This window comes from Dorea sp. ICN-14282 (assembly GCF_037890115.1).
GTDB lineage: Bacteria > Bacillota > Clostridia > Lachnospirales > Lachnospiraceae > Dorea_B > Dorea_B phocaeensis.
In genome coordinates this window covers 1-115,343 of the sequence record NZ_JBBKBH010000003.1, presented here as the reverse complement: position 1 = coordinate 115,343, position 115,343 = coordinate 1, and the positions used below count along the sequence as shown (strand labels likewise).

The 115,343-nt window shown below is 41.3% G+C and carries 100 protein-coding genes, 1 other RNA gene and 3 pseudogenes (1 of these 104 running past the window's edge); 90 read left to right on the top strand and 14 right to left on the bottom strand.

Translation table 11 applies throughout. The features are described 5' to 3' along the window. The 8 genes from WKT00_RS09125 to WKT00_RS09090 form a co-directional block, all read left to right on the top strand. Window positions 1-4,124 carry the 3' portion of a non-ribosomal peptide synthetase gene (locus tag WKT00_RS09125; protein WP_055059671.1) on the top strand. The gene continues 3,553 nt to the left of window position 1, outside the view, so only the last 4,124 of its 7,677 coding nucleotides appear in the window; its start codon lies beyond the left edge, outside the window; its stop codon occupies window positions 4,122-4,124. Beyond that, window positions 4,121-5,212 (top strand): Gfo/Idh/MocA family oxidoreductase, encoded by a 1,092-nt coding sequence (locus tag WKT00_RS09120; protein WP_054337270.1) that lies wholly within the window; start codon window positions 4,121-4,123, stop codon window positions 5,210-5,212. Before WKT00_RS09125 ends, WKT00_RS09120 begins: the two co-directional genes overlap by 4 nt. After that, the gene (locus WKT00_RS09115) at window positions 5,205-6,650 is read left to right on the top strand and encodes a condensation domain-containing protein (protein WP_055059670.1); all 1,446 of its coding nucleotides are present in this window, start codon (window positions 5,205-5,207) and stop codon (window positions 6,648-6,650) included. Before WKT00_RS09120 ends, WKT00_RS09115 begins: the two co-directional genes overlap by 8 nt. A 17-nt stretch (window positions 6,651-6,667) precedes the next feature. After that, window positions 6,668-9,790, top strand: coding sequence for an amino acid adenylation domain-containing protein (locus WKT00_RS09110; RefSeq protein WP_118698060.1), 3,123 nt, complete (start codon window positions 6,668-6,670; stop codon window positions 9,788-9,790). Next, complete coding sequence (locus WKT00_RS09105; RefSeq protein ID WP_055059668.1) at window positions 9,787-10,869, top strand: hypothetical protein; 1,083 nt, start codon at window positions 9,787-9,789, stop codon at window positions 10,867-10,869. The genes WKT00_RS09110 and WKT00_RS09105 overlap by 4 nt, the downstream gene beginning before the upstream one ends. After that, window positions 10,866-11,921: a Gfo/Idh/MocA family oxidoreductase gene (locus WKT00_RS09100; RefSeq protein WP_055059667.1), complete on the top strand. Its 1,056-nt coding sequence runs from the start codon at window positions 10,866-10,868 to the stop codon at window positions 11,919-11,921. The genes WKT00_RS09105 and WKT00_RS09100 overlap by 4 nt, the downstream gene beginning before the upstream one ends. 40 nt (window positions 11,922-11,961) lie before the next feature. Continuing rightward, the gene (locus tag WKT00_RS09095; RefSeq protein ID WP_340263202.1) at window positions 11,962-18,444 is read left to right on the top strand and encodes an amino acid adenylation domain-containing protein; all 6,483 of its coding nucleotides are present in this window, start codon (window positions 11,962-11,964) and stop codon (window positions 18,442-18,444) included. A 291-nt stretch (window positions 18,445-18,735) separates the two neighbouring features. Next, window positions 18,736-19,068 (top strand): alpha/beta hydrolase, encoded by a 333-nt coding sequence (locus WKT00_RS09090; RefSeq protein ID WP_340263200.1) that lies wholly within the window; start codon window positions 18,736-18,738, stop codon window positions 19,066-19,068. A gap of 130 nt (window positions 19,069-19,198) precedes the next feature. Here WKT00_RS09090 and WKT00_RS09085 read toward each other — a convergent pair whose 3' ends face one another. The 3 genes from WKT00_RS09085 to WKT00_RS09075 form a co-directional block, all read right to left on the bottom strand. Beyond that, entirely contained in the window at window positions 19,199-20,416 is a 1,218-nt protein-coding gene (locus WKT00_RS09085; RefSeq protein WP_340263460.1) for an IS256 family transposase, read from the bottom strand. Window positions 20,417-20,670: 254 nt separating this feature from the next. Then, complete coding sequence (locus WKT00_RS09080; RefSeq protein WP_117823874.1) at window positions 20,671-21,564, bottom strand: IS3 family transposase; 894 nt, start codon at window positions 21,562-21,564, stop codon at window positions 20,671-20,673. Between the two features lie 5 nt (window positions 21,565-21,569). Then, entirely contained in the window at window positions 21,570-22,250 is a 681-nt protein-coding gene (locus tag WKT00_RS09075; protein ID WP_340263196.1) for a helix-turn-helix domain-containing protein, read from the bottom strand. Between the two features lie 130 nt (window positions 22,251-22,380). On the opposite strand from WKT00_RS09075, the gene WKT00_RS09070 reads away from it, so the two are divergent. The 9 genes from WKT00_RS09070 (at window position 22,381) to WKT00_RS09030 (ending at window position 30,826) form a co-directional block, all read left to right on the top strand. After that, complete coding sequence (locus WKT00_RS09070) at window positions 22,381-22,656, top strand: hypothetical protein (protein ID WP_340263194.1); 276 nt, start codon at window positions 22,381-22,383, stop codon at window positions 22,654-22,656. Between the two features lie 532 nt (window positions 22,657-23,188). Next, entirely contained in the window at window positions 23,189-23,806 is a 618-nt protein-coding gene (locus WKT00_RS09065) for a TetR/AcrR family transcriptional regulator (RefSeq protein ID WP_054337257.1), read from the top strand. An 18-nt stretch (window positions 23,807-23,824) separates the two neighbouring features. Continuing rightward, a complete protein-coding gene (locus WKT00_RS09060; protein WP_118092818.1) occupies window positions 23,825-24,037 on the top strand; it encodes a cysteine-rich KTR domain-containing protein in 213 nt (70 codons plus the stop codon). Window positions 24,038-24,122: 85 nt separating this feature from the next. Further along, the gene (locus WKT00_RS09055) at window positions 24,123-25,871 is read left to right on the top strand and encodes an ABC transporter ATP-binding protein (RefSeq protein ID WP_055059664.1); all 1,749 of its coding nucleotides are present in this window, start codon (window positions 24,123-24,125) and stop codon (window positions 25,869-25,871) included. Continuing rightward, window positions 25,868-27,616, top strand: coding sequence for an ABC transporter ATP-binding protein (locus tag WKT00_RS09050; RefSeq protein ID WP_055059663.1), 1,749 nt, complete (start codon window positions 25,868-25,870; stop codon window positions 27,614-27,616). The genes WKT00_RS09055 and WKT00_RS09050 overlap by 4 nt, the downstream gene beginning before the upstream one ends. Before the next feature lie 18 nt (window positions 27,617-27,634). Next, window positions 27,635-28,222 (top strand): MptD family putative ECF transporter S component, encoded by a 588-nt coding sequence (locus WKT00_RS09045; protein WP_055059662.1) that lies wholly within the window; start codon window positions 27,635-27,637, stop codon window positions 28,220-28,222. Next, window positions 28,222-28,965 carry an energy-coupling factor transporter transmembrane component T gene (locus WKT00_RS09040; protein ID WP_055059661.1) on the top strand — a complete coding sequence of 248 codons (744 nt, stop codon included), beginning with the start codon at window positions 28,222-28,224 and terminating at the stop codon, window positions 28,963-28,965. Before WKT00_RS09045 ends, WKT00_RS09040 begins: the two co-directional genes overlap by 1 nt. Beyond that, window positions 28,962-30,461, top strand: a complete 1,500-nt coding sequence (locus WKT00_RS09035) for an ABC transporter ATP-binding protein (protein ID WP_055059660.1) — start codon at window positions 28,962-28,964, stop codon at window positions 30,459-30,461. Before WKT00_RS09040 ends, WKT00_RS09035 begins: the two co-directional genes overlap by 4 nt. A gap of 2 nt (window positions 30,462-30,463) precedes the next feature. Beyond that, window positions 30,464-30,826 (top strand): metal-dependent transcriptional regulator, encoded by a 363-nt coding sequence (locus tag WKT00_RS09030; protein WP_055059688.1) that lies wholly within the window; start codon window positions 30,464-30,466, stop codon window positions 30,824-30,826. 409 nt (window positions 30,827-31,235) lie between these two features. On the opposite strand, the gene WKT00_RS09025 is transcribed toward WKT00_RS09030, so the two are convergent. Further along, window positions 31,236-32,378, bottom strand: coding sequence for an IS91 family transposase (locus WKT00_RS09025; RefSeq protein WP_081018871.1), 1,143 nt, complete (start codon window positions 32,376-32,378; stop codon window positions 31,236-31,238). A 127-nt stretch (window positions 32,379-32,505) separates the two neighbouring features. Between WKT00_RS09025 and WKT00_RS09020 the strand changes: the two genes are divergently transcribed. After that, complete coding sequence (locus tag WKT00_RS09020) at window positions 32,506-32,922, top strand: hypothetical protein (protein ID WP_340263186.1); 417 nt, start codon at window positions 32,506-32,508, stop codon at window positions 32,920-32,922. Here WKT00_RS09020 and WKT00_RS09015 read toward each other — a convergent pair. From WKT00_RS09015 to WKT00_RS09005, 3 genes and pseudogenes are all read right to left on the bottom strand, one after another. After that, window positions 32,825-33,455: pseudogene (locus WKT00_RS09015) on the bottom strand (transposase); the annotation flags it as partial. The gene WKT00_RS09020 and the pseudogene WKT00_RS09015 sit on opposite strands and share 98 nt — an antisense overlap. A gap of 40 nt (window positions 33,456-33,495) precedes the next feature. Beyond that, complete coding sequence (locus tag WKT00_RS09010; RefSeq protein WP_054337251.1) at window positions 33,496-34,875, bottom strand: relaxase/mobilization nuclease domain-containing protein; 1,380 nt, start codon at window positions 34,873-34,875, stop codon at window positions 33,496-33,498. Further along, window positions 34,842-35,165 carry a MobC family plasmid mobilization relaxosome protein gene (locus tag WKT00_RS09005; protein WP_015528451.1) on the bottom strand — a complete coding sequence of 108 codons (324 nt, stop codon included), beginning with the start codon at window positions 35,163-35,165 and terminating at the stop codon, window positions 34,842-34,844. The genes WKT00_RS09010 and WKT00_RS09005 overlap by 34 nt, the downstream gene beginning before the upstream one ends. A 249-nt stretch (window positions 35,166-35,414) precedes the next feature. On the opposite strand from WKT00_RS09005, the gene WKT00_RS09000 reads away from it, so the two are divergent. Together WKT00_RS09000 and WKT00_RS08995 are read left to right on the top strand one after the other, a co-directional pair. Next, the gene (locus tag WKT00_RS09000) at window positions 35,415-35,789 is read left to right on the top strand and encodes an MmcQ/YjbR family DNA-binding protein (RefSeq protein WP_270534166.1); all 375 of its coding nucleotides are present in this window, start codon (window positions 35,415-35,417) and stop codon (window positions 35,787-35,789) included. Further along, a complete protein-coding gene (locus tag WKT00_RS08995; RefSeq protein WP_340263175.1) occupies window positions 35,786-36,220 on the top strand; it encodes a flavodoxin family protein in 435 nt (144 codons plus the stop codon). The genes WKT00_RS09000 and WKT00_RS08995 overlap by 4 nt, the downstream gene beginning before the upstream one ends. 57 nt (window positions 36,221-36,277) lie before the next feature. Here the strand turns inward: WKT00_RS08995 and WKT00_RS08990 are convergent, their stop codons facing one another. Next, on the bottom strand, window positions 36,278-36,478 hold the full coding sequence (locus WKT00_RS08990; protein ID WP_005344265.1) for a helix-turn-helix transcriptional regulator: 201 nt from the start codon (window positions 36,476-36,478) through the stop codon (window positions 36,278-36,280). Between the two features lie 56 nt (window positions 36,479-36,534). Continuing rightward, window positions 36,535-37,266, bottom strand: coding sequence for an XRE family transcriptional regulator (locus tag WKT00_RS08985; protein ID WP_117649057.1), 732 nt, complete (start codon window positions 37,264-37,266; stop codon window positions 36,535-36,537). A 194-nt stretch (window positions 37,267-37,460) separates the two neighbouring features. Between WKT00_RS08985 and dinB the strand changes: the two genes are divergently transcribed. From dinB to WKT00_RS08880, 21 genes and pseudogenes are all read left to right on the top strand, one after another. After that, window positions 37,461-38,708, top strand: coding sequence for a DNA polymerase IV (gene dinB, locus WKT00_RS08980; protein ID WP_117649055.1), 1,248 nt, complete (start codon window positions 37,461-37,463; stop codon window positions 38,706-38,708). 14 nt (window positions 38,709-38,722) lie between these two features. Beyond that, window positions 38,723-38,935, top strand: coding sequence for a LexA family protein (locus WKT00_RS08975; protein WP_024720752.1), 213 nt, complete (start codon window positions 38,723-38,725; stop codon window positions 38,933-38,935). Window positions 38,936-38,947: 12 nt separating this feature from the next. After that, window positions 38,948-39,187, top strand: a complete 240-nt coding sequence (locus WKT00_RS08970) for a hypothetical protein (RefSeq protein WP_054335621.1) — start codon at window positions 38,948-38,950, stop codon at window positions 39,185-39,187. 250 nt (window positions 39,188-39,437) lie between these two features. Then, window positions 39,438-40,010, top strand: coding sequence for a hypothetical protein (locus tag WKT00_RS08965; RefSeq protein ID WP_054335622.1), 573 nt, complete (start codon window positions 39,438-39,440; stop codon window positions 40,008-40,010). A gap of 9 nt (window positions 40,011-40,019) precedes the next feature. After that, window positions 40,020-40,391 carry a hypothetical protein gene (locus WKT00_RS08960; RefSeq protein WP_119221763.1) on the top strand — a complete coding sequence of 124 codons (372 nt, stop codon included), beginning with the start codon at window positions 40,020-40,022 and terminating at the stop codon, window positions 40,389-40,391. 103 nt (window positions 40,392-40,494) lie between these two features. Further along, window positions 40,495-41,334: a PD-(D/E)XK nuclease family transposase gene (locus WKT00_RS08955; protein ID WP_044921519.1), complete on the top strand. Its 840-nt coding sequence runs from the start codon at window positions 40,495-40,497 to the stop codon at window positions 41,332-41,334. 189 nt (window positions 41,335-41,523) lie between these two features. Further along, the gene (locus tag WKT00_RS08950) at window positions 41,524-41,838 is read left to right on the top strand and encodes a helix-turn-helix domain-containing protein (protein ID WP_044921521.1); all 315 of its coding nucleotides are present in this window, start codon (window positions 41,524-41,526) and stop codon (window positions 41,836-41,838) included. A 155-nt stretch (window positions 41,839-41,993) separates the two neighbouring features. Beyond that, window positions 41,994-42,206, top strand: a complete 213-nt coding sequence (locus WKT00_RS08945) for a sporulation initiation factor Spo0A C-terminal domain-containing protein (RefSeq protein WP_117649047.1) — start codon at window positions 41,994-41,996, stop codon at window positions 42,204-42,206. 7 nt (window positions 42,207-42,213) lie between these two features. Further along, on the top strand, window positions 42,214-42,645 hold the full coding sequence (locus tag WKT00_RS08940; protein WP_117649045.1) for a hypothetical protein: 432 nt from the start codon (window positions 42,214-42,216) through the stop codon (window positions 42,643-42,645). Window positions 42,646-42,971: 326 nt separating this feature from the next. Next, on the top strand, window positions 42,972-43,445 hold the full coding sequence (locus WKT00_RS08935; protein ID WP_181984799.1) for a sigma factor-like helix-turn-helix DNA-binding protein: 474 nt from the start codon (window positions 42,972-42,974) through the stop codon (window positions 43,443-43,445). Window positions 43,446-43,688: 243 nt separating this feature from the next. Next, window positions 43,689-43,871 (top strand): hypothetical protein, encoded by a 183-nt coding sequence (locus tag WKT00_RS08930; protein ID WP_055057332.1) that lies wholly within the window; start codon window positions 43,689-43,691, stop codon window positions 43,869-43,871. Between the two features lie 153 nt (window positions 43,872-44,024). Further along, the gene (locus WKT00_RS08925; protein WP_340263142.1) at window positions 44,025-44,390 is read left to right on the top strand and encodes a type II toxin-antitoxin system PemK/MazF family toxin; all 366 of its coding nucleotides are present in this window, start codon (window positions 44,025-44,027) and stop codon (window positions 44,388-44,390) included. A gap of 56 nt (window positions 44,391-44,446) precedes the next feature. After that, on the top strand, window positions 44,447-44,713 hold the full coding sequence (locus tag WKT00_RS08920; RefSeq protein WP_119221745.1) for a DUF6870 family protein: 267 nt from the start codon (window positions 44,447-44,449) through the stop codon (window positions 44,711-44,713). Window positions 44,714-44,851: 138 nt separating this feature from the next. Beyond that, complete coding sequence (locus tag WKT00_RS08915; protein WP_340263138.1) at window positions 44,852-46,489, top strand: recombinase family protein; 1,638 nt, start codon at window positions 44,852-44,854, stop codon at window positions 46,487-46,489. Beyond that, window positions 46,489-48,219 (top strand): recombinase family protein, encoded by a 1,731-nt coding sequence (locus WKT00_RS08910; protein WP_204576055.1) that lies wholly within the window; start codon window positions 46,489-46,491, stop codon window positions 48,217-48,219. Before WKT00_RS08915 ends, WKT00_RS08910 begins: the two co-directional genes overlap by 1 nt. Further along, window positions 48,198-49,805 carry a recombinase family protein gene (locus WKT00_RS08905; RefSeq protein WP_340263136.1) on the top strand — a complete coding sequence of 536 codons (1,608 nt, stop codon included), beginning with the start codon at window positions 48,198-48,200 and terminating at the stop codon, window positions 49,803-49,805. The genes WKT00_RS08910 and WKT00_RS08905 overlap by 22 nt, the downstream gene beginning before the upstream one ends. A 31-nt stretch (window positions 49,806-49,836) precedes the next feature. After that, window positions 49,837-50,661, top strand: a pseudogene (gene eno, locus WKT00_RS08900) (phosphopyruvate hydratase); the annotation flags it as partial. Between the two features lie 122 nt (window positions 50,662-50,783). After that, window positions 50,784-51,026 carry a preprotein translocase subunit SecG gene (gene secG, locus WKT00_RS08895; protein WP_101695797.1) on the top strand — a complete coding sequence of 81 codons (243 nt, stop codon included), beginning with the start codon at window positions 50,784-50,786 and terminating at the stop codon, window positions 51,024-51,026. Window positions 51,027-51,105: 79 nt separating this feature from the next. Next, window positions 51,106-53,259 carry a ribonuclease R gene (gene rnr / locus WKT00_RS08890; protein ID WP_340263133.1) on the top strand — a complete coding sequence of 718 codons (2,154 nt, stop codon included), beginning with the start codon at window positions 51,106-51,108 and terminating at the stop codon, window positions 53,257-53,259. Beyond that, complete coding sequence (gene smpB / locus WKT00_RS08885; RefSeq protein WP_101695799.1) at window positions 53,246-53,716, top strand: SsrA-binding protein SmpB; 471 nt, start codon at window positions 53,246-53,248, stop codon at window positions 53,714-53,716. Before rnr ends, smpB begins: the two co-directional genes overlap by 14 nt. 60 nt (window positions 53,717-53,776) lie before the next feature. Next, window positions 53,777-54,013, top strand: coding sequence for a hypothetical protein (locus WKT00_RS08880; protein WP_101695800.1), 237 nt, complete (start codon window positions 53,777-53,779; stop codon window positions 54,011-54,013). A gap of 134 nt (window positions 54,014-54,147) precedes the next feature. On the opposite strand, the gene WKT00_RS08875 is transcribed toward WKT00_RS08880, so the two are convergent. Further along, entirely contained in the window at window positions 54,148-54,573 is a 426-nt protein-coding gene (locus WKT00_RS08875; RefSeq protein WP_101695801.1) for an Hsp20/alpha crystallin family protein, read from the bottom strand. A gap of 127 nt (window positions 54,574-54,700) precedes the next feature. After that, window positions 54,701-55,630 (bottom strand): DnaJ C-terminal domain-containing protein, encoded by a 930-nt coding sequence (locus WKT00_RS08870; RefSeq protein ID WP_340263128.1) that lies wholly within the window; start codon window positions 55,628-55,630, stop codon window positions 54,701-54,703. A gap of 171 nt (window positions 55,631-55,801) precedes the next feature. Between WKT00_RS08870 and ssrA the strand changes: the two genes are divergently transcribed. Then, window positions 55,802-56,152: a transfer-messenger RNA gene (gene ssrA, locus WKT00_RS08865) on the top strand. Window positions 56,153-56,746: 594 nt separating this feature from the next. Continuing rightward, a pseudogene (locus WKT00_RS08860) lies at window positions 56,747-58,053 on the top strand (ATP-binding cassette domain-containing protein). A 72-nt stretch (window positions 58,054-58,125) separates the two neighbouring features. On the opposite strand, the gene WKT00_RS08855 reads toward WKT00_RS08860, so the two are convergent. Further along, window positions 58,126-59,535 (bottom strand): uracil-xanthine permease family protein, encoded by a 1,410-nt coding sequence (locus WKT00_RS08855; protein WP_101695804.1) that lies wholly within the window; start codon window positions 59,533-59,535, stop codon window positions 58,126-58,128. A gap of 232 nt (window positions 59,536-59,767) precedes the next feature. Between WKT00_RS08855 and WKT00_RS08850 the strand changes: the two genes are divergently transcribed. From WKT00_RS08850 to hflX, 13 genes are all read left to right on the top strand, one after another. Next, a complete protein-coding gene (locus WKT00_RS08850; RefSeq protein WP_101695805.1) occupies window positions 59,768-59,998 on the top strand; it encodes a helix-turn-helix transcriptional regulator in 231 nt (76 codons plus the stop codon). Beyond that, window positions 59,973-60,227 carry a DUF3169 family protein gene (locus tag WKT00_RS08845; protein WP_101695806.1) on the top strand — a complete coding sequence of 85 codons (255 nt, stop codon included), beginning with the start codon at window positions 59,973-59,975 and terminating at the stop codon, window positions 60,225-60,227. The genes WKT00_RS08850 and WKT00_RS08845 overlap by 26 nt, the downstream gene beginning before the upstream one ends. Before the next feature lie 124 nt (window positions 60,228-60,351). After that, window positions 60,352-61,035 (top strand): response regulator transcription factor, encoded by a 684-nt coding sequence (locus WKT00_RS08840; protein ID WP_101695807.1) that lies wholly within the window; start codon window positions 60,352-60,354, stop codon window positions 61,033-61,035. Further along, window positions 61,032-62,495: a sensor histidine kinase gene (locus tag WKT00_RS08835; protein ID WP_101695808.1), complete on the top strand. Its 1,464-nt coding sequence runs from the start codon at window positions 61,032-61,034 to the stop codon at window positions 62,493-62,495. Before WKT00_RS08840 ends, WKT00_RS08835 begins: the two co-directional genes overlap by 4 nt. Before the next feature lie 47 nt (window positions 62,496-62,542). Further along, window positions 62,543-63,148, top strand: coding sequence for an imidazole glycerol phosphate synthase subunit HisH (gene hisH / locus WKT00_RS08830; protein ID WP_101695809.1), 606 nt, complete (start codon window positions 62,543-62,545; stop codon window positions 63,146-63,148). A 31-nt stretch (window positions 63,149-63,179) separates the two neighbouring features. Continuing rightward, window positions 63,180-63,941, top strand: a complete 762-nt coding sequence (gene hisF, locus WKT00_RS08825) for an imidazole glycerol phosphate synthase subunit HisF (protein ID WP_340263123.1) — start codon at window positions 63,180-63,182, stop codon at window positions 63,939-63,941. 20 nt (window positions 63,942-63,961) lie between these two features. Next, window positions 63,962-64,633, top strand: coding sequence for a uracil-DNA glycosylase (locus WKT00_RS08820; protein ID WP_340263121.1), 672 nt, complete (start codon window positions 63,962-63,964; stop codon window positions 64,631-64,633). 27 nt (window positions 64,634-64,660) lie between these two features. Continuing rightward, entirely contained in the window at window positions 64,661-66,100 is a 1,440-nt protein-coding gene (gene lpdA / locus WKT00_RS08815) for a dihydrolipoyl dehydrogenase (RefSeq protein ID WP_340263119.1), read from the top strand. A gap of 207 nt (window positions 66,101-66,307) precedes the next feature. Continuing rightward, entirely contained in the window at window positions 66,308-68,674 is a 2,367-nt protein-coding gene (locus WKT00_RS08810; protein ID WP_340263117.1) for a heavy metal translocating P-type ATPase, read from the top strand. 107 nt (window positions 68,675-68,781) lie between these two features. Next, window positions 68,782-69,141 (top strand): ArsR/SmtB family transcription factor, encoded by a 360-nt coding sequence (locus tag WKT00_RS08805; protein WP_101695813.1) that lies wholly within the window; start codon window positions 68,782-68,784, stop codon window positions 69,139-69,141. A gap of 29 nt (window positions 69,142-69,170) precedes the next feature. Further along, window positions 69,171-71,033: a heavy metal translocating P-type ATPase gene (locus WKT00_RS08800; protein ID WP_340263115.1), complete on the top strand. Its 1,863-nt coding sequence runs from the start codon at window positions 69,171-69,173 to the stop codon at window positions 71,031-71,033. Window positions 71,034-71,046: 13 nt separating this feature from the next. Beyond that, a complete protein-coding gene (locus WKT00_RS08795) occupies window positions 71,047-71,574 on the top strand; it encodes a tetratricopeptide repeat protein (RefSeq protein ID WP_242962686.1) in 528 nt (175 codons plus the stop codon). A 17-nt stretch (window positions 71,575-71,591) separates the two neighbouring features. Further along, window positions 71,592-72,845 carry a GTPase HflX gene (gene hflX, locus WKT00_RS08790; RefSeq protein WP_340263110.1) on the top strand — a complete coding sequence of 418 codons (1,254 nt, stop codon included), beginning with the start codon at window positions 71,592-71,594 and terminating at the stop codon, window positions 72,843-72,845. 4 nt (window positions 72,846-72,849) lie between these two features. On the opposite strand, the gene WKT00_RS08785 is transcribed toward hflX, so the two are convergent. Then, window positions 72,850-73,695, bottom strand: a complete 846-nt coding sequence (locus WKT00_RS08785; RefSeq protein ID WP_173814692.1) for an AraC family transcriptional regulator — start codon at window positions 73,693-73,695, stop codon at window positions 72,850-72,852. Window positions 73,696-73,831: 136 nt separating this feature from the next. Here WKT00_RS08785 and dapF point away from each other — a divergent pair, with 136 nt between their 5' ends. From dapF to purD, 29 genes are all read left to right on the top strand, one after another. Beyond that, the gene (gene dapF / locus WKT00_RS08780) at window positions 73,832-74,689 is read left to right on the top strand and encodes a diaminopimelate epimerase (protein ID WP_340263108.1); all 858 of its coding nucleotides are present in this window, start codon (window positions 73,832-73,834) and stop codon (window positions 74,687-74,689) included. 66 nt (window positions 74,690-74,755) lie between these two features. Continuing rightward, window positions 74,756-78,160 (top strand): helicase-exonuclease AddAB subunit AddB, encoded by a 3,405-nt coding sequence (addB, locus tag WKT00_RS08775; protein WP_340263106.1) that lies wholly within the window; start codon window positions 74,756-74,758, stop codon window positions 78,158-78,160. Between the two features lie 3 nt (window positions 78,161-78,163). Beyond that, window positions 78,164-81,805, top strand: coding sequence for a helicase-exonuclease AddAB subunit AddA (addA, locus tag WKT00_RS08770; RefSeq protein WP_340263104.1), 3,642 nt, complete (start codon window positions 78,164-78,166; stop codon window positions 81,803-81,805). A gap of 189 nt (window positions 81,806-81,994) precedes the next feature. Continuing rightward, window positions 81,995-82,318: a PadR family transcriptional regulator gene (locus WKT00_RS08765; protein ID WP_101695820.1), complete on the top strand. Its 324-nt coding sequence runs from the start codon at window positions 81,995-81,997 to the stop codon at window positions 82,316-82,318. Next, the gene (locus WKT00_RS08760) at window positions 82,315-82,980 is read left to right on the top strand and encodes a DUF1700 domain-containing protein (protein WP_340263101.1); all 666 of its coding nucleotides are present in this window, start codon (window positions 82,315-82,317) and stop codon (window positions 82,978-82,980) included. Before WKT00_RS08765 ends, WKT00_RS08760 begins: the two co-directional genes overlap by 4 nt. A 1-nt stretch (window position 82,981) precedes the next feature. Continuing rightward, window positions 82,982-83,890, top strand: coding sequence for a DUF4097 family beta strand repeat-containing protein (locus WKT00_RS08755; protein ID WP_340263099.1), 909 nt, complete (start codon window positions 82,982-82,984; stop codon window positions 83,888-83,890). Window positions 83,891-83,962: 72 nt separating this feature from the next. Continuing rightward, entirely contained in the window at window positions 83,963-84,163 is a 201-nt protein-coding gene (locus tag WKT00_RS08750) for a small, acid-soluble spore protein, alpha/beta type (RefSeq protein ID WP_101695823.1), read from the top strand. A gap of 111 nt (window positions 84,164-84,274) precedes the next feature. Beyond that, window positions 84,275-84,943: a WecB/TagA/CpsF family glycosyltransferase gene (locus WKT00_RS08745; protein WP_101695824.1), complete on the top strand. Its 669-nt coding sequence runs from the start codon at window positions 84,275-84,277 to the stop codon at window positions 84,941-84,943. A 213-nt stretch (window positions 84,944-85,156) separates the two neighbouring features. Further along, window positions 85,157-86,245, top strand: coding sequence for a PucR family transcriptional regulator (locus WKT00_RS08740; RefSeq protein WP_101695825.1), 1,089 nt, complete (start codon window positions 85,157-85,159; stop codon window positions 86,243-86,245). Window positions 86,246-86,261: 16 nt separating this feature from the next. After that, window positions 86,262-86,948 carry a cell division ATP-binding protein FtsE gene (gene ftsE, locus WKT00_RS08735; RefSeq protein WP_101695826.1) on the top strand — a complete coding sequence of 229 codons (687 nt, stop codon included), beginning with the start codon at window positions 86,262-86,264 and terminating at the stop codon, window positions 86,946-86,948. Further along, complete coding sequence (gene ftsX / locus WKT00_RS08730) at window positions 86,938-87,846, top strand: permease-like cell division protein FtsX (RefSeq protein WP_340263095.1); 909 nt, start codon at window positions 86,938-86,940, stop codon at window positions 87,844-87,846. The genes ftsE and ftsX overlap by 11 nt, the downstream gene beginning before the upstream one ends. Before the next feature lie 52 nt (window positions 87,847-87,898). Continuing rightward, the gene (locus tag WKT00_RS08725; RefSeq protein ID WP_101695828.1) at window positions 87,899-89,008 is read left to right on the top strand and encodes a murein hydrolase activator EnvC family protein; all 1,110 of its coding nucleotides are present in this window, start codon (window positions 87,899-87,901) and stop codon (window positions 89,006-89,008) included. 31 nt (window positions 89,009-89,039) lie between these two features. Beyond that, a complete protein-coding gene (locus WKT00_RS08720) occupies window positions 89,040-90,218 on the top strand; it encodes a S41 family peptidase (RefSeq protein ID WP_101695829.1) in 1,179 nt (392 codons plus the stop codon). Window positions 90,219-90,329: 111 nt separating this feature from the next. Next, the gene (locus WKT00_RS08715) at window positions 90,330-91,607 is read left to right on the top strand and encodes a dihydroorotase (RefSeq protein WP_340263092.1); all 1,278 of its coding nucleotides are present in this window, start codon (window positions 90,330-90,332) and stop codon (window positions 91,605-91,607) included. Between the two features lie 13 nt (window positions 91,608-91,620). Then, window positions 91,621-92,547: an orotidine-5'-phosphate decarboxylase gene (pyrF, locus tag WKT00_RS08710; RefSeq protein ID WP_101695862.1), complete on the top strand. Its 927-nt coding sequence runs from the start codon at window positions 91,621-91,623 to the stop codon at window positions 92,545-92,547. Between the two features lie 21 nt (window positions 92,548-92,568). Beyond that, window positions 92,569-93,354 carry a dihydroorotate dehydrogenase electron transfer subunit gene (locus WKT00_RS08705; RefSeq protein WP_340263089.1) on the top strand — a complete coding sequence of 262 codons (786 nt, stop codon included), beginning with the start codon at window positions 92,569-92,571 and terminating at the stop codon, window positions 93,352-93,354. Next, a complete protein-coding gene (locus WKT00_RS08700) occupies window positions 93,354-94,256 on the top strand; it encodes a dihydroorotate dehydrogenase (protein WP_101695832.1) in 903 nt (300 codons plus the stop codon). The genes WKT00_RS08705 and WKT00_RS08700 overlap by 1 nt, the downstream gene beginning before the upstream one ends. A 309-nt stretch (window positions 94,257-94,565) precedes the next feature. After that, window positions 94,566-96,350 (top strand): adenine deaminase, encoded by a 1,785-nt coding sequence (locus WKT00_RS08695; RefSeq protein WP_101695833.1) that lies wholly within the window; start codon window positions 94,566-94,568, stop codon window positions 96,348-96,350. 13 nt (window positions 96,351-96,363) lie between these two features. Further along, window positions 96,364-98,100: an adenine deaminase gene (gene ade, locus WKT00_RS08690; protein ID WP_340263087.1), complete on the top strand. Its 1,737-nt coding sequence runs from the start codon at window positions 96,364-96,366 to the stop codon at window positions 98,098-98,100. A 60-nt stretch (window positions 98,101-98,160) separates the two neighbouring features. Then, a complete protein-coding gene (locus tag WKT00_RS08685; RefSeq protein WP_022317765.1) occupies window positions 98,161-99,726 on the top strand; it encodes a hypothetical protein in 1,566 nt (521 codons plus the stop codon). A gap of 269 nt (window positions 99,727-99,995) precedes the next feature. Beyond that, window positions 99,996-100,676, top strand: a complete 681-nt coding sequence (gene pyrE, locus WKT00_RS08680; protein WP_101695836.1) for an orotate phosphoribosyltransferase — start codon at window positions 99,996-99,998, stop codon at window positions 100,674-100,676. Window positions 100,677-100,693: 17 nt separating this feature from the next. After that, window positions 100,694-100,846, top strand: coding sequence for a hypothetical protein (locus tag WKT00_RS08675; RefSeq protein WP_173814679.1), 153 nt, complete (start codon window positions 100,694-100,696; stop codon window positions 100,844-100,846). Window positions 100,847-100,878: 32 nt separating this feature from the next. Beyond that, window positions 100,879-101,364, top strand: a complete 486-nt coding sequence (locus WKT00_RS08670) for a VanZ family protein (protein ID WP_101695837.1) — start codon at window positions 100,879-100,881, stop codon at window positions 101,362-101,364. After that, complete coding sequence (locus tag WKT00_RS08665) at window positions 101,327-101,722, top strand: DUF6142 family protein (RefSeq protein ID WP_340263082.1); 396 nt, start codon at window positions 101,327-101,329, stop codon at window positions 101,720-101,722. The genes WKT00_RS08670 and WKT00_RS08665 overlap by 38 nt, the downstream gene beginning before the upstream one ends. Beyond that, window positions 101,723-103,771, top strand: coding sequence for an aminopeptidase (locus WKT00_RS08660; protein ID WP_340263080.1), 2,049 nt, complete (start codon window positions 101,723-101,725; stop codon window positions 103,769-103,771). A 103-nt stretch (window positions 103,772-103,874) separates the two neighbouring features. Continuing rightward, window positions 103,875-104,384, top strand: a complete 510-nt coding sequence (gene purE / locus WKT00_RS08655) for a 5-(carboxyamino)imidazole ribonucleotide mutase (RefSeq protein WP_101695840.1) — start codon at window positions 103,875-103,877, stop codon at window positions 104,382-104,384. Window positions 104,385-104,432: 48 nt separating this feature from the next. Further along, entirely contained in the window at window positions 104,433-105,458 is a 1,026-nt protein-coding gene (gene purM / locus WKT00_RS08650) for a phosphoribosylformylglycinamidine cyclo-ligase (protein ID WP_173814676.1), read from the top strand. Next, window positions 105,452-106,078 carry a phosphoribosylglycinamide formyltransferase gene (gene purN / locus WKT00_RS08645; protein WP_173814675.1) on the top strand — a complete coding sequence of 209 codons (627 nt, stop codon included), beginning with the start codon at window positions 105,452-105,454 and terminating at the stop codon, window positions 106,076-106,078. Before purM ends, purN begins: the two co-directional genes overlap by 7 nt. A 16-nt stretch (window positions 106,079-106,094) precedes the next feature. Beyond that, window positions 106,095-107,366, top strand: a complete 1,272-nt coding sequence (purD, locus tag WKT00_RS08640) for a phosphoribosylamine--glycine ligase (RefSeq protein ID WP_340263078.1) — start codon at window positions 106,095-106,097, stop codon at window positions 107,364-107,366. Between the two features lie 105 nt (window positions 107,367-107,471). On the opposite strand, the gene WKT00_RS08635 is transcribed toward purD, so the two are convergent. After that, a complete protein-coding gene (locus tag WKT00_RS08635) occupies window positions 107,472-108,329 on the bottom strand; it encodes a MurR/RpiR family transcriptional regulator (RefSeq protein ID WP_173814674.1) in 858 nt (285 codons plus the stop codon). 314 nt (window positions 108,330-108,643) lie between these two features. On the opposite strand from WKT00_RS08635, the gene ald reads away from it, so the two are divergent. From ald to radA, 5 genes are all read left to right on the top strand, one after another. Next, window positions 108,644-109,762, top strand: coding sequence for an alanine dehydrogenase (ald, locus tag WKT00_RS08630; protein WP_173814673.1), 1,119 nt, complete (start codon window positions 108,644-108,646; stop codon window positions 109,760-109,762). 142 nt (window positions 109,763-109,904) lie between these two features. Beyond that, entirely contained in the window at window positions 109,905-110,288 is a 384-nt protein-coding gene (locus WKT00_RS08625; protein ID WP_101695847.1) for a GntR family transcriptional regulator, read from the top strand. Further along, entirely contained in the window at window positions 110,285-112,723 is a 2,439-nt protein-coding gene (locus tag WKT00_RS08620; RefSeq protein ID WP_340263073.1) for an ATP-dependent Clp protease ATP-binding subunit, read from the top strand. Before WKT00_RS08625 ends, WKT00_RS08620 begins: the two co-directional genes overlap by 4 nt. 57 nt (window positions 112,724-112,780) lie before the next feature. Continuing rightward, a complete protein-coding gene (locus WKT00_RS08615; protein ID WP_101695849.1) occupies window positions 112,781-113,194 on the top strand; it encodes an endosialidase in 414 nt (137 codons plus the stop codon). 99 nt (window positions 113,195-113,293) lie between these two features. Further along, window positions 113,294-114,652: a DNA repair protein RadA gene (gene radA / locus WKT00_RS08610; protein WP_101695863.1), complete on the top strand. Its 1,359-nt coding sequence runs from the start codon at window positions 113,294-113,296 to the stop codon at window positions 114,650-114,652. Window positions 114,653-115,343: the final 691 nt, after the last annotated feature.

Here is a 115,343-nt window from a genome sequence, read left to right as displayed (position 1 = left end):
CACTCCAGATTATAGAAATTGGTACAAGGGACACTGCAATTACAAGACAGTTTTTGAATGCACTGGAAGATGTAAGCGTGGCTTATACATATGCGGATTCTTCAAAATATTTTCTGCAGGAAGCAGAGAAAGAACTTGCGGGATATGAGAGAGTCGAGTTTGAGATGCTGAATCTGGAAGAAGGCATGGATAAGCAGCAGATGTCCTTGCATAGTTATGACGTTGTGATATCGGTAAATGCTTTACATAGAAATATTGATGCTGCGGATGCGGTAAAGAAAGTAGCGGAATTACTGAAGCCAAACGGAATATTGCTAATGACTGACCTTGTGGTAAGGACATACCTTCAGGAACTTACAGCGGCTTTTTTGGAAAATGGTTTTGCGGATATTCGGGACAAGAGAAGAGAAGCAGGGCTGGTTACCCCGGATTGCCTGCTGTGGAGAGAATGTTTATCAGAGGCAGGAATGGGCGAAGACTGTGCTGTGACAGAGAGATATGGAAGATGTATATGCTGCAGCAGACAGCAGGCGTCTGTCCTGTCCTATCATAATGGAGCACTAAGGGAATACCTGTCAGAAAAACTGCCGGAGTATATGGTTCCACAGAACTATCATTTCATGGAGCAGCTCCCAACATTGTCCAATGGGAAGATTAACAGGAAGCAATTGCGGGAAGATTTTAAAGAAGAAACTGCGGTTATCCGATTTTCAAAGGCAACGACAGAAACAGAAGAAAAGCTTTTAGATATCTGGAAACAATTATTTGGATATGAAAATATCGGAATTGAAGATAATTATTTTAGCCTTGGGGGAGACTCGCTGATTGCCACAAGGTTGACCTCGGAAGTACAGAAAACCTTTGGCTGCAAAATAACGATCAGTACGATTTTTGAAAATCTGACCGTAAAATCTCTGGCAAAAGCTATTGAACAGTCCGAACAGAAAGAAGAAGATACACTGCAGATCAAACCGAATCTGGAGGAAGCATATCATCCGTTCCCATTAACCGATGTGCAGTATGCTTACTGGCTTGGCAGAAGCGGATTGTATGAATTGGGAAATGTTGCAACGCACTGTTATTTTGAACTGGATGCAGACGGCCTTGATACTGAGTGCGCAGAGACGGCATGGAATCTGTTGATACAGAGGCATGGGATGATGCGTGTTATTATCCAGCCGGATGGTATGCAGCGCATACTGGAGAATACTCCCCAGTATCATATTGACGTGACGGATATCCGACAATTGGAAGTGACAGAAAAAGAAAAGGCATTGGATGAAAAACGGGCAGAGATGTCTCATCAGGTAATTCAGACAGATGAATGGCCTCTGTTTGATGTGCGAATCACTAAAATAGAGGACCAGAAGCATAGAATCCATATCAGTTTTGACAATATTATCTTTGATGGCTGGAGTATGTTCCATCTCTTAGATGAGTGGGCAGAAGTATATCGAAATGGAAAAGCGGAAATGCCGATTACTTTGTCTTTCCGGGATTACGTGCTGGGACTGAAGCAGATAAAGTCTACCTCTGCTTATGAGAAAGATAAAAAATATTGGGAAGACCGGGTGGAGACTTTTGCGGACGCACCGGATCTGCCGCTTGCAAAGAACGAAAGCCAGATTACAGAGCAGCGTTTCTGTCGCCGGAGCGCAAAACTGTCACAGAAAGAATGGCAGTCTGTAAAAGACGCGGCGGGAAGACTGGAGGTAACGCCTTCTGTTCTTTTGATGAGCGCTTATGCTGAGACTCTCCGCCGATGGAGCAGCAATAAGGATTTTACGCTTAATCTGACGCAGTTTGACCGGAAACAATTGCATCCGGAAGTGAACGATCTGGTTGGAGACTTTACAACACTGACGCTGTTGGAGATAAAAAATACAGGAAATAGTTTTGCGGAAAGGACAAAGGCAATTCAGAAGCAGCTGACAGAAGATCTGGAGCATACAGCTTATGGCGCAGTTGAACTGGAGCGCGAATTAAAGAAAAAGACTGGAAATATGCGGGGCGCTATTATGCCGGTAGTGTTTACCAGTGGCCTTGGCGTGGAGCAGTGGAATGAAGGAAAGTGGCTTGGAAAACTGAACTATAACATTTCACAGACGCCGCAGGTGTGGCTGGATCATCAGGTGGTTGAAATGGATGGCTGTTTATGCCTGTTTTGGGATTCCGTGGACGAATTATTTTATCTGGGAATGCTGGATGAGATGTTCCGGGCATATACCGGCCTGCTTCATACGCTGGCAGTTCATCCGGAGATCATGCAGGAAAAAACGGCAAGTCTGGTAACAGCGGAAATTTCAGAAAAACGGCGTCAGGCGAATGAAACGGCGGCTGAATTTGAAGAGAAAACGTTGGATGGATTATTCTTGGAGGCGGCAGACAAATTCCCGGATAAGGAGGCGCTGGTAACGTGCAGCAGGCGGATGACATATCGGGAAATAAAAGAAGAAGCGTTTTACATTTCCGGGCAGTTACAGAGCATGGGAATAAAAAAAGAAGAAACGGTAGCTGTATTTATGGAAAAAGGTTGGGAGCAGGTAGTTGCTGTTTATGGAATCCTGTTTGCCGGAGCCGCATATCTTCCGATAGATATCCATAATCCAAAGGAACGGGTAGAAAAGATTCTCCGTGACAGCGGGACAAGAATTATACTTGTACAGAAACAGGCGGATGAGCAGGATACCGAATGGCTGCACGAGTGGGATTGTATTTCTGTGTCTGGATTAAAAACCGATTCTGAATACAAAGCACAGGAGAATAAGGCGGGAGACCTTGCGTATGTGATCTATACGTCGGGAACAACCGGGATGCCGAAAGGAGTAATGATTACCCACCATAATGCAGTTAATACGATACTGGATATCAATGTACGCTATCAGATTACAGAACAGGATACGGCGTTTGGAATCTCCAATCTTCATTTTGACCTGTCTGTTTATGATGTTTTTGGCATTTTAGGCGCAGGTGGGAAACTGGTTCTTTCGGATCCGGAATATGGAAAAGATCCGGCGCATTGGATTCAATGGTTGAATCAGGAGAATATTACCGTATGGAACAGCGTGCCAGCTTTTGTAGAAATGCTGGCAGAATATGAGGAATATCAAAGGCAGGTAACTTCACAATCGCTGCGGTTAGTAATGATGAGCGGTGACTGGGTTCCTGTTTCACTTCCGGGGAGAATCCGTAATCTGTTCCAGAATGTTGAGATTGTTGCACTTGGAGGAGCGACAGAAGGTAGTATCTGGTCAAATCATTTCGAGATTCCAGAGGTTGTGCCGGAGGATTGGAAGAGTATTCCGTATGGGAAACCGCTTGCAAACCAGAAGTATTATGTTCTGGATCAGAATATGGAAGATTGCCCTGACTGGGTACCGGGAACACTTTATATTGCCGGAGATGGCATTGCACAGGGATATTTAAACGATAAAGAAAAAACAGAGGAAAAATTTGTTGTCTTAGATAGAACTGGAGAACGGTTGTATTGTACAGGGGATATGGGAAAGTATTGGTCAGATGGAAATATAGAATTTTTAGGTAGAATGGATAATCAGGTTAAGATTGATGGATATAGGGTGGAATTAGGAGAGATAGAGGCGGCCTTGAGAAATATTCCCACAATAAGGGCAGCTGTTGTTGTAGAAAAAAAAGTTGGCAATAAGAATGTATTGGCTGCTGTTTTTATAGCTGACAGTGACAATGTTAATGAAAATAGTGGCTATGACAATATTAAAAGCAATTTATCTAAAGTTCTACCGCAGTATATGATTCCTTCTATTTTTCAGGAAATAGAAAGATTTCCATTAGGAAGCAATGGCAAGATTGATCGAAAAAAGATTCTTATTAATTTAGCGGAGTGTGAATTAAAAAAGGAAACATCAGTTTGTCGTGCAGAAAATGAATTGCAGGAGAAGCTATTACATATTTGGACGGATATTTTAGAACAAGAAGTTAATTTAGATAGTGATTTCTTTGATATGGGAGGAAATTCTTTACAAGCTGTACGATTGACAAATCTTATATCAGAAAAGTTTGATTTGGAAGTTGGAATTGGTGAGTTGTTTGAAAATTCTACTGTAAGAAGAATGTCTGAATTGATTGGAGAAAAAGGAATAAAATGAAAAAATTAAAAGTAATTGTTTGTGGTAGTACATTTGGTCAACTTTATTTAAAGGCTTTAAGATCTTCGCCAGAGAAATTTCAGTTGATAGGGATATTAGGAACGGGAAGTGACAGGACTCTTCGTTGCGCTGAAGAATATAATATCAAAGTATATAAAAGTATAGACGAGGTGCCTGATGATATTGATTTGGCTTGCGTGGCAGTTAGAACCGCTGCATTTGGAGGGAATGGTACGGAAATAGCTTTACAATTATTAGAAAAAGGAATTAATGTCATACAGGAACATCCTTCACACCCGAAAGATATGGAAATGTGTTATAGGGTCGCTAGAAAAAAAAGACTAGTTTATCATATAGGCAATTTATATCCGCATTTAGGTGATGTGCAAAGATTTATAAAATGTGCAAAATATCTCAATAATGAGGACAGGCTTTTGTATGTGGATACGGTCTTTTCTTCTCAAGTGTCATATCCATTGATTAAAATTTTGCAATTAGCGATGCCTAGTATTCAAGGCTGGGAACCGCAAAAGCATGTGGAAGGTGGTAAAGTCTTCCAAGTTATGAATGGAAGATTGGGAGGTATACCGATTTGTATGCAGATGAACAATGAAGTAGTTCCGAGGGATGCTAATAATTACATGCATCTATTACACAAAATAACTTTTTTCTATACTGGAGGACATCTTACATTAGAGGACACATTTGGTCCTGTGATTTGGCATCCGCGAATGTTCATACCAATTCAAACAGCACTTGCTGGTACGCTAAATATTAGGTTTCCTGATAATGTATATCAAAATACAGGATATATTTTGTCAAACAGAAATCAGAATAAGACTTTTGAGCATATTCTGACTGCAGTATGGCCGGAGGCCATACTGCAGGATTTGTATCATGTGTATGCTCAAATTGAGAAAGGTATTGTTGATATGCAAACAAATCAACGGGAAATATTATGCTCAAAGCAATGGAATCAGATAACAAAAGATTTTGGCTATTCTCAAATAATACCAGAACAATATATGACTAACATATCAGTTGAAGAACTAAAACATAGCTGTGAGGGGAAGGAAAATAATGAATGATGTTTTTGATACAGACATTTTAAAACTATTAGGTACTTTGTATGAAAATGATATTTTCATTTGGCAGGAACAGGGAAAGTTAAAGTATAAATCTAAGGAAGGGAAAATTTCGAAAGATATACTAATGCAATTGAAGGATATGAAGTTGGCTATTATAAGTTTTCTTCAAGATTGTGAGAATAATAAATTTCCGATGTCCCCCTTGCAATCAGCTTACTTGGTAGGAGAAGCAAATAATTGTGAATTAGGAAATACTAATGCACATTATTATATTGAATACGAAATTTCTGATATAGATGTAGAAAAAATGCAAACAGTAATTAATGAGTTAATATTCAAACATGATGTATTACGCATGATTGTTCTAAAAGAAGGGGAAAATTATATATTAAATAATTTACCTTTATATACTCTCTCAACTTATCAATATATAGATTGTACATCAAGAAAGCGTGTAAGAAATATATGGAAAAATCATGTTTATAAAATTGAAAATTGGCCTATGTTCCATTTTGAAGTTGGGAAATCGGATGTTAGGAATGATGTACTACATATTAGTTTTGATTGTTTGATTTTAGATGCTTGGAGCGCCAAAAAACTGATTGATGAGTTGTTTCAACTATATAATGGACAAAAAGTAGATATTCCACAGTTTTCTTTTAAGGAATATATGGAAAAGGCTGCTATTTATGAGAGTAAAACAGAAAAGAAAGCAGAGGATTATTGGAAACAAGAACTTGAAAAAGTTTCAATTCCTTCGATTAAAACAGAAATTCCGATTCACGAAGTGACTAGCCCCCAATTTGGAAGAGTAGAATATATATTTACTTTTGAGGAAACGAAGTGTCTTTATGAAAGGGCTAAGTATTACAAATTGACTCCTGCAGCAACTATATGTACTTTATTTTTGAAAACCCTTTGTGAAGAGTATGGAAATCAGAGTATGACATTGGATATAACTCTTTTTAATCGGCTTCCTTTAAATGCGGAAGTGGATAAAATTCTTGGCGAATTTACAAATGTGGGTTTGGTAACTTTTCAAAAATCAGATAATATCTGTTTTTTAGATGAAGTTATAAAAATACAGCGTCAATTTTGGAAACTGGTTCAGTATAGGGAGTATGATGGAACAAAACTATTAAAAAATCTGGCAAAAGGTAAAGTGGGGAAAGCAGTATTGCCCATTGTATATACTTGTATGTTGGATGGATGCAGTTGCTCGGAACAACCATTATTTAAAGAGGTTTATGCTTTAAGCAAAACTCCTCAGGTTATGTTGGATCATCATGTAAGAGATGATTTGGGGAGCTTAAAATTATCGTTCGATTATGTAACGGATTTGTTTCGGGAAGAAGATGTGGAGAAAATTTTGTTGGCTTATGTAAAGCGTGTTAAAAGTGCAATGACACAGATAGAGTGGGATTGTATTGTGATTTAAGAAAAAGGAGTAGAATTGTGTTTAATAAAATTTCAATATCAACCGAGAACTGGAATAAGATATGTGAACAGGCAAAAAAACACTCTCTCAAAGGGAGTGAACTGTTGAAAGCGGTTTTCATGAAAATAAAATATATATGGGGAACTGATGAATATAAAAGTTTTTTCACCATGGAGTGGCAACAGATTTTTGACTATATATCCAATAAGGATAGTTTAGCAGTAAGTAGTTCGATTTCAATTGAAGTAATGGATGAAGAAAAAGCAGAACCGTATATATTAATAGAAACTAATGGAAAAGCAAATTTGAGTGGTGATATAGGTCATTGTATTTCAAAGATAATTACTCAAATGGCACAGATGGATTTAGAGGATATAAATATTTCTTTTCTAACGGAGGAACAAAAAAATAGGCGTTGCAAGTTAAATGATACATGCAAAGAATATCATTACAAGGGGTTACATGAAGAGTTCTTTGAGACGGCAGAATGTTATCCGGAAAAAACTGCAATTATTTGGTATGATGAAATGCGTGAAAATATTACATATGCACAGTTGGCGGATAAAGTTCTTAGAATGGCTAACATGTTAACCATTCATGGAATTAGCGAAAACGAATATATAGCAGTCTCTATACCGAAAGGACCATGGCAGATCATATCAGTATTAGCGGTGTTGTCGGTGGGGTGTACTTATGTACCTATAGATATAGAATGGCCGGAAGAAAGAAAAAAGAAAATATGCAAAAAGGCAAACATAAAAAATTTTATTACTATCACTACTTATTCTCCTGAAGTAATAGAAGGAATTGACATTATATATGCAGACGAATCGGAGCATTTTGAAAAAATAAAGGATTTTATGCGATATGAGGATGAAAGAAGTGCGTATGTAATCTTTACTTCGGGTACAACTGGTGAACCAAAAGGAGTAGAGATTTCACATAAATCGGCTGATAACACAATTAAAGATATTAATTACAGATTTGGAATTAGCAGTAAAGATAAATGTTTTGCTATATCGGAACTAAGTTTTGATCTATCGGTATATGATATTTTTGGTATGTTAGCGGAAGGTGGAACAATTGTATTGCCGAGACCAAAGGAACGGAAAATGGCCGATAGATGGTTTGATATCGTTATAAATGAACAGATTACAATATGGAACTCAGTTCCGGCAATCTACGATATGTTCTTAATGGTAGCAGAGAATAGCACTAAAACTGTACCTTTGAAAAAGGTTTTGTTATCAGGTGATTGGGTTCAACCTACATTGTATGATAGGAATAAAAAAATAACAAGTAATTGTGAGTTTATTTCTTTAGGAGGCGCAACCGAAGCAGCTATTTGGTCTGTGTATTATGTTGTCAATGAAGTGAGAAGTGATTGGAATTCTGTGCCATATGGTTATCCTTTGGCTAATCAAAAGGTAATAATAATGAATACTCAAAATCAAGAGTGTCCTGATGATGTACCAGGCGAATTATGGATTGGAGGCATGGGAGTTGCAAAAGGATACATAAATGAACCGGATTTAACAGAAGAGAAGTTTGTTTTTTATAACGGAAAACGTTGGTATCGCACTGGTGATTTAGTTTCATTTACAAAGGATGGACATTTAGAATTCTTGGGAAGAATTGATCACCAGATAAAGTTAAATGGTTATAGAATTGAGTTAAAAGAAATAGAGAAGAACATAAATCAGAGTAAATATGTTGATAAGAACATTGCTTTGATAATTAAGAAGAATGGGTATCCCAGATTGGTTGGTGCTATAAAACCATATATACCAGCTATAAAAATGCAGAGTTGTAGTATAGAGGATAATGGGACATTTGATGACGAAACTTCAAGAATAAGGGAAACTACGGTAAATTTATTTCTTCAAGAAGTTTTGAAACAAGTTGAAAATGATAGTATTACAATTTGTAGAAAAATGCAGATATTATATGAACTATGGAAAAAAAGGCTGATACAAAAGCAGGAAGTATCTGTTCAAAAGCAGGTCGTAGATACATGTTTATGGAAAGTGTTAAAGAATATGTTGCCGTTGTATTTAGATATTTTATCTGGCAAAGCGGAACCAAATGAATTGTTGAAATACCCTGAGTTTAATCCGGAATATTTAACATTTAAAAGTCCTGCGGTTAATTTATTTTTAAATAAGATTGTAGATACAATTAAGGCTACCGGCAAAAATAACAGGATTGGAATAATACAGGCGAGAACGGGAAAAGTGGCTACTGTTTTGTCTAGGCAAACTGAAGGACAGGAGTATATTTTATTTGATAGTTCAGCAGGTATGCTTGATATTGCACAAGGTCAGAACGCTCAAATAAATAATTGTTTGTATTCGATGGTACGCCAAGGAGGGATTGAACGAAAATATGTTGGTTATTGTGATTTTGTTGTTGCTGTCAATACGATGCACCAGTTTGAAAATAAAAATGAGGGGCTTAAGCTGGCAAATATGTTGTTAAAACCTAATGGAAAACTTATGATGATCGAATGTGCAGATGAAGATGCAATGGCGTTGATTACATCTTATGTCTTGGAAGCGGAGAAAGTAGAAACAAATAAGTTTTATTTACAACTAAAAGACTGGGGCAAATTATTGGGCGATGCAGGATTTGAAATGGTTAAGGCTGAAATGTCAGAAGTTGATAACATTGAATATATAGAAGCTTTTTCTAGAAATGACTTTCTTCATGACTGTGAAAAAGGTATTTTTAAAATTCTTGAGGAGAATTTGCCTAAATATATGATACCAGAAGAATTTTATTATTTTGTCAACTTGCCGCTTAGTACAAATGGGAAAATCGACAGAAATAAAATACTAAGAAGTATTGAAATGCAGGAAGATTATTTCCAGAATGATGTGGCGTTGACTGATTCAGAAAGCAGGCTTGCAAAGATATGGAAAGATATTTTAGGTGCTAAAAATATATCTAAATCGATCAGTTTTTTTGAGGCTGGTGGTGATAGTTTGCTTTCAACTAAATTAATGATGGAATTACGAAAAGAATATAATGTGGAAGTGGCTCTAACAGATATTTTTGAGAACCCGTATTTGGAACAAATGGCGTCAATGTTAGATAAGAAAATAGATGCTGAAAATGCGTATGTTGAGGGAGAAATATGATTGGAATTATCGGAGGTTTTGGTGATATTGGGTGTGAGGTCGTAAAAAGTTTATGGATGATGGGGTATCGTAACCTATTAGTTGGTGGGCGGCATAATAACGATATGTTTCATACACAGACAGAAATAAAATATCAGTATATAGACTTAAACAAACAAGTGGGTATAGAAAACTTTGTGAAAAAATGCAAGATTATTATAAATTGTTCGGGATTAAGCTGCAATATGACTCGCGTACTGATATTGAAAATTAAAGAACATGGATGTAGTTATATTGAACCACAATTTAATAGGTTGTTAAAGGATATTATACCTGATAGAAATATTGCTTTTATTCAAGGTGTTGGCTCAATGCCCGGATTATCGGGTGCATTACCGATTTATTTGTCGGAGCGTTTTGAAGAAGTTAACAAAATAAAAATATACTATGTAGGGCAAGGAAAATTTACTCATAGAGCAGCTGAAGATTATTTAAACGGAATCGAGGATAGCAATAATTATTCGATGGTATGTTATGAAAACGGGGAATTAATTCCTAATATTGATAAAACATGTGAATTCCTGCCAATATTTTATAAAACATATATGCTGTTGCCTTATTATGATCAGGAAGCAAAAGAAATATGTATTTTTTTAAAGCCTAAACGCGCTGAATTTTATACTGCTATGGAGGATAATTTGACATATCGGTTATTAAAAAATGCTAGAGAAAAGTATAGAAATAATTCTATACAAATCATAGAAGATTTATGTAATGCGTCTGTGATTGATAGCGAAAAAAAATCGTTTTGTGGTTTTGCCATATGTGTTGATGGTAAAAGGGATGGAAAGCGGGAATGGCGTACTTTGATTTTAAAAGCTGATACGGCGGCGATATTGACGGGTACTACAATCGCAGTGATGGCCGATTTGCTTATAAAACGAAAAGTCACATTTTCTCATAATGTTTTATCAATGTGGGAATGCCAAATTCAGAATAGAAATTTAGTAGAGGCGATAATAAATAATTCGCGAATATCAGCCAATATATATGATTGTTCGCTAGAAGATTTATCTAATATTGAGGAGGGAGAGATATGACATCAAAGATAAAAACTATCGTATGTGGATCTACTTTTGGACAGTTTTATATCGATGCACTAATGAAATATAGTGAATTCTTTGAAATTGCTGGACTTTATGCGAGGGGGAGCGAGCGATCTATTGAACTGGCTAAGAGATATGGTATTCCCTTATTTACATCCATTAAAGGAATTCCAAATGAAATTACGCTAGCGTGTGTAGTGATAAGATCAGAAGGTGTGGGAGGAGACGGTTGTAAATTGGCGATACAACTCATGGAGCGTGGGATTCACGTTATACAAGAACAACCGGTATATCCGGAAAATGTCGTAGAGTGTTATAAAGTGGCAAGGAAATATAGGGTTATTTATAATATTGGAAATTTATATATAAAATTACCAGAAGTTCAACATTTTATTAATGTCTCAAAGAAGTTGAATAATTTAAACTCTGTTCAGTATATGAGTTTATGCTTTTGTACTCAAGTGGCTTTTCCAGCAATTGCGATTTTGGCAGAGGCTATTTCAGGATTTCATGAATGGAATGGATTATCTGTTATAAAAAATAATGGACCATTTGATATTATTACAGGAATGGCTGGAAAAGTTCCAATGACCATTCAATTTAATAACCAAATTAATCCAAAGATGCCCGATGATCTTATGTATGTACTCCATAGATTTTCTGTTTTTTTTCAAAGTGGAATATTAACTTTAGAAGATACTTTTGGACCGGTATCATGGAGACCAAGAATATTTGTTGAAAAATATGGGGTGGCAGAAAGGGATGAGGAAAAACTAAATGAACCTGCTTTTGCTTTGGTAAACGAATATAGAGAAAAGCAGCTAAAAGAGATATTTAGAAATGAATGGACTGGGGCTATTGGCTTACAGTTGTTGGAGATGAAAAATCAAATTGAGAACAGCAGATTAGACACTAATAGAGCTCAAAAAGATTTAATGGTATCTAAGTTGTGGACCGAATTATATCGAGCAACAGGTTATGCGAATTTGATTGATGATATAGACTATATTTATATTCCAACTAAAAAAATAAGAACAACTTACTAGTAAAATTTCAATGGCAAAATGCCATAGAATGGAGAGTTATATGAGCGATTATAAAAATGTATTGAAGAAATGTGCAGATATGGGAATTGATTTATGGACTGAAAATGGGAAATTAAAGTATAAAGCAAGTACAAATACTTTATCACAAGATATACTTCGAGAATTAAAAAAATATAAGGAACAGATTATAGAGTATCTGGAAAAAGAGAATCAGGATTTGATTATTGTCCATGATGATGTAAAAAGATATGAGGCTTTTCCATTAACTGAAGTTCAGTCGGCATATCTTTTAGGAAGAGAAGATTATTACGACTACGGAAATACTGCGTGTCACGTTTATCAGGAATTTGTATATGAACGTTTGGACGTTGCTAAAGTGGAGATGGCATGGAACAAATTAATCCAGAAACATGATGCACTAAGGACAGTTATCTATAAAGCTGGTTATCAGAAAGTGTTAGAAACGACGCCATATTTTGAAGTGCATGAATACAAAAATATGGAGGATGGTTCAAAGGAACTTGAGAGAATTAGAGATGATTTTGGGAGAAAAGTGTTTCCATTAGAAAAATGGCCTATGTTTGAAATTGCAGTATCACAATTTGAGGATAAGTCACGATTACATTTTTCAATGGATTTTTTGGTTGCGGATTGGGCAAGTATATGGATGCTTTTGGAAGAATTTGAGGACATATATTTCCATAATATCATGGAATCATCTACTGATATTACATTTAGAGATTATGTATTATTTGAAGAACGTAAAAAGCAATGTCAAAAGTATGAGGAGGACAGAGCATTTTGGCAAAAAAAATTGCCACATTTTTGTTTGGCACCATCATTACCTAATTTGAATACAAGAAAATCTAAGACTGTAGAATTCGAACGTTATTCTCGGCGGATGGGAATTGAAGAATGGAAAAAGTTTAAAAAGAATTGTGCAAGTCATAATATCACACCAACCGCAGCAGTTCTAACCGTCTATGGAACAGTTTTGAAAAAATGGAGTTTTAACAAAGACGTTTGCCTTAATTTGACAGTTTTAAATCGAGAGACTTCAGATAAAAATATTAATAAAGTTGTTGGTGATTTTACAAAAATCCTATTATTAGAAATACGGAATCTGCATGATACTTTTTCAGATATGGCGCAGGATATTAATGCTACATTATTTGAAAGTTTAGACCATTGTGGATATTCTGGTGTAGATGTAATCCGTGATATATCTAAAACAAAAGGTAGAGAATATGCAAGTATGCCATATGTTTTTACAAGCGCTATTGGTTTGATAAAAAATTCTTTACAGGGTAAATATGAGGGTATTGGAATTTCTCAAACACCACAGGTATTTATTGACTGCCAGGCAATGGATGGAGATTTTGGTCTGCAAATAAATTGGGATGTAAGAAAAGGAGTTTTTGAAAATCAACTTATTAGAGATATGTTTCAGATTTTTGAAATGATTTTGAATCAGCTGGCTGCCGATCAAGATATGTGGGAGAATAAATTATCAATTGCTCTGCCAGAAGCGCAAAGGAAACAGCGGGAACAAGTTAATTGTAAAAAAGATATATTTGATGATAAGTTGCTGTATACAGATTTTTTGAAAATTGCAAATATATATCCGAATTATCCGGCAATATATGATGATTTGGGAACTATCACATATGGTGAATTGTTAAAATTATCTGCTAGTATTGCGGCTAGATTACAGGAAGAGGGAGTAAAAGAAAATGATAAAGTTGTAGTTATGATACCTAAAAATAGGTATCAGATAGGTGCTGTGTTGGCTGTATTATATTTAGGTGGAGCGTATGTTCCTATTGATATTACGTCCCCAGTTAAAAGAACAGAAAATATTATTTCACAGTGTAATAGTAGTGTTGTTTTAAAAGTAACAGAAGTAGAATATGATGGCTTGGCAAAAAAAATTAATGTTAATGAAATAGACTATAACAAAGAAAAAAAGGTTGACATAAAAACTTATGATACGAAAAAGCCGGCATATGTCATTTTTACTTCTGGAACAACAGGGGTGCCTAAAGGTGTAATTGTGTCTCATCACGCTGCATTGAATACGATTTGTGATATAAATAAGACTTATGGTGTTACAAAAACTGATTGTGTATTAGCTTTATCTAAGTTAAATTTTGACCTATCTGTATATGATATATTTGGCATGCTATCAGTTGGAGGATCAATTGTTTATGTGAATGATTCAAACTATATGAACCCTAAATATTGGCATGAAAAAATTGTTGAACATGGTGTAACAATATGGAATTCTGTACCGGCACTAAAGCAACTCTATTTAGCATATTTAAAAGAAGACGATCAGACCTATAAAGAAAATATAAGATTGTGCCTTTTATCGGGAGACTGGATACCACTTGGGATGCCAGAAGAAATTAAAAAGCACAACAAATATGAGAAAATCATATGTTTAGGAGGTGCAACAGAAGCTGCGATATGGTCTATTTCACACGAATATGACGGGATAAAAGATGGATGGAAAAGTATTCCATATGGGAAACCGCTTGCCAACCAGCAACTTTTCGTAGTAGATGATAATGGGGAGGATTGTCCAGTGGGGTGTCCGGGAGAATTATATATTGCAGGAGAAGGTTTGGCTGATGGATATTTGGGAGATGAAGAATTGACAGAGAAAAAATTCTTCTATAGTAAGGTTCATCATTGCCGCGTTTATGCAACGGGGGATCTTGGAAGATATATGGATACTGGTGAAATTGAGTTTTTAGGAAGAATGGACACTCAAGTAAAAGTTCGAGGATATCGAATAGAATTAGGGGAAATAGAGAATGCTTTGGTAATGCAACCTGAAATAAGTAATGCAGTAGTACGAATTAATACTGAAAAAAAAGACTTGCCAATTGAAGCAGTAGTGGAGATTGCTAAAATAAACTCTCAAGAGAAGGATGCTATTTTGGCGCAGAGTAGAAAGTTAATAAAAAGTCTTGAATGTGTCAATGTTGAATTTGAACAGATATTAGACAGGACTAATTATAAATATGATTTTGCTAAAAGAGATGAGATAGCATTAATTTCGGTATTACATGGCTTGATTAAAGTAGGTTGTCTTTATAATGGATGTACATTAGAAGAGATTATAAATAGCGAAAAAGTTGCCCCCAAATATCGTTGGTTATTGTCACGTTGGGTAAAAGTATTAGAAGAAAAAGGCTATATTTTAAAAACAGAAGATGAAAAATATTCTATAGTGAAATGTTATTCAGATGAAGAATATTCTTATCTTATGAATGATGTATTTGAGAACTGGGTTGAAGAATATGGTGATATCAACTTGATGAGTTACATTAAAGACAATGCTGTACAATTGCAGGGAATATTGGAAGGAAATATAGATCCAGTTGGTGTTTTATATCCAGAGGGTTCAACAAAATATACGGAAGCACTATATGTGACTAGTTCTGTTGCTAAGATTATTAATAATTACTATTGTCATTTTATTTTGGAATATATTAAAAATAATTCCGATAGAAAAATTAGAATATTAGAGATTGGAGCTGGAACGGCGGCCACAGCAAAACCGATCATACAAGCATTAGGAGATACAGATTATGAGTATTATTTTACGGATATTACAAAATATTTTTTCCCAGCAGCGAAGAATTTTTTTAAAGATAACCATCGAGTTGTTTTGCGGCAATTTAATGTTGATGAAGATTATAAAAAACAAGGATTTCAACCCAATTATTTTGATATAGTTATTGGTGCGTATGTACTTGAAAATGTAAAAGATATTAAAAAAAGTATAAATATTATTAAGGAGTTAGTCGCACCACAAGGATATCTATTGTTTTCTGAACCAGTTAGAAATGAGCCTTGGATATTGGCTTCACAAGCACTGATGATGACGGAGCCGGAAGATGATATTAGGAAAGACACTTTTTTCATCCCACCATCTGGCTGGATTGATGTATTGGATACTTGTGATATAACGTCTTCTACGAATACATTTCCAGAGGAAGAGTCGTCTTTGTATAATTTAGGGGCAGTATTGTTTATTAAACAATTCAAGACCAATACATGCTTAGTGAACAGAGAGAAGATAAAGGATAACATTTTAAGATATATACCTGAATATATGATGCCATCCTCTATGATTTATTTAAATGACTTTCCATTATCACTAAATGGAAAAATCGATTCAAAAAAATTATTTACATATGTACCAGAAATAGTAAATGATAAAATTGGAATTTCCGATAAAAGTGGTATTCAAAGTGAATTGGAAAAAAATATTCAAGAAGTGTGGAAAGAAATTTTGGAAATTGATCAGCTTGGAGCAGAGGACAATTTTTATGATCACGGCGCAGACTCGTTGATTATGGCTCAAGCGGTAACGAAAATTAGGGAAAAATTAAGAATAGAGATTCCATTTGAATCTTTATTGAGGGAGATGATTAATACACCTACAGTTCATGGTTGTGCTGAATATATAAGTAAGCATAGAGTGCATAATATTAAAGATAAAGAGGAAGAATTGCCGTTATTTTTCGTTAAAGAGTTTAATGAGACATCTAATGTAGATAGAGTAAGGATTTTAGTACATGGGGCATTAGGAACTGTTGAAAATTATTCAGATTTAGGAAATGCATTATCCAAACAAAATATAGGACGGGTTGTTGCATTTGGGATTGCCGATTATACGAAATATATGCAAATTGACACAAAGAATCTTCTGTCTACTTTAGCAAGTCAATATGTAAAATATATTTACGAAAAAGGATGGAAGAATATTCAGTTAATTGGATATAGTTTTAGTGGAAGTATTATAATTGAAATGGCAAGAATGCTAATGGAACAAAATGTAAATGTCGATAATGTGGTAATCATTGAAGGTGGGAGCATACCCATTAATATTAAATCTTCTATTATTATAGAATTGTTATTTTTGGATAGTATGGGGATCTCAGAGACTGTCTTGGGGATTAGCCAAGTAGGAATATTAAAAGCGGTATTTGAGGCTGTAAAGGAGCAAGGACTCCCAAGTGTTGATGATAATACATTGCTGTCTATATTGCAAAATGATATAGATAAAGAGAAAATGGTAGAACTAATAAAAAGGGGAGAAAGTGAACGTTGGGAAATGTATCAAAAATTTTCCGATAGTAAAAACTCTTTGAAAGCTCTTTTTGGTATATATAGAAAATCGTTTGAAGCATTACAAACACTTCCGGATATATATTTTGGGGATGTAACATACTGTAGTGTAAAGGAGAGGGAGGGAGCCTATGAAAGTTTTGATGAGATTACCATCAAATGGGAAGATATTTTATTAGGAAATATAAAACAGGAAATGATAAACGGAAATCATTATAATTGTATTACAGAAAAAAATGCTGAAAAAGTAGCAACACTTTTAATGCATGAATTAGGAGTATCACAGATAGAGCAAGTTAATGATCTGGTTACGGATTATAAAGAGGAAGCCATAACAGAGAAATTTTTGATAGAAAATGATTTATTCATCCAATTTGCATTATATAAGAGGAAAGAAAGTATTCTGTATGCAATGATTTGTTTTATGAAAAGCAAAGATATCTTTGCTGACGATAATACTGAGTATACTTTTGATGAAATGAAAGAAAAGTTAAATATTGCTCCTAAAAATGAAAAAATATTGTTGCGTTGGTTAAGAAACTTGAAAGCATATGGAATTATTCAAGCTACAAATAATCGGTATAGGTTATGTTTACATATAACAGAGGAACAATTTGAAGAAACATGGAGTAAAATGTTAGCACTTTGGAATGGAAAATTGTGTAGTGAGTTAGGAAACGAATATTTACTTAACAATATTAAAAAACTTTCAGAGCTATTTTCGGGACATGTGAACCCAACACATTTACTGTTTCCAGAAGGGAAATTTGACTATGCAAATGCATTATATAAAGAAACGTTTGTGTTCAAATTTTTAAATAATTTAGTTCTAAAGTCGTTGAAAATGGTTGAACAATCGAATGGAAAGTTAGAAATTTTAGAATTAGGAGCAGGAACAGGTTCTACGACGGATGCCGTACTTGAGCTAATTAAAGAAAATAATAAGGTAACATATTTTTATACCGATATTTCACAATTCTTTTTAAAAGAGGCTCAGCGAAGATATGCAGATATAGACAATATATTATATTCACAATTAAACATAGATGACTTAAATTTTGATTCCAAGGTGGATATAATAATTGCTAACGGAGTGCTGAATAACGCAAAACACATAGATAGTACGTTTGAAAAAATGATAAATTTGGTAAGACCTGGAGGAAAAATATTTATCATTGAGCAAGTGGCAGAGTCTTTAGAAATACTGGTTTCTCAGGTATTTATGATGGAGGATATTGATAATAGTACAGAGAGTGAGACATTTAGAAGTGTTGAAGAATGGAAACGTATATTTAACAATGATAGGATAGAAAAAGTAGAAGTATATCCTGATATGCATTTTATAGAACAAAGGCTGTTTATAATATCCTGCAATTAAGAAACAATTGATATGGCTGCTCTCAAACCTTTACTGAGAGCAGTCGTTAATATATCTTTTTAATTGTGCTAGCTCATGAGAATTTTTTAGGAGTGACTAGTGTGAAAGAAAGTAGAGGACAGATATAAATGAGTGCACTTAAATAAGCTGTCTAAAAAGAGAAAGAATTTACAACTCCTCCTCCCGTGCTTTGTAGTATAGCTTCTTGAAACTATTATTGCACAGAGTAAGGGGGGAATCTTTCATTACTATTTGTGCCGTTGACTGAAAGGCAGCGGAATGGAGATTAAGATGGAATTTGAATCAGAAAAAATAATTAGTAAATTTAATAAAGGAACAATAGTGTTAGTTCATGGCGCTTATCATGGTCCATGGTGCTGGGAGGATAATTTTAAGCCGTTCTTTGTAAAACGAGGATATAGTGTTATAGTGGTCAATTTTAGTAATCCAAATCCAAAAGTGAAAATAAATGACTATATGGAACATCTCAATGAAGTGGTGGGAGAAATTAGTGGAAAAGTTTATTTTATTTCACATTCGTTAGGAACTGCAATAGTGGAAAAATATATTACTAAGTTTTCGCCTAAATTAGATGCCGTTGAGACCGTTTCAAGTTTTGTGTAAACGTTAAAAACTGATATAAGATTTGTGAATAGTTACAAATGGGCAGAGCCGATTTTCCGGATTCTGCCCATATCTGCATTATACAGTAGTTTTTAGGCATGTCAATAAAACCTGCCTAAAATTGACTGCTTTACAGGTTCCGTCCTGCCAGACGTTCTTCAAAATAAATTTCAAGCTGGGAATGGATCTGTCCCCAGTCCTGCCTGTGACCGGTCCATTTTTTCGTGATATCCATGGTTGCCAGATACAGCATTTTTAAAAGGCTGTCATCTGACGGAAAGACCGTTTTGCTTTTGGTCACTTTCCGCAGCTGGCGGTTGAATCCTTCAATGGCATTTGTGGTGTAAATCAGGCGTCTTACTGCCTCTGGATATTTGAAATAAGTGGACAGGGTTGCCCAGTTATCATGCCAGGATTTATAAATCTTTGGATACTTGGAATCCCATTTATCTTTGAACAATTCTAACTCATTTAAAGCTGTTTCTTCCGTTGGAGCTGCATATACAAGCTTCAGATCAGCCATCAGTTTTTTGATGTCTTTGTATGAAACAAACTTCGTTGAATTACGGATCTGATGGATGATGCATTGCTGAATCTCTGTTTTTGGATAAACAGCCTCGATTGCCTGTGGAAATCCATTTAAACCATCAACGCATGCGATCAGGATATCCTCAACGCCCCGGTTTTTTAATCCATTCATGATAGAAAGCCAGAACTTTGCACTTTCGTTCTCTCCAACATACATTCCAAGGACATCTTTTTTCCCATTCATGTCGATACCAAGGGCAATGTAAACCGCACGTTTTACAATACGTCCTTCACTGCGGACATGATAGTGGATTGCATCCATAAATACTACAGCATACACTTCTTCCAAAGGGCGTTCCTGCCATTCTTTTACAATCGGCAGGATCTTGTCGGTGATCCGGCTGATCGTGCTGTCAGAAATATCAATATCGTATAATTCACGCATATGGGATTCAATGTCTCCGGTTGTCATCCCTTTAGCATACATAGAAAGTATCTTTTCTTCCATGTCCTGAGTTACTGTGTTTTGATATTTTTTGATCAGCTGAGGCTCATAGTCACCGTTACGATCCCTTGGGATAGCCACATCCATATCTCCATAGCTGGTATGCATGGTTTTACTGGAATGTCCATTTCTGCTATTGTCTGTTTCTTTGTTTCGGTAGTCATACTTGGAATATCCTAATTCCTCATCCAGTTCCTCGTCCAAAGCACCTTCCAAAAGGACAGACATCATGTCACGCATGATACTGTTCACATCGGTGCCATCTTTGATGCTGATATCATTATTCTTCAGATAATCTCGCATCATTTCTCTCATTGCCGCTTTTTGTGGGCTGTCTTTTCTTCTTGCCATAAAAATAACCTCCAAACTGAGTAATTTTATCTTACATCAGTTTGGAGGTTTACACAAACTTTAGGATACTCCCATGCCGTTGTCTTTTTGGCTCCTAGTCCAGTAATAAAAAGACTTCAAAAAGCCTTCCTTGTTAATTTTGAACTGCTTCCCGTCAAGTAGACAATTAAAAAAATAAAATTTATTTCTGCCACTAGATGAAAAACTGGTGGCAGTTTTTATGCTGCCAATATATATTGTTCATGTTTTTCCATTGGGGTTAAAACTCCAAGATTCCTTTGTAATCGTCTATTGTTGTAATATTCCATGTAGCTTTCAATCATGCCCACAAGTGCTGTACGACTCGTAAATCTTTTCCCATAATAACGTTCTCTTTTTATAATCCCCCAGAATCCTTCCATCGGACCATTATCAATACATTTTGCAACCCTGGACATGCTTTGCGTCATTCCGGCAGCTTCCAGTTTATTGTGGAAGCTTCGATTTGTATATTGAAATCCTCTGTCACTATGACACAGCGGGCGTGCATCTGGATTACTGGCAATGGCATTGTCGAAAGTATCAAAGACCAATGCGTTATTATTGTTATCTCGAATTACATAGGACACAATCCGTCTATCATACAAATCTAGTATTGCACTAAGATACACCTTATGTTTTTCCAAACCGATGTAATATTTAAATTCCGTCACATCTGTAAGCCATTTCTGATTAGGTGCATCTGCAAAAAACTCTCGGTTTAATACATTTTCCGCTATGTATTGTGGATTTGCGGATTGACGTGTGCATCCATTGTTAGCATATTTAATTGTGGATTTAATATTTTTCTTTCTGCAAATACGAAGAACCCGTTTGTCATTTACCTTTATTCCATAATAGCGTTCCAGATCATCTCGTATTCTTCGATAGCCTTTGTCAGGAGAATCCGTGTGTATCTTTTCGATTGCATCTGAAATACGCAAGTTTTTAATTTCATTAGCTGGAATCTCTCTATGAAGCCATTTATAATAAGCAGATCTGCTTACATTTCCAAGTTTGCAAAGTGCACTGATTGGGTAACCGTATGTTTCGTTTTCCTCTTTAATTGCCTGATAAATCTGCCCTTGCCTCAACAGGCTTAACCCCGCCTCCTCTCTATTTCGTCGAGTTTTTTTAGGAATGATGTCTCCATTTCAGCTTTTTTCCGCTTGGCTTTTTCCATCTTCAATTCTGCTTGAAGTTTTTCAATTTCTGAAAGAGAATTCTCTGATTTCCTTTTGCCACGATTGTCTTGTAGTGCATTAATTCCACCGTTTTCATATTTAACCGTATAGTTTCGTGCCTGCTGATAAGAAACTTTAAATTTTTCAGATGTTTCAGTGTAATTATGATCATGGCTAATGCAATATGCCGCAATTTCTACCCGTTCATTAAATGCCGTTTTTCTTCCTTTGGTCATGATGCCTGTATCTCCCATTCTGGAAGCTTTTAGCTCCTCATGACCATTATACTTCTTAATCCAGCTTCTGAGTTGACTGGTCGAAAGAATTTTGAACTTTTGACAAATTTCTATATGAGAACCTTCGCCGGCTAAATATGCTGCGACTGCTTGCTCTTTTTCTGTTTTGGAATAATGTTTGTTATGATTGGTTTTAAACGCATCTATTCCCATCGCTTCATAGTTTTTTACCCATTGTTTGAATGATTGAAAGGCTATACCTAAACGTTGTGCAATCGTCTTCATACTGCCTTTTCCATCTAAATATTCTTGAACTGCACTTATCTTTTCTTCAGCACTGTATCTTGCTTTTCTTCCCAATAAAAATACCCCCTTTCAGGTAACAAGTTTTATATTATTTTACTTGTCTACCTAAAAGGGAGCATATCATTTTCATAATATAATGAGGAGTAAACGTTGTTTCTACTTTTCTAATCGCCTAGATGAAAGTGTGGAAAGCGTTTATCTGGATAAGTTTACTGATGAGTCAAGGCAAATTGAACTTTTAATGATTCGCAAGAAAGTACCTGTAGGTTATGAGTGGAATTATAAGACATTAGTTATGGGGTCATTAAATGATAATTGTATGCCCATATCAGTGCTTCTGGATACTGCTAAAATTTTCAAGGCAAAATTGATTATTTATCAGGAGCATTGCCATGATATGATGTTAGATCCTGCGTGGGAAATCGTGGCGGAGGATATTCTGGGGTTTATTTTAGTATAGTTTTCTTTCGGGCAAATATTAAAATGATTAATCGACTTATTCGGATGTAAAAAGAAATAATTCTTTATAAATGATTTTTATAAAGTAAGAAATTTTGAGATATCACAATTTAATAAAGTGCTTTACTGAAAATAAGGAAAAATTGGGTGAAGTAAAAAGATTATTTTCATTTTCAAAATTGATTTTTCGGTAGAATTTAGTCATGATAGTTAAAAAGCATGAACAAGAAAAAATTAGTTGCATTTTTTATATTCTTGAACCTCACCGAAAATCATTGATTCTGTAGTGTAAGAGTAATTTCTACTGCTGTTTTTGAGAATAACCAGAAATATCAAGTGAAATTTGAGGGCAAAACTAAAATCAACTTACCTCCGCAGCAATGAAAATTGATTTTTTACTTTAGCTAAGTAAAAAAAATTAAAATTAAAATGTCAATCCCCCTTGACAAAGGAGATTTTCCTGCTATAATTAAAACAGTGTTTTGAATACGATGTTTTGAAAACACCGTTTTAATAAGAAAGGTGGATGAGCGATGGCAAGTAGGATTGAAGGATTTGACGAGAAAATTCTTTCCTGCGCGAAAGAAGAATTTTTAGAAAAAGGCTATACAGATGCTTCGATACGGACGATTGCTCAAAATGCCGGTGTCAGCACCAGTACAATATATACGCGGTATTCAGATAAAGAGGGATTGTTCCGCTTTCTTGTGGAACCGGTAGCTAAAGGTCTGAAAGAGTTATTGCGGCAATCATTAAGTGATTTTTCTTCTTTGACGGGGCACGAGCAGAACGAAAAATTTATGGAATACTCAGATCGTGGTTTTGAAGCTGTGATTGCATATATCTATGAATATTTTTCTGAATTTAAGCTGCTGATTACCGGAGCACCGGGAAATTACTATCAGGAATTTTTAGAAGGATTAGTAGAACTGGATACGAACTGCACAAAGAAATTCTTGATTCAAGTTGGAAGTAAAACTCTGGCGGAAGGGCGAGTTACAGATGGATTCCTGCACGTTGTTTCCAGTGCTTTTTATTCTGGTATATTTGAAGTGGTGATTCATGATATGCCGATGGAAGAAGCAAAGAATTATATCAATGAGTTACGCGCTTTTTATGGGAATGGCTGGAAAGAATATTACCGGAAATAGAAAGAAGGTGCGAAGGAAATGCAGAAAACAGAAGAATTTTGTGTGGACGAAAGCGGATGGATACACTGCCCTTTTTGTAAATGCAGAACGCGGACAAAGATACGGGCAGACACTTCATTGAAAAACTTTCCAATATTTTGTCCCAAATGCAAACAGGAATGTTTGATAGATGTTGACAACATGAAAATACGATTATCAGTAGTGCCAGACGCTAAGACGCAGAGCCGATAATTTGTTTGTGTAAAATTACATGACAGATTATCGGCTTATTCTTTTGAATAAGAGTTAGTGAAATCTAACCAAAGGAGGGATTTATATGAATCAGTCACAGGGCGGAAATCCGTTTGGCAGGCTTGTAGAGTTTGCCAGACCGCATAAGACTGGCTACATCGTTTCTGTTGTTCTTGCTGTGTTGGGAGTTGCCTTTGGTATCGTCCCCTATTTTGCAACAGCTAGAATGACGATTGAGTTACTCTCCGGGAATCAAGATTTATCATTTTACATGGTATGGTGTCTGATTTCCGGCGGCTGCTTTGTCCTAAAAGCAATATTGATGGGAATTTCCACGAGGGCGTCCCATGAAGCAACCTTTGAAGTGCTGTCCGAGGCAAGGCGGAAAATTGCTTCAAAACTTACCAGAGTGCCTATGGGCTATATTCTCAATACTCCGTCCGGGCAGCTAAAAAATGGCATGGTGGAACGAATTGAACAGTTAGAGGTTCCCCTTGCTCATGTAATCCCGGAAATGACTTCAAATCTTCTTGTACCAATCGCAATCATCGTTTATCTGTTCATCTTGGACTGGAGAATGGCGTTAGTATCGCTGATTACTATTCCTGTTGGAATGATGTGCTACATGGGAATGATGAAGGAATATCCCAAGAAGTATGGGGAAGTTGTAAAAGCTGGAAATCACATGAGCGCAACAACGGTAGAATACATCGGCGGTATTGAAATCATTAAGGCATTTAATCAGGCAGATAATTCCTATCAGAAATTTACAGATGCCGTCCATGCAAACGCAGATCTGATCTTAGACTGGATGAAAGATACACAAAAATATTCGGCGATTATGATGAGCGTATGGCCTGCTGCACTGATTAGTGTACTTCCGGTGGGGTGTCTGTTTTATATGAATGGCACTCTGTCAGCAGCAACCTTTATTACAGTAACAGTTTTGTCATTAGGAATTGCAGGACCTCTTGTTGCGGCTATGTTTTTTACCGATGATATTGCAAAAATAAGTACGGTAATGGGAGAGATTGACAGTATATTGAATCAGCCAGAACTTGTTCGACCAAAGGAAGCGTGTAATTTACAAAATCTTGATATATCTCTGGAAAATGTGCATTTTGCATATGATGAAAAAGAGGTTTTAAAAGGAATTGATTTGATAATTCCACAAGGGAAAACTACAGCCTTTGTAGGACCGTCCGGCAGCGGAAAATCAACGATTGCAAAATTGATTGCGTCCTTTTGGGATGTAACAGGAGGACTGATTACGATTGGAGATAAAAGTATCAAAGAAATTTCCACTGACCAACTGAACGATTTGATTTCTTATGTATCGCAGGACAACTATCTGTTTAACGATACAGTGCGTAATAATATCCGTATGGGAAAACCGGGGGCAAGTGATGACGAAGTAGAACAGATTGCAAAAAAATCCGGCTGTCACGAGTTTATTGTGAATCTTGAGCATGGATACGAAACTATAGTCGGGGGTGCTGGCGGTCATTTATCCGGCGGAGAGCGTCAGAGAATTGCGATTGCTAGAGCCATGTTGAAAAATGCTCCTATAGTGATTCTTGATGAAGCAACATCATATACTGATCCGGAAAATGAAGCAGTTATACAGGAGGCAATCAGCCGACTGACAAAGGGTAAAACCTTGATTGTTATTGCTCATCGTTTATCAACGATAATAGATTCTGACCAAATTGTTGTTGTTAAAAACGGAACGATTCAGGCAAAGGGAACGCACGAGGAATTGTTAAAAGAGTGCAGTCTTTACCATACGATGTGGACAGCGCACATGGATGCAAAGGAGGTGAAAACTATATGATACGTTCATTTCGGAAATTCTTTGAATTTGCGGGCCACCAGAGCCGGAATTGGTATTTGGGACTCTTTTATGAAATCATACGCTGTATTTTAGAAGCTCTGCAATTTGCTGCTCTTCTGGTAGTTTTGGATGGATTAGTTCGTGACAATATTACTACACAGACCGCTCTGCTTGCCTTTGGTATTATGCTAGTCAGTGTGATCGGCACCATTATTTTTTGGTATTTGGCGCATGGCAAAGAAGGCGAAGGCAGCTACCGAATGTGTGAGGACAAGAGGATTCAAATTGGCAACCGCATGAAATATATGCCGATGGGCTATTTCAACAGCCATAGTCTGGGCAATCTCACATCCGTTTCAACAGCGACCATGAGTGACCTTGAAAGTATGTCCTTTGCTATCATCGTGCGGACTTTGGTGGGAGTAATCCACGCCAGTATTTTTTCTATTGCCATGTGCTACTTTAGCTGGAAGATTAGTTTGATCTTTTTGGTTGGCGTGATTTTGTTCATGGTAATCAACACAATGCTCCTGCGCTGCTCCAAGAGATTATCTCCCATACGATTAGAGGCGCAGACGGAGTTCATGGACGCCGTACTGGAATACATACAGGGAATGGGTGTTGTGCGGGCGTTCCACATGGCAAAGCAGTCAAATACCACGCTGGAAAAATCCATTGACGAAACGCAGAAGAAAAACCAGCTTATTGAAAGGCAGCGGATTCCCTATATAGCCGCTGAGCAGGTTGTCCTTCGGATTGCCAGTGCCGCCGCTGCTTTCTGCTCTATCGCACTTTTTGTAAACGGTACGCTGAAATTAACATATTGTCTGATAATCTTAGTATCGGCGTTCATGGTATATAGCCAGTTGGAAAGCGCGGGAGAAATGTTCTTTATGCTTTCAATGATCGATGCTTCTATTGATCGTGTGGAGGAAATCAACCAAAGTCCTCAGATTGACATTGACGGCAAAGAGCAGACCCCAGACCGGCTGGATATTGAAATGCAGGATGTGAGTTTTTCTTACGGGGATAAAAAAGTGATCGACCATGTATCGCTCACAATTCCACAAGGAACCACAACGGCGATTGTCGGCCCGTCGGGTTCTGGAAAAACAACACTGGTAAATCTAATCGCGCGCTTTTGGGATGTTGACAGCGGAAGTGTCCGTATCGGTGGCATTGATGTTAAAGATTACAAGCTGGACAGCCTGATGAAAAATATCAGCATGGTATTTCAGAATGTGTATCTGTTCCCGGACACGATTGAGAACAATATTAAATTTGGTTCCCCTAACGCTACCCATGAAGATGTGGTGAAGGCAGCAAAGGCGGCAAGGTGCCATGACTTCATTTCAGCATTGCCGGAGGGCTACCAGACGGTAATCGGAGAAAGCGGTGCGACCATTTCCGGCGGCGAAAAGCAGAGGATTTCTATTGCAAGAGCGATTATGAAAGATGCGCCCATCATTATTCTTGACGAGGCCACAGCAAATGTCGATCCCGAAAATGAAGCAGAGCTTCAGAAAGCGATTGAAGCGCTGACACAGGGGAAAACAATTATTATGATTGCCCATCGGTTGAAAACCGTAAAAAATGCGGATCAAATCATCGTTATCGACCGTGGTAAAATCTCTCAGCAAGGTACGCATGATGAACTTATCAAGCAAGCAGGTATTTATGCGGATTTTGTTGGCATGAGAGAAAAAGCTATCGGTTGGAAAATCAAGGCAGACAGCCTTGCATAAAAGAAAGGAGTTCCTACAATGGACAAGAAAAAATTGAACGCAAAAGACTTTATCAACATTGGTATCTTTACTGTCATCTACTTTGTGATGTTCTTTATCACGGGTATGCTGGGGTACATCCCTATCTTTGCAGTTATCATTCCATTGGTGTTGGGAATACTGGGCGGCATCCCGTTCATGCTGTTTCTGACAAAGACAGGGAAATTCGGCGCGGCTACTATTATGGGTACGTTGGTCAGTGTCCTCTGCTTTCTGATGGGACAAAGCTGGATTTCAATTCCGTTTGGAATCGTATTAGGTTTCCTGGCTGATTTGATCTTTAAGGCTGGCGAATATAAAAGCTGGAAACATACTGTGCTGGGATATTGCGTGTTTACCGAATGGGTAATCGGCTCCATGCTGCCTATGTGGATTATGAGAGATACCTTTTTTGAGGCTTATAGAAGCAAGGGAGGTACGGATGAATACATCAATGCCGTTATGGGTCTTACCGCTAACTGGATGCTACCGGTAGTTATTGTTTTAGGCATCGTCGGCGGAGTGATCGGCGCTTATTTAGGCAAGGCAATTTTGAAGAAGCATTTTGTAAAGGCGGGCATTGTTTAATGAAACCAGAATTATTACTGTCAGTTGATTCGGAGCGGCGTTTCTGGCTTGACCCAAGAACAAAGCTATATATGCTGGTAATATTCAGTATTGTAATGATTGACGGAAAAACGGACGGTATTAGTTTCTGGTTAAAGCCGGTTCTGGCATTAGTGCCCTTTTTCCTCCTCCTTTCGGGCAGGAGGAAAAAGGTTGCCATCATCTATTTGATTGTTTTTATTGTTTCATGGACGGTAAACGTGTTTCTTGTTCCGTATATGGGACTGATAGGGACAATTATAATATCGCTGCTAGCTCAATTTGGAACAAGATGGTTTCCCAGCGCCATGATGGGCTACTATCTTCTTTCGACCACAAAGGTTAGTGAATTTGTCCTTGCCATGCAGCGTATGCACATACCAGAAGCATTTATTATTCCGTTTTCTGTTATGTTTCGGTTCTTTCCTACAATTTTCGAAGAAGCGGAATCTATTGGAAACGCTATGCGTATGAGAGGAATTACGGAAAAAAATTTTTTTAAGAATCCACAAGCAGTATTAGAATATCGAATTGTCCCTCTTATGATGTCCGTAGTAACAATAGGGAATGACCTGTCAGCGGCAGCGTTAACAAGGGGATTAGGAAACGGTAAAAAACGAACAAGTATTTGTAAAATCGGTTTCCATTGGAAAGACTTTGTGATTATGTTTATTGTTACGGTTGCCCTGTTGGTGTTTCTGCTTTTTTCGGGAGGGCTGAAATGATAGAGTTTAAAGATGTATCTTTTCAATATGAACAAGGTAGTTCAAAAGGAAAAATCAAAAATATAAATTTGACAATCCATGACGGAGAGATTGTTTTGATTTGCGGAGAGTCAGGTTGTGGAAAGACAACTCTTACACGTTTAATAAATGGGCTTATCCCGCATTATTATGAGGGGACACTTACCGGACAGATGATTGTAGAAGGAATAGATGTAAAGAATGTATCCTTATATGAACTGTCGGGTGTAGTTGGCTCTGTCTTTCAGAATCCGAGGACACAGTTTTTTACGGTAGATACTACAAGTGAGATTGCGTTTGGATGTGAAAATTTGGGAATTGACACAGAAGAAATCAATTCACGAATCGAAAAAACGGTAGATGCGTTAAAAATTGAAGATTTGTTGAATCGGAGCTTATTTGCACTATCTGGCGGGGAAAAACAGAAAATTGCCTGCGCATCTGTATCGGCAATGGAACCATCAATTTTTGTATTGGACGAGCCATCTTCAAATCTGGATATTCGGTCAATTAGAGAATTAAAAAATGTGCTACGGAAATGGAAATCACAGGGGAAAACGATTGTGATTGCTGAGCATCGCTTGTATTATCTGATGGATATTGCAGATAGGGTTTTACTTATGGAAGATGGGCATATAAAAGAAAACCATGCCGTTTCGGATTTTAGAAAAAAATCTACAGATGAATTACATACTTTGGGACTTAGAACTTTACAATCAGAGGATTTTAGCAAAACGCAAAGTATAGTCAGTGCAACAAAACAACTGTATATTCGGGACTTTGAAGCCTCTTATAAAGATTCTTCCGGGAGGAAGAAGAAAAAGCATAAGGTATTGGATATATCGGATTTGATGATACCGCAAGGTTCGGTGGTAGGAGTAATCGGCAACAATGGAGCCGGAAAAACTACCTTTGCTAATAATCTGTGCGGACTACTTCAGGCAGGGAAAGGCTGCATGAGCATGGATGGAAAAACATATATGGCAAATCAGAGACTTAAAGTCTGCTATATGGTTATGCAGGATGTAAACCATCAGCTCTTTACAGAAAGTGTGATGGATGAAATTTTGCTTAGCCTGGACAATACAGATGAAGAAAAGGCAATGCTTGAAGCAGAACAGATTATGGAAAATCTGCATATTTCAGAGTTTAAGGAAGCACATCCGATGTCATTGTCTGGAGGACAGAAACAGCGGGTAGCCATTGCCAGTGCGATTGCGTCCGATAAACAGATTATTGTCTTTGATGAACCTACAAGCGGATTGGATTATCGTCACATGAAGAAAGTAGCAAAAAATTTACGGGAATTGAGTGCATTAGGAAAAACATTATTTATAGTTACTCATGATCCGGAACTGATTGCGGAATGCTGTAACTACTTTGTATTTATTGAAAATGGAAAAGTGCTATGGAGTGACGGTTGGAACAGAATAAGCAGGGAACGACTACAAAGGTTCTTTGATTTTGAGGGCAATTGATGATGAATATTCATGCGTCTGGAGAAGATTACTTAGAAGCTATACTTGTTTTGCAAAAGAAAAAAGGTAGGGTTCGTTCTGTTGACCTTGCTCTGCATATGGGTTTTAGCAAGCCAAGCATCAGCCATGCGGTAGGTCTATTAAAGAAAGAAGGATTGCTTACAGTTGATGCAGATGGTTACTTGCATTTGACCAATATGGGAAAAGATGTTGCTGAAAAAATCTATGAACGCCACCTGTTTTTCACGGAACAGCTTGTAGCTGTCGGGGTTGATCAGAAAACTGCAGAGCAGGATGCCTGTCGGATAGAACATGCGATTAGTGAAGAGTCTTTTCAAAAATTGAAAGCTTCAGTTAAAAAATAGAGTAATGGTGCAGTAGCATCAAATAGATTATTCTGGTTTTGTAATATATATTTAAACAATAAAGTACTAACAAACATCATCTATATATTGTGCTTGTAATATTGACGTAAACAAAATCTAGTGCTATGATAAATGTGTAAATAGTTTCATTCGGGAATACCCTGAATAAGAAATTTCATTCCGGAACGGTCCGGAATTAGTAAGCAGATTGTGCAAAGCACACCGGAGAAGTCCGTTTGGGCTTCTGGAATATTGGTTCAGGCATCAGCCTAAAAACAGAAATGACATCAAAAAGCAAAGAATTGTTTTTTGGTGTCTTTTTTTACTTTATAGGAAACTGCTCATACGGAGCACTCTTGAATGAAAGATGCCCGCCGGTAGGCGGGCATACTAAAAGGACGGTTGTGGTTTAAAAGATATAAAAACCCTCTTCGCCAAAATCGTCATCATTGATATCATCAAATTCGTGAAAGAAGTAATCCATATCCAGAAGTTCATCGTCGCTCATAGAGCGAACTTCAGCAGAAGTCATGCCTTCCGGTGGATTTTTCATATATTTTTCTCTAAGTTCCTTTGCAAGCTGGGCTTCTGTAATGTATTCGTTTGAAATTGCCCGATGCAGTTTCAGATCAGATTTACGATGTCTGGCATAGAGTCCGTAATAACGAATCATTTTAAAATGTTTTTCCGGGATATGCTGAGTGAGCATAGAGATAAAGTCAAGTACAGGAACAGTTTCGGTAATCAGCTTTTCATCTTCATGACGGTTGTAATGAAAAGTAACAAAGTCGCCATCGTAAGAATCAATACGAGAAGTTGCGATGACAGGGTGGCCAAGATAGCGACCGATATATTTAATGACTTTGGATGGTTCACATTTATTCGGAAGTGCACGGACATAGAAACCATTTTTATGATTGGCGTAGATAGAGGATTTCACTTTTTTAAAGGAGTCTCCAAGTCTGGAGAGAAGTTCACTTAAAAGAGTGGTCTGAAAAGAATCACGAAGGAGCCGGTAGTTAAAATGGTCGACCTTGCGCCAGGGTATAGAGGTTCCAGCACCGCCTTCAGAGAGAAGACAGTGAATGTGGGGATTCCATTTAAGATCACGTCCAAAAGTGTGAAGGACACAGATAAAACCAGGGGTAAAACGCTGAGATTTATTGATCTTGAAAAACATACGGGAGATTACACTGTTGACGGCTGAAAAAAGGCAGTTTAAAAGGGAACGGTCTTTTAAGAAAAAAGGGCGGAGTTCTTCGGCAATGGTGAAAATACAATGTCTATGAGGAGTTTTTATGATCTTAAAGGACATAGAAGTAGTGCGGTCAATGGAGTATTTATTGCCGCAGGTCGGGCAAAAACGACTTTTGCAGCGAAAGGGGACAAATTTAAGATTACCGCAGTGTCCACAACCGTACATAGCACCACCAAAAGAGGGATTCCCGCAATTGATCATTTTATCAACATTTTCGATAACGGAGTCACGAGGATGCTGGAGATAGATCATTTCTTCATAATGCTCTTTGAAAATTTTTTGTAGTATATTCATAGAACCATTATGAAGTATTTTAAATAAAAAAGAAACCCCTTATCCCCTCATGAATGAGGGGCAGGAGAGCTGAAGTGTCGAAGACACTTTTTTATGATGAATTGTAGAAATTACCAATGGAGGACACATGGGAAAGGGAAGAATGCTGAATGAAAATGAGAAAGAAATAAAATTCCGGATTTGTAATTCGGGAGGACGGATACTTTACTTCATGGATATGGAACTGACGGATGAAGAACAGGTGAGAATGATATGCCAGTTGAATCAATGGTATTCAGATACGGATCAGGACGTGGAAGGATTTGTGGAGGAATTTTACTGGTTTGTAATAGGAATCATGGACGATATGATTCTCCTGAATCCAAGATATCTTCTTTTAGAAGAGGTCATGGAGCAGTTCTTGCTGTTGATGCCGGAAACAAGACGTAGATGCTATGGAACAGGCTGGGTTCGGAAAAATATCTGTCCTGTTGGGACCCCCCTTTCAGAGAGGAGTGCGGAGATTGATTATAAGTCTGTACATAAGAAAACAGATTTCCTCTGAGTTCATCCAGTGAATGAAACTATCTGATATCAAGCCCTGCCATCCACTGATCTTTCATGGTGCGGAACCAGCGCTCAATTTTTGCCTTCTGTGTCGGGGAGTATGGCTGATCATAATGGATGACAGAACCGATCCGGGCTGCAAGCAGTTCCATCTGCTTGTTTTTATAGCTTCTGCCATTATCAAAGTTAAAAAGTTGTGGGCGGCCGTATTTTGCAACGGCAGACTTAATGACCGACATAAGATTTACAAAGTTATCGTGAAAAAAGACATCAATGCCGACAATGAAGCGGCTGGCATCATCAATTAGCGTAATGATATATACCTGGTGTTTCTTACCATCGACAGTTTTTAAATAAGGTCCCACACTGGAATCTCCGCACCAGACTTCATTGACGTGAGGTCTTTCATAACGGCGCATATCAGGGTTTGTGGATGTTTTAAACTGGACTGCCAGCTGGTTGATATACTGGTTGGTTAATGGTAGATGCCGATACTTCCCCATTTTTAATGCTGCCATTGTCCTGAAGCTGGGAAGATTTAGAAGACAATAATTGAGTCGTCAGTGCAATCTTATTTATCTCTTGTGACGGAAACAGGTTTCCGTTTTGCCGGAAGTAAGTCTGAATTGATTTCAGGAGCATCGAGCAGTGCAGTAAAATTCTGCTGAATGATATCCAGTGTCTTTTGTTTTTTCTGTAATTCTTGCTTTTCCCGGACAGTAGTAGCCTGTTCAGATTCAAGATTTTCAATCAGCTTTTGAACTTTATTAGAGCTTGGGATTTTGGTAACGCCGAGATCCTGAAGCTCTTTTTTTAGTGAATCGTGGAGCTGGTATTCTGCCTGATGTTTGGTGCGGTATGCTTTTGGATTTTTAGCAGATTTACAATCTTCAATTACTTTACGACAAAGCCGGTAAGAATCGCAGTGTTTCTGAATGACTTTCTGCATGCTCAGCTCATTGTTGATTTGCGTTATTCTCTGCTCAGCCGCTTTAACAGAAGCATCGACATCAGAAAGATGCTGTTGGAAATCTTCATAATTCAGCAGATTATTTTCGGAAAGATAGTTGAAGGTGCGGGCTGCTTCTTTCAGATTATTGAGTTTTGCCCAACGTTCAAATCCTTCTCGATTGCCGGTCGTAACATAAGTGGAAATATTGATATACAGGCGAGCTTCCCTGGACAGATGCTTTGGAGCTTTCGCTTTGCTACGATTTTTAGCCAGACGGATGCGAACATTTTCTTCGGAATAATAGCTTCCGAGAGATTTCATATAAGTGAAGTTCTTCTGCTCCGGTGCACGGAAGGACAGGTGCTTTCCCTGCCGGACTTCATATCCGGCTAACTGCATCTTTTGCAGAAATTCCTCATAGTTGATGGAAGTCCAGATTGATTTATCAACTGCGACACGTAGCTTGGCTTTCCAACTGGTGCCACGATGATATTCCATGTTCTCTTTATAGCTTTTACCTTTTTCTCCGGTTGGCATGCTGGTGGCAAGTCCATTTTCATGGCAGATACGATTACTGATTCTGCAGAGTTTATGGTAGCTCCGCTTATTGGAAACATACTTGTGATGATCAACAAAGCTTGCAGCGTTGAAGATGATATGATTGTGAATATGATTTTTGTCAACGTGTGTGCTGATCACGTACTCATATTTTCCTTTCAGCACTTCGTCAGCAAATTGTTGACCTAAGCGATGGGCATTTTCGGCATCAACTTCTCCAGGTTTAAATGATTGGATCAGATGAAATGCCAGGTTATCGCCTTTATCCATTCCATTCTTTTTTGCCATTTCTCTTGTCATAGAAAATTCAAGATCTGCAGTTTCCGGGGAACAGCCAAAACTGGAAACTAACAGTTTTTCATCTGTCTTATCTGGATTTGTAATATAGTCCAGAGCTTTCTTGTCAGTTACCTTAATGGGGAAGATTTTAAGATACGCCATAATTCTTTCACCATCTCTTTCAATTCTTGCATTTCTTCTGGATATAGATCTCCGGTGGTATTTACCTTTTTTGCAATCTGGTTGATATTTACACCAATCTTGTGCATTTCCTCATACTGTTTCTTCAGTGGGGTGGTATCGGTGTTGACGATGTAACCATCGATTGCCATCTTACGCAGATAAGCTCCCATGTTTTTGGTTTTTGATTCTATCATCTTCCTGCGTATAAGCTTCCTTTCTTCTTCGGTGACATAAAAATGGATTTCTTTGTTTCTCTTTCTTTCAGCCATTGGTGGGTTCTCCTTTCTGAGAGGACAGTAGTATCGTTGCTTTCAACGTTTTTCAATTTAGGGCAGGGTACCCTAAATTGGGATTTCCCGGAAGTGTATCCTCACTTCCTGTCCTTGCTGTTTTACCCCTCTATTAGTTAAAGTCAGGAGAACCGGAAAAATGCAAAAGAATTTGGCAGGTAGTATGGGATACGAAAATGTGGTATGATTATGGGCAGGATATCAGAAAAATCAGGAGTTGAATAGATTGTGAAGAAAGAAGAAATTTTTGAATATGTGCAGAAACAGTATGGCACAATGCCGGAATATTTATGGAGTAAACTATCGGACAGTGCAGTACTTCGACATAAAAATGGGAAATGGTATGCAGTGATCATGACGGTTGAAAAATCGAAACTGGGATTAGAGGGAAATGATCTGGTTGACATTATGGATGTAAAGTGCGATCCAGAAATGACCAGCATGATTATTCAGACTTATGGATTTTTACCAGGATACCATATGAATAAACAGCACTGGATCACGATTTTACTGGATGGTTCAGTCAGTGAAGCGAAGATATTGGACTTTTTGGATATGAGCTATGACCTGATTGACGGAGCAGACGGAAAGGAAGAAAAATGAGAACAGCGATAGTATACGCATCTGTGCATCATGGAAATACAGAAAAATTAGTAAAGAGGATCGCAGAAGAATGTCAGGTGGATTTGATTGATGCTGTGAAACAGCCAGATGCAGACCTGAGCAGTTATGATATGATTGGGTTTGCATCAGGAATCTATTTTTCAAAGTTTCATCAGTCGATATTGGAATTTGCAGAGAAGAATCTACCGGACGACAAAAAGATATTTCTGATCTGTACTTATGGTGGGAGTGCGAATTATAAATCCATAGAGCAGATTTTGGATAAAAAACATGCCAGTGTGGTTGGAAAATTTGGCTGTAAAGGGTATGACACATTCGGACCATTTAAACTGGTTGGAGGTATTGCTAAAGGCCATCCGAATGAAGAAGATATGAAAAACGCAGCGGACTTCGTAAAAGGAATACACTGATTTTTGAGCAAAAGGAAAACCGGGGATTTTACTCCTCGGTTTTCTGGATGTTGTGCTTCAGTCTTCAACTTGAAAAATATCTTCTACAGGCACTTTCAGGTAATGTGCCAGCCGGATTGCAATCTCAAGAGAGGGATTACGTTCTCCACGTTCGATGCGGCCTATCGTCTGGCTGCAGGAACCTATGGCTTCAGCCAAATCTGCTTGAATGAGATTCCGTTCTTCACGAATATCTTTTAGTGTATTATTGATTGCCATTCAATCACTTCCTTTGCTTATTGTTATCAGCAGGATCATGAACCTGCTGTTGAAATTTAATGGAATCCCGGAATTTCTGCACCTTTGCATTTCCCGATTACTTTTCCAAAAATCTTAAAAGAGTCAGATTCCAAAACCTGGATAGGACGATATTTTTGATTTAAAGAGATCAGATAAACACCATCTGGCTCATCGTGTAATTCCTTGATGTAAGTATTGCCGTTGAGATAGAAGATTCCAATTTCACCATTAGCAAGAGAATCTTTTTTCTGAATCCATGCAACATCGCCTGTATGATAAAGTGGCTCCATACTGTCACCGGAAATCCGTACACCAAAGTCAGTCTGCTCAGGAGCAAGGTGTCCTACGTCATAGGTTTCTTTTACAGAATCCTCCAGGTAATTTCCAGTACCAGCAGAAACTGGTTCCCAGGTAATTTCTACAGGATGATGGAATGGGATAATCTTTGCAGACAGTGGAGAAAACTTTTTAGAAGCTTTCAAAATATCAGCAAATTCAATCAATTTATTTCTGCCTTCTTCATTCAATCCACTCATAATGTTATATGGGTTTTCTCCAAAGAAGGATTCATATATATCTTCGATATCAAGTAACTGGCAAAGTGTCAGGAAAACATGTAAAGCTGGTTCTCGTGCATTGGTCTCCCATTTGGAGATTGCTTTTGTAGTGACCTGAATACCTTCTTGAGAAAGCAGGTCTACCAGATCTGATTGAGAGTATCCTTTCTTTTTTCTATTTTCTGCTAATATTTCCCCGAAATTACGCATTTGTTCGCCTCATTTCTATTTGAATTTTCTATATGCATTATACCGTATGTTAGAAATAAAATCAAGAATAATCTCCGAAATGGAGAAAATACAACCAAGATGTCACTTGACTATCTCCGGAATGTCGATATATACTAAACATACAGAAATTGATAAGACATTATGTTGAAGGAAACAGCTGGGAGGTGAAAAGTTTGAATGAGCGTGTGATCCTGCATAGTGATATGAACTGTTTTTACGCCAGTGTAGAAATGCTACATCATCCGGAATTTGCCGGAATGCCTCTGGCAGTAGGTGGCGATCCGGAAGCCCGGCATGGAATTGTACTGACAGCAAATTATATTGCCAAGAAAAAAGGAGTAAAAACCGGAATGGCATTATGGCAGGCGAAACAGGTTTGCCCGGAAATTATTTTTGTACCGCCACGGATGGATTTATATTTGCGATTTTCACAAATGGCAAGAGAAATCTATTCAGAGTATACAGACAAAATTGAGCCATATGGAATTGATGAAGCCTGGCTGGATGTATCAGGCAGTGGAAATCTGAAAGGAAGAGGAATGACAATTGCGAGAGAAATCAGCCATCGGATTAAATACGAACTTGGAGTAACAGTGAGTATTGGAATTTCCTGGAATAAGATTTATGCGAAACTTGGCTCGGATTATAAAAAGCCGGATGCAATCACAGAGCTTAATCGAGAAAATTATAAAGACAGGATATGGCAGCTTCCAGCGTCAGATTTGCTTTATGTCGGAAGACAGACGAATAAGAAATTGCAAAAACTTGGAATCCGGACAATCGGGCAACTTGCGGAATCAGACGAAAAGTTGTTAGAGAGTCATTTTGGAAAAATAGGAAATGTATTATGGGCTTTCGCAAATGGCTGGGATGAAGATCCGGTTTGCAAGGAAGGATATGAAGCACCAGTAAAGTCGATAGGTAATAGCACTACAACACCGAGAGATCTGGAAAATGATCTGGATGTCTGGATCATTCAAATAGCATTGGCAGAAAGTGTAGCTGCACGATTGCGGAAACATGGATTTAAATGCAAAACAGTAGAAATTACAGTTCGAGATAATGGATTGTATAGTTTTTCCAGACAGATACATTTACGACAGCCAACGAATATTACAAACGAGATTGTAACTGCAGCATTTCAGCTATTTAAAGATAATTACAAATGGGAACATCCCATTAGAAGCCTGGGAATCCGAGCTGCGGATCTTGTGTTAGATGATATTCCCGTGCAGTTGGATTTATTTGGAAATCAGGAGAAAAAGGAAAAGTTAGAGAAGCTGGATCGTACTGTAGATGAGATCAGACGACGGTTTGGTTATTTCAGTATACAGCGAGCGGCAATGTATCAGGATAAAGTCTTATCCCACTTAGACGCTGGTACGCACACGATCCATCCACACAGTTATTTTCATGGGTAATTGGAGGGATAGATTTGAAAAAAGCATTAACCAGAAAACAGGAAGAAAGTTATCAGTGTATTTTACGATATACCAATGAACATGGATATCCACCGACAATACGGGAATTTGGAAAATTGATCGGGGTGAAATCAACATCATCAGCATTTTCCAGAATCAAGCAGTTGGAGCTAAATGGATATATCCGAAGGATTCCGGCATCGCCAAGAGCAATCGAGATTTTATAGTGAGGTGTCGGCATGAATAAAGTATATGTAGATGTAGTGGCAGAGTTTCGGAAAGACGGAAAACTGGTTCCTATATTTTTCACCTGGGAAGATGGAAGAAAATATAACATTGACAGAATTTTGAAAATCGAGCGATGTGCCAGCAGAAAGGCAGGCGGTGTAGGAATGATGTACACCTGTATGATACAGGGGCAGGAAAGCCATTTGTTTTATGAAGTGGATAAATGGTTTATGGAGAGAAAAACAGCATAAGGAGAGATTGATATAGACGATATTATTTGGATTATTAACCGGCAGGGATAGTCACTTTCCCTTTATATTCCTGCAGGTTTTACATAAGAAGATGGATTCCGGTCAGCAAAGGCAGCTCCCACAATGCCTTTTGGATATCCGCTTCTGCAAATTGTAGTAAGTAATTGCTTCCCATCAAAATCATGGGGAAAGCGAACTGGTCTGAAAGACCGCCAGTTAGTGTGATGATGATAAGGAGATTTTGAAACTGATGACAGACAGAGATTATGCAATTAAATCAATGAAAGAGATTACCTTCCAGATGGCAAGCCATGCGCAGGATTATCTGGAAGTAACGATGGAGAGACATTATACGGATATCAAAGAACTGATGACAAGCTATCAGAAATTGATTTTGGAAAATCAGATTGTGTTAGAAGAGCTGGATATGGAGTGCCAGGAGAAGATCAATGAAGATATGGCATATGCGTTGAGTTATCTGAGCATTTATAACAATCAGCTGAATGTGCCAAAGATGCACCGGGAAATGAATAATCTGATGATCATTTACGGCTTGTCAGACATGATCTATCGTGGAATGACACTGGTGAAGTTCTATGCACCGAATGGTGTGATGCTCAGTGAGATTCTTCATTCCTGTTTTTGCAGTCATTATAATAAGACAGATGTGGAAGTACAGCAGGAGTTAGGAGTAGGCAGGACCTCTTTTTATAAAATGAAGAAGCAGGCACTTGGATATTTAGGGTTCTATTTTTATGAGATCGTGGTACCGCAGGCAAAGGATAAAAGATTTAAACCGTCACTGGGCGTAGAGGAAGAGTAGGTGAATAATATGAGATACGAAAATTCGATGAAAGGTGTAGCTGATCAGATAATCAAAGAACAGCAGCGAGCCAGTAAAATTAAAAACAATCCAGAAGAATTCCATTGGCATGACGAATATGCAACGTTGAATTTCTTTCGGTTTATCTGCAAAAATATCGGTAACTTGAGAAATGGAGAAATAGAAAAAATGGTCACACGCTTGAAAAGCATAGATCAGAAAGCAGTGGAAAACCATGTGAATGGTGCGGTTTGGGCATTTGATTATGATAAGATGTTCTGTGTACTGATGGAAAATGAAATTTGCCGAAAGGTGTGTGAAAAGAATAAATATAGTAGTTGGACGAAGCTGATTGGAAATTATTGTTTTCAAGTGGTGTAGGATAAAATAGTGGCTTGTGAAAAGCTGATTTTGATGTTAAGATGAAATTGGGATAGGAGACATTTAGGAACCTATCCTGACATAGCAAAGAATGGAGGCGAGAATGGACGTGGCGAAAGAAGAAATCGTGAAAACAGAAGAGTTGGAAACACGTTACGAAAGATACAAGGGTATCTTAAAAGACCTTACCATCATGAGCGATGTGTTTATGCGGAATGTATTCAAGAAACGGGAATGTACAGAATATGTTCTGCAGGTAATTATGAATAAAAAGGATCTGAAAGTGATTGATCAAGTTTTGCAGAAAGACTATAAGAATTTGCAGGGGCGTTCAGCTATTCTGGACTGTGTTGCCAGAGATTCTGAAGGCAAGCAGATGGATGTAGAAATTCAACAGGACAACGAAGGGGCATCTCCAAAAAGAGCAAGGTATCATAGTGGTCTGATGGATATGAACACATTAAATCCAGGGCAGGATTTTGATGACCTTCCGGAAAGCTACGTGATTTTTATCACCAGAGACGATGCACTTGGATACGGACTTCCGATTTATCATATAGACAGGAAAATCGAAGAAGTCAGTGAGAATTTTAAGGATGAAGCTCATATTATCTATGTAAATTCTAAGAAACAAGAAGATACAGAATTAGGCAGACTGATGCATGATCTTCACTGTAAGAATGCAGAAGATATGCACAGTAAGATACTTGCTGACAGAGTATACGAATTGAAGGAAACACAGAAAGGGGTGGAATTCATGTGCCGTGAGATGGAACAGATTTATAGTGAAGGTATTGAAAGTGGTGAGCTGAAAAAAGCAAAAGCCTCAGCATTATCCATGGCTGCGGATGGAATGAAAGTTGATAAAATAGCCCACTATCTTAATGTGAGTGTTCAAATGGTGCAGAAATGGATTGATGAGAGCATGAGTGTTGCACATTAACAAATGATAAATTTTAATAGAGCTACCAGGGGATACTAATTCTTCTGGTGGCTTTTTTGTGTGTTGCATGTAAAAAAAGCGAAAACTAGTTCTATAGAACTATAACTTGATTTGCGGATTCTGTATCTTTCAATTATCCATCAGTATACTAATTTTAGACCGAATTATCGTTCTGAAGGAGGTGCTACGATGGATTTAAAAGCGGTTGGTCAGCGAATCAAAGCAGCAAGAGAAGCAAAAAATCTTACACAGGAAGAACTGGCGGCGCTGGTAAATTTAAGTACAACACATGTCAGTGTGATAGAAAGAGGACTGAAAGTAACAAAGTTGGATACCTTTGTAGCAATTGCCAATGCACTTGATGTATCGGCTGATGCGCTACTGATAGATGTTGTGACACATTCTGTGACAGGTGTTACTAATGAATTATCTGATATGATAGAAAAATTGCCAAAGGACGAGCAGAAAAGAATTTTAAATGCGGTCAGAGCTTTGGTAGACTAATGAAATAGGCATTGAAATCGAAGAGCATTAAGCTCTTCTTTTTTTTATTCTTTTTTATGGATTCGTTTGTGAAAATATCTTTTTTCATAGTGAGAATCATGATATAGTAGTTCTAAAGAACTATAAATAATTCTTTGAAACCGGAGGGCGGGTAAATGAGAGAAAAAACTATTTATGAGAAAATTGCTGAAAAGTACAATACGACACCAGAAGAGGTGCGTCGGGAAATGCAGATAGCGATTGATGCTGGATTTGATGATCCAGATCCGGCTGTACAGGCAGAATGGAAGAAGGTAAATCTTAAAGGAGACAGACCTACACCGGAAGAAGTAATCAATTACGCAGTAAAACAATTAAAAGGAAATTAATGAAAATATGAAGAAAAAGACAATTGCAGTGATCTCAGGAGCAGTCATCTTGATAATTGCTGCAGGAAGTATTTATGGGAAACCTGAATCAAGTCATAAGGAAGGTGAACCGGATGTGGTAGGAACATTTTCCGTAAATCGGGATGAAAATCTAACCGTAATCGCTAACCGGGAAAATATTGAGGATAGAGAAGCGTTTGCAAGAGAACTTTTGCAGATGTACAAGGATGATTCTTTTTATTCGACAAAATTCTCCACAGACAGGGGATATGCGACGAGCCTTGATATGAACATCTATTTATGGAAAGAGGATATTGAAGATGGGGAATCGGTAATGACAGCCGAATATAGACCTGTAGAATACGGAAAGGACTATGATGTAGTCAATAATCCTGATAAATTTCAACTATATATAGATGGAAAAGAAGTAGAAGAATAACACGGTGAACTTTTTATACTGAAATATGTACGATTCCAATAATGATATGAACTTATGGGAACATATTGCGGATACTTTGTGAACTTTATCCTGATACAATGATTATGCTGATGAAAGAAGGCATAGATAACTGAATACAATAAAGAGACGAAAGCCTCAGTAGTTAAGAAAAAACTACTGGGGCTTTTTTTTGTGCCTGAATTTCTCAGTCAATAACTGCGGGCGTATCCCGGCAGGATAAAGGCGGAGCAGGCATGATCCTAAACAGAGGTCCGCCTTCTGGATTTGAAACGAGCAATAAGATTTCAAATTCAGGAGGAACGGATATGTATATTGAACATCCATATTTTTATGAAGGAAAGTATTACGCAAATATTGATGGAGAAATGATCGAGATTACAAAAGAAGTTGCGTATGCGATGAATAATTTTTACAGAAGCAGCAAGGCAAAAAAAGTTGAGATTAAGAATGAACTGGGTGAGGTTGTGGATAAGATGCTGAGAGAAGTACCTTACAGCGGTCAGTCCATTGATGGAGAAGGCTTCATGATTGAGGATTTTCCAGATCTGAACTGTGATGTGGAGCACTATGTACTGACAAAAATGGAACAGCAGGATATTCACAAAGTGATCAATCAGCTGAACTCAGAGGAACGCATGATTATTTATGGCATTTTCTTTGAAAACAAGACACAGACACAGATGGCGGAGATTATGGGGATTTCCAGACAGATGCTGTCATACAAGCTGAAATCCACTCTTAATAAGATGCGTGAAATGTATATGAATAAATTTTTTTAAAAATTTTTCAAAATCTTTTGCATCTGCCAAAGTCATTTGACTTTAGTAATTAGAGGAAGTTAAAGGACTTCCTAAAATGAACCATGATAACTGAATATCCAATAATAACTGACGTGACATTTCATGCAGAGAGCACGAGGAAGATGCCGCTATAGGATTATAAGCCAAAACCAAGATTTTTAGTTCAGTCTGTAATGCTGCGAAAAAGCACTGACCGAAGCCAGCTGGCAGGCTGGTGATGCGATGATATGTATGAGATGCGATACACTTGCAGATCCTGAGAAGTCTGTAACTGGTAAACCTATGAACTGCTGGAGCCTGGAAACGAGAGTTTTCGGGTTGTGGTCCGGAGTATGCATTCGGGCAGGTTATTATTCCCTTCCTGCATATGCGGGAGTAACGATTCGGGGTATCGAGGATAAATAGAATCGAGCGAGCACTGTTTAATAATCAAATTGGCTATAGAGGTTATGCGGCAGAGCTTTCCTTATGGGAAAGAAACTCTGCCGTATTCCTGTGGAGCCAATATAGCGCTATGGATGTTTTACAAATAAAAATAATAGATTGGAGAGAGGACAAATGACAATCCGCAGAGGAGATATTTTATGGGCAGATCTCGGTATGTTTCCTACAACATCTGTTCAGGGTGGAGTAAGACCAGTGATCGTAGTGAGTAATAATAAAGCCAATACATACAGTTCAGTCATAACGGTAGTTCCGCTGACATCAAGAATTTATAAGAAACGGTATTTGCCAACACATGTATTTATCAGCAAATATGATATGACAGGAATCCGAAAAGGAAGCCTGGCACTGGCTGAACAGGTTATGAGCATTTCTACGAAATGTATTATTGAGAAATGCGGAAGAGTGAACAAGTGGAGCCTGGATCAGGTACTGAAAGCAGTACGGATTCAGATGGGAATGGAAGAGAAGACTACATAGCTGTTACGAATATTTAATTTCGATAATGGTAACTATAGGAAAAGGAGGCGATGTCCATGACAGCAGTTGAAAGATTAGAAGCGTTGAAAACGGTTGATATCAAAGAGATTGACCGAGATAGTTTGCCAAAGTACAAGGATTTGATTTCAGAGCTGGATAGCAGGAAAAGCAATAAGATGGAAGTGCTGCTTAATCACTCTGATAACCCGTATGTATATGAAGATATGGGCTATGTCGTAAAAAGTGTTTTTAATACAGCTGCTTCCCTTTCCTATATAGACTGTACAAAACAGCTTGTAGCAAAGAAAGCTGGATTGGCATAAGGGAATAACTGGAACAACAAAATTTCATATTCACACAGAAGACGAAGTGTGCTATAATGCTAACAGGACTAAATTTGAATAGAGCACTTCTATTTAAGGGTTCTGTTTTGGCAGAATCTTTGGATAGGAGTGTTTTTTATGCAAAAAAATATCTGGATAGCAGCCAAGTACCTTCGTCTCAGTATTGAGGACGGAGATAAGGCTGAAAGTGAATCTATTGTAAATCAGTCAATTTTGATTGATAACTATATGAAATCGACGTCTGATATTACTATTGTTGAGACATTTAAAGATGATGGTTTTTCAGGTACAGATTTTAATCGACCTGGTTTTCAGGCAATGCTCAAAGCAATTAAAAATAAGGAAATCAACTGTATCATTGTAAAAGATTTATCCCGATTTGGTAGGGAGCATATAGATGTTGATCGGTATATTCAAAAAGTATTTCCACAACTGGGAGTACGATTTATAGCAATCAATGATAATTATGATTCTGAAACAGCAAACATTACCGATACACATCTTGTATTACCGGTAAAATCTTTTGTCAATGACACATATTGCAGACAGAATTCCCAAAAGGTACGAAGTCATTTAAGCGCAAAACGGAATATTGGAGAATATGTTGGAAATTATGTGTCATATGGGTATAGAAAATGTAATACTGATAAAAGTCAGATAGAAATTGATCCGGGTGCTGCAAAGCATGTAAGAGATATTTTTAACTGGAAGATGGAGGGCATGAGCAATCAACTGATTGCAGATAAACTGAATGAACTGGGAGTACTTGCACCGGCTGATTACAAACGTGCGACCGGAGTAAACTTCAAATCGTCATTTCAGACACATCTGACATCCAGGTGGTCAGCAGTAGCAATTATCCGTATTTTAAAGAATCCAATCTACTACGGAGTGCTTCAACAGGGAAAATCCCAAAGAATTAACTATAAAGTTAAGGTACAGAGGGCATTGCCAAAGGAAGAATGGGTAATTTTTGAAAATCATCATGAAGGTATCGTTACAAAAGAAGAATATGAAACAGTTCAGATGTTACTTGCAAAGGATACCAGGATAGCACCCGGAGAAAACAGACTTTACTTGTTTGGTGGGTTATTATCCTGTGGAGACTGTGGAAGTAACCTGATCCGCCGAACTAACAGTTATAAAGGAGAAAAGACAGTTTTTTATATCTGTTCTTCTTACAATAAAAAGAAGGATCAATGCTCCAGGCATAGCATCAGAGAAGATGTGCTGATTCAGCTGGTGATGGATTCTTTGAAGATGTACAGTAAGATGACGGATGCCATACGAAGTGCAGTAGAATATTTGAAAGAGAACTCTTTGGATACACAGACATTGATACAGCATGATGACCTGATACTTGAGTTGCGAAACAAAGTCAATAAATATTATAAGTTGTTACATTCATTATCGGGAAATCTTGCGTCAGGAGTTATTTCCAAGGATGATTACGCTTTGCTTAGAGAACGGTATCAGACAGAAATTAAAAGTCTGGAAAGCAATATTGAAAAGCAGGAAGAGTATATGGAAGATCTCCTTGAAAATAAACTGCTGTGCGAAGAATGGGTGAACACATTTCTTGAGAAACCGTCGCTGGGAGATCTTGACAGGGATATGCTTCTTCAGTATGTGGAAAAAATAAATGTATTTGAAGGGAAAAAAATAGAAATTGTTTACCGATTCCAAGACGAGCTGGTAACAGCTGCAAGACTGGCAGAACAGATTGGAAAAACAAAACAGGAGGTGGCTGTATAATGGCAAGAACAAGAAATCGCCAGATGAAACAGGCTGAAGCAATCGTACAGGCATCACCGCAGAAAATCTGGAAAGCCGGTATTTATACCAGAATATCAGTAGATATCAACGGTGAGAAGAGAGAATCGCTGGAGACACAGAAACTAATCGCTCTTTCTTACGCAGAATCTCATCCGGATATTGAAGTTGTAAAGTTTTATAAGGATGACGGTATATCAGGTACAAAATTTGATCGAGATGATTTTGTGAGAATGCTTGGTGACATCAAATCAAAAGAAATAAATACGGTCATAGTAAAGGATTTATCACGATTTGGTCGAGATTTGGAAGAAGTATCAAAATACCTGGAAAAAATATTTCCATTTATGCAGGTGCGCTTTATATCAGTCAATGATAATTATGACAGTATCAGTCCAGAATGCGACAATCAGATGCTGGGAATCATGATATCAAATCTTGCAAATGATATGTATGCAAAAGATGCATCAGTAAAGATGACAAGTGCTATGAAAATTAAGATGGAGTCAGGTGAATATTGTGGTGGAGATGCTCCTTATGGGTATAAGAGAGCTAGAGATGAAAAAGGAAGATCTACTACTGTTCCCGATCTTTTAACTGCACCGTATGTAGTAGAAATATTTGAAAAACTTGCTGCAGGGCAGTCATATTTGAAAATTTCGAGAGAGTTTAATACGATGTTGCTGGCTTCGCCAAGGGTATACGCAAGAACTGGGAAGTTATTCTTGGATAGAATTGACGAAACAGATATGCATTGGCAATCATCTGTAATTAAACAGATTGCGGAAAATAGGCACTATTTGGGAAATACGTATTCACATAAAACAAGAACCTCACTTCTTACAAAAGAAAAAAATGTAATGTTGGATAAAGAAGAATGGATTGAACATGTGAATACCCATAAGGCTATAGTGAGTGCTGAATTATTTGAAAAAGTACAAAATGTAATCAAATTAAAGCAGGAGAAAGCATTGCCCAAAAAAGATCTGTCGAATATGCAGACTCATGGAAAACAAGATAATAAGTATGTTGGATTGATATACTGTGGTGACTGTGGTGCTAATATGGTTCGGAGATATTATTACAGCGAAAAGAATGGTGTTTTGTATTACAATTATTATTTCATTTGTGGTAATTATGCAAAAATTTCCAAGGAAAAATATAACTGCAATCGCTGGAAAGAAGAAGTAATTGATGAACTGGTGTATCGGGCACTCATCATGCAGCTAAAAACAGTATGTGAATTGAAAACGCAACTGAAACGCTTTAATGATGAATATTTTGAGACATTCAAAAAATATTTGAACAGGGAACAGAGTAAGATTGTTCAGGTCAATAAAAGGAACGAAGCAAGACGATTTGAATTATATGAGCAATATGTTTCGGGAGAGATTGATACGGATGCATATAATCGTATGACAGAAAGAATAACTGTGATCGAAAAAGATCTGGTTACAAGACAGAAAGAAATTGAGAAGAGTAGAAAAATTACAGAGAAATTGTGTAAAAAGAACTTCTCGTGGCTTGCTGAATTCAGTAAAGGAAAGAATTTGGAATTCCTTACAAAAGATGTTGTCCGCTCTTATATAAAGAAAATCTCTTTATATGAAGATAAACGTATAGAAATCGAATTTAAATTTCAAGATGAAATACAGGCGTTATCAGAAATTTTAGAGGAGGGGGTGATCAGATGTCAGATGGTAAGTGCATAGTAAAGTATTTAAGATTATCTCTGGAAGATGAGGATATGCTGGATGAATCCAATAGTATTACCAATCAGAGAATTGTGATTGGGCAATACATAGCCAGTAAACAGGAGTTCAAAAATGCGGAAGTGTTAGAATTCAAAGATGATGGCTATAGTGGAACAAATTTCGAACGCCCAGGATTCCAAAGTATGATGGAATTAGTAAGGGACGGACAAGTCAGCACAATTATAGTGAAAGATCTCTCACGATTCGGCAGGAATCATATAGAGGTTGACACATATCTGGAGCAGATTTTTCCATTTCTGAATGTGAGATTTATAGCAATCAATGATAATGTTGATAGTATGAAATATGAATCTGGTATGCCGGGAATAGATGTTGGTTTCAGAAATATTATTAACGAACATCATAGCATTGATACTTCCGTTAAAGTAAAAAAGACTTTGTTACAGCGTCAGAAAGCAGGAAAGTATATGGGTGCCAGAGCACCATATGGATACTTGAAGCCTGATGAAGATGTGACGAGTCTCGTGATTAATCCGGAAACGGCACCTGTTGTGAGGATGATATTTCAGAAATATCTTGAGGGAATGAATATCACTCAGCTGGCACGTTATCTGAATGAGCAGAAAATTATGAGTCCGGGTCAATATAAAAGAGAAGTTCTGAAAACTGGTGTAAAGAAAACAACAGAAAAATATATCTGGTATCCGGTAACTGTAAGACTGATACTGATGACAGAAACGTATACGGGAACTACGATTGGCGGTAAATGGAAAGTTGCTTCAGTAGGAAGTAATAAGCATTTGAAAACAAAAGAAGAAGACTGGATCGTGGTTGAAGGTACCCATGAAGCGATTGTTTCTAAAGAAACATTTGATGCTGCACAGAAAAAGTTGGAATTAAATTCCAGAAAAAAGAGCAAAACTCACAATAATAATTATCCGCTGAAAGGATTGGTAAAATGTGGGGGATGCGGTCAGAATCTACAGCATGTAACCAGATGCAATCCGCACTTTAAGTGCCCAAGGAAATTTAATACGGCAAATAAAGATTGTGTAACAGACAATTTATATGATGACGAGTTCAATGAGATGATTTTCAGGGCGATAAAGCTGTTTGCAAAGGTCAGTGATGATGCTGAACCGGTACTCGAATTACAGAAAGCAGAATTAAAATCAAAAGTGAATGAAGCTGCAAAGAATATTCGAAACTCCAAAGACAGTATTAGCAGATACAAGCACCAGAAAACGGAACTATATATGCGATATGCAATGGAAGAAATCTCAGAAGAAGAGTTCACCAGAAAAAATGACAGGCTGGATAAACAAATTGAGAAAGAGACCTTAGCGATAGCACAAATAGAGATAGAACAGAGTGAAGCGGCTGAACGGTTATTTGAACTTCCGCCTGATGGCAGACAGTGCCTGACAGACCTGATCGAAGGAAATGAGCAATTAACCAGAGAGATAGCAGTAACTTTTATTCGTGGTATCAAGGTATATAATGATAAGCGAATAGAAATTGAATGGAATTTTGCTGATGAACTGGTAAAGTATGTAGAGCAGGCACAGAAAATCTGCAGTTAAAATGCTGTTGGACAAATTACAAAAATTTTGTGTCATTAGCTTGACACAAGGGGGCCGCCATGCCGACAACACATTGGATATTCAGGAATTTATGATTATGCCGATCGGAGCCTGCTGCTATCAGGAAGGTCTTCGGATGTGTGTAGAGATTTACCATATTTTAAGGGGACTTTTAAAAGAGCAGGGATACGGCACGGCCGTAGGAGATGAAGGCGGTTTTGCACCGGATTTAAGTGGTGCAAAGGAAGCGCTTCGTTTTCTGGTAAAAGCTGTGGAGACGGCAGGGTACCAGCCGGGAAAAGAGGTAGGCCTGGCGCTTGATGTGGCGGCAAGTGAGTTGTATGATCTGCAGTCTGGTAAATATGTATTTGAAGGAGAAGGAAAGCGGTCAGGAAATTTGGTAGCCCGTACTGCAGCGGAGATGGCCGATTATTACGAAGAGCTGGCGAACGAATTTCCGCTTTTATCCATCGAAGATCCACTGGATGAAGAAGACTGGGAAGGATGGAAGATGCTGACGGCACGACTGGGAAGCCGGTTGCAGTTGGTGGGGGACGATCTGTTTGTGACCAATACAAGGCGCCTGAAAAAAGGAATTGAGTGGAAGGCGGCCAATGCAATTTTAATTAAAGTCAATCAGATTGGTACTTTGACAGAGGCAATTGAAGCCATAGAAATGGCGAAAAGAGCAGGGTATCAGACCATCATTTCTCACCGGTCAGGAGAGACAGCGGATTCGATGATTGCGGATCTTGCCGTGGCATTTCGTACTGGACAGATCAAAACCGGAGCGCCGTGTCGGGCGGAACGAGTGGAAAAGTATAATCAGCTGCTGCGGATTGAAGAACGGCTTTAAATAGAGCTTAAAAAGCTTTCAAGAGAGCAGGGGAGAAGTTGGAGAGAACGGGAAATTACTACTTGCGAATCCATCCGGCTTGTGGTACACTAAGTATGGTTTATCCGCAGGAGGTGTAGAAAGTGGAAATTTTAAAAACGGTATTAATGATTATATTTGCAATAGACTGTATCGCATTGACGGCAATCGTATTGCTGCAGGAAGGAAAATCAGCAGGATTAGGAACCATTAGTGGTATGGCTGACACATATTGGGGACAGAATAAAGGACGTTCTATGGAAGGCGCTTTGGTGAAGTCCACAAAGTTCCTGGCAATACTGTTTATTGTACTGGCAGCAGTGTTGAATTTAAAAGTATTTGCATAAGATGAGTATATTTTATGAGAATGGCGGGACACTCCTGTATGGGAGTGTCTCTTTCTATTATCTTTAGGAGGTGCAGAAGATGGACAAGACATTTGAGAAGAGAAAAAAAGTGATTTATGATCTGATCTGTGATGATTTGTATACACCCATGAAATTTAAGGAACTTGCAATGCTTCTGCAGGTTCCAAAAGAGAGAAGAGATGAGCTTCGCCAGATCTTGGAGGCATTAGAGTCGGAAGGGAAAATCTATCTTTCCAAGCGTGGGAAGTACTGTCGGGGAGAAGCAAAGCGGCTGACAGGGATTTTCCGTGCAAGCTTAAAAGGTTTTGGGTTCGTCGTGATAGAAGGCGAAGAACAGGACATCTATATTGCAGAGGAAGACACCAATACAGCAATGGATCAGGATGAAGTGGAAGTTGTAATTACAAGAGAGCCGGATGGACGCAGCAGAGAAGGTAAGATTGTGCGGATTGTGAATCGGGCGCTCACGAAAGTAGTGGGACTTTACCAGGTTCGGAAAGGAAAATCTTACGGGTTCGTGATTCCGGATAATCAGCGGTTAAGCAGTGATATCTTTGTGCCTGTCGAGTATTCCAAAGGGGCGGTAGATGGTCATAAAGTGGTGGTAGAATTAACATCCTACGGGGATGATAGAAGAAGCCCGGAGGGGAAAGTAGTGGAGATTATTGGTCATATCAATGATCCCGGAACCGATATTCTCTCCATTGTAAAAGGGTATGATCTGCCGCTGGAGTTTCCGGAGAAGGTTTTAAATCAGGCAGAGCGCGTCGCAAAACCGGTATCAGAAGCTGATAGACAAGGAAGACAGGATCTTAGAGATTGGCAGATGGTTACCATTGATGGGGAGGATGCCAAGGATTTGGACGATGCAGTTTCTATTGCAAGAGAAGGAGACTGTTATATACTGGGCGTTCATATTGCCGATGTCACCAATTATGTACAGGAAAACAGCGCGTTGGATCGGGAAGCATTCAAGCGAGGAACCAGTGTGTATCTGGTGGATCGGGTTATTCCTATGCTTCCGCATACGCTGTCCAATGGAATTTGTTCTCTGAATCAGGGAGAGGATCGTCTGGCGCTTAGTTGTATTATGAAGATTGATGAGAAAGGGCGGGTGGTGGACCATGAGATTGCCGAGACGGTGATCCGGGTAGATCAGAGAATGTCTTATACCAGTGTGAAGAAGATTCTGGAAGATCATGATCCAAAGGAGACGAAGAAGTATCAGGAACTGGTGCCGATGTTCGAGGAAATGAGCCGACTGTCGAAGATTTTACGGGAGCACCGAAGAATAAGGGGATCCATCGATTTTGATTTTCCGGAGACGAAGATGATTCTGGATGAGAAGGGACGTCCGCTGGAGCTTCAACCCTATGAACGCAATGTGGCAACACGGATGATTGAAGATTTTATGCTGCTTGCAAATGAGACGGTGGCGGAGGATTATTACTGGCAGGAACTGCCGTTTGTCTACCGTACCCATGAGGCTCCGGACGAAGAAAAAATCCGTACGCTGGCGACATTTATCAATAACTTTGGCTATTCTATGCATGTGGGAGCGAATGAGGTGCGTCCGAAAGAGATCCAGAAACTCCTTGCAAAAGTAGAAGGAAGCCCACAGGAAGCGATGATCAGTAGACTGGCGCTTCGGTCTATGAAGCAGGCAAAGTATACGCCGGAGAACAGCGGACACTTTGGGCTTGCAGCGGCGTATTATACGCATTTTACTTCCCCAATCAGAAGATATCCGGATCTTCAGATTCATCGAATTATTAAAGATAATATTCGGGGAAGGATGCAGGAAGAAAAGATTGTGCACTATGATAAGATTCTGCCGGAGGTGACGAAGCACGCAAGCGAGATGGAGAGGCGCGCAGAAGAGGCAGAAAGAGAGACGGTGAAGCTGAAAAAAGTAGAATATATGCAGCAGCATTTAGGCGAGATCTTCGAGGGGGTTATCTCTAGCATTACCAAGTGGGGGATGTATGTAGAGCTGCCCAATACGGTAGAGGGACTGGTGCATGTGGCAAATATGCGGGATGATCATTATGAGTATGATGAAAATCGATATGAACTGATAGGAGCACATACGAATAAAGTATATAAGCTGGGGCAAAGAATTTGGATACAGGTAACTGGCGCAGATCGGCTGCTTCGCACGATTGATTTTGAGATTGCAGAGGAAGGGGAAGAGGAAGATGGCAAAGAGTAATGGGAAAATGATAGCAAATAATAAGAAAGCGTACCATGATTATTTTATTCTTGATACCTATGAGACGGGCATTGCCCTTAGCGGGACAGAGGTAAAATCTCTTCGTATGGGGAAATGCAGTATCAAGGAGTCCTTTATCCGTGTAGAGAATGGAGAAGTGTACATTTATGGAATGCATATCAGCCCATACGAAAAAGGAAATATTTTCAACAAAGACCCTCTGCGGGTCAGAAAACTTCTTCTGCATAAGCAGGAGATCAATAAACTGATCGGCAAGACGAAGGAAAAGGGAATGGCAATCGTCCCTTTGAAGGTGTATTTTAAAGGAAGCTTGGTGAAGGTAGAGATTGGTCTCGCAAAAGGAAAGAAGTTATATGATAAGCGCCAGGATATTGCGAAGAAGGATCAGAAACGAGAGGCGCAGAGGGACTTTAAAGTAAGAAACTTAAGTGTATAAGCGATGGAAGAAGTAAGAATACGGTTGGAATGTTGAAAGGGCTGTGGAAAGGAGATACATATGGTACCTGTAAAAAAAGAGGAATTAAGGAAGTTGGTTACACAGACTACTGTGGAGATTTATGAGGAATTGACGCCTCAGTTGATTCAGCTGATTGATCAGACGAAGCATGATGAATCCCTGACAGAGGCTCAGAAGCAGGATGAGATTTCCCTTCATATGATGGGGTATGTGAAATCCTGTACTAATGAGATTATCATAGAGGTTTTGGCAGAAATACTGGGGCTTGAAGATTAGAAAGCTCGGTCAAAAGACATAGAAGAAGGACTTCTCATATAGAGAGGTCCTTTTGTGATTTTATGTCTGTATAAGGAAGGGGGAGAATTCTCCCCCGATAGTAGAATGGGAGTCAAATCCCGTTATGGTGAAGATTACTCAATGGTAATCAGCTTTGGCTGTTCTTCCTGTTTTTCAACTTCTTTCGGGAAACAAAGCTTTAAAACTCCGTCTGAGAAAGAGGCCTTGATATCTTCCTGGGTTAAATCATCGCCTACATAGAAGCTTCTGTTGCAAGTGCCGGTATAGCGTTCTTTGTGTACGCAGTTTCCTTTGCTGTCCTTTTCTTCTTTGGTCTCATTCTTGTGAGCAGTGATCGTTAGGTAACCATCCTTTAAGTCTGCTTTGATATCAGCTTTGTTATATCCTGGAAGTTCCATCTCTACCAGGTAGTTTCTATCCTTTTCGTGGATATCCGTCTTCATAATCTGGGAAGATGAACGGTCGTAAGAACGTGTGAAGAACGGGTCGTTGAACATGTCATCAAATAAATTATTAAATCCTCTGTTTGCAAGTAACATAAGTCATTCCTCCTTAAAAAATGTATCTATGTGAATTGTTTTATTTGTTATATATATTATATAACACTTATTGTTAGCAAAGTCAACACGTGAGTGCTAAAAAATAAAAATTTTTTTATGCCGCGGGTCAGGCGGCATTTCCGTGATGGCTTTGATGACAGAGCTGTTCATATTCTTTGAGCTTCTGTCTGGCTTCCGGCGTCAGGTATTTTGGCACCTGAATTTGCACGGTGACGTACTGATCTCCGAGGATAGAAGGATTCTTCATAGAGACGATACCTTTTCCTTTTAGGCGGATCTGGCAGCCGGACTGAATACCCGCATGAATTTTACAGATCACGTCGCCATGGATGGTCTGTACCCTTGCTTCTCCGCCGAAGACTGCGGTAGTGTAGGGGATCTGGAGCGTTGTGTAGAGGTCCGTTCCCTTTCGCTCATAGCCAGATTTGGAGCCCGCGGTTATATGAAGAAGCAGATCGCCATTTTCATCTCCGCCGGTTCCAAGGGAGCCTTTTCCACGAAGCCGGATGGTATTTCCGGTGTCGATTCCGGCAGGGATATGAACCTTCAGTGATTGAGCTTGACTATTATCATCGGTAAGTGTAATGATTTTGTCACCGCCAAATGCAGCTTCTTCAAAGGTTATGTGAAGGTTGGCCTGAATATCAGCCCCCTTTCTGGCGAAGGCTCGACCGTTCTGTTGCCTCTTCTGGTAGAAGAAATTGCCAAAGATGTCTCCGAAGATATCATCCATATTTCCATTTTCAAAATGATATTCGTAGAAACCGTTGTTCCCGGAGCTGTTCGCTTGTTCGGTGGATGAGTTTCCATCGAAGGCAGCGTGACCGAATTGATCGTAGAGCTTCCTTTTTTCGGGATCGCTTAAGATGGAATAGGCCTCGGTTATCTCTTTAAATTTTTGTTCAGCCCTTGTGTTCCCAGCATTGGTATCCGGGTGGTACTGCTTGGCCAACCGTCGATACGCTTTTTTGATAGTTGCATCATCAGCAGTCTTTGAAATTCCAAGTGTATTATAATAATCTTCTTTTTGTGACATAGAGCTCACCTCCTAGCAGTAAATCTTTGTTTTTAAATTGTAATAACTGTTCTATAAGAAATATAACACTTGGAAAAATAGGAGTCAAGAGAAGAAGAAAAAATAGACGGATAACTTGACAAAGGTGGCAGGCATTCCTATAATAGGAGTTACCCTTGAAAAAGAGATTCAGGGCTTGTACTGGTTTCGACGGGGGTCTGGAAGTTGGAGAAGCCATCCGTAGCGGGACACTACGTTAAAAGTTTCAATTAAATATAAACGCAGACAATAGAGAATTAGCGTACGCAGCCTAATTAGGCCGCAGTCGGCCCCGGATTATCCGCTGTTCGGGTTACCGGCTTCAAACAGGCGGAGCACTTCGTTCTCAAAGCTTTGAGAGGATGGAAGAATTTATGAAGCTACTGAAATCCGTAACCTGTCGTTAGGTGACGGATGGAGGGAATGTTAATATAGCGACTGTGATGGGAGATGCTCTGGTGGATGGGCTTTCGGACGCGGGTTCAACTCCCGCCAGGTCCATTTCTGAATGGAAGAAGTTAAAGAACGCTGTAAACAGAAGGTTTACAGCGTTCTTTTTGTCTGCGAATCTGAAAGGACAGGATCTTTACAGATATTTATTCGATTTTAATGTTCGGTGTTTCCAGCAGACGAATGACATCGGGAAATGAAAATCTTGCAGCTTTCATCTGATTGTTGTGGATATCTATGACATACCCCTTTGCGTCACGAAAGTCTGCTTTTTGGAGATTGCACTTGAAGAACTGTGTGCCTTCCAGGCGGTAGTTCTTGAAATCGCTGTCTAATAGTTGCTTTTTTATAAAAAGCAAATTCTCTTGACATATAGTGAGTATGTGATAAACTACAGGTATTAAATGAAAGGGCACGATTGTGTAGGGTGAGAAGATGATTATTAGATAATTTATTTTAAGTGAAACGCAAAATATGATAAGAATGCTGCATTAGTGGCTTTGTTTGTGTACGCTTAAATAAGTTGTCTTTCGTCAAATTACTTATCCAAATGGACAGGTGCTCTATACCCTTTTATTTTTGATATGTTGATGTAAGGCTTTTTTGCGTATGCAAAAAGCCTTTTTCAATGTAAAGGGGGATGATATGATGTCGATGATTCGTGTTGAGAATCTTACGTTTTCGTATCCGTCAAGCTATGACGAGATTTTTAAGGATGTAAGTTTTACCATTGATTCTGATTGGAAACTTGGTTTTGTTGGGCGTAATGGAAGAGGGAAAACTACTTTTATGAAGCTGCTTCTTGGGAAATATGAATATAGAGGCAATATTATAAGCTCTGTTGAATTTGATTATTTTCCGTTTGAGGTTGCAGATAAAACACAATTGACGGAAGATGTTTTGTGGGGAATCTGTCCATTGGTCCAAGAGTGGGAATTTATAAAGGAATTATCTTATTTAAAAGTAGATAGTGAAGTTTTATTCTGGTTTCGCACGATCGTTACTTATTAGATGAATGTGTAGACCATATATTATCTATAAATCGATCCAATATTGATGTTCAAAGTGGAAATTTTTCTGATTGGATGAGGAATTTTGAAGAGCGACAACAATCTGAGCGAAATGAAAATGAATTGTTGAAGAAAGAGATTATTCGTATGAAGGAATCTTCAAAACAATCAGAAAATTGGTCCTATAAGGTAGAAGCTGCTAAGCGTGGGGCTGCGGACAAAGGTTACGTTGGTCATAAGGCTGCCAAAATGATGAAAAGATCTAAGAATATTGAAGCCAGAAAAGAGAAAGCTATTGAAGCGAAATCAAAATTATTAAAAAATATTGAAACAGCAGAATCCTTAAAAATGCAATCGCTTGCATACCGCAAAAGTTTGTTGGTTTCTTATTCTGACGTATCTGTTTCTTATGACGGGAAGCGAGTTTGTGAAAATGTTTCATTTGAAGTAAAGCGCGGAGAGCGTGTTTTGTTAAACGGTAAAAATGGCAGTGGGAAAAGCAGCCTGTTGAAAGTGTTGCTGGATAGCGATATGGAATATACCGGCGAGATAGACATAGGTTCAAATCTGGTGATTTCATACGTTCCGCAAGATACTTCGTTCTTAGAAGGCAATTTAAAGGAGTTTGCAATTAAACATCATTTAGATGAAAGTCTATTTAAAACGGTTTTAAGAAAATTGGATTTTGAACGGATTCAATTTGAAAAAGATATGAAGGACTTTTCTGCTGGTCAAAAGAAAAAAGTTTTACTTGCAAAAAGTCTTTGCGAACCTGCGCACTTATATGTTTGGGACGAACCGTTGAACTACATTGATGTTTATTCAAGAATGCAAATAGAACAACTAATTTTAGAATTTTCTCCAACTATGTTGATTGTTGAACATGACACTGTGTTTGAAGAGAAGATTGGGACAAAGAGGATCAATATTTCCCAAAGAGAGTGAAAAATCAGCACCTGTTCCGAAAGGAATGAGGTGCTGATTTTTTGAAGTGTGAAGTTCTTTTCGATTCTTCCTCTATTTGCTGTTTTGCTCTTTGTTTTCCATTGGCAGGGACAGACTCAGAAGCAGTGAGATTACGAACACCCCGGCGACTGCGTTTCCGTTAAAAATATCTCCGATAAAGGATGGAAATGCAGCAAAGAAGTTCCCGGATGTCTGAGTCAGTCCAACGCCGACACAAAAGGCGAGAGAGACAATGATCATGGTGCGGTCATTGAACTCGCAGTCCTTAAGCATTTTCACACCCTCGTACATGATGGATCCAAACATCATAACGGTACATCCGCCTAATACGGACTGTGGCAAGGAGTTGAAGAATGCTCCAAGAGGTGGGAACAGTGAAGTGAGAATCATAATCAGTGCACCCATCAGAATGGTGAATCGGTTGATGACGCCTGTCATGGTAACCAGTCCTACATTCTGGCTGAAAGAAGTCAGAGGAAGGCAGCCAAAACATCCGGAAATAGCGCTGGAAAATCCGTCTACCGCGAGCGCACCCTGCAGCTCTTCCATTTGAATGTCCCGGCCAAGGCCGCCTTTGCAGACAGCAGTGGTGGCTCCGGTTGTCTCAGCCGCAGATACCAGATATACGATTGCGATGGTAAAGAAGGCGCCCAGATCAAAGATTGGCTTGTGGTCTGTGAAAAAGACCAGCTGTGGAAGGCTGAAAAAGCCTACCTCTTGAATGGTCTTTGAGATACCGGAGAAGTCGATCATAGGAGCAATTCCGGCAACGGTAAAGACGGCAGACAACAGGTAGCCAACCACAAGGCCAACTAAAATATTCAGATTTTTGTAAATTCCCCGGAGTTTGTAACGTGACACCAGGCAGACGATTAAGGTAATGCCGCCTACCAAAAGATGGTACCAGGAACCGAATGTCTCAGAGCCGGTTCCGCCGCCCCAGGAGTCCATTCCTACGGGAAGAAGAGAAAGTCCGATGGCGATTACGACGCAGGCAGAGACAACCGGAGTCAGAAATCGTTTCCAGTATCGGGCGCTTAATCCTACCAATCCTTCGAAAATACCGCCTAAGATGACGGCTCCGACCATTCCTTCATATCCAAGGTCGGGATTTGTGCAGATCATCAGAAGACTGCCTAAAAAGGTAAAGCTGACGCCCATGACGACGGGGAGTCGGGAGCCAATCTTCCAGACGGGATATAATTGCAGACAGGTACCGATTCCGGCGGCAAACATGGCGCATTGCAGGAGGCGTGTGATTTCAGCGGAGTCTAGAGTTTGAGAAGTACCTCGGATCAGAGCTGCGCTGCAGACGATCAGAACTGGAGCCAGGTTTGATACGAACATGGCAAGGACGTGCTGAAGTCCGAATGGAATTGCCTTTCCAAGAGGAACGCGCCCGTTTAAACGATAGACGTTTTCTATGCTTGTCTGTGGAGTGTTTGATTCTTTGTTTGACATAGTATTTTGATAGATCCTTTCTGTTTTCTGAATGTATTTTGAGTCTGAATTTCCTTATAATTATTTTATAGTATGAGAATGGGATTCGTCAAATGGATTATGTGCTTTAAAAAGGAGCTGACAAATTTTGTTGACAAGGAAAGTTGTCATATGCTATTCTGAAAATGACAAGGAAAGTTGTCAGAATGTGGAATAAAATTGTCATATTATTGGGATGGAAAGGGAGATGAAGATGGGTTTGGAAAACAGGCTGAAGGAATACCGTGCGAGGCTGAGCATGAATCAGTCAGAGCTTGGAAAGCGAGCCCATGTATCGAGGCAGACAATCAGTCTGATTGAACGTGGGGATTATTCGCCGTCTGTGACACTGGCAATTAAGCTGGCGAAGATTTTTGAGGTGACAGTAGAAGAACTTTTTATCTATAAGGAGGAAGACTATGAAGAAAGAGATGACAAAGAGTAAGACAGATTCTTGCCTTAAGTTTATTTTATGGATGGTTATCGGAGGAGCATTTGGCATGGTGGCAGGTATTGTCTTTGTCATGACCGGCAGGAATGTAGACGTGTTAGTGAAAGGCGCAGAGGTTTGGATGAGCAGATCGGCGGTGGTAATTCTGACGATTTGTAATGTGATTTCAGCGGTTATCTATTCTTACTATTGCCGCAAATTGGAAAAAGGAAGGCTTGACTGATAAGCTATGGAAAAGATTCACAGAACGGACATATTTGTCTGCTATGCTAAAAAGAAATAAGATAAAATGATATCGTGTATCCATTGAGAAAAGGCTATGGATTACCGTAAGGAGGATAGAACGCATGGAGCAGATAAAGATATTAGTGGTTGATGATGAAAGCAGAATGCGCAAGCTGGTAAGAGATTTCCTGGAGCGGGAAGGATATCAGGTGCTGGAAGCAGGCGATGGGATGGAAGCTATGGAGATTTTCTATGAGGATAAAGACATTGCACTGATCATCCTGGACGTGATGATGCCGCGGATGGATGGATGGCAGACCTGCAGAGAGATTCGGGAGACATCTGAAGTTCCGGTGATTATGCTGACAGCCAGATCAGAAGAGCGGGATGAACTGCAAGGATTCAGTCTTGGCGTAGATGAATATATTTCCAAACCATTCAGTCCTAAGATTCTTGTGGCAAGAGTTGGCGCGCTCCTTAGGAGAACGCACGGGACAAATGTAGAAGATGTGATTTCGGTAGGCGGCATCCAGATCGACAAAGCGGCGCATCAGGTAAAGGTGGATGGAAAAGAGATCGAATTGAGTTATAAAGAGTTTGAACTGCTGGCGTACTTTGCGGAAAATCAGGGGATTGCGCTGTCCAGGGAAAAGATTCTGAATAATGTATGGAACTATGATTATTTTGGAGATGCCAGAACCATTGATACCCATGTGAAAAAGCTAAGAAGCAAATTGGGAGATCAGGGAAATTATATTAAAACAATCTGGGGAATGGGATATAAGTTTGAGGTAGAAGAGGCATGAAGCACTCAATTAAGAAGCAGATGATGGGCGTGTTTATTGGATTAATGACCAGTTTGATTCTGGTACTCCTGATCATCAATGTCTGTTTTTTGGAGCCTTACTATATTCGGGATAAAAGGCTGCAGTTTATTAATATGTATCAGCATCTTGAAAGTATGGTGGACGACGGAGGCTTTCAGGATGAGAATACGGCGGTCAAACTAGTGCGTCTTGCGGAAAAGAATAATATTTCTTTTGTGGTAGAAGATGTGAATGGAAAAAGGTATTCTAATGTTTATGATTTTGATATGTTGATGAACCAGTTGACCGGATATCTTCTGAATCAGGCACAGAAGGATGCGGAAGTATTAGAGAGAACAGAGCGGTATCAGATTAATCAATCCTGGGATCCGTGGAATAAGACGGATTACATTGACATGTGGGGAACGCTGGATGATGGAAGCAGATTTCTGATGCGAAGTCCGCTGGAGAGTATTAAAGAAAGTGCAGAGATTTCCAATCGTTTCTTGATTGGGCTTGGAAGTATGCTGATGCTGGTTGGCGCTGCCCTGGTATGGTATCTTTCCAGACGTATGACAACACCGATTCAGGAACTTACAGCCTTGTCTGAAAAGATGGCGGATCTTGATTTTGATGTCAGTTATACCAGTGGAGGAAGTAATGAAATAGGCAGGCTGGGAGAGAACTTTAACCGGATGTCAAATCGTCTGGAGAGTACCATTTCAGAATTGAAAAGAGCCAATAATCGGTTAAAGAAGGACATTGAGCAGAAGGAAAAGTTAGAAGAGATGCGCAATGATTTTCTTGGAAATGTTTCCCATGAGCTGAAGACCCCGATTGCACTGATTCAAGGGTATGCGGAAGGCTTAAAGGAGGGAGTCAGTGACGATCCGGAGAGCCGTGCGTTCTACTGCGACGTGATTATGGATGAGGCGTCAAAGATGAATCAGATGGTGAAGAATCTGCTGACACTGAATCAGTTGGAGTTCGGTGATGAGGATATTGTATTTGAACGGTTCAATCTAACAGAGCTGATCAGAGGGGTACTGCAGAGTATGGAGATTCTGGCACAGCAGTCAGAGGCAGAAGTGATTTTCCGTCAGGAAGAGCCGATTTGTGTATGGGCGGATGAATTTAAGACGGAACAAGTTGTACGTAATTATATCAGCAATGCCTTTCATCATGTATCCGGGGATAAGATTGTAGAAGTCAAAATGCAGGTGGAAGATGATAAAGTTAAGGTGTCTGTATTTAATACCGGTACGCCAATTCCGGAAGAGGATCTGAAGCATCTTTGGGATAAATTCTATAAGGTGGATAAGGCGCATACAAGGGAATACGGCGGCAATGGAATCGGTCTTTCTATCGTTAAGGCAATTATGGAGTCGTTCCACCAGCGCTATGGAGTGAAGAATTATGGAAATGGCGTTGAATTCTGGTTTGAACTTGATGTAAAATAGGCGTATGAATGAGATGACTAGGGCAAGCAAGGAAAGGCGGGGCAAAAATGGTAGCGATCATTGATTATGATGCGGGAAATATCAAAAGTGTTGAAAAGGCCATGAAGCTTCTAAAGCAGGAGGTTGTGGTGACGCGAGATCCAGAGACGATTCTTAGTGCGGATAAAGTGATTCTTCCGGGAGTTGGTTCTTTTGGTGATGCAATGGGAAAGATCCGACAGTATGATCTGGAAAAAGTAATCCATGAAGTTGTGGAACGGCGGATTCCTTTTTTAGGAATTTGTCTGGGATTGCAGCTTTTGTTTGAAAGAAGTGAGGAAAGTCCGGGGGTGCAGGGGCTGGGAATTCTAAAGGGAGAGATCTTGAGGATTCCGGAGACGGAAGGCTTGAAGGTTCCGCATATGGGATGGAACTCCCTGGAATTATCAGGAGATGGAAGGCTGTTTCGGGGAATCCCGGAAGATGCATATGTGTATTTTGTACACTCTTATTATCTGAAAGCAGAGGAGCCGGAGATTGTGACGGCCAGGACGGATTATGGAACGGAGATTCATGCGTCGGTGGAAAAAGGTCAGATATTTGCCTGTCAGTTCCATCCGGAAAAGAGCAGTGATGTGGGTCTTCGGATTCTAAAGAATTTTGTGGAATTATAAAAACATGGATGCCGAAGAAGAGGAGAATGATATGCATACAAAGAGGATCATTCCATGCCTGGACGTCTGTAATGGGCGCGTGGTAAAGGGCGTGAATTTTGTGGATCTTAAAGATGCCGGAGATCCGGTGGAAATCGGAATGGCGTATGATAAGGCTGGTGCAGACGAATTGGTATTTCTTGATATTACAGCATCATCCGATGGAAGGAATACGGTAGTAGACATGGTTCGCAAAGTGGCAGAGCAGATCTTTATTCCGTTTACCGTAGGCGGAGGAATTCGTACCGTTGATGATTTTAAAGCGCTTCTAAGAGAAGGAGCAGATAAAATTTCGATCAATTCTTCTGCGATTAATACACCGCGATTAATTTCGGATGCGGCCGATAAGTTTGGAAGTCAATGCGTGGTGGTTGCCATTGATGCGAGAAAGCGGGAAGATGGAAGCGGATGGAATATTTATAAAAACGGCGGACGAATTGATGTGGGCATTGATGCAGTAGAATGGGCAAGAGAAGTGGAAAGGCTTGGAGCCGGTGAGATTTTGCTGACCAGCATGGACGGAGACGGGACGAAAGCAGGATATGATCTGGAGCTGACCAGAGCTATTGCAGAAGCGGTATCTATTCCGGTCATTGCATCAGGAGGCGCCGGAAAATTGGAACATTTTTACGATGCGCTTACAGAAGGAAAGGCAGATGCGGCGCTTGCGGCATCGTTATTCCATTATAAAGAATTAGAGATACGGGAAGTGAAAGAGTATCTTCGTGAAAGAGGAGTTTCAGTAAGGTTATAGATGTGAGGAGGGCAAAGGGTTTGGCAGCGATTAACAATGACTGGTTAGAAGCGTTAAAGGATGAATTTCACAAGCCTTATTATAAGAAATTATTTGATACAGTAAATGAGGAGTACCGGACGAGATTAATCTTTCCGCCGGCGGATGATATTTTTAATGCTTTTCATCTGACACCTCTTCATAAAGTTAAAGTAGTGATTTTGGGTCAGGATCCCTATCATAATAACGGACAGGCACATGGCCTTTGCTTTTCGGTGAAGAAGGGGGTTGCAGTGCCGCCGTCACTGGTGAATATTTATCAGGAACTTCAGGATGATCTGGGGTGCGATATTCCAGATCATGGATGCTTAACCAAATGGGCAGAGCAAGGTGTACTGATGCTTAATACCGTATTGACCGTGCGGGCACATCAGGCAAATTCTCACAGAGGAATTGGCTGGGAGGAGTTTACGGATGCTGCAATTATGGCGCTGAATAAAGAGGATCGGCCGATGGTGTTTATTCTATGGGGGGCTCCGGCGCAGCGGAAAGAGAAAATGTTAAATAATCCGAATCATCTGATCTTAAAAGCGCCACACCCAAGTCCGTTATCCGCTTATCGTGGCTTTTTCGGAAGTAAGCCATTTAGTCAGACGAATACATTTCTTGAAAATCATGGAGTGGAACCAATAGACTGGCAGATAGAGCCATAGCTGAAGTGTCAGAGGAAGGGGAGGCAGATGGGCAAGCGATATGATCTGGTTATTATTGGAGCAGGACCAGGAGGGTACATAGCGGCGAAGAAGGCGGCAAAAGCAGGAATGTCCGTTGTTATTATTGATAAAGGAGAAGTTGGCGGAACCTGCATGAATCGTGGCTGTATTCCGACAAAAGCTCTCATCCATGCATCGACGCTGTATCGGGAGATGACAGAGTGTGAAAAATTCGGACTTTATGCAGAACGGGTAGGATTTGATCTGCAGAAGATTTTTGAGTATAAAGATCTGTCCGCTTCAAAAATGAGGGAGGAACTGAAAAAAGAATTCTCAGAGCTTGGCATTCGTTTTGTGAAGGGTACTGCGACGATCCAAAGTGACCGGAGGGTCAGGGTTATTTTCGATGCTAAGGAAACGGAGTATCTGGAAGGGGAAAATATTCTAATTGCCACTGGGGCAAAAGCGAAGAAGGTAGATATTCCGGGGATGGATTTGCCGGGAGTGATGACCAGCGAAGAACTTTTGACTTCGGATGCAAGCCAGTATGAAAGCCTTCTGATTCTAGGCGGCGGAGTGATTGGAATTGAGTTGGCAACGGTATTCAATGCATTGGGAACAAAGGTCACGATCGTGGAGATCGCAGACAGGATGCTTCCGAATATGGATTTGGAATTCTCAGAGGCTTTAGAAGAGATTTTACGGAATCGTGGAATACGGATCTGCAAAGAGAGTATTTTGGAGAAGATCGAAAAGAAAGCTGAAAATGGGAAAGATGGATTGAGCTGTCATTTTGTCTATCAGGGAGAAACACAGGAAGAGAAGGTAGATGCCGTTCTGGTGTCGGTAGGGCGAAGTGCTGATACGGAGCATTTGTTTGATCCAGATGTACAGATTCGCTTGTCAGGAGGAAAGGTTGTTGTTGATGATTTCTATATGACTAGTATGCCGGGAGTGTATGCTATCGGAGATGTGATTGGTGGAATTCAGCTTGCGCATGTGGCTTCTGCACAGGCGACTTATGTAGTGGAGCGGATGAATCAAATGAGACCTTCCGTCATTATTGAGATGGTTCCAAGCTGCCTGTTTACGTCAATTTCCATTGTTCCAAGCTGTCTGTATACAGATCCGGAGATCGCATCAGTAGGGATTACAGAAGAGGAGGCACGGAAGAAGGTGATTATGCTTCGCTGTGGGAAGTATGTGATGGACGTAAATGGACAGTCTATTATCTCCAGAGAAGAAAGAGGATTTATTACGTTACTGTTCGCATCTGACAGAGATGTGCTTCTTGGCGCACAGATGATGTGTCCGAGGGCGACGGATATGATCGGAGAGATGGCGACAGCCATTGCGAATGGCTTGACGTCCACACAGCTTATGTATGCCATGCGTGCGCATCCAACCTTTAATGAGGCGATTTCCTGCGCAGTGGAAAACAGCAGAGAAGATAGACCAAGGTGGTAGATCTGGTATTATGTGATGAAAAAAAGTTGATGAAAGTCTGTTCAGGAATAGCCTGGATGGGCTTTTTTTGTTATAAAAGAAAAGATAAGAAATATCTATTGACAAATCCGTCTTGATATGATTATATTTAGGTATGAACATATGAATAGTTGTTCATATGTTAAAACGAGAAAGATAGAAAATATATGAATTACAGGAGGGATAGATATGACAAGTAAGGAAGGACATCATCACGATACCTGTGGTTGCGGTCACGATCACGATCACCACGACACCTGTGGCTGCGGTCACGATCACGATCACCATCATCACGACACCTGTGGCTGCGGTCACGATCACGATCACCATCATCACGACACCTGTGGCTGCGGTCACAACCATACACACGATGGCCATAGTCATATGCAGGAAGATCATGGGCAGACGGAGCGGGAAGAATCGGTTGTGATGCCGGAAAATGTAAAGAAGCAGGTCTATATTTTGGAAAATCTAGGATGTGCCAATTGTGCAGCGAAGATGGAGAGACAGATTCGGAATCTTTCGGGGGTGAAGGCAGCAACCATTACTTATGCGACAAAACAGCTGGTTGTTGCAGCGGATGATCCAGAGCGCCTATATCCGCAAATTAAGAAAATCTGTACTTCCATTGAGGATGGAGTTGAGGTGGTTCCACGAGAAGAAGTAGAAGAGAGAAAGAAAGAGAAAAAGACAGAGTCTATTTATCAGAAGAACCGAAAAAGCTTTCAGGCAATCGGCGCCGGAGCGGTCTTGTTTGTAGCTGGTCAGGTGTTGGAGCATATGATGCCAAAATCAGCTTTGATCGTGGTAATATTTGTGGCTGCCTATGTGATTTTAGGAGCGCACATTGTGTGGACGGCGCTTAAGAACCTGACAAAAGGTCATGTGTTTGATGAAAATTTTCTTATGAGCGTAGCTACACTGGCAGCATTTGCAATTGGGGATTTTTCAGAGGCGGTCGGCGTGATGTTGTTCTACCGGGTGGGAGAACTTTTTGAAGATATTGCGGTCAGCAGAAGCCGTTCTCAGATTATGGAAGCGGTGGATTTAAGACCGGAGGTTGTCCAGGTGGTGACGGCCGAAGGAGTACGGTCGATTCCGGCGAAGGATGCTAAAGTAGGAGATATCCTGATGATCCGGCCGGGTGATCGCATTCCGCTGGATGGAACGATTGTAGATGGGCGAGGCCAGATTGATACGTCTCCGGTAACAGGTGAACCGGTGCCGGTCAGTGTCTATCCGGGAGTGGAAGTTTACTCTGGATGTGTGAATGATCAGGGTGTATTGAAGCTGGAGGTAAAGAAGCCGCTAGAAGAATCTATGGTATCTAGAATTATGGATTCGGTAGAAAATGCAGCGGCAAGTAAACCGAAGATTGACCGGTTTATTACCAAATTTGCAAGAATCTATACACCGATTGTAGTGCTGGCGGCAGTGTTGACGGCGGTAGTGCCGTCATTGATGACAGGAGAGTGGAGGTACTGGATCTATACGGCGATTACATTCCTTGTTATCAGTTGTCCATGTGCGTTGGTATTGAGCGTTCCGCTTGCGTTTTTCTCTGGAATTGGAGCGGGTTCTAAAAAAGGAATTCTCTTCAAGGGCGGGCTTGCTATGGAAGCGCTGAAAGATATCAAAGCAGTAGTAATGGATAAAACAGGGACGCTTACCAGAGGAAATTTCGTGGTACAGAAAACGGTAAGTACAGGAAGACTGACGGAAAAGCAGATTTTGACGATGGCGGCGGACTGTGAACTTGCTTCCACCCATCCAATCGGGCGAAGTGTTGTTCAGGCGGCAGAGGAAAAGCACTGTAAGCTGATTCGTCCAAAAGAGGTGCAGGAGATTTCCGGAAAAGGAATCTTCGCGGTATTTTCAGAGGGGACGGTACTGTGCGGAAGCCAAGGACTTATGGAACATTACGGCGTGGATGTATCCGGTTACCAGAAGGAGGGCTATGGGACAGAAGTGCTTGTAGCGGTAGATGGAAGACTGGAAGGATATCTGGTTGTGGCAGATGTGATTAAACCGGAAGCCAAAGAGGCTGTTGGAAGGCTGAAGCGTCAGCATATGATAACTGCTATGCTGACGGGAGACGCAAAAAGAAACGCAAAAGCAGTAGCTTGTGAGGTGGGAATTGATGAAGTGTATGCACAGCTTTTACCAGAGGAAAAACTGACCCATCTTAAGAAGATTCGGACGGATCATGGAGCTGTAATGTTCGTGGGAGATGGAATCAACGATGCGCCGGTATTGGCGGGAGCTGATGTGGGTGCGGCGATGGGAAGTGGAGCAGATGCAGCGATTGAAGCGGCAGATGTAGTGTTTATGACATCTTCGGTAGATGCGATTCCGGAAGCCGTGGAGATTGCAAGGCGTACCGGAAGGATTGCTATGCAGAATGTGATCTTTGCGCTGGCAGTAAAATTTTTGATTATGGTACTTGGGTTTGCGGGATGTGCAAATATGTGGATGGCGGTGTTCGCCGATACTGGAGTAGCCATGCTTTGTGTACTGAATTCTGTCAGAATTCTGTATTCCAAAAGAAAAGCGTAAGAAATCATTACAGAATTATTAACTTTCGTGTCAATTTATGCCAAGTGGTTGAAATGAAGAAGACCATTTGGCATAATTATTAAGTATATAATGAAAGGAAGAAATATATGAAGAAGACGGAAGTCGAATGTTGTACGGTGACATGCATTCACGACAATACAGTCCGCAGAGTTCGAGAAATGATGCCTGCGGAAGAGAAGATGAAAGAACTGGCTGATTTTTATAAGGTGTTTGGAGATGCAACCAGAATCAAGATTCTGTGTGTATTGCTGGAATCAGAAGTGTGTGTGTGCGACCTTGCCGAGATATTGGGAATGACACAGTCTGCGATCTCCCATCAACTTCGGGTGCTGAAGCAGATGAAGCTTGTGAAGAACAGGCGGGAAGGAAAGACGGTGTATTATTCGTTGGCAGATGATCATATTTTGACTATTATCAGCCAGGGAATGGAACATATCGCGGAATAGTGTTCATATAGTTATTTGAAGGGATTGCTATGACGAAGGAACTGAAGATAAGAAGTATCATATATGGAATAGGCGTGCTGATCTATGTGTGTGCGGTGATGGTGACCAGAAAGCATACAGTGGCGGATGAGGTTCAGTTTGTCTGGTTTCTGGCAGCGTATCTGGTGATTGGATTCGGTGCATTTCAGAAGCTGGCGGAACAGATTCTCCAGAAGAAATTTTTGACAGAGTACACATTGATGATCTTGGCGACCGTAGGTGCGTTCGGTATCGCAAGATACAGAGAAGGCGTACTTGTAATGCTGTTATTTGAACTGGGGATGATTTTTGAATCCTTTGCTACGGACAGCGCCAAGCGCTCCATTACAAAGATGCTGAACATTCGTCCGGAGTATGCAACGAGAAAAGTGCATGGCAAAGAATATCAGGTAGCTCCTTCGGCGCTTAAGCTTGGGAATACCATTGTGATTAAACCGGGAGAGAGGATTCCTGTGGATGCAGTTGTGACAGAAGGAACAACCAGCATTGATATGAAGGCGCTTACAGGAGAGTCTGTTCCGAAGTCTGTACAGCCGGGAGAGAAGATTTACAGTGGCTGCATTAATTTGAATGCTGTAATTGAGGCGAAAGTATTGGCTGTTTATCAGGATTCGACTGTGTCCAGAATTATGGAGATGGTGGAAAGAGCACAGGATGAGAAGGCAGAAAGCGAGAATTTTATTACACGCTTTTCCAAAATTTATACGCCGATCATGTTGATCTTGGCGCTTTTGGTAATGATCTATCCTCCGCTTACCTTCTCTTACGGAAATTGGGATACCTGGATTTACCGGGGATTGATTTTCCTTGTAGTGGCATGCCCAAGCGGAATGATGATTTCTGTTCCGATTGCATTTCTGGGAGGCATTGCATCGGCTGCGTGCCATGGAATTGTAGTAAAAGGCGGCAATTACCTGGAAGATCTGACGAAAGCAGATACGTTTATATTTGATAAGACGGGTACGCTGACAGAGGGCGTGTTCCATGTGAAAGAAATCAAAGCGGTGGGGATGTCGAATGAAGAGCTTCTTCGGATTGCAGCCCATGTGGAAAGTTATTCCAATCATCCGATTGCACAGTCGCTTCAGGAAGCTTATGAAGGCGAAATCAGCCAGGTGAAAGTGGGACGGATGCGGGAGATTCCAGGGTATGGAATCAGCGCAACGTTTGAAGGACAGAAGGTATATATGGGAAGCAAGAGGCTGATGGAGAAGAGGCGGATTGTCTGTGATACCGTGTCAAAGCCTGGGACCGTTGTCTATGTGGCGTTAGGGGATAAATACGCCGGATATATTGTGATTGCAGATACCATTAAAGAGAAGGCGCGTACGACGCTTCGGTATCTGAAAGAAAAACGGGAAGCTGTACTGGTAATGATGACCGGAGATACAGAGAATGCAAGTATTCCCGTTGCCAAGGAATTGAAGATGGATTATGCTTACACGGACTTGATGCCGACAGATAAGATGGAGCAGTTAGAAGAGTTTATGGAGCTTCAGGATGGAATGGAACGGGTCGTTTGTGTGGGGGATGGAATCAATGATGCGCCGGTGCTTGCACGAGCAGATGTGGGTATTGCTATGGGAGCAATGGGATCTGCGGCAGCTGTAGAGGCAGCGGACATTATTTTGATGGACGATGAGCTTCCGAGAATTAAGGATGCGATTAAGATTGCAAAAGAGACACTCAGAGTGGTGACACAGAACATTACCTTTGCGCTTGTGATTAGGGCGGTGATTCTGGTGTTGGCTGCAATAGGCTATTTCAGTATGTGGGAGGCCATTATTGCAGAAGTAGGCGTGATGTTTGCAGGAATTTTAAATGCTGTCTGGGTGGTGCGGTACAGAGTATAGGAGAGTGAACGAAGTGAAGAGATGTTTGGGTAAGATGCTTTTAGCAGCGTCACTTGCAGTTCTGATAACAGGATGTGGGAAAAATGCATCCGAGGACGGAGTAAAATTACTGGAAGAAGGGAAATATAAAGAGGCAGTGAAAGAATTTGAACAGGCCGTTGAGGACGACGTAAACGTTGGAGACGCCTATCGCGGAATTGGAATTGCCAAATGGGAGCAGGAAGACTATGAAGGCGCGTGCGAGGCGTTTAAGAATGCTTTGGAAAATGGTGCGAAGAAGACGGGAACTTTATACAATTTTATTGGAACCTGTGAGCTTCGCCTGGGTAATCCAGAATCTGCTCTGAATTATTACAATCTGGGACTTGCCAGTGAAGATATCAGTAAGGAACTGAAGCGGGAAATGGAATATAATGAAATTGCGGCTTATGAAGCTATGGAAGACTGGGAGAGTGCAAAAGTCAAGCTGGAAGCCTATACAGAGGCGTATCCGGATGACGAGAAGGCGGCAAAAGAGCTGGAATTTCTAAATACCAGATAGAATCTGAAAGGACAGAAATGATAGAATTAAAGGAAAAGAAGGAACGGGTCATCCTGGTGGGAGTCAGCACGTCTGATCAGGATGATACCTTAAAGTCACTGGAAGAGCTGGCGGAATTGGCGGCTACAGCAGGAGCCGAGACGGCTGGCAGGGTTGTGCAGAACCGAGAACAGATGCATCCGGGGACTTACGTGGGAAAAGGAAAGATAGAGGAGATTAAGGACCTGTTGTGGGAGATGGACGCGACAGGTATTATTTGTGATGATGAATTATCACCGGTACAGATGAAGAATCTGCAGGAATTGCTGGACACAAAGGTGATGGATCGAACGCTGGTGATTCTAGATATCTTTGCGGCGAGAGCGTCTACAAGTGAAGGAAAGATCCAGGTGGAGCTGGCTCAATTAAAGTATCGCCAGTCCCGGTTGACGGGATTTGGAACGGCGATGTCAAGACTTGGCGGCGGTATCGGAACCAGAGGACCGGGAGAAAAGAAGCTGGAGATGGATCGGCGTCTGATCCGAAATCGAATTGCCCAGTTAAACAGGGAGTTAAAAGATGTCCGAAGACATCGTGAGGTGACCAGAGAGCAGAGGAATAGGAGTCATATGCCGGTGGCGGCGATCGTTGGGTATACCAATGCAGGAAAGTCTACGCTTTTGAATACACTGACGGGAGCAGATATTTTGGCGGAGGATAAACTGTTTGCAACCTTGGATCCGACGACACGAGAGCTAAAGCTTCCCAGTGGACAGAGTATTCTTTTGACAGATACGGTTGGATTTATCCGCAAGCTTCCGCATCATCTGATAGAGGCGTTTAAAAGTACGCTGGAAGAAGCAAAGTACGCGGATCTGATTCTGCATGTAGTGGACACGGCAAATCCACAGATGGATGAGCAGATGTATACGGTCTATGAGACATTGACGAATTTAGAGGTGAAGGATAAGCCGATCATTACGGTATTCAATAAGCAGGATTTGGCAGAAGAAGGGCTGATTATCAGGGATTTTCATGCGGATTATACGGTGAAGATTTCTGCAAAAAAGGGAGATGGCCTTTCTGAACTTTTGCAAACTATAGAGGCTGTTCTTCGAGAGCAGAAAGTATTTATTGAAGGGGTGTATCCTTATCAGGATGCCGGGAAACTTCAATTGATTCGCAAATACGGAGAACTTAAGGAAGAGGAATACCGGGAAGATGGAATCTTTGTACAGGCGTATGTGCCGGCGGAATTCTATGAAAAAGTCCGCCCGGCTGGGAGAGCATAGCAGTTTAGAGAGACTGGTTTAAGGTGTCTCGTACAGACTTGCCGAATGCTTTTCGGTAGGCTCTGGAAAAAGTAGAGTAATCTCGAAATCCACAGTCAAAACAGACCTGGGATGCCGGAACCCCAGATGATATCAATTCTTTTGCAAACAGGAGCCGCTTTTGGGAAATATATTGTCCCAGTGTATAGCCGGTCTCCTGTTTGAATCGTCTCATCATATAATATTTACTGATATAGAATTTCCCGGCGAGGGTATCAATCCCAAGATCACCGGTCAAATGATCGTTGATGTAACGCAGAATGTCTACGATTTTTGCATTGCAGTTATCCGTGTCGATAAATTCCAGTCGGTTTTTTCTTGCAGCACGGTTTAAGTGAACCATGAATTCCAGAAATAAGACCTGCCGGTAAAGATCGGCAGCATATCCGTCATCGGCAAAAGACTGTTCCAGCCGGGTGATGGAGCGAAAGAGGGAACTTTTTTCCAAAGAAGGAATCCGAAGTACATTCGATTCCTCCTGCAAAGCTTTTTGAAAGCAACAGCTTAAATCATAGGAATCTGTCTTGTAAGCGTTCATGAAATTAGGAGAGATATAGACGATAATTCGCTCATACACTTTCGAGTTATCGACAGTGAGGCGGTGGATATCGCCGTGGCGCACCAGGACAATATCATAGGGTCTAAGCTCATAAGATTTTCCTTCAATGGTATAGGTTACGCTGCCCTTGATGAAAATCGTAATTTTATCAAAATCATGGTAGTGATAATCGACTTCTTGTGTTTCTTGATCCGTCAGGTGAAAGAGCCGAAATTCGCTGTTTAAATATCCCTTTTTGCTATACTGATCCATAGAATCCCTCCTGTTTGATTTTATCATACAAGAATAGGGCATTTTTTGCAATGTTATGAGCATGATTTGTCTTGTAAAGGGAAATAATGCCTGCTATGATGTAAGTAATCAGGAAAATAATGAGCGGAGGTAGGTTATGAAGGTTGTATTGGAACGTTATCACGGACTTGGCAACGATTATGTTGTGTTTGATCCGAATAGAAATGAATTGGAACTGACACCGGAAAATGTGAAGATGATCTGTGACCGGAATGCAGGGCTTGGCTCAGACGGTGTGTTAGAAGGTCCGGTTCTGAAAGAAGATGGAATGCATGTGAAAGTTTGGAATCCGGACGGCAGTGAATCAGAGACCAGTGGAAATGGTGTGCGTATTTTTGCAAAATATCTGAAAGACGCCAATTATGTGCAGAAGAAAAACTTTAAATTATATACCGGAAATGGACCGGTGGAAGTTACATTTTTAAATGAAGATGGAAGTAGACTGCGAGTATCTATGGGGAAGATTTCTTTCTGGAGCGACGATATTCCGGTGACGGGCGAGAGAAGAGAAGTGATCAACGAGGACATGGTATTTGGCAGAACTCTCTATCCGGTTACCTGTGTATCCATTGGAAATCCGCACTGTGTAATTCCGATGCGGGAGATTTCTAAGCCGCTGGTATGTAAGATCGGGGATTACTCAGAGATTGCAAGATATTTTCCAAATCGTATCAATACGCAGATTATGAAGGTGATTGATAAGGAGCATGTTGCTATTGAGATTTACGAGAGAGGTGCAGGATACACGCTGGCATCCGGAACAGGAGCCTGTGCAGCAGCCGGTGTGGCATATAAGCTGGGACTTACGAATAATAAGGTGATGGTTCATATGCCGGGCGGAGATCTTCAGGTGGAGATTGCAGACGACTGGAGCGTTTATATGACGGGCGATGTCTTTTATGTAGCGAAGATTTCTTTGAGCAACGAGTTTGTGGAGAAACTAAGAGCGAATTAGAAAACAGAAATAGGATTGGACTGTATTGGTCTAATCAGGTATACTAAGGCATAGGGAGGAAGACCTATGCCTTTACAATTTGTATTTGGGCCATCGGGCTCAGGAAAATCACATTATCTATATCAACATATTATTGAAGAATCAGGAAAACATCCGGAGCAGTCTTATATCGTGCTGGTGCCGGAGCAGTTCACAATGCAGACGCAGAAAGATCTGGTCAGCATGCATCCCAATCATGGAATTATGAATATTGATGTCTTAAGCTTTGGACGTCTTGCCTATCGTGTCTTCGAAGAGACTGGAGGAGGCGAGCTTCCGGTATTGGACGATGAAGGAAAGAATCTGATCCTTCGGAAAATTGCCGGGGATTATGAATCCCAATTGAAAGTCCTGCGTGGAAATATGAAAAAGCTTGGTTATATCAGTGAAGTGAAGTCGGTGATTTCAGAATTTACGCAGTATGATATCGGTGAGGAAGAACTGGAACGGGTGATGGAAAGAGCAGGAGAAGGTTCCAGGCTTTACTATAAGCTTCGTGATATTGGAATCTTATATCGAGGATTTCAGGATTATTTAGAAAAAAAATATATTACAAAAGAGGAACTTTTGGATCATTTAAGCCGGGTGGCAGGAAAATCAGAGTTGCTTCAGAACAGTACGATTGTGTTGGATGGATTTACCGGATTTACACCGGTGCAAAGCAGGTTGATGCTGGAACTAATGAAGTGCTGCCGGAAAGTGATGGTGACTGCGGTCATAGATGAGAGGGAAGATCCATTTACGTACAGTCATCCTTATCAGTTGTTTGGACTTAGCAAGCATATGGTGACGGGATTACTTTGCTTAGCGAAAGAAGCTGCCGTAGAGGTGGAGGATCCGGTGCGTCTGTTTGGACATCCGGTTTATCGGTTCAGGGAAAATGAAGAACTTGCATTTTTAGAGAAAAATCTGTTCCGTTATGGAAAGAAAACATTCGGGAAAGTACCGGAATCTGTAGAGGTTCATGTGGCGAGAAGCCCGCGGGAAGAGGCTTACGCCTGCGTAAGTGAAATTAGGAAGATGGTGCGTACAAGAGGATATCGTTATCGGGAAATAGGGGTCATCGTCAGCAATATGGATGTGTATGGTGACTATTTGAAACAGGCATTTGAAACCTATCAGATACCCTTTTTCATGGATCATAAGCGGAGTATTCTGCTGAATTCTTTCGTGGAATATATCCGAAGTCTTCTTGGAATAGCGGAAGAAAATTTCTCTTATGAAAGTGTGTTCCGTTTTCTTAGAACGGACATGGCTGGAATGGATCAACATGTGGTGGATCGTGTGGAAAACTATGTGCTGGGATTAGGGATCCGGGGATATAAGAGGTGGCAGGAGAAGTGGATCCGTAAGATGCCGGGGATGACAGAAGAGGATCTGGAAGAACTGAATCATTACCGGGTTATTCTGGTAGAGAAGGTGGATGATCTGTTGTTCGTGCTCAGACAGAGAAAGAAGACCGTGCGGGATATTACCCAGGCTGTCTATGAATTCATGGTGAAAGAAGAACTGCAAAAAAAGTTGAAGAAGCAGGAAGAAATGTTTCAGGAGAACGGGGAACTGGCGCTTGCCAAAGAGTACGCACAAGTGTACCGGATTATGATAGAGCTGTTTGACAAATTCGTGGAACTTTTGGGGGAGGAAGAAGTAAGTCTTTCGGAATATTGTACTTTGTTAGATGCGGGGCTTGAAGAAGCACGGGTGGGAGTGATCCCGCCAAGTATGGATCAGGTTGTGGCAGGTGATGTGGAGCGTACACGATTAAAAGACATCAAAGCGTTGTTCTTAATCGGTGCGAATGATACGCAGCTTCCTGGAACATTGCTGCGCACAGGACTATTGTCGGAGCAGGATCGGGAAAAATTTGCAAAAGAGAAGCTGGAGCTGGCTCCGGGAGGAAAAGAAAAGACTTATATTCAGAAATTTTATTTGTATATGAATCTGACAAAGCCGTCTGAGGCGGTACGAATTTTTTATAGTAAGGTATCTTCGGATGGAAAGAGTGTGCGGCCGTCTTATCTGATTCAGGAGCTGAAAAAACTATATCCAAAGCTGACAGTAATTGATGAAGAGGAAAAGGGAGTCGAGGAAAGAGAACTGACGGAGAGCCTTGGAATTGATGAGTTGATCAAAGGGCTGAAGCAGACTGCGATAGCTGGGGGAATGAAAAGGCAGGATGGAGCTTGTGAAAATCAGCAGAAGGAAGAAAAGATTTGGAAGGAGCTCTATGGATGGTACAGGCAGTTCCCGGAATGGAAAGAGAAGTTAGAACAGATTCTAGACGCTGTATTTTTCGTCAAAAAGATGGACGCATTGGATCGAGAAGTGGCGAAGCGGCTGTATGGCGAGAGGTTCGAGAATAGTATTTCCCGTATGGAACGCTTTTCTGCCTGTGCCTATGCCCATTATCTGGCATATGGACTTCGTCTTGCCGAGCGGAAAGTGTATGAATTTCAACCAATGGATATGGGGAATGTCTGCCACCGGGCGCTGGAACATTTTTCCGGAAAGCTTGCCGGGGAAGGACTTGATTGGACACAGGTTTCAGAAGAACTGCGCTGTCGGTACATCGACGAAAGCGTAGAGGAAGCCATCGCAGATTATGAGAATTCGGTTCTTTATAGCTCTGCACGCAACGAATATCTGATTGTGAGAATGAAGCGGATGCTGGAACGTACCGTGTGGGCGCTGTCTAAGCAGCTTGCGGCAGGGGATTTCCGTCCGGCAGCTTATGAGCTTCGGTTTGCAGAAGGCAAGATTGACCGGGTGGATGACTGCGAGGATGGAGATAAGATTTATGTGAAGGTAATGGATTACAAGACGGGAAGCAAGGCGTTTGATATGGTGGCGTTGTATCATGGACTGCAGATGCAGTTGATGGTGTATTTGAATGCCGCCGTAAAGTGGGAGAAGGAACAACATCCGGAGAAAGAGATTGTTCCCGCAGGTGTGTTTTACTACCGTATTCAGGATCCTTTTGTGGAGGCACCGAAGGAAAAGGAAGAGGTAGAAACGCTGCTTTTGAAAGAATTGAAGCCAGACGGCATGATTAACCTTCAGGACGAGGTGCTTTTGCATTTGGATCGCAATCAGAAAGGAGAGTCTCTTGCGGTACCGGTGAAATATAACCTCAATGGCTCTCTGGGAAGAGGATCGAAGGCGGTGGCGCAGGAAGCATTTCAGACGATGATGGATTATGCAGTGCAAAAGGCGGAGGAGATTCGCGGGAAGATTGCGTCCGGAGATGTGAGGCCGTCTCCTTACCGAAGAGGGAAGGAGACGGCGTGTGATTATTGCAGATATCGGCATATTTGTGGGTTTGACAGTCGCCTGGCGGGGTATCAGTATCTCGAAATTGAATCCATGAACCAGGAAGAAGTTCTTGCAAATATGCAAAAAGAAGTGAAAGAAACCGGGAAAGGAGAGGCATAGATCATGGGAGTGACCTGGACAGAAGAACAACAGAAAGTGATTGATCTAAGGAACCGTAATATTCTGGTATCGGCGGCAGCAGGTTCGGGAAAGACGGCAGTTTTAGTGGAACGGATTATCACGATGCTGACGAAGGATCCTACTCCGGTGGATGTGGATCGCCTGCTGATTGTGACCTTTACAGAAGCGGCGGCAGCGGAGATGAAAGAACGAATCCGTGTGGCGATCGAAAAGGCGCTGGAGGCTTACCCGGAGAATGAACATCTGAAACAGCAGGCGACACTGATTCACAATGCACGTATTACAACGATACATAGTTTCTGCTTGTCGGTAATCCGGGATCATTTCCCTGCTATCGATCTGGATCCGGGATTTCGGGTTGGTGAGGAAGGAGAGTTAAAGCTTCTGCGCCACGATGTGCTGGAAACTGTGCTGGAAGAAAAGTACCAGGAAGGAGAGCAGCGGTTTCTTGATTTCGCATCGGCCTACGGAGCAGGGAAGAGCGATAAGAAGTTAGAAGAGCTGATCTTGAAAATCTATGAGATCTCCAGAAGTTATCCGGATGCAGACAACTGGCTAGAAGAATGTGTGGAAGCTTACAGAATCAGGGATGAGAAGGAGCTGGAAGAAAATCGATATGTAAAAATTGCCATGGAAAATGTGAAAAAGTACTTGGCAGATTTAAAAGAGCTGATGGAACAGGGAATCGCCATTTGTCTGGAGGCTGATGGACCGGCGGCTTACGAAGGAACGCTAAGGAAAGATCTTGCACTTTTGGAAGAACTGGAAGAAGAAACCAGTTTTGGAGAGCTTTGCCAGAAGGTGTCTAAGGCAAAACTGGTGCGTTTGGCTATCAACAAGGATGAGACTGTGTCTGAGGAGAAGATTTCTCAGGTGAAGTCCATTCGGGACGAACTGCGAAAAATGATCAAGGATTTGGGGAATCAGTATTTTTCTCAAAGCCCGGAAGAGATTCTGGCAGATCTTTCGCGGTGCCAGCCTGCCATAGAAGAATTGAAGGAATTGGTGATTCACTTCCAAACAGCCTTTGAAGAAAAAAAACGCGCCCGCAATCTGATTGATTTCTCAGATATGGAACAGTATGCCCTTCAAATTCTGGCTAGTAAGACAGAAGACGGCTGGAAACCGTCAGAGATTGCAGTGGAATATCAGGAGCAGTTCCAGGAGATTATGATCGATGAGTACCAGGACAGCAACCTGATTCAGGAGACGATTCTGACCAGTATCTCCAGAGTGTATCAGGGGCAGTATAATATATTTATGGTCGGAGATGTCAAGCAGAGCATTTATCGGTTCCGCCTGTCAAGACCGGAACTGTTCATGGAAAAGTTTCGTACCTACAGTACCGATGACAGCCGGATGCAGAGGATTGATCTTCATAAGAATTTCAGAAGCCGAAGTCAGGTGCTTGAAAGCGTCAACTATCTTTTTCGGCAGTTGATGACGCAGAGTCTTGGCGGGATTACTTATGATGATCAGGCAGCGCTTTATGTAGGAGCCGGCTATCCGGAAGGGGAAGATCAGGAGACGGAAGTGCTGATGATAGACAGCAGGATGGAAGAGTATGAGGCGGGCAAAATCTCGGAGCGAGAACTGGAAGCCAGAGTGATTGCAAGACGAATCAAAGAGCTTCTTTCCAGCTTCCAGGTAGTAGATAAGGAAACAGGCGGTTTCCGACCGGTGAGGTACCGGGATATCGTCATCCTGACGCGAAGCGTGCAGGGGATAGCAGATGTATTTGCTGAGGTGTTAAATCGGGAAGGAATTCCAGCCTACGCAGGAACGAAAGAAGGCTATTTTGATGCATGGGAAGTCGGGGTTGTCCTGGATTATCTGCGGATTTTAGATAATCGGTGCCAGGATATTCCGCTGGCGGCAGCGCTTGTATCCCCGTTTGGTAAAGTGACAGAAACAGAACTTGCCGCAATTAGAAGTGCCAGCCCTAAGAAGCCGTTTTTTGAGGCGGTAATAGAATATCTTTCTCCAAAGGCGGAGGATGAAGAACAGCCGAATCCGGTGATTGTGGAGAAGCTTCGTCACTTTTTCGAGACGCTGAATCATTACCAGAGGATGGTTCCGTATACACCGATGCACGAGCTGCTTTGGAAAATTTTGACAGAGACAGGATACGGAGATTATGTTTATGCGCTGCCGGGAGGAGAGCAGAGAAGAGCGAACTTAGAAATGCTGATGGAGAAGGCGAGAAGCTACGAGTCCACGAGTTATAAAGGATTGTTTCATTTTGTTCGGTATATTGAGCAGCTGCAGAAATATAATGTGGATTATGGCGAGGCGAATATGGAAGATGAGCAGTCGGATACGGTTCGGATTATGACGATTCATAAAAGTAAGGGTTTGGAGTTTCCGGTGGTGTTTGTAGCCGGACTTGGCAAGCGGTTCAATATGACGGACGCAAGGAGCAGTGTGGTAATCCATGCAGGACTTGGAATCGGGTTGGATGCCGTGAATCTGAAAGAGCGGACAAAGAGACCGAGCCTAATTAAGAAAATGATTCAGAAAGAAGAAGTGTTGGATAGTCTGGGAGAGGAGCTTAGGGTGCTCTATGTAGCGCTGACGCGTGCGAAAGAAAAGCTGATCCTGACGGGAACAATGACGGATCCTGTGAAGCAGGAAGAAGCGGTTTGTATGCTCAGAAGCCGGCAGCAGATAGAGCTTGGATTTGGCAGACTCAGCAAGGCATCTACTTTCTGGGACTGGATTCTTCCGGCTCTTGCAAGAATCGATGAACACATCCCAATTTGCAGAAAATATTGGACAATTCTTGATGTTGTGGAAGGCGAGATAAAAGAACGTTCGGTGAAGAAAGTGACGCGAGCAGCTTTCGAGACATGGGAGAGGATGGAAGAGTATAAGCAGTGTGGACAAAAGACGGGGGATGGCTTATCCGGGGTCACAGAACAGTTTGGATATCGGTATCCCTATGCGTCTGAAAGTGGCCGCAAGCTTAAGTTTACCGTGTCAGAGTTAAAGAAGCAGATTTACTTTATGGAGAAAGAAGAGGCTCTGGGAGAAGACATAGAAGCACTTTACGGGGAACCAGAGGTGGCGCCTTTGATTCCGAAGTTTTTGAAAAAAGAAGAGAAATTGACCGGAGCATTAAGGGGTACAGCGTACCACCGCCTGATGGAGCTTTTGAATTTTGCGGATGATTATGATGGATCGAAGCTTGCGAAAGTAGCCGCCAGATTCATCGTGGAAGGACGGATGACACAGGAAATGAAAGAGTGTATTCAGACAAAGGATATTCTTACATTTTTATCCTGCGATTTAGGACTTCGGATGAAAGAAGCGGCAAGGAGCGGAAAGCTTTGGAAGGAACAACCCTTTGTACTGGGTGTAGATGCGTCGGACGTTTATCCAGACGAACAGGAAGGGGAATTGCTTCTGGTACAGGGAATCATCGACGTCTACTTTGAGGAAGCGGATGGACTGGTGGTTTTGGATTATAAGACGGATCGGGTGTACAGGGCAGAAGAGCTGGTGGAGAGATACCATGGACAGCTGGATTATTATGGAAAAGCACTGGAGCAGATTACCGGAAAACGAGTGAAAGAGAAATGGATTTATTCTTTTACCCTTCAGCAGGAGATTAAACTGCCGTAAAGGAGAAAAACTATAAAATAAGATTTTTAAAAAGAGTGTGATAGGAAAGGATGGCATCAAATGTATGTCAGATTCTTTCTTACTACACTCTTTTTATAATATATGTTGACAAACTATATTATACGACATATAATATATACAACAAAACAATATTGCAAAACTAAAAGTCCAAAGAAAAGGAGTGAGAATATGGTATTTAACACCGGAGCTGCACTTTTGGATGCGATTGTCCTGGCGGTTGTGTCACGGGAAGCGGAAGGGACTTACGGATATAAAATTACGCAGGACGTAAGGGGAGCCATAGACGTGTCAGAGTCTACACTGTATCCGGTTCTTAGAAGACTGCAGAAGGATGGATGCCTGGTAGTATATGACAGGCAGTTTGATGGAAGGAACCGTCGTTATTACAAGGTGACAGAAAGAGGAAGAGATCAGTTAGAGATTTATCGGACAGAATGGAAAGAATATTCGTTAAAGATCAGTAATCTATTTGAGGGAGGTGTTATTGCATGAATCGGATTGAATTTATGACAGAACTGGCGGCACTTTTGCAGGATGTACCAGTGGAAGAGCGTAAGGAAGCTATGCAGTATTATAATGACTATTTTGACGATGCAGGCGAGGAAGAAAAGGATGTTGTGAAGGAGCTTGGAAGTCCGGAGAAGGTGGCAGAGAATATAAAAAAAGATCTTGGCATTCAGACAGAGATAGCAAGTGGTGGGACACAGAACACTGGAGCGAATCATACCGGAGCACAGGATGCCGGAGCGCAGAATAATGGGACACAGAACGTCGGAACGCAGGAACAGAGCAATCATATCTGGAAGATCGTACTGATTGTACTGGTGGTAATATTTGGGCTTCCCCTCCTTTTGGGGATCGGCGGCGGAGTATTGGGATTACTTGCCGGAATCATTGCAACCGTATTTTCCGTGATTTTAACAGCGGTTCTTGTTGTGGTTTCAGGTGTGTTGGCAGTTGTTTCAGGAATTGCACTTTTGATCGCAGAACCGGCGGTGGGACTTGCGTTGATTGGCGGAGGACTGATCGCAGGGGTGTGCGGAGTCATCGCAAGTGTACTTTTGGTAAAGCTTTGCATGATTGCATTTCCGGCAGCAGGCAGATGGATTACGAAAATGTGGAATAAGGTGAAGAATAGAAAGAAGGTGGCATAATATGAAGAAACGCTGGAGAAATTTCTGGATTGTATGTGGCGTGACGGCAGGAATCGGTGTTGCGTGCTGTGTTGTAGCTTTGGCAATGGGGGTATCGGCAGCGTCGCTTCGCTATCGGTTCCCCAATGGAATCGGGATTTGGAATGACGATGGACATGGAATCAGACTATTCCAGGATGATTGGCTGGATGATTTAGACGAAATCGGCGACGGGGATGACGAAGACCACCATTGGCAGGGAGGCCGGGACGTACTGGCAGCAGACGGAGAAGAAATATATGAAGGAGTACAGGAGCTGGAGATTGATATCTATGGAGCAGAGGTTCATATTCAGCCATCCAAAGAAAATCACGTAAGAGTTGAGACGCATGATGTTCCGCAAGAACTGGGACTTTTCTGCAGCCGGGAGGGAAGCGAACTGATGATAAGTTCTCAAAAGAAATCGGCGAAATTAAAGAACCTGGGACATTTGGGAGAGATCACGTTCTATGTGCCATACGATCGTCTATTAAATGAGATTTCTGTGTCCATAGGAGTGGGAGCCTTATATATAGAAGATATTCATTCTAACAGTCTGTCGGTAGACATTGGAGCTGGGGAGGCAGATGTGAATGGTTTTGAAGTAAATGAGGTGGAAATGGACTGTGGTACGGGTACGCTGGCAGCGTCAGGAACGGCACGCCAGGAAGTTAGTCTAAGTTGTGGAACAGGTGAGATCAACTATACTGCATCGGATCAAAAAGAATCCTATGATTATGAGATCGAGTGTGGAGCTGGAACCGTGCTGCTTGGAGAAGAACATTATTCCGGAGTTGGATTGGAACAGGAGATTCTGAATCATACGGGAAGAGAATTTGGAATTGAGTGCGGAATGGGAACGGTAACTGTGCAGTTTGAAGCCCAAGAATAGAAAATAAAGAAAAAATGAATAATACCCCTTTCCTGAGTCAATACTTTAGAAAACAGGAAAGGGGTATTTGTTATGGCAGGAAAAAAGAAACAGCCAGTGGATCTGGCGAATTTACCGAAGGAAGAGAAATTGAAATATGAGATTGCAGAAGAATTGGGACTTCTGGATCGGGTGATGGAACAGGGATGGAAATCCTTGTCGTCAAAAGAGACCGGAAGAATTGGCGGTCTGATGACAAAGAAACGAAAAGCACAAAAAGAAGTTCAAAAGTAACAAAATTATTAAGAATATTAATAAGTGTGAACAATTACCAAGAAAGCTTGAAAAGACATGCCCCATTTGCTATAATCGAAAAACTGGCAATAGGAATTAGCAGGTGAAGTGATGGACAGTAAGATGAATGTATTTGATATAGAAATAAATAAATGTCCGGCAAAAGAGGCAATGAAGGCGGCGATCGGGTATTTGGGATCCATGCCGGTTAGTGTGATCGAGATGGTGACGGCAGAAGGGCTGATGCGAATCAACGAAGCGCAGGAGCTAAAAGAGGGGATCAGTCAGTTTGATCTGGTGCTGGCCGGGGATAAGATGATTCTGGAAGCAGCAGAGGTGACGGACCGGAAGTATCTGCAAGAGACGGAAGGGCAGGTCTTTCTGAAGATGTTTTTGCGTTATCTTCATAAGAATCATAAGAGGGTTTATCTTTTGGTTGGTTCGGAAGAAGAAGGACAGCAGTTCTATGATTATCTTCAGAAGAATTACAGCGGGATTCAGGTTGCAGGTCTTGCGAAGGTTTCAGCAGAAGACCGGGCGGATGATATGTTGGTGAACGCGATTAACGGAGGAGAGGCAGATTGTGTGTTTGCATCCCTTCCGGCGCCCTTGGAGCAGGAGTTCATTATTCGGAATCGAAGCCGGCTGGATGCTGAAGTATGGCTTGGAATGGGGCCGGGGATTCTTTCAGTGAGGCGCAGAGGCTTTGGAGAGGGAAGAATTGCTCGGTTTGTAACAAAGTATATTTTGAAAAAAGAAGTAGAAAAAAGCAAGAGATAAGAAAAAAATAAGAAATATATTTCGTCACTATGTATAGCACGAAAAAACGGGAAAAGACGAAATAACCTGAGGAAATTAACAAAAATACGTAATTTCCTCTTTATTTTTTTGTTTATATATATTAATATAGGGATTGGTAGTATGCGATTTGTCTGCATCGATGATAAATTTGTTGTGGAAAATGCATATTGAAACGAGTGGAGGAGATGGAATATGATATCTAATCAAATACTTCAAAATACAATTGAAGGATTGAAAGGAATTACGCGGATTGATTTCTGTGTTATGGACACGGACGGGAGATCTCTGGCAAGTACATTTGCGGAACAGGAGAACTACGAAGACGAGATTGTCTCCTTTGTGGAGTCCCCGGCAGACAGTCAGGTTGTTCAGGGATATCAGTTCTTTAAGATTTTTGATGAGCATCAGCTGGAATATATTCTTTTGGCAAATGGCGGAAGCGATGATGTCTACATGGTAGGCAAGATCGCGGCATTTCAGATTCAGAATCTGCTGGTCGCATATAAAGAACGGTTTGACAAAGACAACTTTATTAAAAATCTTTTGCTTGATAACCTGCTTCTGGTGGACATTTATAACCGCGCCAAAAAATTACATATTGACACAGAAGTAAGACGTGTTATCTTTATTATTGAAACGAAGCACGAGAAGGACAGCAATGCCCTTGACAATGTGCGTACGCTTCTTGGAAACCGTGCAAGAGATTTTGTGACAGCGGTAGATGAGAAAAACATTATTGTAGTAAAAGAACTGGAACCGACAGACGGGCATGTGGAGCTTGAGAAGATCGCTCAGAATATGTACACACTTTTGAAGGATGACGGAGAAGAGGATGTACTGATTGCTTATGGAACCATTGTAGGTGATATCAAAGAAGTGTCCAAATCCTACAAGGAGGCAAAGCTTGCATTGGATGTCGGCAAGATATTCTTTGGGGAGAGGAATGTGATTGCGTACAGTGCTTTGGGAATTGGACGATTGATTTATCAGCTGCCGATTCCGCTTTGCAAGATGTTTATACGTGAGATTTTTGAAGGAAAGTCGCCGGATGACTTTGATGAAGAGACGCTGACGACGATCAATAAATTCTTTGAAAACAATCTGAACGTATCAGAGACGTCAAGACAGTTATACATTCACCGGAATACGCTGGTATACCGGCTGGATAAGCTTCAGAAGAGCACGGGGCTTGATCTGCGCGTGTTTGAGGATGCCATTACTTTTAAGATTGCACTGATGGTAGTGAAGTATATGAAGTATATGGAGACGCTGGAGTATTAAGGATCAGGAGGAGAATATGATTGAATTAAAAGAAGTAACGAAAGAGTACTCAAAAGGGGTTGCAGCTCTGAATGGAATCAATTTAAAGATTGAACAGGGAGAGTTTGTATTTATCGTAGGAGACAGTGGGTCAGGAAAGTCAACTCTGATTCGTCTGATGATGAAAGAGCTGGAACCTACGTCTGGAAGTATTGTAGTAAATGGACAGAATCTGGCGAGACTGAAGCATAGAAAGATTCCGATGTACCGAAGAGGAATCGGAGTTGTGTTCCAGGATTTCCGTCTTCTGAAAGACAGAAACATTTATGAAAATATTGCGTTTGCACAGCGAGTAACGGAGACGCCAACTCGTATTATTAAGCAGAAAGTACCGGCAGCACTGTCACTGGTAGGACTTGCGCAGAAGTACAAATCCTTCCCGAAAGAGCTCTCGGGAGGTGAGCAGCAGAGAGTTGCCATTGCGCGTGCGATCGTTAATGAACCGGCTATTCTGTTGGCAGATGAACCTACCGGTAACCTGGATCCGACCAATTCATGGGAGATTATGAAACTGTTGGAAGAGGCGAATGAAAGAGGAACAACGGTACTGGTTGTTACGCATAATCAGGAAATTGTAAACGAGATGAAGAAGCGTGTAATTACGATGAAAAAGGGAGTCATTGTAAGCGACGAGAAAAAAGGTGGGTATAATAATGAGAATTAGTACAGTCGGATATTCGATGAAACAAGGGGTGAAGAACATCGGAAGAAACAAGATGTTTTCCATTGCGTCTGTTGCGACGATGGCAGCTTGTATCTTCCTGTTTGGATTGTTCTACGCTATTGTAATGAACTTTAACTATATTGTGGAAAAAGCAGAAGAAGGGGTTGCGATTACCGTATTCTTCGATGATGATGCAACTGAGAGCGAAAAGGAGGACATCGGCGAAAAGCTTGAGAAGGCGGAAGGTGTTCTGGAAGTAAAATATGTCAGTGCAGATGAAGCCTGGGATAAATTCAAAGATGATTACTTTGGAGAGTCAGGAGAACTGGCAGAAGGATTTAAGAACGATAATCCACTTGCCAATTCTGATAACTATGAGGTTTACATGGCGGATGTGTCCAAACAGAAAGACGTTGTTTCTTACGCGGAGACGTTAGATGGCGTGCGTAAGGTAAATAAGTCTGATGTTGTGGCAAAGACGCTGACCAGTGTGAATAAGCTGGTAGGATATATCTCCATTGCGATTATTGCAATCCTTTTAGCAGTTTCTATCTTCCTGATCAGTAATACGGTTACCATGGGTATCACGGTCAGACGAGAAGAGATTGCAATTATGAAGTATATTGGAGCGAAGGACGGATTCGTCAGGGCGCCGTTTGTTATTGAAGGTCTCTTGATCGGTGTGATAGGAGCGCTGATCCCGCTGGTACTTCTGTATTTTATGTATGACAAAGCGGTGGCTTATGTAATGACTCGGTTCAGTCTGCTGAACAATATTATAGATTTCCTTCCGGTGGCACACGTTTACCGTACGTTACTTCCAGTTGGAATTGCATTGGGAGTTGGAATTGGTTTTGTAGGAAGTTTCTTTACGATCCGCAAGCATCTGAAAGTATAGCAGACAAGGTAGAATGATTTGATAAGAGGTATCAATGCCAAGGGGGATACATATGAAAGGTAAGAAGAAAATTGTCAGTCTCCTTCTCGCGACGACGCTTTGCTTTGGAATGGCGGCTCAGGTGGAAGCGGCAGGAATTGACGAGGCAAAAAAGAAGGCAGAAGAACTTGAAAATCAGAAGAAAGCAGCGGAGGCAGAAAAAGAATCTCTAACAACGCAGCTGGCGGATATCATTTCCGATATGGAGGAGACCAAGACCAAGATTGAGGATATGGAAGAAGAGATTACTGCCAAGGAAGAAGAACTGATTGAAGCAAAGATTGATGAAAGCAATCAGTATGACAGCATGAAGAAGAGAATCCAGTACATGTATGAAAATGGGAATACACAGTTTATTGAGATCCTCTGTGCATCCCAGTCAATTGGTGATTTCTTAAATAATGCCGAATATATTACAACCATTTCGGAATATGACAGAGATATGCTGACAGAGTTCCAGGAAGTGGTAGAAACTGTGGAGAAGCAGGAGAAAGAGCTGCAGGAAGAATACGATGATCTGGAAGTGATGCAGAATGATCTGATTGCAAAGCAGACCGAGGTAGAGAGTACGATCAGCGGCAAAGATGCAGAAATCAGTGAACTGGACACCAAGCTTGGTGACGCTAAGGCGACACTTGCTGAGCTGGAAGAAGCAGCAGCAACGGCAGCGAGAAAGCAGAACGAGGCAAATAATGGATATTCTCCAAATGCAGGCGGTTCTTTGATATCGGGAAATGGACGTTTTGCACATCCGTGTCCGGGCTATACTTATATTTCCAGTGAATTTGGATGGAGACCGAGACCGATTCCGGGAGCAAGTTCCAACCATAAGGGAATGGATTTTGCGGCAGGAACAGGAACTCCAATCTATGCAGCGGATTCTGGACGTGTGCTTCAGGCAAGTTATAGCGGTAATGCTGGAAATCTTGTGATTATTGATCACGGCGGCGGACTGCAAACCTATTATATGCATACCAATCAGATGTTTGTGCGGGCAGGTCAGACAGTCAGCAAAGGAGATAATATTGCAACGGTAGGAAATACGGGAAATTCATCCGGACCTCATCTGCATTTTCAGGTAATGCAGAACGGAACACCGGTAAATCCGAGAAATTTCTTGTAGGAAGACGGAAAACAGAACAGGACTTTATAGAATGAAAAAGAAAAGTTTTTTGCAGGGGGCGCTTTGTGGCGCCCTCGCTATGTTATTAGCGGCAGGATTAGTATTTTGCGGTGGAAAATTGAATAATGGCAGAAGAAAGAATCCGGCAGAAGCGGTGGAGCAAAAGCTGGGTGAACTGGAATCCTTGATTGATGAAAGTTATATCCATAAGGTGGATGAAGAGGAGCTGACAGAAGGCATTTACAAGGGTTATATTGCAGGACTTCAAGATCCTTATTCTGCTTACTACGATAAAGAGGAGACGAAAGAAATGTATGAGACGTCTTCCGGAGAATTTGAGGGAATTGGAGTGCTTATGAGCCAGGATCGGGAGACGGGAGCGATTACAATGGTTCAGGTATATGAAGATTCGCCGGCAATGAAGGCGGGATTTCGGGATAATGATATCCTTTACAAGGTAGAAGGCGAGGAAGTGACTGGGAAAGATCTCTCCGAGGTTGTTTCTAAAATTAAGGGAGAAAAAGGAACCAAGGTGGAATTAACGGTGCTTCGGGGTGAGACAGCAGAGGAGATTACGGCAGTGGTTACCCGTGACAAGGTAGAAGCGCAGACCGTTGATTACCGGATGATGGCTGATCAGATCGGCTATATTGCGATATCTGAATTCGACACAGTGACTTACGAGCAGTATAAGAAGGCGTTGGAAGATCTGGAAGCCCAGGGAATGAAAGGTCTGGTTGTAGACCTTCGGAATAATCCGGGAGGCAATTTGATGACCGTGTGTGATATGCTGGATCTGATGCTTCCAAAGGGACCGATTGTGTTTACCGAAGATAAAGGTGGGCATAAGGAACAGATTGATTCGGATGAGGAGCATAAGTTTGAAAAACCGATGGCTGTGCTGACGAATGGCAATAGCGCAAGCGCATCTGAGATTTATGCAGGAGCCATTCAGGATTATGGAATTGGCGAGATTGTGGGAACGACGACCTATGGAAAGGGCGTAGTTCAGCAGGTTTTCGATTTGAAAGACGGCACGTCCTTAAAGCTTACAGTTGCGGAATATTTTACAGCGAAGGAGAGAAGTATTGACGGAAAAGGAATCGTTCCAGATGTAGAAGTGGAATATGAAGCGAATTTGGAAGATCCAACGGCAGACAATCAGCTGAACCGGGCTGTTGAGGTTGTAAAAGAAAAAATAACGAAATAAAATCACAACAAAGAGGAATCAAAAGGGGAATGCAAAACAGGCATTCCCTTTTATCATGCCTTGTGATAAAATAAATTACAAACTGTGATGTTTAAGGAAAGGATAGAGAATATGAGAATATTAATCCGTAATGGACAGGTAGTAGATCCGTCCTCCAAAACGGAAGGACGCTTTGACGTGCTGGTGGAAGAGGACAGAATCGTGCGCGTGGCAGAACAGATTGACGAGACTGCAGACCGTGTGCTGGACGCGGAAGGTTGCTATGTGATGCCAGGATTTATTGATCTCCATGTACATTTGAGAGATCCGGGACTGGAATATAAAGAGACCCTTCAGACGGGTGGAATGGCTGCGGTAAAAGGCGGTGTTACAACGGTGTGCGCCATGCCAAATACAAAGCCGGTTATGGATGACGGGCAGAAGGTGGCAGAGGTTCACAAGAGGGCGGAGGAAGAGTCTCCTGCTCATGTGATACAAATCGGCGCGGTTACGAAAGATCAGGCAGGTCAGGAACTGGCCGATATTGCAGGGATGGCAGAAGCGGGATGCCATGCCATTAGCGAGGACGGAAAGTCGGTGATGAATGCCTCTCTTTATCGCAAGGCGATGAAGATCGCGAAAGAGAAAGGAATCTCGGTGTTTGCCCACTGTGAGGATATTACCATGGTAGAGGGCGGTGTGATGAATGCCGATGAGAACGCTGTGCGTCTGGGACTAAAAGGAATTACGAATTCAGTAGAAGATGTGATCGTAGCAAGAGATATTCTGCTGGCAAAAGAGACGGGAGTGCGGCTCCATCTCTGTCATTGCTCTACAGCGGACAGTGTAGAGATGATTCGTCTTGCCAAAGAAGAAGGCCTTCCGGTAACAGGAGAGGTGTGTCCGCACCATTTCATTCTGACGGCAGACGATATCTTGGAAGATGACGGTAATTACAAGATGAATCCACCGCTTCGAGGGAAGAAAGATGTGGAAGTGTTGAGGCGTGGGCTGGCAGATGGAACGATGGATGTCATTTCCACAGACCATGCACCTCATTCAGAAGAAGAGAAGAACCGATCTATGGCGAAGGCGGCATTTGGAATTGTGGGTCTTGAGACATCCGCGGCGCTGACCTATACGGAGCTTGTGAAGACGGGAATTTTGTCTGTGATGCAGATGGCAGAGAAGATGAGTTACAATCCGGCGCAGATTCTGGGACTTTCGGACAAAGGAGCTGTAGCAGAAGGGAAGAAGGCAGATTTGGTGATTTTTGACCCGAATCCAACCTACGCCATTGATAAGAATACGTTTGTATCCAAAGGAAAAAATACACCGTTTCACGGAAGAACCGTAACAGGAGAAGTACGGTTCACGCTGGTAGATGGAAAAGTTGTATACGAGAAATAAGGAGGAACGAAAAGTGATTAACAAATTAGTAGCCAATATTAAAAAGACAGGAGCGCCAATCGTGGTTGGACTGGATCCAATGTTAAACTATATTCCAAAGCATGTACAGGACAAAGCTTTTGCGGAATACGGAGAGACTTTAGAAGGCGCGGCAGAAGCAATCTGGCAATTCAATAAAGAGATCGTAGATAAGACATATGATCTGATTCCGGCTGTGAAACCACAGATCGCTATGTATGAGCAGTTTGGAATTCCGGGACTTGCCGCTTTTAAGAAGACGGTTGATTATTGTAAAGAAAAAGGGTTGGTAGTTATTGGAGATATTAAGAGAGGAGACATTGGCTCTACTTCTGCGGCGTATGCAGTAGGTCATGTGGGACGTGTACAGGTTGGATCTAAGACATATGTACCGTTTGATGAAGATTTTGTGACGGTTAACCCGTATCTGGGCTCTGACGGTGTGAAACCATTCGTAGATGTATGTAAGGAAGAAAAGAAAGGCCTCTTTATTTTGGTGAAAACATCCAATCCTTCCAGTGGTGAATTCCAGGACAGACTGATCGATGGAAGACCGCTCTATGAGTTGGTAGGAGAGAAAGTTGCAGAATGGGGAAGCGAGCATATGGGCGATGAGTACAGTTATGTAGGAGCTGTTGTGGGAGCAACCTATCCTGAGATGGGAAAAGTACTACGTAAAGTAATGCCGAAATCCTATATTCTGGTTCCGGGATATGGAGCCCAGGGCGGGAAAGGCAAAGATCTGGTTCACTTCTTCAATGAAGACGGATTGGGTGCAATCATTAATTCTTCCCGTGGAATTATCGCGGCTTATAAGCAGGAAGCATACGCAAAATATGGAGAAGAAAACTTTGGGGATGCCTCCAGAGCAGCAGTAGAGGATATGATTGCTGATATTCGGGAAAGTCTGGAACAGAAATAGAAAAGGGAAGAAGGAACAAGGATGGAAGAAAAGAAGAAAGAACAGGCTGTGGTGATATCTCAAGAACAGCTTGCAGATGGAATATACAGTATGTGGATTCGGACGGAAGCGTCCAGGGCGGCAAAGCCGGGACAGTTCCTGTCTTTGTATACGAACGATGGAACAAAGCTTCTTCCGCGTCCGATCAGCATCTGTGAGATCGATGCAGAAAATGGCAGCCTTTGCGTGGTATACCGCGTGACAGGAGAGCACACAGGAACAGAAAGTTTTTCACAGATGAAAGCGGGAGATACCATTCCGGTTATCGGACCTCTTGGAAATGGTTTTCCGTTGGAAAGAGCAGCAGGGAAAAAAGTGTTTTTGATGGGCGGTGGAATTGGTGTGCCGCCAATTTTGGAGTTGGCAAAACAGCTGGAGTGTGAAGAAAAGCAGATTCTGGCGGGTTACCGCGATCAGCAGACCTTTTTGAAGGAAGAATTTGAGCAGAACGGGACGCTTTATATTTCTACCGAAGATGGAAGTGTGGGAACAAAAGGAAATGTTATGGATGCGATTCGGGAAAATGGTCTTGAGGCTGACATCATTTACGCATGTGGTCCGACCCCGATGCTTCGGGCAATCAAGCAGTATGCAGAAGAACAGAACATAGAATGTTATATTTCTTTGGAAGAGAGAATGGCATGCGGAATCGGAGCTTGCCTTGCCTGCGTCTGCAAGTCGAAGGAGAAGGATCATCACAGCAATGTGAATAACAAGCGGATCTGCAAAGATGGTCCGGTATTCCTGTCTACGGAGGTGGAGATCTGATGAATATGAAGGTAAATATCGCGGGAGTGGAATGGAAAAATCCGGTAACAGTAGCATCTGGAACCTTTGGCTCCGGCGCTGAATTTGCGGATTATGTAGATTTAAACCGGTTGGGAGCTGTGACGACAAAAGGTGTTGCCAATATTCCGTGGCCGGGCAATCCTACTCCTCGAGTGGCGGAAGTCTATGGAGGAATGATGAATGCAGTGGGGCTGCAGAATCCGGGTATGGATCTGTTCTGTCAGCGGGACATTCCGTTTTTGAAAGAATACGATACTCGCATTATCGTGAACGTATGTGGAAAATCAACAGAAGATTACTGTGAAGTGGTGGAACGTCTGGCAGATGAGGATGTGGATATGCTGGAAATCAATATTTCCTGTCCGAACGTTAAGGAAGGCGGAATCGCATTTGGACAGAATCCGAAAGCGGCGGAAGAGATTACAAAGGCTGTGAAGAAGTATGCGAAGCAGCCGGTGATTATGAAGTTGAGTCCCAATGTGACAGATATTTCAGAGATGGCAAAGGCTGTAGAAGCCGGTGGCGCAGATGCGGTCTCTCTGATCAACACACTGACTGGAATGAAGATTGATGTGAACCGGAGACAGTTCGTATTGGCGAATAAGACCGGAGGTGTATCTGGTCCAGCCATTCATCCGATTGCGGTGCGTATGGTTTATCAGGTAGCGCATGCGGTGAAGGTTCCGATTATCGGAATGGGTGGAGTTGCCAGTGCAGAAGATGCGATTGAGATGATTCTGGCAGGAGCCAGTGCGGTGTCTGTAGGAACAGCTAACTTCCACAATCCGGCTGTGACGATGGAGATTGTGGATGGAATTGAAGCGTATATGAAAAAATACGGATTTGAGACGGTTGCCGATATGGTCGGACTGGTCGATTAATTGTGATCAAATTATCTGCGATACAATATGGAAGTATAATGAAATATAATGAAATATAAAGGGAAGAGCACTTATTGAAATAGGTGCTCTTCCCTTTATAAGTATAACTTATGAATGGATATGCAAAAATGTAATGGGGTAAGAGATTTTCATTTGCAGATCAATATGCTATGATAAATCTAACGAGATAATACAACTGAATATTTCAAAATTCTTCAAGATACATTTGCAGGACGGGAAACCTGTTTAGCCTTTGGCCGATGTATCTTTTTTGTTGCAAGAGAGACAATGTTAAGGAGGATTACGAAAATGGAAAGAACATCAGTAGAGAACTTAAAGGAAATGATCCGTGCAGGTCGAGGTAAGATCCCGGCTGACAAAGTGATCAAGGGAGGACAGCTTGTAAATGTTATGTCCAGTGAGATTTATCCGGCGGATATTGCGATTTACAAGGATATGATCGCAGCAGTTGGCGATGTGGAAGCTTATGTTGGACCAGAGACAGAGATCATTGACGCGAAAGGGATGTATTTAACCCCAGGTATGATCGACGGACATATCCACAGCGAATGCAGTAAGCTCAGTATTACAAGTTATGCAAAAGCGGTTGTTCCAAGAGGAACCACAAGTATGATCTCAGGACTTGACGAATATATTTCCGTATCCGGTTTGGAAGGATTAAAAGAGGTACAGGAAGAAGTAAAGAAGAGCCCGCTGAAAGTGTTCTGGGGAGCGCCTTATAAGACACCATATACCATTCCGCAGTCAACAGTTGCATTTAACTTTACGAAGGAAGTTCATGCAGAAGTTCAGCAGTGGCCGGAATGCTACGGTGTTTGGGAGACGGTAAGAGAGTTCCTGCAGGAAGAGGATGAAGATACGTTGGGAGCAATTGCAGAGGCTTATAAGAATCGTCTTCCGGTATTTGGATGTGCGCCAATGGCAAGAGGAAATGATTTGAACGGCTACTTGTGCGGCGGAGTGCGTCTGGACCATGAGAGTTATGATCACGAGGAAGTGGTAGAGAAGATGAGAAAAGGAATGCATATGCTGATCCGTGAATCTTCTGTGACACATTTCCTTGAGGAAAATATCAAAGCAGTGACAGAGGTAAATCCTGCATTCGCACGTCGCGTCAGCTTCTGTACCGATGATGTGACAGCGACAGATGTGTTGGAAAAAGGACATCTTGATAATGTGGTGCGTCTGGCAATCAAAGCTGGTGTTGAGCCAATGACAGCAATCCAGATGGCAACCATCAATAGTGCAGAAGCATATCGCATTGATGATAAAGTTGGATCCATCTGTCCGGGAAGAATTGCAGACATCCTTTTTGTAGATGATCTTGAGAACTTTGAAGTAAAAGAAGTTATGACAAACGGTAAGATGGTGGCAAAAGACCACAAGCTTACTTATGATCTTCAGGCTCCGGAGAGAAGTTCCGTACTGAAAGGGGAACTGAAGTGTAAGAAAACAACAAAAGAAGATTTTGAATATAAGACCTCTATCCAGAATGGCGAAGCAAAAGTTCTGGCTATGGATGTAAAAGGACCATTCGTTCGTAAGAGAAGAGATGTTGTTCTGAAGGTAGAAAATGGAATCGTTCTTCCTGATACCGAGCAGGATGTGGCAATGGTATCTGTATTAGAAAGATTCGGAAGAAACGGAAATAAATCTCTTGCGTTCTGTTCCGGATGGAAATTGAAAAAAGGTGCAATGGCATCTTCCGCAGCTCCGGATGATAACAACTTGGTTGTAATGGGAGTAAATGCAGAAGATATGTCTATCGCGGTAAATTATTTGATCGAACAGGGCGGTGGACAGGTTGTCGTTGCAGACGGAGAAATTCTTGAATTTCTTCCACTTCCAGTAGGAGGAATCGTAAGTGACCGTGAGCCGGAAGAAATCGCAGCGCACGAAAAGCTCATCGATCAGGCGGCAAGATCTCTTGGTTCCGATCTTCCGGATCCAATGATGTACATGTTCTTCCTGCCGATCACAGCAATTCCGGATTATGCGATTACAGATGCAGGTCCGGTAGACTATGTGGCGCTTACAACCTTTGATCCAGTTCTTGAAGTGGTAGAGAAATAGAGGGACAGAAAGTATGAAAAAAGAAGAATTAAAAAAATTAATTGATACGGCAGCCGGAAGAATTCCGGCTGACCTGGTCATCAAAAATTGTAAAGTAGTCAATGTATTTTCCGGTAAAATTGTAGAAGGCGATATTGCAGTAAGTGGAGGACAGATTGCAGGAATCGGTAACTATGAAGGAAAAGAAGTCGTGGATGCAAAAGGACGCTATGCGGCGCCTGGATTTATTGACAGCCATATCCATATTGAATCTTCTTATGTAAGTCCGGAAGAAATCGGACGTCTCTTAGTACCGCATGGCGGAACAACAATTATTGCCGATCCGCATGAGATCGTAAATGTATGTGGAATTACAGGACTTGATTATATGATGGAAGCTGCCAAGGGAACAGCTCTTGATATTCAGTACGTGCTTCCGTCTTGTGTGCCGGCAACACCATTTGAACATGCCGGAGCAGTGATCGGTGCGCCGGAAATGGAAGAACCAATTAAGAGAGACGGAATCTTAGGTCTTGGTGAATTTATGAATTTCCCAGGCGTAATCGGAGCAGATGACAGCGTGTTGGATAAGCTGATGGTTGCCAAAGAAGAAGGAAAGATCATTGACGGACATGGTCCTGGAATTGTAGGAAATGATCTGAATGCTTACGCGGCAGCAAGAATTTTAGCAGACCATGAATGTTCTACTGTAGAAGAGATGGAAGATCGTCTTGAGAGAGGAATGTATATTCTTCTTAGACAGGGTTCTGCATGTCATAATTTAAGACCGCTTTTGAAGGGCGTAACATCGGAAAACAGCAGAAGATGTCTTCTGTGTTCTGATGACCGCCAGCCAAAGACAATTCTTCACGAAGGTCACCTTGACAATCACTTGAGAATCTGTGTAGAAGAAGGTCTGGACGCAGTGACGGCTATCCGCATGGCAACCTTAAATGCGGCAGAATGCTTTGGATTAAAGGATCGCGGAGCAATTGCACCAGGATACCGTGCAGACATCGTATTGCTTGATGATTTGAAAGATTTCCATGTAGATAAAGTATGGATCAATGGTGAATTTGTGGCAGAAGATGGAAAATATCTTCCGGAAATTCAGGTGCATGATATTTCATCTGTAAAGGGAAGTGTGATTGTAAAAGATTTCTCCAAAGAGAAATTTAAAATGAATCTGAAGTCTAATAAAGTGAATGTGATTCAGATTCTTCCTGGTGGAGTCGTAACTGGAAAGGCGACTGCGGAAATTACACTGGATGAAAATGGTGAATTTGTACGTAACCCAGAAGAAGATATTGTAAAAGTAGCCGTGGTGGAAAGACATCAGGGAACGGGAAATGTTGCCTGCGGATTCCTGAAAGGATACGGCATCAAGTCCGGTGCGGTAGCGTTGTCGATTGCGCATGACTCCCACAATATCATTGTGGTTGGTGTCAATGATGAGGAGATGGAATTTGCAGTACAGAGCCTGATCGCGCAGGAAGGCGGTATTGTTCTTGTAAAAGAAGGACAAGTGATCGAGAGCATGCCGATGCCGATCGGTGGACTTATGAGTGACAGAAGCGGAGAGTGGGTAGATCAGAAATTGACCGATATCCACGAAAAAGCATATGAAGAGCTTGGAATCTGTGGAGATGTAGAACCGGTGATGACACTTTGCTTTATGTCGCTGGCAGTGATTCCGGAAGTAAAGCTTACGGATATGGGCTTATTTGATGTAACAACATTTTCATTTATTCCGGTAGAGGCGAACGAATAACGAACGAGAGTAAATCAGGGAAATCAGTAGAATAAGAAGAGTAAGAGTGAGGAAGGCGAGATGGAAAAACAAAAGACAATCGTCCCATGGTTCAGACGTGGGGACATCGGTGGAATGAGCTATTCCATTACAAATAATATTGTAAACTATTTAATTGTTATCGCAACTTTATCAGGAGTTCTTGGATGGCCGGACAAGATTGTGTACGGTTATGTCATCCCCGGAATGTCCATTGGCTTGTTGTGTAGTGGTGTTTATTATGCATATATGGGACGCAGACTTTCTAAGAAAGAAGGAAGAGCGGATGTAACAGCGCTCCCGTCCGGCGTGTCTACTCCGGCGATGTTCGTAATTTTGTACGGAGTGATTATGCCGCTTCATTACGCGTTAGAGGATCCAATGCTTGCATGGTCAGCAGCGGTGGCAGCCTGTTTTATCGGTGGCGCCGTAGAATTTATCGGTGGTTTTATCGGACCGTGGATGAAAGAGAAGCTTCCAAGAGCAGCGCTTCTTGGTACAGTTGCAGGAATTGGCTTTATCTGGATGGCAACACAGGGTGTGTTTGATGTGTTTGGAGATCCGTTGGTAGGTCTTCCGATTTTGTTCGTTGCAATGGTAGGTATTTTCGGAGGATATTTATTCCCGAAGAAGATTCCACCGCTTGTTGTTGCGATCGTTGGCGGTATCATATATGCGTTCTGTCTGGGACGTACAACTGTAGATTTCAGCGGAATCGGGTTCTATATTCCGAATCCGGTCAACAGTATCCAGCACTTAATTGATGGATTTGCGATTGTGGCTCCTTATTTGACGATTGTAATTCCTGTTGAGATTTATAACTTTATTGAAACGATGGATAATGTAGAAGCAGCGAACGCGGCAGGTGATAATTATAATGTCCGTGAGACTCAGTTTGCGGATGGAATCTGTACTATGATTTCTGCACTTTGCGGAGGTGTCGTGCCAAATACCGTATGGCTTGGACATGCCGGACTTAAAAAATCCAATGCCGGAATCGGCTATTCTCTTGTATCTGGAATCGTGCTTGGTGCAGCCGGATTGTTCGGACTGTTTACTTTCTTAAGTAATATGGTTCCGCCGGCAGTCTGTGCGGTAACATTCTTGTGGTGTGCGATCGTTATGGTGGCGCAGGCGTTTAAAGACTGTGAAGTGAAGCATTACGCAGCAGTTGGAATTGCGATGATTCCGCCGGTTGCAGACTATCTTTATACACAGATTACAGGTGCCGTAGGACTGGCTGGATATTATACAGAGGTTACATCTTCTGGATTATCTGAATACAATGCAGAGATCACACAGATGATCAAGGATGCAGGCGTGATGTGGAATGGTGTTCCGGGAGTGAAGAGCGGAGCAATCATTATCGGTATTTTGCTTGGAACAATGACAGTATTTATTATCGATAAGAAGCTTGATAAGGTGGCAATTACTGCGGTAGCAGGATATGTACTGGCTTGCTTTGGCTTTATTCATAGTGCACAGCTTGGATTTAATCCGACCTCTCCGTTTGCTGTGGGATATCTTGTAATCGCAGTATTAGCGCTGATCTTCCATATGGGACGAAGCAGTTGGTTTAAAGGACCGGATCATTTTGATTATGTATAGGAAAAAGAAAATCAAGAAATAAAACGCTGGAAGAAAGCGGGGAAAAGCGGTCGCGGGTGCAGAAAATAGAACATGCACCTGCGGCTGCTTTTTGTCTTATGAAGGAGCTTGCGAGGGAGCGACAGCTGCGCTGAAATGTTTGGAGTGCCGGAAGTATGAAAAAAGCATTGGAACAAACCTAAGATTTGTGATAAGATTGAGAGGATTAAAAAGAGCTTTTTAAAGTTAAAAAGATCCAATAAAAAGATAAAATATGGAGGTTTTAAGATATGGAAAGTTATAAACAGGAATTTATTGAATTTATGGTAGAAAGCGATGTGCTTAAGTTTGGGGAATTTACACTGAAGAGTGGAAGAAAATCCCCGTTCTTTATGAATGCAGGGGCATATGTTACAGGGTCTCAGTTAAAGAGATTGGGAGAATATTATGCGAAAGCAATTCACAGCACCTACGGGGATGATTTTGATGTTTTATTCGGACCTGCATACAAGGGGATTCCGCTTGGAGTTGTAACGGCGATTGCTTATAGTGAATTGTATGGAAAAGAGATCCGCTATTGTTCTGATCGTAAAGAAGAAAAGGATCACGGTGCAGATAAGGGAAGCTTCTTGGGAAGCAAGCTTAAGGACGGAGACCGCGTAATTATGATTGAAGATGTGACGACATCCGGAAAATCCATGGAGGAGACCGTTCCGAAGGTAAGAAATGCGGCAGATGTAGAGATTGTTGGTCTGATGGTGTCTTTGAACCGCATGGAAGTAGGAAAAGGTGGAGAAAAATGCGCGCTTGATGAAGTGAAGGAACTGTATGGATTTGAGACGGCTGCAATCGTGACGATGGAAGAAGTTGTAGAATGCCTCTATAACAAAGAATGCAATGGAAAAGTTGTGATTGATGATACATTAAAAGCAGCAATTGACGCATATTATGAACAGTATGGTGCGAAATAGAATCTGGAGGATGTAACATGAATGAAAAAGCATATAAAGTCATGACATTTGCAGGGGCAGTCAATATTGCGGTTGGGATTGTAATATCCGTAATCGGAGTGGCGGCAGGAGTGCTTACCATTATTAGTGGTGCGCGCTTGCTGAAGGAAAAGAAGGGGCTGACTTTTTAGGAAGCTTAAAATTGGGAAAGGGTGCTGAATGATTGAACGCAAAGAAAAGAAAAAGAATCCGTATCCTTGGTAAGATATTGTTTGTGCTGTATGTGATTTTTATCATATATTTTCTGATTTTTTCAGACTGGTACGGACGCACCGGCGAAATGCAGGAATACCATTATAATCTTGAACTTTTTAAGGAAATCAGAAGATTTTGGGAGTATCGGGATCAGGTAGGAATGTTCGCGATGTTCACAAATCTGTTTGGGAATGTGGTGATTTTCGTGCCGTTTGGTTTTTTTATGCCGATGGCAAGCAGATATAGAAGCTTCTTTTCTACCGTATTTTACAGTTTTGGATTGAGCCTTTGTGTAGAAACTTTTCAGCTTCTTACGAAAGTGGGAAGCTTTGATGTGGATGACCTGCTTCTCAATACAATTGGAGGACTGGTCGGATATTTGATTTTCAGCATGTGTGCGGCTGTAAGGAGACGACATGATCATAAAAAGAAAACCAAAAACAGAAGAAGATAGAGCAAAAGCACTGATCAAAGAGCGTGAAAAGAGAAGAAAGAAAATGATTCGTACCAAGTACGGACAAGCACCGCTGAAGCATGCGAAAAAGGGAGTGTATTCCTGTATCTATGCAGTGGTTGTTTTTCTGCTTTTGCTTCTGATGATGATCCATTCTTATATCAGCAAAGGAGAAGTGGGGCTTCTGATGGGATTTGCAGGACTTGGTACCCTGGCGTTATCCGTGATGGGGCTGTCACTTGGTATCAGAGGAAGAAAAGAGCGGGATAAAAATTATATTACATGCAAAGTAGGAATTGCAGTACATTCTGTGTTCTTAGCTGGGCTGGCAGCATTATTTATCAGGGGGCTGTTTTAAATGATTGAAGAAAGATATGAACTTGCGGTGGAAAGAATCCGCGTGATGCAAAGTGAGAATACGGTGCCGGAGAAATACAGGGATTATTTTCATCAGATGGCAGCGTTTGTACAGATGATTGATGAACTGAGAACGCAGCTTCTAAAAGGGAGCTACCAGCAGGCAGATCAGAAGGAGCTGGCAGCGTGGAATGAGAGACTTTACCGGGATATTTTGGGCGAAGCTTATGAAACCAGTTATGCAAATCCGGCTTATGCTGTTCGTATGCTGGGCGAAGGCTATGGGCAGATATTGAGCTTTCTTTATACAGAACTTCGGGGAGCGATTGTTTATACATTTGAAGGAAAGACGGAATATCTGGATATTCTGTTTGAATTATTAATCGAGGTTTATAATCAGTTTGAAGGAGAAAAGGTGCCGGAAGAAAGTGCGGTCAGAGACACGGTGTACTGGTATGCCAGCGATTACTGTGATGTGTTTACGGCAGATCGGATTCGGGAGCAGTTGGATCCTTTGGAATCCTTCGCAGTTGATCTGATTTTGCAAAGTGATCTTACGGATGTCCGGTATCTCTATCAGTTCGGAGAATATATCAGTGAAAATGAGTTGGGCACATCCAGGCATCTGGCTTCACTTTCTGAGGAAACCATTCAGAAGATGGCGGATGTTTACACGGAAGGATACCGGATTGGGTTTGTCAACACCGGAAAAGACCTGTCTAAAAAATCGGTGGTCAATATTCGTTATGTCCTTGGATTTGAACGGGTGATCCGCCGGGCAATCGAAAATTTCCGAAAGATGGGGCTTGAGCCGGTGATTTATCGTTCCGGGGTCAGTGTGCTTACCAAGCGTCAGCATTTAAAAGTAGGATATTATGGAGGAGTTGCCAACAAGCAGTATGAGTACGATCATAAGGATGATCAGGCATTGTTCTTAGACCGCAGATTTGCGGAACGCAAATTACAGGTGATGCAGACGGCTTATGAACATTTGAAAGATCAGGCGGCGCAGTTGGCGGGACCGGCCTGCATGGAGGTCTTCGGGGAAGAACCATTTGCGCCGGAATCAAAGGGTGAGGCTTTGAAGCTTACCAAGAAGCAGAATGAAATCATGCTTTCGTTTGACAGTCGGCAAAGCCAGATGGTCAATACCTATATTCCGGGAGATGAGAGAAGCTTTACGATTATTGCTTATCCGGTGCCGGAGATCGGAGAGCAGTATGAAGAAATTTTTGATGAGATCATCAAAATTAATACGTTAGATGCAAGTACCTACGAACGGGTGCAGCAGACGCTGATTGATGCGCTGGATCAGGGAACACATGTAAAGATTCTTGGTGCAAGCGATAACCGGACGGATCTGGCGGTGCAGCTTTATCCATTGAAGGATCCTTTAAAAGAAACCATTTTTGAAAACTGTGTGGCGGATGTCAATATTCCGGTGGGAGAAGTGTTTACTTCACCGGTTTTGGAAGGTACGAATGGAGTGCTGCATGTCAGTAAAGTGTATTTGAATGAATTGCAGTACAAAGACCTGGAACTTACATTTTCCAATGGAATGATTGCGGATTATACCTGTAAAAATTTTGAGCGGGAGATGGAGAACAAGGAATATATTCGGGAGAATGTTCTGTACCGCCACCCTACGCTGCCGCTAGGTGAGTTCGCGATAGGAACGAATACGACGGCGTATGTAGCGGCGAAGAAGTACGGAATCGAAGAAAAGATGCCGATTCTGATTGCGGAAAAGATGGGACCGCATTTTGCCGTGGGAGATACCTGTTACAGCTGGAGTGAGGATATCAAGGTTTATAATCCGAACGGAAAAGAAATTGTAGCAAGAGATAATTCTGTTTCACTTAAGAGAAAGGAAGATGTGTCGAAAGCATACTTTCATTGTCATACAGATATTACGATCCCGTATGAGGAATTGGGAAAGATTGCAGTGATCACAAAGGATGGAACCGAGATTTTACTTCTTGAGAATGGAAAATTTGTGCTTCCTGGAACAGAAATTTTAAATGAGCCATTGAAAAATACTTATAAATAAGGTAGTATTTATATGAATAGCTTATGAATGCAGGCGAATACTGAGAGAAGGAAAATTCTCAGAAGGTGCATTTAAGAAGATACAGTGAGAAAGGATGAAAAGTATGCCAAGAGTAGGAATCGTTATGGGAAGTGACTCAGACCTTAAGGTGATGAGTAAAGCAGCGGTTATGCTGGAAGAGTTGGGAATCGATTATGAGATGACAATTATTTCCGCTCACCGGGAACCGGATGAACTGATTGCGTGGACACGTACTGCTGAAGAACGGGGAATGAAAGTGATGATCGCGGGAGCTGGAATGGCGGCAGCCCTTCCGGGAATGTGCGCGGCATTATTTGCTCTTCCGGTGATTGGAGTTCCGCTGTCCGGCAAGAATTTAGATGGAATGGATGCGGTCTTTTCTATTATGCAGATGCCGCCGGGAGTTCCGGTTGCAACAGTTGCTATTGATGGAGCGAAGAATGCGGCACTTCTGGCAGCAAAGATTTTGGCTGCGTCTGACGGAGAGCTTTTGGATAAGTTGAAAGCTTATACAGCAAAAATGAAAGAAGAAGTGCAGGCCAAAGCTGCAAAACTGGATGAGATTGGTTATGAGGCATATTTGAATCGTTAATAAGGTTTGAAGAAATATCAAAGGATCACAACACAAAGGAGATAGGGTATGGATTACAAGAAAGCAGGCGTAGACATTGAAGCGGGTTACAAATCTGTGGAACTGATGAAAGAGCATGTGAAAAAGACGATGCGTCCAGAGGTGCTTGGTGGACTGGGCGGATTTTCAGGAGCATTTTCCCTTGCGAAAATCAAGGAGATGGAGGAGCCGGTTCTTCTGTCTGGAACGGATGGATGCGGAACCAAGGTAAAGCTGGCGATGATCATGGATAAGCATGATACAATCGGAATTGATGCTGTTGCTATGTGTGTCAACGATATTGCATGTGCAGGGGGAGAACCATTGTTTTTCCTTGATTACATTGCCTGTGGAAAGAACTATCCGGAGAAGATTGCTGCAATCGTAAGCGGTGTGGCAGAAGGATGTCTCCAGTCAGAAGCGGCGCTGATTGGTGGAGAGACAGCGGAACATCCAGGATTGATGCCGGAGGAAGATTATGATCTGGCAGGATTTGCAGTTGGAGTATGTGATAGAAAAGATATGATTACAGGAGAGAACTTAAAAGAGAATGACGTACTGATCGGAATGGCATCTTCCGGTGTACACAGCAATGGATTCTCTCTGGTAAGAAAAGTGTTTGAGATGACAAAAGAGTCTTTGGATACCTATTATGAAGAGCTGGGAACCACATTGGGAGAAGCCCTTCTTGCACCAACAAGAATTTATGTAAAAGCATTGAAGAATATCAAGAATAAAGGTGTAACGGTGAAAGCTTGCAGCCATATCACGGGCGGTGGCTTTTATGAGAATATTCCAAGAATGTTGGTAGAAGGAACTCATGCTGTGGTAGAAAAAGACAGCTATCCGGTACCGCCGATTTTCAAACTTCTTGCAGAAAAAGGCGATATTGAAGAACAGATGATGTACAATACATACAATATGGGACTGGGCATGATTGTTGCGGTTGATCCGAAGGATGTAGATAGAACAATGGAAGCGATCAGAGAAGCCGGAGATACCCCGTATGTAGTAGGTCGTATTGAAGCAGGAGAAAAGGGAGTCACATTATGTTAGACGTTGTGGTGCTGGTATCTGGCGGAGGTACGAATCTGCAGGCGATTATCGATGCGGTGGAGTCTGAAAGCATTACGAATACCAGAATTGTCGGAGTGATTAGCAATAATAAGAATGCATACGCACTGACAAGGGCAAAGCAGCATGGAATCCATTCGGAATGCATTTCGCCAAAAGATTATGCGTCCAGAGAAGAGTTTAATGAGCGGTTTTTGGAAAAGGTGGATGAGATGAACCCGGATTTGGTTGTATTGGCAGGTTTTCTTGTAGTAATCCCGCCGCAGATGATTGAACGTTACAGGAACCGTATGATCAATATTCATCCATCTTTGATTCCGGCGTTCTGCGGGAAAGGATTTTACGGACTGAAAGTGCATGAGGCGGCGCTTGAGCGAGGTGTGAAGGTGGTCGGAGCAACGGTTCATTTTGTGGATGAAGGAACGGATACCGGTCCGATTATTTTGCAAAGAGCGGTGGAAGTCTGTCCTGGGGATACGCCTGAGATGCTTCAGCGGCGGGTAATGGAACAGGCGGAGTGGAAGATTCTTCCGGAAGCGATTGATCTGATTGCAAATGACCGGGTGAAGGTTTCTGATGGCCGGGTAGTTATTACGGAATAGAAGGAGAGCATAAAAGATGAAAGTATTGATTGTCGGAAGCGGCGGAAGAGAGCATGCCATTGCCTATTGTGTGGCCAAAAGTGATAAGGTAGAAAAAATCTATTGTACACCAGGGAATGCAGGAATTGCAGAACTTGCAGAATGTGCCCTGATCGGAGCAATGGAATTCGATAAAATCGTTGCGTTTGCAAAGGAAAAAGAGGTGGATCTTGTTATTGTAGGAATGGATGATCCGCTTGTGGGTGGTTTGGTAGATGAGCTGGAAGCAGAGGGAATCCGTACATTTGGGCCAAGAAAGAATGCGGCAATTTTGGAAGGCTCTAAAGCATTTTCTAAAGATCTGATGAAGAAATATCACATTCCGACAGCAGCATATGAGAATTTTACAGATCCAGATCAGGCAATTGCCTATCTTGAGACGGCAAAATTCCCGATTGTACTGAAAGCGGACGGATTGGCGCTTGGTAAAGGGGTATTGATCTGTCAGAACTTAGAAGAAGCGAAAGCTGGCGTCAAAGAGATTATGATGGACAAGAAATTTGGATCTGCGGGAAATGAGATGGTCATCGAAGAATTTATGACAGGACGTGAAGTGTCGGTACTTTCTTTTGTAGACGGCAATACTATCAAAACCATGACCTCTGCACAGGATCATAAGCGTGCAGGAGATGGAGACACTGGATTGAATACAGGCGGAATGGGAACCTTTTCTCCTAGCCCATTCTATACGAAAGAAGTGGAAGACTTCTGTAACCAATATATTTACCAGGCGACAGTTGATGCGATGAAGGCAGAAGGAAGACCATTTAAAGGTGTGATTTTCTTCGGGCTGATGCTGACGGAAGAAGGGCCGAAGGTATTGGAATATAATGCAAGATTTGGAGATCCGGAAGCACAGGTAGTACTGCCTCGTATGAAGAATGATATTATAGAGGTGATAGAAGCCTGCATCGATGGAACGCTGGATCAGATCGACCTGCAGTTTGAAGATAATGCGGCGGTTTGCGTGGTTCTTGCCAGTGATGGGTATCCTGTGAAGTATGAAAAGGGACTTGAGATTAACGGTTTGGAAGAATTTGATCAGCATGAAGGATATTACTGTTTCCATGCCGGAACCTGCAAAAAGGACGGAAAGTTCTTAACGAACGGCGGTCGAGTGCTTGGAGTTACTGCGAAGGGAAAAGATTTAAAAGAAGCTCGTGCAAATGCATATGCTGCAACAGAGTGGGTAAAATTTGAGAATAAATATATGCGCCATGACATTGGAAAAGCCATTGATGAAGTATAGGAAAGAAGAATGGTAGGAAGTATATAGAAAAGAATGAAACAGATGGATCTGATAATAGGAAGAAAGCTTCGTTATTAGATCCATCTGTTTCATTTTGAGGGGTGTTTAGTAATTTCCCAGTTCTCCGAGGTAACGGTCGATTTTTTTCAGCCGTTTTTCCAGCCCTTTGGATTTGCGGCTGATCGTATCCAACAGAGATTCGCTTACAAATTGTGCAGCAACCATAGAGTTGAAGAAGGTGTTACTGTCGACGGGAACCGTCAGAAGGATGGTTGCGTATTCTGCCAGAAGGGAGTCGGACTTGTCGGTGATCACAATGATGGTAGCGCCGACTTCTTTTGCCATTTCAGCAGTAATTCTATCGGCTGAGGAGTATCGCGGGAAGCTGAAGATAATCAGGCAGTCCTCGTGGGTAATACTGCAAATGTGATCGATAGGGCTGATGCAGGCACTGCAGGTCGTCTCCACGTTGGGAACCATATGCTTCAGATATAGAAGGAAATAGTCCCCCAGACAGCTGTTCCCACGGGTGGAACAGATGTATCTGCGCTTGCTGGCAAGGATAAGATCCGCAGCGCGTTCAAAAAGATCCGCAGAGTTTTTGTCAAGCGCTGCCGTCAGATTCTTTTCCGCATTCTGAAAATGGCGATGAATATAGTCTGAACTGGAGTCGAGTCGCGCGCGTTTTGCCACGCGCTGAGCCGGTACGGTGACAGAACTTGAGATGCTCAATACTTTATCCTGATAATCCTTCCGAAGAGCCTTTTGAAAATCCATAAATCCGCTAAATCCAAGAGAGCGGCTGAAACGGATGACGGAAGATTCACTGACTCCGAGCTTCATTGCGATTTCGGTGGAGGTCATAAAACAGGCGTCGGAAGAATTTTCCAGGATATAATTGGCGATCATTTTCTGTGTCTTGGTCAGGTTGGCGGTCAAGATGATTTCTTTTAAATCACTCATATTGATACCTCCGGTTATCGCTGTTTTGCTTCAAGAAGTAATTCGTTCTTTTGCTTATACTTAGATTTAATCACGAAACAGGAAAATATGCAAGACAAATTGTAAATGCAATTGACAAAAGAATGACACAATTAAAAGTTTCGTGAAAAAAATAACTTTTATTGATTAATACTGGTATGTGTGTTAGTATAATTTTAATAACAAATGAATAATATTTTTCAAACAAATTCAAAAGATGAAGAAAATTATTCGAAATGAGATCGGAAACTATGAGATGGCAGAACAAATGAAGCAGATTACAGGAGGTATGAAAAGTGAGAGTAGGATGTGTAAAGGAAATTAAGAACAATGAATTCCGCGTAGGTATGACACCAGATAATGTAAAGAGTTATGTGAATGCCGGTCATGAAGTGTATATTGAGAAAGGTGCAGGCGTAGGCTCTGGATTTATGGATCCGGAATATGAAGAGGCAGGCGCTAAGATGATTGATACGGCAAAGGAAGTATGGGATACCGTTGAGATGATGATCAAAGTAAAAGAGCCTCTTCCGGAAGAATATCCATTGTTCCATGAAGGGCTGATCCTCTATACTTACCTTCATCTTGCAGCAGACAAACCGCAGACAGATGCCCTTCTTGATGGAAAAGTGAAGGGTGTTGCTTATGAGACATTGTATGATCCGAAGCAGGGCGGACTTCCGCTTCTTGCTCCTATGAGTCAGATCGCAGGACGTCTTTCTATTCAGGAGGGTGCAAAGTATCTGGAGAAGACGTTTGGCGGAGAAGGCGTTCTCCTTGCAGGTGTACCTGGAACTCCAAAGGCGAACATTGTAATCCTTGGCGGCGGTAATGTAGGAACGAACGCTTGTAAGATTGCTGTTGGTATGGGAGCCAATGTAACAATTATGGATATCAGTCTTCCGAGACTGGCTTATTTGGATGATTTGTTCGGAGCACGTGTTCAGACACTTGTTTCTACAGATGCTAATATTGAAAAAGCAGTGAAGGATGCAGATCTTGTTATTGGTTCTGTATTGATTCCTGGAAAAGCAGCTCCGAAGCTGTTCAAGAAGAAATATCTCAAAGAAATGAGACCGGGAGCTGTATTTGTAGACGTTGCTGTTGACCAGGGCGGATGTGGAGAGACTACAAAGGTTACGTATCATGATGATCCGATCTTTGAAGTGGATGGTGTTGTACACTACTGTGTAGGAAATATGCCAGGAGCTGTTCCGAGAACATCTACAATTGCTTTGACAAATGCTACATTAAATTATGGTCTTCAGATTGCGAATAAGGGTCTGGAGCAGGCATGTAAAGACAATGAAGTTATTTATTCTGCGATTAACACATATGATGGAAAACTTACATGCAAGAATGTTGCAGACAGTTTCGATTGCTACGAATATGTAGATATTAAAACACTTTGCTAATAAATTTTATAAAAAGAGAAATCTCTAAACTTAATTTCTTCAAAGTTGCGAAAGAAGTCCACAATCTTCGGGTTGTGGGCTTCTTGGTTTTGTGCTAATATATGTATAACAAAAGGCACAAAAGATCAAAAGAGGTGACAAAATGCTGATAGAGATTGATTTTAACAGTGATGAAGCGATTTATGTCCAGCTGCAGAACCAGATTATTATGGGAATTGCGATGGATATGATTCGTGAGGGAGATGCGCTTCCGTCAGTGCGCCAAATGGCAGATGATGTGGGAATTAACATGCATACCGTAAATAAAGCATATACCGTATTAAAACAAGATGGATTTATTCAGTTGGATCGAAGGAGAGGCGCGGTGATTGCGATTGATGCAGACAAGGCTCAGGCATTGCTTAGAATGAAGCAGCGTCTTAAGATTCTTCTGGCGAAAGGATGCTGTAAGAATATTTCCAGAGAGGAAGTGCATGCTTTAGTAGACGAGATATTTGACGAGTATAGAAAGGGAAAGACAGAATGAATTATACGGAACAGGCGAACAAGGTAATACAGACTGCGAAGAAGATTGCAAAAGAGAGAAATCATCCTTATGTGGGAACAGAACATCTTCTGCTGGGACTTCAGAAAGAGATTTCTGGTGTGGCAGGGCAGATTCTTTCTTCTAACGGAGTTGAGGAAGAGAAAATCTGGAAAGTAGTGGAAGAACTGGTATCTCCGGTGGGAGAGGAAGCGCCCCTTGGGTATCCGCAGATTAGTCCGAGACTGTCCTATATTCTGGAGGAAAGTAAAGCGGAGGCGCTTCGGATGCGTTCGGATCGGATTGGAACAGAACATTTGTTGTTGGCACTTTTGAAGGATTCAGATTCAGTGGCGGCGAGAATTCTGCTGACCCTGAATGTAAATCTTCAGAAATTATATCAGGATATTTTGGACGTGGAAGGAATTGATCCGAAGATATATCAAGAAGAGATGGCATCCGATGGCAGAATCCGAAGAGATGGCGTGCTGGAACAGTACGGAACAGATTTGACATCGCAGGCAGAACAGGGGAGACTGGATCCGGTAATCGGAAGAGACGAAGAGATCGGGCGCCTGATGCAGGTGTTGAGTCGAAGGACGAAGAATAATCCCTGTTTGGTTGGAGAGCCGGGAGTAGGTAAAACAGCGGTGATCGAAGGGTTTGCTGCCAGAATTGCAGCTGGTGCAGTGCCGGAGAGTATGAAAGATAAACGGATTGTGACAATGGATTTGGCTGGAATGATTGCGGGTTCCAAGTATCGAGGAGAATTTGAAGAGCGGATGAAGCGTCTGATTCAAGAGGTGAAATCTGCAGGAAATGTGATCCTGTTTCTGGATGAGGTGCATACGATTATTGGAGCCGGTGGTGCGGAAGGAGCAATGGATGCATCTAATATTCTGAAGCCGTCCCTTGCAAGAGGCGAGTTTCAGCTGATCGGAGCTACAACGATTTCGGAGTATCGGAAGCATATTGAGAAAGATGCGGCGCTTGAGCGAAGATTTCAGCCGATTACTGTAGAAGAACCGGATGCGGCGCAGTGCCTTGATATTTTGGAAGGGTTGTGTTCTAAATATGAAAACCACCATCGGGTAACAATCGATCCGGCGGCATTGGAAGCGGCGGTGCGGTTGTCCGGGCGTTATATCAATGATCGCTTTTTGCCGGATAAGGCTATTGATGTGTTAGATGAGGCGTGTTCCAAAGTAAGTCTTGCTGGATTTAAAGTTCCGGAGTCGATGCTGCAGCTGGAAAAGACGGTCAGCAGACTGACCGTAGATATGGAAGAAGCGATTCGGAATGGAGATATGCCGGAGGCATCTTTGCTTCGTCAGGAAAGGGAGATGGCAGAAAAGAAACTGGGGCAGATCAAGAAACGTTTTCAGAAGAAACAAGAGCAGCGGGGATTGTCTGTGCAGGAAGAAGATATTGCGGGTGTAGTGTCCCAGTGGACGAAGATTCCGGTTCAGAGACTGGCAGAATCAGAGAGTGCAAGACTTGGAAAGTTAGAACAGACTTTGCATAAGCGGGTTGTAGGTCAAGATGAGGCCGTTGCGGCCGTTGCGAAAGCGGTGAAAAGAGGAAGAGTCGGATTAAAAGATCCGAAGAGACCGATAGGATCATTTTTATTCCTTGGTCCAACGGGCGTTGGAAAGACAGAGCTTTCCAAGGCATTAGCAGAAGCCTTGTTTGGTGATGAAAATTCTATGATTCGTGTAGATATGTCGGAGTATATGGAAAAGCACAGCGTGGCGAAGATGATTGGTTCGCCGCCGGGATATGTAGGCCATGATGATGGTGGACAGTTAAGTGAGCAAGTTAGACGGCACCCTTATTCGGTGATTTTGTTTGACGAGATTGAAAAAGCGCATCCGGATGTGTTTAATATTCTTTTGCAGGTATTGGATGATGGACATATTACAGATTCACAGGGGCGGAAGGTGGATTTTAGAAATACAGTAATTATTATGACATCCAATGCGGGAGCGCAGGCTATCATCGATCCGAAGAAGCTTGGATTTAATTCGAAAGAGGATGAATCTGGAGATTACAAGCGAATGAAGAGTAATGTGATGAATGAGATTAAGTTGATTTTCCGTCCGGAGTTTTTGAATCGAATCGATGAAATTCTTGTCTTCCATCCATTGAACGGACAGCAGATGAAAAAGATCGTAGGGCTTATGTGCAAAGATCTGGAAAAGCGGGCAAAAGAACAGCTGGAAATGGATTTGGAGATTCGAGATTCTGTGAAAAAGCATATTGTGGAAACGGGAATGGATAAGAAATATGGTGCAAGACCGCTTCGCCGGGCTGTACAGAACCAGTTGGAGGATCGGCTGGCAGAAGCGCTTTTGTCTGGTGAAATCAAGCGCGGCAGTCAGATTGTTGCAAGAATGTCTAAAAAAGAAATTAAATTTGAAGCAAAGGCTACAAATTAAAAGTGCTTTGCGGTATAATAGGAACAACAAAAGAAGAACCTTAGGAGGATTATAAGAATGGCAGCAGTGAAAGAGCTTTTGAGAGCTGAAGCAGATGGAACCCTTAGTTTTGGAGATTATACGTTGGGAAGCAAGACTAAGCTGGATGGATTTGCGTTTCAGGGAGATCAGTATAAGGTGAAGACATTTTCTGAGATCACAAAGCTTGAAAAGAACGGAATGTTTGTGTATGAATCTGTACCGGGAACAGCGGTTGAGAAGTTTAAAGCGAATGCAGAATTGGTATCCTTTGTAGTGTCAGGAGACCAGGATGCACAGTTCACACTGGAATTGGAAGCGGATAGTGAATATATTGTCTATATGGATGGTGTGAATGTAGGAGACATGAAGACGAATTTAAGTGGAAAGCTGAGTGTCAGTGCAGAACTTGAATCCGGTAAAAGCGTTGAAGTTAAGATTGTAAAAAAATAGAAAAGCAATAGAAAAACGTTTTATGATTGACTGAAGGAAGGGACTGTGGCAGCAGCCCCTTTTCTCTTTATCAAATTTTGCAGATATCAGGGAGGAATTATGGCAAAAGCAAAGAAGAGTATTTTTTTCTGTCAGAATTGTGGACATGAGGAAAGTAAATGGCTTGGGCAGTGCCCGATGTGTAAAGAATGGAATACTTTTGTGGAAGAAAAAATGACGCTGTCCAAAACGGTGGAGGCGGCAAAAAGCAGGGGGGAACTGGAGGTTGTAACGCTATCCAGCGTTTCTACAACAGAGGATGAAAGGATTAAGACTGGAATTGGAGAACTGGATCGGGTTCTTGGAGGAGGAATTGTTCCGGGATCTTTAGTTCTGGTAGGTGGAGATCCCGGGATTGGAAAGTCTACACTTCTTTTACAGGTTTGTCAGAGATTGGCGGAAAACAAGAAGAAGGTGTTGTACATATCGGGGGAAGAATCTTTAAAACAGATTAAACTTCGTGCAAATCGGATGGGAGACTTTTCGGAGAATCTTTATTTGCTGTGTGAGACCAATCTTGATCTGATTCGGACGGTGATTGAACGAGAAAAGCCGGAGACTGTGATTATTGATTCTATTCAAACTATGTATAATGAAGCGGTGAGCTCGGCGCCGGGAAGTGTTTCTCAGGTTCGAGAGTCAACCAATATTCTGATGCAGCTTGCCAAAGGGATGAATATTTCAATTTTTATCGTTGGTCATGTGACAAAAGAGGGGACGGTTGCGGGACCGAGGGTTCTGGAACATATGGTGGATACGGTTTTATATTTTGAAGGAGATAGACATGCTTCCTACCGGATTCTTCGAGGGGTTAAGAATCGATTTGGATCCACGAATGAAATTGGTGTTTTTGAAATGCAGAGAAGTGGGCTGGCAGAGGTGGAAAATCCATCAGAATTTATGTTGAATGGAAAACCGGAACACGCATCTGGTTCTGTGGTCGCTTGCGCAATGGAAGGAACCAGACCGATGTTGATGGAGATTCAGGCGCTGGTATGTAAGACAAATTTTGGAATGCCAAGAAGAACGGCGGCTGGATTCGATTATAATAGAGTGAATCTTTTGATGGCGGTTTTGGAAAAGCGTATAGGACTTCCCCTTTCCGGATATGATGCATATGTCAATATTGCAGGCGGTATTAAAATGAATGAACCGGCAGCGGATCTTGGAATTGTAATGGCAATTGCATCCAGTTATAAGAATCAGCCAATTGCAGAGGACACCATTGTGTTTGGGGAAGTCGGGTTGAGCGGAGAAGTGCGCGCAGTGACGATGCCGGAACAGAGAATTGCAGAAGCTAAAAAGCTGGGGTTTAAAACGTGCTTATTGCCGGAAGTGTGTTTGAAAAGCGTTGGAAAGGTGGAAGGAATAGAGTTGATTGGTATAAAAAGCGTTGTTCAGGCAATGAAGTTAATCTAATAAATACAGATAATAAATAAAAAAACTAAAAAAAGCAAGGGTAAATAAAAATGAAATTAAAATATAAAGACAAAATAAAAAAATAAAACAAATTGCTTGACAAATAAAGCTCTTGGTGGTAGTATAAAGATAACAAATAACAGTAATGAAACGTAAGACAAACGCGAGTTGTAAACGATCAGATGTTATTTGCTTAGTAATCATCTTATAGATGTAAATCAGTGTTCAAGAAAAAGAATGTACATTCAGAATGGACGACTGAAATCTATGAAAGGAAGGTACGGACCACCAAGAATTTAAAATTTAAGTTGGAGACGTAAGAAAGAGGTAAAAAATGACAGAGCCAGTAAAATAAGGGCGGGTATCAATGGAAAAGTTGGTATCCGCTCTTATTATTAAAATAACTATATTGAAATAGTTATGAAATAGCACATGAGGAAGATACAACTAAAAAAATGGTAAAACAATACAAGAAATAGCGGTTTGGAAGAGTTGAATTGTATCAATTGTCTAAAATGAAGAAAAAATAAAAATAACATTGACAATTCAAAACATCCGTGGTAATCTAATATAGCTGTCGCGAGAGAGCGCTTCTGAGAAACGCAAGAGCGACAAAAAAAGTTAAAAAAGTTGTTGACAAGCTCGATGAAATGTGATAATCTAATATGGCTGTCGCAAGAGAGCAAACAAT

Coding starts and splice junctions, on each gene's coding strand:
- WKT00_RS09120 (WP_054337270.1), top strand. CDS start 4,121: ATGAAAAAATTAAAAGTAATTGTTTGTGGTAGTACATTTGGTCAACTT.
- WKT00_RS09115 (WP_055059670.1), top strand. CDS start 5,205: ATGAATGATGTTTTTGATACAGACATTTTAAAACTATTAGGTACTTTG.
- WKT00_RS09105 (WP_055059668.1), top strand. CDS start 9,787: ATGATTGGAATTATCGGAGGTTTTGGTGATATTGGGTGTGAGGTCGTA.
- WKT00_RS09100 (WP_055059667.1), top strand. CDS start 10,866: ATGACATCAAAGATAAAAACTATCGTATGTGGATCTACTTTTGGACAG.
- WKT00_RS09095 (WP_340263202.1), top strand. CDS start 11,962: ATGAGCGATTATAAAAATGTATTGAAGAAATGTGCAGATATGGGAATT.
- WKT00_RS09090 (WP_340263200.1), top strand. CDS start 18,736: ATGGAATTTGAATCAGAAAAAATAATTAGTAAATTTAATAAAGGAACA.
- WKT00_RS09085 (WP_340263460.1), bottom strand. CDS start 20,416: ATGAGAGAAATGATGCGAGATTATCTGAAGAATAATGATATCAGCATC.
- WKT00_RS09065 (WP_054337257.1), top strand. CDS start 23,189: ATGGCAAGTAGGATTGAAGGATTTGACGAGAAAATTCTTTCCTGCGCG.
- WKT00_RS09060 (WP_118092818.1), top strand. CDS start 23,825: ATGCAGAAAACAGAAGAATTTTGTGTGGACGAAAGCGGATGGATACAC.
- WKT00_RS09055 (WP_055059664.1), top strand. CDS start 24,123: ATGAATCAGTCACAGGGCGGAAATCCGTTTGGCAGGCTTGTAGAGTTT.
- WKT00_RS09050 (WP_055059663.1), top strand. CDS start 25,868: ATGATACGTTCATTTCGGAAATTCTTTGAATTTGCGGGCCACCAGAGC.
- WKT00_RS09045 (WP_055059662.1), top strand. CDS start 27,635: ATGGACAAGAAAAAATTGAACGCAAAAGACTTTATCAACATTGGTATC.
- WKT00_RS09040 (WP_055059661.1), top strand. CDS start 28,222: ATGAAACCAGAATTATTACTGTCAGTTGATTCGGAGCGGCGTTTCTGG.
- WKT00_RS09035 (WP_055059660.1), top strand. CDS start 28,962: ATGATAGAGTTTAAAGATGTATCTTTTCAATATGAACAAGGTAGTTCA.
- WKT00_RS09030 (WP_055059688.1), top strand. CDS start 30,464: ATGAATATTCATGCGTCTGGAGAAGATTACTTAGAAGCTATACTTGTT.
- WKT00_RS09025 (WP_081018871.1), bottom strand. CDS start 32,378: ATGAATATACTACAAAAAATTTTCAAAGAGCATTATGAAGAAATGATC.
- WKT00_RS09020 (WP_340263186.1), top strand. CDS start 32,506: ATGGGAAAGGGAAGAATGCTGAATGAAAATGAGAAAGAAATAAAATTC.
- WKT00_RS09010 (WP_054337251.1), bottom strand. CDS start 34,875: ATGGCGTATCTTAAAATCTTCCCCATTAAGGTAACTGACAAGAAAGCT.
- WKT00_RS09005 (WP_015528451.1), bottom strand. CDS start 35,165: ATGGCTGAAAGAAAGAGAAACAAAGAAATCCATTTTTATGTCACCGAA.
- WKT00_RS08995 (WP_340263175.1), top strand. CDS start 35,786: ATGAGAACAGCGATAGTATACGCATCTGTGCATCATGGAAATACAGAA.
- WKT00_RS08990 (WP_005344265.1), bottom strand. CDS start 36,478: ATGGCAATCAATAATACACTAAAAGATATTCGTGAAGAACGGAATCTC.
- WKT00_RS08985 (WP_117649057.1), bottom strand. CDS start 37,266: ATGCGTAATTTCGGGGAAATATTAGCAGAAAATAGAAAAAAGAAAGGA.
- WKT00_RS08970 (WP_054335621.1), top strand. CDS start 38,948: ATGAATAAAGTATATGTAGATGTAGTGGCAGAGTTTCGGAAAGACGGA.
- WKT00_RS08965 (WP_054335622.1), top strand. CDS start 39,438: ATGACAGACAGAGATTATGCAATTAAATCAATGAAAGAGATTACCTTC.
- WKT00_RS08960 (WP_119221763.1), top strand. CDS start 40,020: ATGAGATACGAAAATTCGATGAAAGGTGTAGCTGATCAGATAATCAAA.
- WKT00_RS08955 (WP_044921519.1), top strand. CDS start 40,495: ATGGACGTGGCGAAAGAAGAAATCGTGAAAACAGAAGAGTTGGAAACA.
- WKT00_RS08950 (WP_044921521.1), top strand. CDS start 41,524: ATGGATTTAAAAGCGGTTGGTCAGCGAATCAAAGCAGCAAGAGAAGCA.
- WKT00_RS08945 (WP_117649047.1), top strand. CDS start 41,994: ATGAGAGAAAAAACTATTTATGAGAAAATTGCTGAAAAGTACAATACG.
- WKT00_RS08940 (WP_117649045.1), top strand. CDS start 42,214: ATGAAGAAAAAGACAATTGCAGTGATCTCAGGAGCAGTCATCTTGATA.
- WKT00_RS08935 (WP_181984799.1), top strand. CDS start 42,972: ATGTATATTGAACATCCATATTTTTATGAAGGAAAGTATTACGCAAAT.
- WKT00_RS08930 (WP_055057332.1), top strand. CDS start 43,689: ATGATATGTATGAGATGCGATACACTTGCAGATCCTGAGAAGTCTGTA.
- WKT00_RS08925 (WP_340263142.1), top strand. CDS start 44,025: ATGACAATCCGCAGAGGAGATATTTTATGGGCAGATCTCGGTATGTTT.
- WKT00_RS08920 (WP_119221745.1), top strand. CDS start 44,447: ATGACAGCAGTTGAAAGATTAGAAGCGTTGAAAACGGTTGATATCAAA.
- WKT00_RS08915 (WP_340263138.1), top strand. CDS start 44,852: ATGCAAAAAAATATCTGGATAGCAGCCAAGTACCTTCGTCTCAGTATT.
- WKT00_RS08910 (WP_204576055.1), top strand. CDS start 46,489: ATGGCAAGAACAAGAAATCGCCAGATGAAACAGGCTGAAGCAATCGTA.
- WKT00_RS08905 (WP_340263136.1), top strand. CDS start 48,198: ATGTCAGATGGTAAGTGCATAGTAAAGTATTTAAGATTATCTCTGGAA.
- rnr (WP_340263133.1), top strand. CDS start 51,106: ATGGACAAGACATTTGAGAAGAGAAAAAAAGTGATTTATGATCTGATC.
- smpB (WP_101695799.1), top strand. CDS start 53,246: ATGGCAAAGAGTAATGGGAAAATGATAGCAAATAATAAGAAAGCGTAC.
- WKT00_RS08880 (WP_101695800.1), top strand. CDS start 53,777: ATGGTACCTGTAAAAAAAGAGGAATTAAGGAAGTTGGTTACACAGACT.
- WKT00_RS08875 (WP_101695801.1), bottom strand. CDS start 54,573: ATGTTACTTGCAAACAGAGGATTTAATAATTTATTTGATGACATGTTC.
- WKT00_RS08870 (WP_340263128.1), bottom strand. CDS start 55,630: ATGTCACAAAAAGAAGATTATTATAATACACTTGGAATTTCAAAGACT.
- WKT00_RS08855 (WP_101695804.1), bottom strand. CDS start 59,535: ATGTCAAACAAAGAATCAAACACTCCACAGACAAGCATAGAAAACGTC.
- WKT00_RS08850 (WP_101695805.1), top strand. CDS start 59,768: ATGGGTTTGGAAAACAGGCTGAAGGAATACCGTGCGAGGCTGAGCATG.
- WKT00_RS08845 (WP_101695806.1), top strand. CDS start 59,973: ATGAAGAAAGAGATGACAAAGAGTAAGACAGATTCTTGCCTTAAGTTT.
- WKT00_RS08840 (WP_101695807.1), top strand. CDS start 60,352: ATGGAGCAGATAAAGATATTAGTGGTTGATGATGAAAGCAGAATGCGC.
- WKT00_RS08835 (WP_101695808.1), top strand. CDS start 61,032: ATGAAGCACTCAATTAAGAAGCAGATGATGGGCGTGTTTATTGGATTA.
- hisH (WP_101695809.1), top strand. CDS start 62,543: ATGGTAGCGATCATTGATTATGATGCGGGAAATATCAAAAGTGTTGAA.
- hisF (WP_340263123.1), top strand. CDS start 63,180: ATGCATACAAAGAGGATCATTCCATGCCTGGACGTCTGTAATGGGCGC.
- lpdA (WP_340263119.1), top strand. CDS start 64,661: ATGGGCAAGCGATATGATCTGGTTATTATTGGAGCAGGACCAGGAGGG.
- WKT00_RS08810 (WP_340263117.1), top strand. CDS start 66,308: ATGACAAGTAAGGAAGGACATCATCACGATACCTGTGGTTGCGGTCAC.
- WKT00_RS08805 (WP_101695813.1), top strand. CDS start 68,782: ATGAAGAAGACGGAAGTCGAATGTTGTACGGTGACATGCATTCACGAC.
- WKT00_RS08800 (WP_340263115.1), top strand. CDS start 69,171: ATGACGAAGGAACTGAAGATAAGAAGTATCATATATGGAATAGGCGTG.
- hflX (WP_340263110.1), top strand. CDS start 71,592: ATGATAGAATTAAAGGAAAAGAAGGAACGGGTCATCCTGGTGGGAGTC.
- WKT00_RS08785 (WP_173814692.1), bottom strand. CDS start 73,695: ATGGATCAGTATAGCAAAAAGGGATATTTAAACAGCGAATTTCGGCTC.
- dapF (WP_340263108.1), top strand. CDS start 73,832: ATGAAGGTTGTATTGGAACGTTATCACGGACTTGGCAACGATTATGTT.
- addB (WP_340263106.1), top strand. CDS start 74,756: ATGCCTTTACAATTTGTATTTGGGCCATCGGGCTCAGGAAAATCACAT.
- addA (WP_340263104.1), top strand. CDS start 78,164: ATGGGAGTGACCTGGACAGAAGAACAACAGAAAGTGATTGATCTAAGG.
- WKT00_RS08765 (WP_101695820.1), top strand. CDS start 81,995: ATGGTATTTAACACCGGAGCTGCACTTTTGGATGCGATTGTCCTGGCG.
- WKT00_RS08760 (WP_340263101.1), top strand. CDS start 82,315: ATGAATCGGATTGAATTTATGACAGAACTGGCGGCACTTTTGCAGGAT.
- WKT00_RS08755 (WP_340263099.1), top strand. CDS start 82,982: ATGAAGAAACGCTGGAGAAATTTCTGGATTGTATGTGGCGTGACGGCA.
- WKT00_RS08750 (WP_101695823.1), top strand. CDS start 83,963: ATGGCAGGAAAAAAGAAACAGCCAGTGGATCTGGCGAATTTACCGAAG.
- WKT00_RS08745 (WP_101695824.1), top strand. CDS start 84,275: ATGGACAGTAAGATGAATGTATTTGATATAGAAATAAATAAATGTCCG.
- WKT00_RS08740 (WP_101695825.1), top strand. CDS start 85,157: ATGATATCTAATCAAATACTTCAAAATACAATTGAAGGATTGAAAGGA.
- ftsE (WP_101695826.1), top strand. CDS start 86,262: ATGATTGAATTAAAAGAAGTAACGAAAGAGTACTCAAAAGGGGTTGCA.
- ftsX (WP_340263095.1), top strand. CDS start 86,938: ATGAGAATTAGTACAGTCGGATATTCGATGAAACAAGGGGTGAAGAAC.
- WKT00_RS08725 (WP_101695828.1), top strand. CDS start 87,899: ATGAAAGGTAAGAAGAAAATTGTCAGTCTCCTTCTCGCGACGACGCTT.
- WKT00_RS08720 (WP_101695829.1), top strand. CDS start 89,040: ATGAAAAAGAAAAGTTTTTTGCAGGGGGCGCTTTGTGGCGCCCTCGCT.
- WKT00_RS08715 (WP_340263092.1), top strand. CDS start 90,330: ATGAGAATATTAATCCGTAATGGACAGGTAGTAGATCCGTCCTCCAAA.
- WKT00_RS08705 (WP_340263089.1), top strand. CDS start 92,569: ATGGAAGAAAAGAAGAAAGAACAGGCTGTGGTGATATCTCAAGAACAG.
- WKT00_RS08700 (WP_101695832.1), top strand. CDS start 93,354: ATGAATATGAAGGTAAATATCGCGGGAGTGGAATGGAAAAATCCGGTA.
- WKT00_RS08695 (WP_101695833.1), top strand. CDS start 94,566: ATGGAAAGAACATCAGTAGAGAACTTAAAGGAAATGATCCGTGCAGGT.
- ade (WP_340263087.1), top strand. CDS start 96,364: ATGAAAAAAGAAGAATTAAAAAAATTAATTGATACGGCAGCCGGAAGA.
- WKT00_RS08685 (WP_022317765.1), top strand. CDS start 98,161: ATGGAAAAACAAAAGACAATCGTCCCATGGTTCAGACGTGGGGACATC.
- pyrE (WP_101695836.1), top strand. CDS start 99,996: ATGGAAAGTTATAAACAGGAATTTATTGAATTTATGGTAGAAAGCGAT.
- WKT00_RS08675 (WP_173814679.1), top strand. CDS start 100,694: ATGAATGAAAAAGCATATAAAGTCATGACATTTGCAGGGGCAGTCAAT.
- WKT00_RS08665 (WP_340263082.1), top strand. CDS start 101,327: ATGATCATAAAAAGAAAACCAAAAACAGAAGAAGATAGAGCAAAAGCA.
- WKT00_RS08660 (WP_340263080.1), top strand. CDS start 101,723: ATGATTGAAGAAAGATATGAACTTGCGGTGGAAAGAATCCGCGTGATG.
- purE (WP_101695840.1), top strand. CDS start 103,875: ATGCCAAGAGTAGGAATCGTTATGGGAAGTGACTCAGACCTTAAGGTG.
- purM (WP_173814676.1), top strand. CDS start 104,433: ATGGATTACAAGAAAGCAGGCGTAGACATTGAAGCGGGTTACAAATCT.
- purN (WP_173814675.1), top strand. CDS start 105,452: ATGTTAGACGTTGTGGTGCTGGTATCTGGCGGAGGTACGAATCTGCAG.
- purD (WP_340263078.1), top strand. CDS start 106,095: ATGAAAGTATTGATTGTCGGAAGCGGCGGAAGAGAGCATGCCATTGCC.
- WKT00_RS08635 (WP_173814674.1), bottom strand. CDS start 108,329: ATGAGTGATTTAAAAGAAATCATCTTGACCGCCAACCTGACCAAGACA.
- WKT00_RS08625 (WP_101695847.1), top strand. CDS start 109,905: ATGCTGATAGAGATTGATTTTAACAGTGATGAAGCGATTTATGTCCAG.
- WKT00_RS08620 (WP_340263073.1), top strand. CDS start 110,285: ATGAATTATACGGAACAGGCGAACAAGGTAATACAGACTGCGAAGAAG.
- WKT00_RS08615 (WP_101695849.1), top strand. CDS start 112,781: ATGGCAGCAGTGAAAGAGCTTTTGAGAGCTGAAGCAGATGGAACCCTT.
- radA (WP_101695863.1), top strand. CDS start 113,294: ATGGCAAAAGCAAAGAAGAGTATTTTTTTCTGTCAGAATTGTGGACAT.